The organism is Neisseria sp. P0020.S005 (assembly GCF_051957055.1).
Lineage (GTDB): Bacteria > Pseudomonadota > Gammaproteobacteria > Burkholderiales > Neisseriaceae > Neisseria > Neisseria subflava_A.
In genome coordinates this window covers 285,118-398,683 of the sequence record NZ_JBQCWV010000001.1, presented here as the reverse complement: position 1 = coordinate 398,683, position 113,566 = coordinate 285,118, and the positions used below count along the sequence as shown (strand labels likewise).

Annotated in this window: 106 protein-coding genes, 3 tRNA genes and 3 pseudogenes (2 of these 112 running past the window's edge); 53 read left to right on the top strand and 59 right to left on the bottom strand. The window is 48.7% G+C overall.

Annotated elements, in window-relative coordinates; translation table 11 throughout:
- The 6 genes from ispE to ACTHTU_RS01960 all read left to right on the top strand — a co-directional run.
- On the top strand, window positions 1-533 hold the 3' portion of the coding sequence (gene ispE / locus ACTHTU_RS01985; protein WP_440361613.1) for a 4-(cytidine 5'-diphospho)-2-C-methyl-D-erythritol kinase. The gene continues 316 nt to the left of window position 1, outside the view; 533 of the gene's 849 nt are visible here — the last part of the coding sequence; the start codon falls outside the window, past its left edge; its stop codon occupies window positions 531-533.
- 5 nt (window positions 534-538) lie between these two features.
- Window positions 539-614: transfer RNA gene (locus tag ACTHTU_RS01980), tRNA-Gln, on the top strand.
- A 10-nt stretch (window positions 615-624) separates the two neighbouring features.
- Window positions 625-700: transfer RNA gene (locus ACTHTU_RS01975), tRNA-Gln, on the top strand.
- Between the two features lie 11 nt (window positions 701-711).
- A tRNA-Gln gene (locus ACTHTU_RS01970) sits at window positions 712-787 on the top strand.
- Between the two features lie 176 nt (window positions 788-963).
- Complete coding sequence (locus ACTHTU_RS01965; RefSeq protein ID WP_107723665.1) at window positions 964-1,947, top strand: ribose-phosphate pyrophosphokinase; 984 nt, start codon at window positions 964-966, stop codon at window positions 1,945-1,947.
- 65 nt (window positions 1,948-2,012) lie between these two features.
- Window positions 2,013-2,585, top strand: a complete 573-nt coding sequence (locus ACTHTU_RS01960; protein ID WP_070461775.1) for a 50S ribosomal protein L25/general stress protein Ctc — start codon at window positions 2,013-2,015, stop codon at window positions 2,583-2,585.
- A gap of 108 nt (window positions 2,586-2,693) precedes the next feature.
- Here ACTHTU_RS01960 and hscB read toward each other — a convergent pair whose 3' ends face one another.
- The gene (gene hscB, locus ACTHTU_RS01955) at window positions 2,694-3,194 is read right to left on the bottom strand and encodes a Fe-S protein assembly co-chaperone HscB (protein ID WP_285070343.1); all 501 of its coding nucleotides are present in this window, start codon (window positions 3,192-3,194) and stop codon (window positions 2,694-2,696) included.
- 79 nt (window positions 3,195-3,273) lie between these two features.
- On the opposite strand from hscB, the pseudogene ACTHTU_RS01950 reads away from it, so the two are divergent.
- Window positions 3,274-3,496 (top strand): annotated as a pseudogene (locus ACTHTU_RS01950) (alternative ribosome-rescue factor A).
- Here ACTHTU_RS01950 and iscA read toward each other — a convergent pair.
- From iscA to iscR, 8 genes are all read right to left on the bottom strand, one after another.
- Window positions 3,456-3,776, bottom strand: coding sequence for an iron-sulfur cluster assembly protein IscA (gene iscA / locus ACTHTU_RS01945; protein ID WP_049330777.1), 321 nt, complete (start codon window positions 3,774-3,776; stop codon window positions 3,456-3,458). The pseudogene ACTHTU_RS01950 and the gene iscA sit on opposite strands and share 41 nt — an antisense overlap.
- Before the next feature lie 69 nt (window positions 3,777-3,845).
- Complete coding sequence (locus ACTHTU_RS01940; protein WP_254322808.1) at window positions 3,846-4,091, bottom strand: recombinase RecA; 246 nt, start codon at window positions 4,089-4,091, stop codon at window positions 3,846-3,848.
- Window positions 4,092-4,347: 256 nt separating this feature from the next.
- Window positions 4,348-4,734 carry a Fe-S cluster assembly scaffold IscU gene (gene iscU, locus ACTHTU_RS01935; protein WP_003674559.1) on the bottom strand — a complete coding sequence of 129 codons (387 nt, stop codon included), beginning with the start codon at window positions 4,732-4,734 and terminating at the stop codon, window positions 4,348-4,350.
- A 68-nt stretch (window positions 4,735-4,802) separates the two neighbouring features.
- Window positions 4,803-4,931, bottom strand: a complete 129-nt coding sequence (locus ACTHTU_RS01930; RefSeq protein ID WP_256388723.1) for a hypothetical protein — start codon at window positions 4,929-4,931, stop codon at window positions 4,803-4,805.
- A 189-nt stretch (window positions 4,932-5,120) separates the two neighbouring features.
- Entirely contained in the window at window positions 5,121-5,723 is a 603-nt protein-coding gene (locus tag ACTHTU_RS01925; RefSeq protein ID WP_070644893.1) for a Fic/DOC family protein, read from the bottom strand.
- A 4-nt stretch (window positions 5,724-5,727) separates the two neighbouring features.
- Window positions 5,728-6,150: a hypothetical protein gene (locus ACTHTU_RS01920; protein ID WP_225905478.1), complete on the bottom strand. Its 423-nt coding sequence runs from the start codon at window positions 6,148-6,150 to the stop codon at window positions 5,728-5,730.
- Between the two features lie 106 nt (window positions 6,151-6,256).
- Window positions 6,257-7,471, bottom strand: a complete 1,215-nt coding sequence (locus ACTHTU_RS01915) for an IscS subfamily cysteine desulfurase (protein ID WP_440361601.1) — start codon at window positions 7,469-7,471, stop codon at window positions 6,257-6,259.
- Between the two features lie 51 nt (window positions 7,472-7,522).
- Window positions 7,523-7,969 (bottom strand): Fe-S cluster assembly transcriptional regulator IscR, encoded by a 447-nt coding sequence (gene iscR, locus ACTHTU_RS01910; protein WP_003746476.1) that lies wholly within the window; start codon window positions 7,967-7,969, stop codon window positions 7,523-7,525.
- A 359-nt stretch (window positions 7,970-8,328) separates the two neighbouring features.
- On the opposite strand from iscR, the gene ACTHTU_RS01905 reads away from it, so the two are divergent.
- Window positions 8,329-9,501 carry an alpha-hydroxy acid oxidase gene (locus tag ACTHTU_RS01905; protein WP_049335278.1) on the top strand — a complete coding sequence of 391 codons (1,173 nt, stop codon included), beginning with the start codon at window positions 8,329-8,331 and terminating at the stop codon, window positions 9,499-9,501.
- A 61-nt stretch (window positions 9,502-9,562) separates the two neighbouring features.
- Here ACTHTU_RS01905 and dsbD read toward each other — a convergent pair whose 3' ends face one another.
- The gene (gene dsbD, locus ACTHTU_RS01900; protein ID WP_440361600.1) at window positions 9,563-11,368 is read right to left on the bottom strand and encodes a protein-disulfide reductase DsbD; all 1,806 of its coding nucleotides are present in this window, start codon (window positions 11,366-11,368) and stop codon (window positions 9,563-9,565) included.
- A gap of 217 nt (window positions 11,369-11,585) precedes the next feature.
- Entirely contained in the window at window positions 11,586-12,359 is a 774-nt protein-coding gene (gene folE2, locus ACTHTU_RS01895; RefSeq protein ID WP_440361599.1) for a GTP cyclohydrolase FolE2, read from the bottom strand.
- Window positions 12,360-12,537: 178 nt separating this feature from the next.
- On the opposite strand from folE2, the gene ACTHTU_RS01890 reads away from it, so the two are divergent.
- From ACTHTU_RS01890 to ACTHTU_RS01875, 4 genes are all read left to right on the top strand, one after another.
- Complete coding sequence (locus ACTHTU_RS01890) at window positions 12,538-13,695, top strand: trans-sulfuration enzyme family protein (RefSeq protein WP_440361598.1); 1,158 nt, start codon at window positions 12,538-12,540, stop codon at window positions 13,693-13,695.
- Window positions 13,696-13,764: 69 nt separating this feature from the next.
- Window positions 13,765-14,208, top strand: coding sequence for an META domain-containing protein (locus tag ACTHTU_RS01885; RefSeq protein ID WP_440361597.1), 444 nt, complete (start codon window positions 13,765-13,767; stop codon window positions 14,206-14,208).
- A gap of 98 nt (window positions 14,209-14,306) precedes the next feature.
- On the top strand, window positions 14,307-15,086 hold the full coding sequence (locus tag ACTHTU_RS01880; protein WP_440361596.1) for a ferredoxin--NADP reductase: 780 nt from the start codon (window positions 14,307-14,309) through the stop codon (window positions 15,084-15,086).
- A gap of 77 nt (window positions 15,087-15,163) precedes the next feature.
- Complete coding sequence (locus ACTHTU_RS01875) at window positions 15,164-16,165, top strand: adenosine deaminase (RefSeq protein ID WP_107867290.1); 1,002 nt, start codon at window positions 15,164-15,166, stop codon at window positions 16,163-16,165.
- A gap of 54 nt (window positions 16,166-16,219) precedes the next feature.
- On the opposite strand, the gene ACTHTU_RS01870 is transcribed toward ACTHTU_RS01875, so the two are convergent.
- Both ACTHTU_RS01870 and bioB read right to left on the bottom strand, forming a co-directional pair.
- Window positions 16,220-16,699, bottom strand: a complete 480-nt coding sequence (locus ACTHTU_RS01870) for a DUF302 domain-containing protein (protein ID WP_003680761.1) — start codon at window positions 16,697-16,699, stop codon at window positions 16,220-16,222.
- 131 nt (window positions 16,700-16,830) lie between these two features.
- Window positions 16,831-17,883 carry a biotin synthase BioB gene (gene bioB, locus ACTHTU_RS01865; RefSeq protein WP_004519884.1) on the bottom strand — a complete coding sequence of 351 codons (1,053 nt, stop codon included), beginning with the start codon at window positions 17,881-17,883 and terminating at the stop codon, window positions 16,831-16,833.
- A 217-nt stretch (window positions 17,884-18,100) separates the two neighbouring features.
- Between bioB and miaA the strand changes: the two genes are divergently transcribed.
- Genes miaA through hpnC form a run of 3 tightly spaced genes read left to right on the top strand, consistent with a single transcriptional unit; the run spans window position 18,101 to window position 20,637 of the window.
- Entirely contained in the window at window positions 18,101-19,042 is a 942-nt protein-coding gene (miaA, locus tag ACTHTU_RS01860) for a tRNA (adenosine(37)-N6)-dimethylallyltransferase MiaA (protein WP_440361595.1), read from the top strand.
- Between the two features lie 3 nt (window positions 19,043-19,045).
- On the top strand, window positions 19,046-19,768 hold the full coding sequence (gene tadA, locus ACTHTU_RS01855; protein WP_440361594.1) for a tRNA adenosine(34) deaminase TadA: 723 nt from the start codon (window positions 19,046-19,048) through the stop codon (window positions 19,766-19,768).
- A gap of 53 nt (window positions 19,769-19,821) precedes the next feature.
- The gene (hpnC, locus tag ACTHTU_RS01850; RefSeq protein ID WP_440361593.1) at window positions 19,822-20,637 is read left to right on the top strand and encodes a squalene synthase HpnC; all 816 of its coding nucleotides are present in this window, start codon (window positions 19,822-19,824) and stop codon (window positions 20,635-20,637) included.
- A 48-nt stretch (window positions 20,638-20,685) separates the two neighbouring features.
- Here hpnC and htpX read toward each other — a convergent pair whose 3' ends face one another.
- The 6 genes from htpX to surE all read right to left on the bottom strand — a co-directional run bounded on the left by htpX (window position 20,686) and on the right by surE (window position 26,760).
- A complete protein-coding gene (htpX, locus tag ACTHTU_RS01845; protein WP_107857680.1) occupies window positions 20,686-21,525 on the bottom strand; it encodes a protease HtpX in 840 nt (279 codons plus the stop codon).
- 189 nt (window positions 21,526-21,714) lie between these two features.
- Window positions 21,715-22,623 carry an oxygen-dependent coproporphyrinogen oxidase gene (hemF, locus tag ACTHTU_RS01840; RefSeq protein WP_440361592.1) on the bottom strand — a complete coding sequence of 303 codons (909 nt, stop codon included), beginning with the start codon at window positions 22,621-22,623 and terminating at the stop codon, window positions 21,715-21,717.
- Between the two features lie 197 nt (window positions 22,624-22,820).
- Entirely contained in the window at window positions 22,821-23,354 is a 534-nt protein-coding gene (locus tag ACTHTU_RS01835) for a C40 family peptidase (protein WP_440361591.1), read from the bottom strand.
- Window positions 23,355-23,397: 43 nt separating this feature from the next.
- Window positions 23,398-24,921 carry a phospholipase D family protein gene (locus ACTHTU_RS01830; RefSeq protein WP_440361590.1) on the bottom strand — a complete coding sequence of 508 codons (1,524 nt, stop codon included), beginning with the start codon at window positions 24,919-24,921 and terminating at the stop codon, window positions 23,398-23,400.
- 78 nt (window positions 24,922-24,999) lie between these two features.
- Window positions 25,000-25,911 (bottom strand): peptidoglycan DD-metalloendopeptidase family protein, encoded by a 912-nt coding sequence (locus tag ACTHTU_RS01825; RefSeq protein WP_285070313.1) that lies wholly within the window; start codon window positions 25,909-25,911, stop codon window positions 25,000-25,002.
- A 93-nt stretch (window positions 25,912-26,004) separates the two neighbouring features.
- Window positions 26,005-26,760, bottom strand: coding sequence for a 5'/3'-nucleotidase SurE (surE, locus tag ACTHTU_RS01820; RefSeq protein ID WP_296184294.1), 756 nt, complete (start codon window positions 26,758-26,760; stop codon window positions 26,005-26,007).
- Window positions 26,761-26,858: 98 nt separating this feature from the next.
- Between surE and ACTHTU_RS01815 the strand changes: the two genes are divergently transcribed.
- Window positions 26,859-27,197, top strand: a complete 339-nt coding sequence (locus ACTHTU_RS01815; RefSeq protein WP_070827021.1) for a hypothetical protein — start codon at window positions 26,859-26,861, stop codon at window positions 27,195-27,197.
- Between the two features lie 54 nt (window positions 27,198-27,251).
- Here the strand turns inward: ACTHTU_RS01815 and ACTHTU_RS01810 are convergent, their stop codons facing one another.
- Together ACTHTU_RS01810 and ACTHTU_RS01805 are read right to left on the bottom strand one after the other, a co-directional pair.
- Window positions 27,252-27,620: a rhodanese-like domain-containing protein gene (locus ACTHTU_RS01810; RefSeq protein WP_440361589.1), complete on the bottom strand. Its 369-nt coding sequence runs from the start codon at window positions 27,618-27,620 to the stop codon at window positions 27,252-27,254.
- A 113-nt stretch (window positions 27,621-27,733) separates the two neighbouring features.
- The gene (locus tag ACTHTU_RS01805) at window positions 27,734-28,069 is read right to left on the bottom strand and encodes a carboxymuconolactone decarboxylase family protein (RefSeq protein ID WP_003686488.1); all 336 of its coding nucleotides are present in this window, start codon (window positions 28,067-28,069) and stop codon (window positions 27,734-27,736) included.
- 129 nt (window positions 28,070-28,198) lie between these two features.
- Here ACTHTU_RS01805 and ACTHTU_RS01800 point away from each other — a divergent pair, with 129 nt between their 5' ends.
- Window positions 28,199-29,155, top strand: a complete 957-nt coding sequence (locus ACTHTU_RS01800) for a cupin domain-containing protein (protein WP_440361588.1) — start codon at window positions 28,199-28,201, stop codon at window positions 29,153-29,155.
- Window positions 29,156-29,256: 101 nt separating this feature from the next.
- On the opposite strand, the gene typA is transcribed toward ACTHTU_RS01800, so the two are convergent.
- On the bottom strand, window positions 29,257-31,068 hold the full coding sequence (gene typA, locus ACTHTU_RS01795) for a translational GTPase TypA (protein ID WP_440361587.1): 1,812 nt from the start codon (window positions 31,066-31,068) through the stop codon (window positions 29,257-29,259).
- Between the two features lie 419 nt (window positions 31,069-31,487).
- Between typA and bfr (ACTHTU_RS01790) the strand changes: the two genes are divergently transcribed.
- Together bfr (ACTHTU_RS01790) and bfr (ACTHTU_RS01785) are read left to right on the top strand one after the other, a co-directional pair.
- Window positions 31,488-31,952 carry a bacterioferritin gene (gene bfr, locus ACTHTU_RS01790; protein WP_004520304.1) on the top strand — a complete coding sequence of 155 codons (465 nt, stop codon included), beginning with the start codon at window positions 31,488-31,490 and terminating at the stop codon, window positions 31,950-31,952.
- A 29-nt stretch (window positions 31,953-31,981) separates the two neighbouring features.
- On the top strand, window positions 31,982-32,455 hold the full coding sequence (gene bfr, locus ACTHTU_RS01785; RefSeq protein ID WP_440361586.1) for a bacterioferritin: 474 nt from the start codon (window positions 31,982-31,984) through the stop codon (window positions 32,453-32,455).
- A 121-nt stretch (window positions 32,456-32,576) separates the two neighbouring features.
- Here the strand turns inward: bfr (ACTHTU_RS01785) and ACTHTU_RS01780 are convergent, their stop codons facing one another.
- Window positions 32,577-33,692, bottom strand: a complete 1,116-nt coding sequence (locus tag ACTHTU_RS01780; RefSeq protein ID WP_440361585.1) for a methyltransferase — start codon at window positions 33,690-33,692, stop codon at window positions 32,577-32,579.
- Window positions 33,693-33,918: 226 nt separating this feature from the next.
- Between ACTHTU_RS01780 and ACTHTU_RS01775 the strand changes: the two genes are divergently transcribed.
- On the top strand, window positions 33,919-35,712 hold the full coding sequence (locus ACTHTU_RS01775; protein WP_107769023.1) for a 2-isopropylmalate synthase: 1,794 nt from the start codon (window positions 33,919-33,921) through the stop codon (window positions 35,710-35,712).
- Window positions 35,713-35,774: 62 nt separating this feature from the next.
- On the opposite strand, the gene purE is transcribed toward ACTHTU_RS01775, so the two are convergent.
- The 4 genes from purE to ACTHTU_RS01755 all read right to left on the bottom strand — a co-directional run bounded on the left by purE (window position 35,775) and on the right by ACTHTU_RS01755 (window position 37,977).
- The gene (gene purE, locus ACTHTU_RS01770; protein WP_440361584.1) at window positions 35,775-36,260 is read right to left on the bottom strand and encodes a 5-(carboxyamino)imidazole ribonucleotide mutase; all 486 of its coding nucleotides are present in this window, start codon (window positions 36,258-36,260) and stop codon (window positions 35,775-35,777) included.
- An 80-nt stretch (window positions 36,261-36,340) separates the two neighbouring features.
- On the bottom strand, window positions 36,341-37,096 hold the full coding sequence (locus tag ACTHTU_RS01765) for a tetratricopeptide repeat protein (RefSeq protein WP_440361583.1): 756 nt from the start codon (window positions 37,094-37,096) through the stop codon (window positions 36,341-36,343).
- A gap of 14 nt (window positions 37,097-37,110) precedes the next feature.
- On the bottom strand, window positions 37,111-37,779 hold the full coding sequence (locus ACTHTU_RS01760; RefSeq protein ID WP_440361582.1) for a class I SAM-dependent methyltransferase: 669 nt from the start codon (window positions 37,777-37,779) through the stop codon (window positions 37,111-37,113).
- Between the two features lie 12 nt (window positions 37,780-37,791).
- Window positions 37,792-37,977 (bottom strand): DUF3460 family protein, encoded by a 186-nt coding sequence (locus ACTHTU_RS01755; protein ID WP_003680728.1) that lies wholly within the window; start codon window positions 37,975-37,977, stop codon window positions 37,792-37,794.
- Window positions 37,978-38,193: 216 nt separating this feature from the next.
- On the opposite strand from ACTHTU_RS01755, the gene ACTHTU_RS01750 reads away from it, so the two are divergent.
- The gene (locus ACTHTU_RS01750) at window positions 38,194-39,546 is read left to right on the top strand and encodes a polynucleotide adenylyltransferase PcnB (protein WP_440361581.1); all 1,353 of its coding nucleotides are present in this window, start codon (window positions 38,194-38,196) and stop codon (window positions 39,544-39,546) included.
- A gap of 113 nt (window positions 39,547-39,659) precedes the next feature.
- Here the strand turns inward: ACTHTU_RS01750 and rpoD are convergent, their stop codons facing one another.
- Window positions 39,660-41,612, bottom strand: a complete 1,953-nt coding sequence (gene rpoD, locus ACTHTU_RS01745) for an RNA polymerase sigma factor RpoD (RefSeq protein ID WP_315038862.1) — start codon at window positions 41,610-41,612, stop codon at window positions 39,660-39,662.
- 194 nt (window positions 41,613-41,806) lie between these two features.
- The gene (dnaG, locus tag ACTHTU_RS01740) at window positions 41,807-43,579 is read right to left on the bottom strand and encodes a DNA primase (protein ID WP_440361580.1); all 1,773 of its coding nucleotides are present in this window, start codon (window positions 43,577-43,579) and stop codon (window positions 41,807-41,809) included.
- Window positions 43,580-43,908: 329 nt separating this feature from the next.
- Here dnaG and ACTHTU_RS01735 point away from each other — a divergent pair, with 329 nt between their 5' ends.
- Window positions 43,909-45,345, top strand: coding sequence for an NAD-dependent succinate-semialdehyde dehydrogenase (locus ACTHTU_RS01735; RefSeq protein WP_440361579.1), 1,437 nt, complete (start codon window positions 43,909-43,911; stop codon window positions 45,343-45,345).
- A 227-nt stretch (window positions 45,346-45,572) separates the two neighbouring features.
- A complete protein-coding gene (locus ACTHTU_RS01730) occupies window positions 45,573-45,809 on the top strand; it encodes a hypothetical protein (RefSeq protein ID WP_440361578.1) in 237 nt (78 codons plus the stop codon).
- Between the two features lie 293 nt (window positions 45,810-46,102).
- Here ACTHTU_RS01730 and ACTHTU_RS01725 read toward each other — a convergent pair whose 3' ends face one another.
- Window positions 46,103-47,089, bottom strand: coding sequence for a malate dehydrogenase (locus tag ACTHTU_RS01725; protein ID WP_440361577.1), 987 nt, complete (start codon window positions 47,087-47,089; stop codon window positions 46,103-46,105).
- Between the two features lie 121 nt (window positions 47,090-47,210).
- Window positions 47,211-48,185, bottom strand: coding sequence for a PhoH family protein (locus ACTHTU_RS01720; protein WP_049328513.1), 975 nt, complete (start codon window positions 48,183-48,185; stop codon window positions 47,211-47,213).
- Window positions 48,186-48,287: 102 nt separating this feature from the next.
- Here ACTHTU_RS01720 and ACTHTU_RS01715 point away from each other — a divergent pair, with 102 nt between their 5' ends.
- The 3 genes from ACTHTU_RS01715 (at window position 48,288) to rlmB (ending at window position 50,115) form a co-directional block, all read left to right on the top strand.
- The gene (locus tag ACTHTU_RS01715) at window positions 48,288-48,998 is read left to right on the top strand and encodes an AzlC family ABC transporter permease (RefSeq protein WP_440361576.1); all 711 of its coding nucleotides are present in this window, start codon (window positions 48,288-48,290) and stop codon (window positions 48,996-48,998) included.
- Window positions 48,995-49,303 carry an AzlD family protein gene (locus ACTHTU_RS01710; protein WP_003686428.1) on the top strand — a complete coding sequence of 103 codons (309 nt, stop codon included), beginning with the start codon at window positions 48,995-48,997 and terminating at the stop codon, window positions 49,301-49,303. The genes ACTHTU_RS01715 and ACTHTU_RS01710 overlap by 4 nt, the downstream gene beginning before the upstream one ends.
- Window positions 49,304-49,365: 62 nt before the next feature.
- The gene (gene rlmB / locus ACTHTU_RS01705) at window positions 49,366-50,115 is read left to right on the top strand and encodes a 23S rRNA (guanosine(2251)-2'-O)-methyltransferase RlmB (RefSeq protein ID WP_049322071.1); all 750 of its coding nucleotides are present in this window, start codon (window positions 49,366-49,368) and stop codon (window positions 50,113-50,115) included.
- Window positions 50,116-50,487: 372 nt separating this feature from the next.
- On the opposite strand, the pseudogene ACTHTU_RS01700 reads toward rlmB, so the two are convergent.
- Window positions 50,488-51,427: pseudogene (locus tag ACTHTU_RS01700) on the bottom strand (L-lactate dehydrogenase).
- Window positions 51,428-51,523: 96 nt separating this feature from the next.
- Entirely contained in the window at window positions 51,524-51,649 is a 126-nt protein-coding gene (locus ACTHTU_RS01695; protein ID WP_264081756.1) for a hypothetical protein, read from the bottom strand.
- A 238-nt stretch (window positions 51,650-51,887) separates the two neighbouring features.
- Here ACTHTU_RS01695 and ACTHTU_RS01690 point away from each other — a divergent pair, with 238 nt between their 5' ends.
- The 3 genes and pseudogenes from ACTHTU_RS01690 to ACTHTU_RS01680 all read left to right on the top strand — a co-directional run.
- Window positions 51,888-53,153, top strand: coding sequence for an AAA family ATPase (locus ACTHTU_RS01690; RefSeq protein WP_219088520.1), 1,266 nt, complete (start codon window positions 51,888-51,890; stop codon window positions 53,151-53,153).
- Window positions 53,147-53,719 carry a DUF4276 family protein gene (locus tag ACTHTU_RS01685; RefSeq protein ID WP_219088522.1) on the top strand — a complete coding sequence of 191 codons (573 nt, stop codon included), beginning with the start codon at window positions 53,147-53,149 and terminating at the stop codon, window positions 53,717-53,719. The genes ACTHTU_RS01690 and ACTHTU_RS01685 overlap by 7 nt, the downstream gene beginning before the upstream one ends.
- Window positions 53,720-54,107: 388 nt before the next feature.
- A pseudogene (locus tag ACTHTU_RS01680) lies at window positions 54,108-54,182 on the top strand (dioxygenase); the annotation flags it as partial.
- Between the two features lie 81 nt (window positions 54,183-54,263).
- Here the strand turns inward: ACTHTU_RS01680 and ACTHTU_RS01675 are convergent.
- Both ACTHTU_RS01675 and pdxH read right to left on the bottom strand, forming a co-directional pair.
- Window positions 54,264-55,322: a pseudouridine synthase gene (locus ACTHTU_RS01675; RefSeq protein ID WP_440361575.1), complete on the bottom strand. Its 1,059-nt coding sequence runs from the start codon at window positions 55,320-55,322 to the stop codon at window positions 54,264-54,266.
- A 159-nt stretch (window positions 55,323-55,481) separates the two neighbouring features.
- A complete protein-coding gene (gene pdxH / locus ACTHTU_RS01670; protein WP_036490991.1) occupies window positions 55,482-56,114 on the bottom strand; it encodes a pyridoxamine 5'-phosphate oxidase in 633 nt (210 codons plus the stop codon).
- 111 nt (window positions 56,115-56,225) lie between these two features.
- On the opposite strand from pdxH, the gene dut reads away from it, so the two are divergent.
- From dut to guaA, 3 genes are all read left to right on the top strand, one after another.
- A complete protein-coding gene (dut, locus tag ACTHTU_RS01665; RefSeq protein ID WP_250600433.1) occupies window positions 56,226-56,678 on the top strand; it encodes a dUTP diphosphatase in 453 nt (150 codons plus the stop codon).
- Between the two features lie 186 nt (window positions 56,679-56,864).
- Window positions 56,865-57,191 carry a hypothetical protein gene (locus ACTHTU_RS01660; RefSeq protein WP_440361574.1) on the top strand — a complete coding sequence of 109 codons (327 nt, stop codon included), beginning with the start codon at window positions 56,865-56,867 and terminating at the stop codon, window positions 57,189-57,191.
- Between the two features lie 149 nt (window positions 57,192-57,340).
- Entirely contained in the window at window positions 57,341-58,906 is a 1,566-nt protein-coding gene (guaA, locus tag ACTHTU_RS01655; protein WP_440361573.1) for a glutamine-hydrolyzing GMP synthase, read from the top strand.
- A 73-nt stretch (window positions 58,907-58,979) separates the two neighbouring features.
- Here guaA and gloB read toward each other — a convergent pair whose 3' ends face one another.
- From gloB to ACTHTU_RS01615, 8 genes are all read right to left on the bottom strand, one after another.
- Window positions 58,980-59,729, bottom strand: a complete 750-nt coding sequence (gene gloB, locus ACTHTU_RS01650) for a hydroxyacylglutathione hydrolase (RefSeq protein WP_107723317.1) — start codon at window positions 59,727-59,729, stop codon at window positions 58,980-58,982.
- Between the two features lie 23 nt (window positions 59,730-59,752).
- Complete coding sequence (locus ACTHTU_RS01645; protein ID WP_440361572.1) at window positions 59,753-60,838, bottom strand: hypothetical protein; 1,086 nt, start codon at window positions 60,836-60,838, stop codon at window positions 59,753-59,755.
- Window positions 60,839-61,022: 184 nt separating this feature from the next.
- Window positions 61,023-61,826 carry an HNH endonuclease gene (locus tag ACTHTU_RS01640; RefSeq protein ID WP_440361571.1) on the bottom strand — a complete coding sequence of 268 codons (804 nt, stop codon included), beginning with the start codon at window positions 61,824-61,826 and terminating at the stop codon, window positions 61,023-61,025.
- Between the two features lie 299 nt (window positions 61,827-62,125).
- Window positions 62,126-66,052: a phosphoribosylformylglycinamidine synthase gene (gene purL / locus ACTHTU_RS01635; RefSeq protein WP_440361570.1), complete on the bottom strand. Its 3,927-nt coding sequence runs from the start codon at window positions 66,050-66,052 to the stop codon at window positions 62,126-62,128.
- Between the two features lie 306 nt (window positions 66,053-66,358).
- Window positions 66,359-68,359: a DNA helicase Rep gene (gene rep, locus ACTHTU_RS01630; protein ID WP_440361569.1), complete on the bottom strand. Its 2,001-nt coding sequence runs from the start codon at window positions 68,357-68,359 to the stop codon at window positions 66,359-66,361.
- A 90-nt stretch (window positions 68,360-68,449) separates the two neighbouring features.
- Window positions 68,450-69,385 carry a dihydroorotate oxidase gene (locus tag ACTHTU_RS01625; protein ID WP_440361568.1) on the bottom strand — a complete coding sequence of 312 codons (936 nt, stop codon included), beginning with the start codon at window positions 69,383-69,385 and terminating at the stop codon, window positions 68,450-68,452.
- Between the two features lie 227 nt (window positions 69,386-69,612).
- Window positions 69,613-70,794 (bottom strand): aspartate aminotransferase family protein, encoded by a 1,182-nt coding sequence (locus tag ACTHTU_RS01620; protein WP_440361567.1) that lies wholly within the window; start codon window positions 70,792-70,794, stop codon window positions 69,613-69,615.
- 112 nt (window positions 70,795-70,906) lie between these two features.
- Window positions 70,907-71,851 (bottom strand): class I SAM-dependent methyltransferase, encoded by a 945-nt coding sequence (locus ACTHTU_RS01615; RefSeq protein WP_440361566.1) that lies wholly within the window; start codon window positions 71,849-71,851, stop codon window positions 70,907-70,909.
- A 337-nt stretch (window positions 71,852-72,188) separates the two neighbouring features.
- Between ACTHTU_RS01615 and ACTHTU_RS01610 the strand changes: the two genes are divergently transcribed.
- Window positions 72,189-73,598 carry a DEAD/DEAH box helicase gene (locus ACTHTU_RS01610; RefSeq protein WP_254322008.1) on the top strand — a complete coding sequence of 470 codons (1,410 nt, stop codon included), beginning with the start codon at window positions 72,189-72,191 and terminating at the stop codon, window positions 73,596-73,598.
- A gap of 129 nt (window positions 73,599-73,727) precedes the next feature.
- Here the strand turns inward: ACTHTU_RS01610 and leuB are convergent, their stop codons facing one another.
- The 7 genes from leuB to leuC form a co-directional block, all read right to left on the bottom strand.
- Window positions 73,728-74,798, bottom strand: a complete 1,071-nt coding sequence (gene leuB / locus ACTHTU_RS01605) for a 3-isopropylmalate dehydrogenase (RefSeq protein WP_440361565.1) — start codon at window positions 74,796-74,798, stop codon at window positions 73,728-73,730.
- A 66-nt stretch (window positions 74,799-74,864) separates the two neighbouring features.
- The gene (locus tag ACTHTU_RS01600; RefSeq protein WP_440361564.1) at window positions 74,865-75,728 is read right to left on the bottom strand and encodes a DUF1444 family protein; all 864 of its coding nucleotides are present in this window, start codon (window positions 75,726-75,728) and stop codon (window positions 74,865-74,867) included.
- Between the two features lie 38 nt (window positions 75,729-75,766).
- Entirely contained in the window at window positions 75,767-76,228 is a 462-nt protein-coding gene (locus ACTHTU_RS01595) for a YhcH/YjgK/YiaL family protein (RefSeq protein WP_440361563.1), read from the bottom strand.
- A gap of 64 nt (window positions 76,229-76,292) precedes the next feature.
- Window positions 76,293-76,934: a 3-isopropylmalate dehydratase small subunit gene (gene leuD, locus ACTHTU_RS01590; protein ID WP_003686352.1), complete on the bottom strand. Its 642-nt coding sequence runs from the start codon at window positions 76,932-76,934 to the stop codon at window positions 76,293-76,295.
- Between the two features lie 45 nt (window positions 76,935-76,979).
- Window positions 76,980-77,345: a VOC family protein gene (locus tag ACTHTU_RS01585; protein WP_440361562.1), complete on the bottom strand. Its 366-nt coding sequence runs from the start codon at window positions 77,343-77,345 to the stop codon at window positions 76,980-76,982.
- Between the two features lie 103 nt (window positions 77,346-77,448).
- Complete coding sequence (locus ACTHTU_RS01580; RefSeq protein WP_003746608.1) at window positions 77,449-77,703, bottom strand: hypothetical protein; 255 nt, start codon at window positions 77,701-77,703, stop codon at window positions 77,449-77,451.
- A 124-nt stretch (window positions 77,704-77,827) separates the two neighbouring features.
- Window positions 77,828-79,237, bottom strand: coding sequence for a 3-isopropylmalate dehydratase large subunit (gene leuC, locus ACTHTU_RS01575; protein ID WP_049343582.1), 1,410 nt, complete (start codon window positions 79,235-79,237; stop codon window positions 77,828-77,830).
- Between the two features lie 263 nt (window positions 79,238-79,500).
- Between leuC and gshA the strand changes: the two genes are divergently transcribed.
- The 7 genes from gshA to ACTHTU_RS01540 all read left to right on the top strand — a co-directional run bounded on the left by gshA (window position 79,501) and on the right by ACTHTU_RS01540 (window position 88,923).
- On the top strand, window positions 79,501-80,859 hold the full coding sequence (gene gshA / locus ACTHTU_RS01570) for a glutamate--cysteine ligase (RefSeq protein WP_440361561.1): 1,359 nt from the start codon (window positions 79,501-79,503) through the stop codon (window positions 80,857-80,859).
- Between the two features lie 103 nt (window positions 80,860-80,962).
- Window positions 80,963-82,033 carry a magnesium/cobalt transporter CorA gene (corA, locus tag ACTHTU_RS01565; protein WP_440361560.1) on the top strand — a complete coding sequence of 357 codons (1,071 nt, stop codon included), beginning with the start codon at window positions 80,963-80,965 and terminating at the stop codon, window positions 82,031-82,033.
- 114 nt (window positions 82,034-82,147) lie between these two features.
- Window positions 82,148-82,630 (top strand): acyl-CoA thioesterase, encoded by a 483-nt coding sequence (locus ACTHTU_RS01560; RefSeq protein ID WP_049331010.1) that lies wholly within the window; start codon window positions 82,148-82,150, stop codon window positions 82,628-82,630.
- Between the two features lie 127 nt (window positions 82,631-82,757).
- A complete protein-coding gene (gyrA, locus tag ACTHTU_RS01555) occupies window positions 82,758-85,535 on the top strand; it encodes a DNA gyrase subunit A (protein WP_440361559.1) in 2,778 nt (925 codons plus the stop codon).
- A 64-nt stretch (window positions 85,536-85,599) separates the two neighbouring features.
- Window positions 85,600-87,441, top strand: coding sequence for an excinuclease ABC subunit UvrC (uvrC, locus tag ACTHTU_RS01550; RefSeq protein WP_440361558.1), 1,842 nt, complete (start codon window positions 85,600-85,602; stop codon window positions 87,439-87,441).
- 27 nt (window positions 87,442-87,468) lie between these two features.
- On the top strand, window positions 87,469-88,218 hold the full coding sequence (aroD, locus tag ACTHTU_RS01545) for a type I 3-dehydroquinate dehydratase (RefSeq protein WP_440361557.1): 750 nt from the start codon (window positions 87,469-87,471) through the stop codon (window positions 88,216-88,218).
- A gap of 135 nt (window positions 88,219-88,353) precedes the next feature.
- Window positions 88,354-88,923, top strand: coding sequence for an acetate uptake transporter (locus ACTHTU_RS01540; protein WP_070461898.1), 570 nt, complete (start codon window positions 88,354-88,356; stop codon window positions 88,921-88,923).
- Window positions 88,924-89,000: 77 nt separating this feature from the next.
- Here ACTHTU_RS01540 and yfaE read toward each other — a convergent pair whose 3' ends face one another.
- From yfaE to nrdA, 3 genes are all read right to left on the bottom strand, one after another.
- Window positions 89,001-89,300, bottom strand: coding sequence for a class I ribonucleotide reductase maintenance protein YfaE (gene yfaE / locus ACTHTU_RS01535; RefSeq protein WP_003686421.1), 300 nt, complete (start codon window positions 89,298-89,300; stop codon window positions 89,001-89,003).
- Between the two features lie 105 nt (window positions 89,301-89,405).
- Window positions 89,406-90,539, bottom strand: coding sequence for a class Ia ribonucleoside-diphosphate reductase subunit beta (gene nrdB, locus ACTHTU_RS01530; RefSeq protein ID WP_004520359.1), 1,134 nt, complete (start codon window positions 90,537-90,539; stop codon window positions 89,406-89,408).
- Window positions 90,540-90,851: 312 nt separating this feature from the next.
- Complete coding sequence (gene nrdA, locus ACTHTU_RS01525) at window positions 90,852-93,131, bottom strand: class 1a ribonucleoside-diphosphate reductase subunit alpha (protein WP_440361556.1); 2,280 nt, start codon at window positions 93,129-93,131, stop codon at window positions 90,852-90,854.
- Window positions 93,132-93,535: 404 nt separating this feature from the next.
- On the opposite strand from nrdA, the gene ACTHTU_RS01520 reads away from it, so the two are divergent.
- Window positions 93,536-93,868, top strand: coding sequence for a stress response protein (locus ACTHTU_RS01520; RefSeq protein WP_070644903.1), 333 nt, complete (start codon window positions 93,536-93,538; stop codon window positions 93,866-93,868).
- 51 nt (window positions 93,869-93,919) lie between these two features.
- Here the strand turns inward: ACTHTU_RS01520 and ACTHTU_RS01515 are convergent, their stop codons facing one another.
- Window positions 93,920-94,654 (bottom strand): epoxyqueuosine reductase QueH, encoded by a 735-nt coding sequence (locus tag ACTHTU_RS01515; protein ID WP_004464372.1) that lies wholly within the window; start codon window positions 94,652-94,654, stop codon window positions 93,920-93,922.
- Window positions 94,655-94,766: 112 nt separating this feature from the next.
- A complete protein-coding gene (locus ACTHTU_RS01510; protein ID WP_440361555.1) occupies window positions 94,767-96,209 on the bottom strand; it encodes a patatin-like phospholipase family protein in 1,443 nt (480 codons plus the stop codon).
- Window positions 96,210-96,349: 140 nt separating this feature from the next.
- Here ACTHTU_RS01510 and recO point away from each other — a divergent pair, with 140 nt between their 5' ends.
- From recO to ACTHTU_RS01460, 10 genes are all read left to right on the top strand, one after another.
- Window positions 96,350-97,093 (top strand): DNA repair protein RecO, encoded by a 744-nt coding sequence (gene recO, locus ACTHTU_RS01505; protein WP_440361554.1) that lies wholly within the window; start codon window positions 96,350-96,352, stop codon window positions 97,091-97,093.
- A gap of 69 nt (window positions 97,094-97,162) precedes the next feature.
- Complete coding sequence (gene pdxJ, locus ACTHTU_RS01500) at window positions 97,163-97,891, top strand: pyridoxine 5'-phosphate synthase (protein WP_440361553.1); 729 nt, start codon at window positions 97,163-97,165, stop codon at window positions 97,889-97,891.
- Between the two features lie 88 nt (window positions 97,892-97,979).
- A complete protein-coding gene (gene acpS / locus ACTHTU_RS01495; RefSeq protein ID WP_003686416.1) occupies window positions 97,980-98,357 on the top strand; it encodes a holo-ACP synthase in 378 nt (125 codons plus the stop codon).
- Window positions 98,358-98,510: 153 nt separating this feature from the next.
- Window positions 98,511-99,314: an NUDIX domain-containing protein gene (locus ACTHTU_RS01490; RefSeq protein WP_440361612.1), complete on the top strand. Its 804-nt coding sequence runs from the start codon at window positions 98,511-98,513 to the stop codon at window positions 99,312-99,314.
- A gap of 1 nt (window position 99,315) precedes the next feature.
- On the top strand, window positions 99,316-99,738 hold the full coding sequence (locus ACTHTU_RS01485) for a hypothetical protein (protein ID WP_440361552.1): 423 nt from the start codon (window positions 99,316-99,318) through the stop codon (window positions 99,736-99,738).
- Between the two features lie 765 nt (window positions 99,739-100,503).
- Entirely contained in the window at window positions 100,504-101,379 is an 876-nt protein-coding gene (prpB, locus tag ACTHTU_RS01480) for a methylisocitrate lyase (protein WP_440361551.1), read from the top strand.
- An 84-nt stretch (window positions 101,380-101,463) separates the two neighbouring features.
- Complete coding sequence (prpC, locus tag ACTHTU_RS01475; protein WP_440361550.1) at window positions 101,464-102,618, top strand: bifunctional 2-methylcitrate synthase/citrate synthase; 1,155 nt, start codon at window positions 101,464-101,466, stop codon at window positions 102,616-102,618.
- A gap of 403 nt (window positions 102,619-103,021) precedes the next feature.
- Window positions 103,022-105,628, top strand: a complete 2,607-nt coding sequence (gene acnD, locus ACTHTU_RS01470; RefSeq protein ID WP_440361549.1) for a Fe/S-dependent 2-methylisocitrate dehydratase AcnD — start codon at window positions 103,022-103,024, stop codon at window positions 105,626-105,628.
- 117 nt (window positions 105,629-105,745) lie between these two features.
- Entirely contained in the window at window positions 105,746-106,915 is a 1,170-nt protein-coding gene (prpF, locus tag ACTHTU_RS01465; protein ID WP_440361548.1) for a 2-methylaconitate cis-trans isomerase PrpF, read from the top strand.
- A gap of 213 nt (window positions 106,916-107,128) precedes the next feature.
- Window positions 107,129-108,340 carry an acetate kinase gene (locus ACTHTU_RS01460; RefSeq protein WP_314460772.1) on the top strand — a complete coding sequence of 404 codons (1,212 nt, stop codon included), beginning with the start codon at window positions 107,129-107,131 and terminating at the stop codon, window positions 108,338-108,340.
- Window positions 108,341-108,414: 74 nt separating this feature from the next.
- On the opposite strand, the gene purM is transcribed toward ACTHTU_RS01460, so the two are convergent.
- The gene (gene purM / locus ACTHTU_RS01455) at window positions 108,415-109,449 is read right to left on the bottom strand and encodes a phosphoribosylformylglycinamidine cyclo-ligase (RefSeq protein ID WP_036490898.1); all 1,035 of its coding nucleotides are present in this window, start codon (window positions 109,447-109,449) and stop codon (window positions 108,415-108,417) included.
- A gap of 204 nt (window positions 109,450-109,653) precedes the next feature.
- Between purM and ACTHTU_RS01450 the strand changes: the two genes are divergently transcribed.
- Together ACTHTU_RS01450 and ACTHTU_RS01445 are read left to right on the top strand one after the other, a co-directional pair.
- Window positions 109,654-110,724, top strand: coding sequence for an AI-2E family transporter (locus tag ACTHTU_RS01450; RefSeq protein WP_440361547.1), 1,071 nt, complete (start codon window positions 109,654-109,656; stop codon window positions 110,722-110,724).
- Window positions 110,725-110,789: 65 nt separating this feature from the next.
- Entirely contained in the window at window positions 110,790-111,506 is a 717-nt protein-coding gene (locus ACTHTU_RS01445) for an S-methyl-5'-thioinosine phosphorylase (protein ID WP_440361546.1), read from the top strand.
- A 45-nt stretch (window positions 111,507-111,551) separates the two neighbouring features.
- On the opposite strand, the gene ACTHTU_RS01440 is transcribed toward ACTHTU_RS01445, so the two are convergent.
- The 3 genes from ACTHTU_RS01440 to ACTHTU_RS01430 form a co-directional block, all read right to left on the bottom strand.
- Window positions 111,552-112,046 (bottom strand): hypothetical protein, encoded by a 495-nt coding sequence (locus ACTHTU_RS01440; RefSeq protein ID WP_440361545.1) that lies wholly within the window; start codon window positions 112,044-112,046, stop codon window positions 111,552-111,554.
- 144 nt (window positions 112,047-112,190) lie between these two features.
- Window positions 112,191-112,625 (bottom strand): hypothetical protein, encoded by a 435-nt coding sequence (locus ACTHTU_RS01435; protein ID WP_049322347.1) that lies wholly within the window; start codon window positions 112,623-112,625, stop codon window positions 112,191-112,193.
- Window positions 112,618-113,566 carry the 3' portion of a homoserine dehydrogenase gene (locus tag ACTHTU_RS01430; RefSeq protein WP_440361544.1) on the bottom strand. It continues 359 nt past the right edge of the window, so only the last 949 of its 1,308 coding nucleotides appear in the window; the start codon falls outside the window, past its right edge; it ends in the stop codon at window positions 112,618-112,620. The genes ACTHTU_RS01435 and ACTHTU_RS01430 overlap by 8 nt, the downstream gene beginning before the upstream one ends.

The window sequence follows — 113,566 nt, the reverse complement described above, 5'->3', positions numbered from 1 at the left end:
GGAGCTCTGATGCGGCAACAGTCTTAATGGTTTTAAATCAATGGTGGCAATGCGGCTTGAGCAGGCAGCAACTGATTGATTTAGGCGTAAGTCTTGGCGCAGATGTTCCTTTTTTTATTTTTGGAAGAAGTGCTTTTGCCAAAGGAGTAGGTGAGAAGCTGGCTGAAATAGATGTCCCTAAACAATGGTATGTTATCGTTAAGCCCCCCGTCCATGTTGCAACAGCTAAAATTTTTGCACATGAAGGCTTGACACGGGATTCCAAACCCAGCATAATGCCGACTTTCCAATCGTTACAGCCGTTTCAAAATGATATGCAGGCGGTTGTGTTTCAGGAATATCCTGAAGTTTGGAAGGGTTATGTTGAGTTATCCCAATATGGTCATGCATTAATGACCGGTTCCGGGGCTTGTTTGTTTATAGCAAGTGCATCTCATCAAGAAGCAAATACAATTTACCAACAGGTTTCTCAATCATATGAAGCTTATTGTGTGGAAGGATTAAATATTCATCCTCTGTTTCATATGATTTAGTAAGTTGGGGAGTCGTCAAGCGGTTAAGACACTGGATTTTGATTCCAGCATGCGAAGGTTCGAATCCTTCCTCCCCAGCCAAACCCTTTGTTGGGGAGTCGTCAAGCGGTTAAGACACTGGATTTTGATTCCAGCATGCGAAGGTTCGAATCCTTCCTCCCCAGCCAACACCCTTTATTGGGGAGTCGTCAAGCGGTTAAGACACTGGATTTTGATTCCAGCATGCGAAGGTTCGAATCCTTCCTCCCCAGCCAAATAAAAGCGTGTAAGTTTTCTTACACGCTTTTTTACGCTAAGAGCAAAATTACGCTGAAAAACTTTTTTTTACCCGTCTTTACGAGTATAATCGCATAATTAGTGTCTTAGACATAGGGCAAAGGGAAGCGTAATGTTTTCTGAGCGTAAATCAAATCTAGAATCAGGTGAAGATATGGCTGCTTATGACAGTTTAATGGTGTTTACCGGTAATGCAAATCCGGAATTGGCGCAACGTGTTGTCAAACATTTGGATATTTCACTCGGTGAAGCCACCGTTTCCAAATTCTCTGATGGCGAAGTAGCCATTGAATTGTTGGAAAATGTGCGTGGTCGCGATGTGTTTATTTTGCAACCTACCTGCGCCCCAACCAATGACAACCTGATGGAAATTTTGACTATGGCCGATGCACTCAAACGTGCTTCTGCAGGTCGTATTACTGCCGCAATTCCTTACTTTGGCTATGCTCGCCAGGATCGTCGTCCTCGCTCTGTCCGTGTGCCGATTTCTGCTAAATTAGTGGCAAATATGTTGTACTCAGCAGGTATCGACCGCGTATTGACTGTTGACTTGCATGCTGATCAAATTCAAGGTTTCTTCGATATTCCGGTAGATAATATTTACGCTACCCCGATTTTGTTGAACGATATTAAACAACAGCGCATTGAGAACCTGACTGTTGTCAGCCCTGACATTGGTGGTGTTGTACGTGCACGTGCTGTTGCTAAATCTTTAAATGCTGATTTGGCGATTATCGACAAACGTCGTCCTAAAGCCAATGTGGCTGAAGTGATGAACATTATTGGCGATATTCAAGGCCGTACTTGCTTGATCGTAGATGATATGATCGATACAGCAAACACCTTGTGTAAAGCAGCCGTTGCCCTGAAAGAGCGCGGTGCAGATCGTGTACTGGCATACGCCAGCCATGCAGTATTCTCCGGCGAAGCAGTGAATCGAATTGCTTCTTCCGAAATTGACCAAGTAGTTGTGACAGATACGATTCCATTGTCTGAAGCAGCTAAAAAATGTGAACGCATCCGTCAAGTTACTATTGCCGGTTTGCTGGCTGAAACGGTACGCCGTATCAGCAATGAAGAATCTGTCTCATATCTTTTCAATGAAGATGTGATGACTGGCGGCATGTTGCTGCCATAACCCGATGTCGTCTTAAGCTGGTCGCGGCCGATGACGACGATTTTATCTAAATTGGAGTATTAAACATGACTTACGAAATTCAAGCCTCTGTTCGCGAAGCCCAAGGCACTGGTGCGAGCCGCCGCCTTCGTCGCGAAGGCCAAATCCCTGGCATCCTGTACGGTGAAGGTCAAGAGCCTGTTGCTATCGCTGTAGACCACAAAACTGTATTCTACGCATTGGAAAAAGAATCTTTCCATACTGCTTTGATTAAACTGTCTTTGAACGGTGAAACTAAAGACGTTATCGTGCGTGACTTCCAAATGCACCCATTCCGTCGCGAAGTTCAACACATCGACTTCCAAGCTGTAAAAGCTGATCAACCTGTACGCATCCGTGTTCCTCTGCACATTGTTAACGCTGAAAACTCTCAAGCTGTTAAATTGCAAGGTGGTCGCGTATCTCTGTTGAACACTTCTGTTGAAGTGGTTGCTTTGCCTGCAAACATTCCTGCTTTCTTGGAGTTGGATTGTGCATCAGTAGTTGCCGGCGACATTCTGCACTTGTCAGACGTCAAATTGCCAGAAGGTGTTGAAAGCGTTTCCCTGAAACGTAATGAAAACCTGGCTGTTGCTACTGTTACCGGTAAAAAACGCTAATCGGTAGTTAATATAAGAAAACCGTATCAGATTTATCTGATACGGTTTTTGTTTTACATATAAAATCATTTGCTATAAAACTTAGGCAAATGCAGCAGCATATGTACTTTATAAGATTGAAGCAATTTCATTGCGAAGTTTATTAAGAAAGCGGCCATGCCGTACCCATTGTGCGGCTGATTCATAATTCTGTTGTTCAAATGCTTGTTGTAAATCTTGATATAGGCTGCTTTGTACTTCTTGAATTTCTTGATCCAGTGTCCGGATGGCATCATGGTTTTGTTCTATTTGTGCATCCATCAATGTTTCCCGCCATTCCATTTGCTGCATGAGGAATTCTGGTGAAAACGAAGTGTGTTCAGGTGCATCAGCATCGATATTTTGGCTTTTCAAGAGATAAGCAGCCCGATCAATAGGACTTTTTAATGTGCGGTAGGCATCATTAATTGTAGAAGACATCATGACGGCTTGTTTCTGCTCAAAAGCTGAAGCAGAGGCAAATTTATCGGGATGGAAACGGGCTGCTAAAGCTCGATAGGTCTGTTCGAGTGCTTCGGTATCAATATTGAAAGATGGCTCAAGCTGGAAGAGATTGAAGTATTGAGACATGATATTAAAGGAAAAAATCTAAAGAAGAGGATTATTTTACGATATAATCTGGAAACTGTTTATACGAAAGGAAAACAATATGACCGGTAAGGTGCAACACAATAAAGGCAAAATACGAGACAATACCTTAAAAGCCTTAGTCAAATCTGATTTGTTCCGACACAAAGTAGAACGAAAAAGAAAAGGCAAGGGTAGCTATAATAGGCAAGAAGCCAAAAAATGGCGGGATGGTTTTGATACTTTCCCGCCATTTTTTATATTTTAAACGTGGAAGCTCTCACCGCAGCCGCAAGAGTCTTTGACATTTGGATTTTCAAATTTGAAACCTTCCTGCAAACCTTCTTTAGTGTAATCAACTTGCGTGCCGTCCAAATAAACCAAGCTTTTCGGGTCAATATAAACGCGTGCGCCGTGTTCTTCAAAAATCAGGTCATCCTCGTTCACTTCATCGACAAATTCAAGGTTGTATGCCATGCCCGAGCAGCCGCTGGTTTTCACACCCAAACGCACGCCCAAGCCTTTGCCGCGTTTAGTTAGGTAGTTGTTGATGTGTTTGGCTGCGTTTTCTGTGATGGTAATCATGCTTTTTTCCTCATTTCGCAATCATTTTCTGTTTTGCCTGCTTTTTTATTTCAGACGGCCTCTTGATTTTCAGGCCGTCTGAAAACGTTGTTTTGCCCACTCTATTGCGGCGGCAATGGCAGCTTTAGCCTGCGGACTGTTTTTCCAACAGGTCGAACCGGTCAATTGTGCGCCTTGTTCCAAAATATCGTCCAAATCTGCCGCTGCCAGCTTGGCAACATCATCCAACCCCATTTGCTGCAAACGCTGCAATATGGTTTTACCTATGCCTTTGACAGCAAGTAGGGATTGGATTTCTTCATCGGTAAAAGGCATATCGTCTTCTTTGATTTTGCAGGTATAACGACTAAATATAAGCTGTAGCTTATTGCCCTCTCCCTAACCCTCTCCCGCGGGGAGAGGGGATAGATTGGCAGGTAATCCCAAACTTGGTAGCAACTTCAAAACGATTAAGTTTCTGTACAGTTGGTTTTGCCTCACAAAAGAAGAGGGGGGAAACCATTAGATTTGCTTTTCTCGAAGATTCGCCGGGAATCTTGGGCACCTGCCGATAAGGGTTCGTTAAATCCGGTTATTTGTTTTCCTGACGTTTGCGATAGTCTGCAACGGCCGCTTTTACCGCATCTTCAGCCAAGATGGAGCAGTGGATTTTAACTGGAGGTAATTCCAACTCTTCGGCAATTTCGCTGTTTTTGATTGCCAGTGCATCATCAAGGCTTTTGCCTTTAACCCACTCTGTGATCAGACTGGAAGAAGCGATGGCGGAGCCGCAGCCGTAAGTCTTGAATTTTGCATCTTCGATAATACCCTCATCGTTTACTTTGATTTGCAGACGCATTACGTCACCGCAGGCCGGAGCACCGACCATGCCGGTACCGACAGATTCGTCGTTTTTGTCGAAAGTGCCGACGTTGCGGGGGTTTTCGTAGTGGTCGATTACTTTATCGCTGTATGCCATGATGTGGTTTCCTTTGTGTTTTTAGTGGTGTAAATGGTTTGTTTACGAATATTCAGACGGCCTGAAGTTTAGATTTTGCATGCGCCGCCTTCGCAGCCGTCATCATTCTCTGAATCAACGCCGCCTTCTACGGTAACGTCGTCAAAATCTTCGAGCAGGTTGTCGAGATTGTCGAGGTCGATTTCTTGTTCGTTCATGGGTTGTATCCTTGATTCTAATGTGGTGGCTTTTAGGTCGTCTGAAAAGGCCTTTGGGGATTTTCAGACGACCTTTTTTATTTATAGGTAGGTTGGGTTATTAAACTCAACATTTCAGGCGCTTTAATAGACTCGTTGGGTTTCCAACCCAACCTACGCTTGCTTAAAATATCGTGGTTTGTTGATGTTTTAGTCGTCTGAAAAAGACGATTGTTCTAAATTTTCTAAAATTAGGCATGCCAATAAGCTGCTATCGACATGGTATGCCTGAATACAGGCTTGAATCATTTGTTCGGCAGAGATATTTTGCCAATGTATCTGCAAACCGTTTTTCATTGCCAATTGCGTCATAAACAGGCGCAATGTTCTGCCGTTTCCTTCACGAAAAGGATGTAGGACGTTCAACTCGCCCAAATAATAGGCCACACGCTCGGCGAATTTATCTTTATCCAACCCCCGCAAATAGTTTTCGCTTTGCAGCTTCTCCAAAAGTGTACGGCTTTCGTTTTCGATAAAAGCAAAATTGGCAAATCGGGTATTACCTTTGGAAATATCAATTCGCCGGATTTCTCCTGCCCAATTATAAACATTGCCAAACAGTTCGCGATGAATGGTCTGTAAATGCGCCAAATCGAAATTGCCTGTAATGGGTTGCAAAAGCAGATTTTGGGCGGAAATAGCAGAAATGTCTCTTTCGACCTTTTCTAATTTAAGTGGATCTTGAATGGCTAATTTATTTCTAAATACACCATCATTCATATAGATTATGTCTTCACCACCGTATTTACTCATTTTTTTAGAACCTTTGTTTAATTTTTCTTATTTCTTTCTCAATATTTGTTTTACCAATCTTTAGAAGTTGCATTGCATATTGAGTTTGTCGACTAATTTCTAAATTCTCCATTTTCCATGAACCAGTGATATCATCAACATCTTTTGTCCAATGATCTTCAATAGTTAACCATTCCAAACTTCCTTTATCACGATCAATAATATCAAGATGATGTCCTCCTTGATAAACAAAAATGTTTTTACTCTTAAATAAGGAAGAGAATTTATTGAATATAGATCGATTGTATTCAATAACAGATAAAGCAAATTCAATATCTTTTTTTAATACGTCTAAATCTTGTTCATAATCTAAGTCAAATTGTTCAAAATATTTTCCATAAATAATACGTTTATAACCATTTGGCAAATTAATAATTTTAACTTTCATGGTATTCTTTCTATGAAAATAGCATACAAGACTGTCTATAAAAAGTGTTTTACTGTATTCAAAAATCAGACTCACTTTCTCAGACAGCCTTTGTTTGACATCAATCTTAATGCGCTGCCCATTCAATCGAGTTCAAATCAATCCCGTCTTTGAACATTTCCCACAGCGGAGACAGTTCGCGCAGTTTGCCGATTTTGGATTTGATCAGTTCTGCGGCGAATTGCACTTCTTCTTCGGTGGTCATGCGGCCGAAGGTGATGCGCAGGGAGGAATGTGCCAATTCGTCGTTGCGACCGAGCGCACGCAGGACATAGCTTGGCTCAAGGCTTGCGGAAGTACAGGCGGAGCCGCTGGATACGGCGAGTTCTTTGACTGCCATAATCAGGCTTTCGCCTTCGACGAAGTTGAAGCTAACGTTCAGGTTGTTTGGAGCGCGGTGTTCGAGGTCGCCGTTGATGTAGACTTCTTCGATGCCTTCGATACCTTTGAGGAAGATATCGCGCAGTTTCAGGTAGTGCGCAGTGTCTTGTGCCAATTCTTCTTTGGCAATGCGGAAGGCTTCACCCATGCCGACGATTTGGTGGGTCGGCAATGTGCCGGAACGGAAACCGCGTTCGTGGCCGCCGCCGTGCATTTGGGCTTCGAGGCGGACGCGTGGTTTACGGCGTACATACAGGGCACCGATGCCTTTAGGGCCGTATACTTTGTGGCCGGACATAGACAACAAATCAATTTTGGCGTCTTCAACGTCAACAGGCACTTTGCCGCATGCTTGTGCTGCGTCAACGTGGAAAATGATTTTGCGTTCGCGACAGATTTCGCCGATGGCAGGAATATCTTGAACCACGCCGATTTCGTTGTTTACCCACATGACGGAAACGAGGATGGTGTCTTCGCGGATGGCGGCTTTCAGCACGTCTAAGTCAACCAAACCGTTTTCTTGTACGTCCAGATAAGTTACTTCATAACCTTGGCGTTCGAGTTCGCGCATGGTGTCAAGCACGGCTTTGTGCTCGGTTTTTACGGTGATGAGGTGGTTGCCTTTAGATTTGTAGAAGTGCGCCGCGCCTTTAATGGCAAGGTTGTTGGATTCGGTTGCGCCGCTGGTGAAAACGATTTCTTTGGAGTCGGCGTTAATCAGGGCTGCGATGTCTGCACGTGCTTTTTCTACAGCTTCTTCTGCTTCCCAACCGAAGCTGTGGCTGTTGGAGGCTGGGTTGCCGAAAATATCGGACAGGTAGGGAATCATTTTTTCGGCAACGCGGCGGTCAACGGGAGTGGTGGCGGCGTAGTCGAGGTATACGGGGGTTTTGACGGTCATGGTTTGCTCTTTCGTTTGGTCATCTGCCTGCGGTCTTTGCCGTAGGTCGGTTTAATGAATGTGTGTAAAGGTAACGACATGACTGCTGTCGCTGCAGTTTTTTTGTTCAATGATGCTTTGCAGCGTAACGCCGCTGAGGTAATCATTGATGGTTTTGTTTAAGTTTTCCCAAAGGTCATGGGTCAGGCAGGGGGCACCGTGGTGGCAGTTTGCTTTGCTGCCGCATTGTGTGGCATCCAGTCGGTCTTCGGCTGCGGAGATGATTTGTGCAATATTGATTTGCTCGGCGGGTGCGGCAAGGATATAGCCTCCGCCGGGGCCGCGTAGGCTTTCAACCAATCCGGCACGGCGCAGCTTGCTGAATAATTGTTCGAGGTAGGAAAGCGATATGCTTTGTCGTTCGCTGATGGCACTGAGTTTGACAGCGCCTGTTTGCGCGTTCATCGCCAAATCTATCATGGCGGTTACTGCAAATCGCCCTTTGGTAGTCAGTCTCATGGTGTGGTTGCCTGTGTGGGGCGTTTTTATTAGTGGGGGAATTGTCTAATATCTGAGTGTTTCAGTCAAGTATGTGGCAGCTCGGTTTGATTGTTTGTTTAAATGGTGGCATTGGCTGATTTTTAAATTGGAAAATATTTTCTTTATTTTTCTGTAATTTGGATTTAAGGCCGTCTGAAAAAAGGCTATCAACCCTACAAATATCAGGGTTAAAATGTTTTGATTTAATATTGATACTAATATAGATTATCAAAATTATTCTTAAAATTTAGTTGTTTTGATGGAGCAGAGCAAAGGGTTGTTTGAAATATTCAGACGGCCTGAACCATCCGTCTTTACTTGAACAGAGGCAATCGACAATGAAATGTGATTTAAGCAAAATAACCTGTATCGAAGACTTGCGCCTTGTTGCCAAACGTAAAATGCCGCGTATGTTTTATGACTATATTGACTCAGGCTCTTGGACGGAAACCACTTATCGTGAAAATACGTCGGATTTTAAAGACATCCGTTTCCGTCAAAAAGTATTGGTTAATATGGAAGGACGCAGCCTTGAGACCAAAATGATCGGGCAGGATGTGAAAATGCCGGTGGCGATTGCGCCGACAGGTTTCACGGGCATGGCGCACGCCGACGGTGAAATCTTGGCGGCGCGAGCGGCGGAAAAATTCGGTATTCCGTTTACGCTGTCGACCATGTCCATTTGTTCGATTGAAGATGTGGCTGAAAACACCAGCTCGCCGTTTTGGTTTCAGCTTTATGTGATGCGCGACCGCGAGTTTATGGAAAACTTGATTAAGCGTGCGAAGGATGCCAAATGTTCGGCTTTGGTATTGACAGCCGATTTGCAGGTTTTGGGTCAGCGCCACAAAGACATCAAAAACGGCCTGTCTGCGCCACCGAAACCGACCATCGCCAATTTAATCAATTTGGCGACTAAGCCCGAATGGTGCATGAAAATGCTGAACACGGAACGCCGTACCTTCCGCAATATTGTCGGTCATGCGAAAAACGTGGGCGATTTGTCTTCGCTGTCTTCATGGACTTCCGAACAATTCGACCCGCGTCTGAGCTGGGACGATGTGGCGCGCATTAAAGATTTGTGGGGCGGCAAGCTGATTATCAAAGGCATTATGGAACCTGAAGACGCGGAAAAGGCAGCGAAAAGCGGTGCGGACGCATTGGTCGTTTCCAATCATGGCGGCCGTCAGCTTGACGATACCGTGTCTGCCATTAAGGCTTTGCCTGATGTGGTCAGCGCGGTAGGCAGCGACATTGAGGTTTGGATGGACAGCGGTATCCGCAGCGGTCAGGATATTTTGAAGGCTTGGGCTTTGGGTGCGAAAGGTACGATGATTGGCCGGGCGTTCCTGTATGGTTTGGGTGCGTATGGTGAAGAAGGCGTAACCCGTGCGCTGGAAATCCTGTATAAAGAAATGGATATTTCCATGGCGTTTACCGGTCATCGCAATATTCAAGATGTGGATTCCAGCATTTTGCGTTCTACGCGTTGGCATCAAGATGAATTTTAATTTCTGAACATAAGAAAAGGCCGTCTGAAAATCTGTTTTCAGACGGCCTTTTTATAGACGGCTATTTCTCGTTTTTGCGATACCATTCGATGAAGGCATCGGGTTTGACAAAGCCTAATAAGGCTTCGCTATGACTGCCGTCGGCGCGGACAACAAACACGCCCGGAGGGCCGAAGAGGCCGTATTCTTTCAGTAAGGCCTGATGGTCGGGAGTATTGGCGGTTACGTCGATTTGGAAGAAGCGCTGCATATCGACTGCTTCGTGTACCTGCGGTTGGTTGAGCGTGTAGGCGGCCATTTCTTTGCAGGATACGCACCAGTCGGCGTAGAAATCAATCAGTACGGGCTTGCTAGGATCGGCTTTCAAGGCAGCATCCATAGTGGCTTTGAGTTCGCCGACATCGGTAAACATCTTGCCGTGGTCGGTTTCTTGTCCGGCTTCGGATGGCGGAACCAGCGTTAAGAAGTGGTGCAGGGCGGTGGTTTGTTTATTGAAGCTTTGCCAGCCAAACCATGAGCCACCAATCAGCAGTAAAAAGCCCAATACGGCGGCAACTGTTTTCAGACGGCCTTTTTGTTTGCCGGATTTCGCCAAAAGCATAAGGGCTGGAACAATCATCAGCAAGGTGTAGAGGCCGACTACTGCGAAATAAGGCAGATGCGGTGTGGCAAGGTATACGGCAACGGCCAGTAAAATAAAGCCGAATGCGTATTTGATGCCGTTCATCCAGTCGCCTGCTTTGGGCAGGATATGGCCGCCGAATGTGCCGATGATGATGAGCGGTACGCCGGTGCCAAGTGCTAATGTGTAGAGCGCAAGGCCACCCAATACGGCATCGCCGGTCTGGCCGATATAGCCCAAGGCAAATGCCAGAGGAGGCGCAACGCAAGGGCCGACTATCAGGGCGGACAAAATACCCATGATGAAGACGGAAATGATTTTGCCGCCGGAGAGTTTGTTACTTTGGTTTTGGAAATAGGATTGGACGGAGTTTGGCAGTTGGATATTGAAGAGGCCGAACATAGACAGGGCCAGTACCACCATCAATGCGGCAGCGGCAAGCACAACCCAAGGCTGTTGCAGCCATACGGTCAAGAGCGCGCCTGTCAAACCGGCAATCACGCCAACCAAGGTATAGGTCAATGCCAAACCTTGTACATACACCATCGACAAGGTGAACGCGCGGCCTTTTCCGGCTTTTTTATCGCCTACGACAATGCTGGAAACAATCGGCAGGAGCGGATACATACAGGCGGTAAAGCTTAAGCCCAAACCTGCGACAAAAAACGCCAATAGGTTGGCGTTTAAAGTATCCCAAGAGAGCTTGAAGCGGCTGCTGTCGGGATTGTTTGTACTGGGTTGGGCGGGCATTTGGCCGTCTGAAGAGGCGGATGGTTGCAAAAAGCGGTCTTTGGCAGAAACCGGCTCGTCGCTTTGAGGCTGGTAAACCCCGTTGCCTTTTACGTCAAATTCGGTGTCCACAGGCGGATAACACACACCCACTTCGGCACAGCCTTGATAAGTCAGCGTCAGTTTGTATTGCGGCGCGGCTTGTTTGTAAGGCAGGTCAACCTGTGCGGTATGGTGGTAAACCGTTTGTTTGCCGAAGAATTCGTCTTCTTTTTCTTCGCCTTTGCTGAATTTGGGTTCGGCCAAGACTTTGTCAGGATTGGTCGCTGCAACGATTTTGGACTGGTACATATAGTAGCCGTCAGCGATCTTGAACTGAACGCTGATGCCTTGATCGGTTACATTGACTTGAGGCACAAAGGCTTGCTCTGGAGGCAGCAAATCATTGGCATCTACTGCAAATGCGAAGCTGCTCAAGCCTAAAAATGCAATGAGGAAATAAAGGAATTTTTTCATAGTATCTACGGAGATGCCGTTGAGGAACCGTCATTATAAATGATGGAAAAACAATCGGCTTAATTTATGTCAAATATTGCGAGAGAAATCTAATACTTTTGAATTATATCGAAATAGGGTTGCCCATATATGACCGATAGTCTCATGTTATCGTTCAATCTATGCCAAAGGCCGTCTGAAATTTTCAGACGGCCTTTGTTTCTATTCGGCTCGGCTTTTAAGGATAAGCGATATAAGCGTAAGCGGAATGGTTGTGTATCGATTCGAAGTTTTCGCTTTCGACAACAAACGATTCAATGCGTTTGTCGGCAATCAACGCAGTGGCCACATCGCGAACCATGTCTTCGACAAACTTAGGATTTTCGTATGCTTTTTCCGTTACATACTTCTCGTCAGGGCGTTTGAGCAAACCGTAGAGCTGGCAGCTTGCTTGCGCTTCGACGTAATCGATGATTTCTTCAATGTCTACATCCGCGTTTGCAATCAGGCTGACGGTCACATGCGAACGTTGGTTGTGCGCGCCGTATTGGGAAATTTCTTTGGAACACGGACACAAGGAAGTAACCGGAACCATCACTTTCAGACTGTGGCTGTATGTACCGTTTTTGATTTCGCCGGTCAGGGTAACATCATAGTCAAGCAGCGATTGGATGCCGGAGACGGGTGCACTTTTCTTGCGGAAAAACGGGAAGGTAAGGCTGATTTTGCCGGAATGGGAATCCAACAGGGCAACCATATCGGCGGTCAGCTTGTGCAACGTATCGAAATCCAAAGCATCGGTTTGTTTTTCCATCAGGGCGACAAAGCGCGACATATGCGTGCCTTTTTGGTCGGCAGGCAGGAAAACCGTCATGGTCAGGCGGGCGACGGTGGATTGTTCGCCTTCTTTGCTTTTGAGCGAGATTGGAAAGCGCAGGTCTTTGATGCCGACCTGATTAATCGGCAGGTTGCGTAAATCGCGGCTGGATTGCACGTCTGCAATGGCGTTCATGCGTGGTATGTCCTTCATGATAGGATTGTTGAGATGCGTGTGGAGGGAATCGGCTCGTATCGGCCGATTTGCAAATGCGAGATTATATCACTTGCTTTATCTGCCTGCATTGATTGTTTCTATTTTTCAGATAGTGATAAAATCTTTGATTATTCACATCTACATAGGCAGAGACCAAATGAAATTCGCCACGAAAGCCATCCATTCCAGCTACGATTGCGACGAACACAACCGTGCGCTGATGCCGCCGATTTATCAAAACAGTATGTTCGCGCTGCACGAAATCGGCGAGCAGGTTCCTTACCGCTACTCGCGCCTGAGCAACCCGACCCGTCAGGTATTGGAAGATACCGTTGCCGATTTGGAGCACGGTGCGGCCGGCTTTGCATTTTCCAGCGGCATGGCGGGGATTGATACCGTGTGGCGTACTTTCCTGCGCCCGGGCGATACCATTGTCGCGGTTGCCGATATTTACGGCGGCGCTTATGATTTATTGGTCGATGTTTATCAAAAATGGGGTGTGAACGTTGTTTTTGCCGATTTGGGCAATCCGGATAATTTGGATGAGCTGCTCAACGCACACAATGTCAAACTAGTTTGGCTGGAAACGCCGTCCAATCCGCTTTTGCGCTTGGTAGACATCAAAGCGCTTGCCGCAAAAGCCAAAGCAGCCGGTGCGTTGGTTGGTATCGACAACACCTTTGCCACGCCGTATCTGCAACAGCCGTTGGATATGGGTTGCGATTTTGTGTTCCATTCCGCTACCAAATATTTGTGCGGCCATTCCGACGTATTGATGGGCGTAGTCGTTGCCAAAACCAAAGAGCTGGCTCAGCCTTTGCACGACATGATGGTGCATACCGGTGCGATTGCAGGCCCGATGGACTGCTGGCTGGTGTTGCGCGGTATTAAAACGTTGGCCTTGCGCATGAATGCCCATTGCCAAAACGCACTCGAAATCGCGCGCCGTTTGGAAGCCCATCCTGCCATTGAAAAAGTGTTCTATCCCGGCCTGCCGTCTCACGAACATTACGAACTCGCCCAAGCACAAATGCCCAAAGGCATCGGCGGCGTGGTTACGGTTTATCTCAAAAACGACACGCGTGAAGCGGCCAATAGCGTGATTAAAAACATGAAACTGGTCAAAATGGCTTCCAGCCTCGGCGGCGTGGAAAGTCTGGTCAACCATTGCTATTCCCAATCCCACAGCGGCGTGCCGCATGATGTGAAAATGGAAATGGGCATCAAAGTCGGCCTGCTGCGTTTCTCTGTCGGTATCGAAGATGTGGATGATATTTGGAATGATATTTCCAAAGCATTGGATACAACTTTGTAAATAAGGCTTAAAGGCCGTCTGAAGGTGGATAGTTTTCAGACGGCCTTTAGCAATAAACAAGGAATAGATATGAAAACATTATTCGGTGCATTAATGAGTGTGGTAGTTTTGGCAGCTTGTACATCTCCTTCAGCATCTAAGCCTGAACAAGCCTCTAAAGCGCAGGTACAAACTCAACAAACGGCGCAACCTACTTTAGCCGCCAAATGGCGTGTTGTCGCTTTCAATAAATTCACTGAAAAAGAATTGGCAGATAAAAACGCCTATTTGGATTTCAGCAAAATGCCTAAGGCTTATGGCAATATGGGTTGCAACGGTATGATGTTTCAAGCGAATGTAATCGGAGCGGGCAAAATTGATTTTGGCCATATTGCGGTAAGCATGATGCTGTGTGAAGACATGAAGCTGGAAAATGCGTTTTTGCGCAAACAAAGCGTATGGAACTATCGTTTTGACGGTAACGATTTGATTTTGGAACAAAAAGGCATCAGTATCCGTTTGCGCCGTGAATAATCTTAAAGGCCGTCTGAAAATAAATATTTCAGACGGCCTTTTGAATCTTTATAATAAGCCCTATTTGAAACTGATACCGAATATCAAGGAAATCTATTATGGCAGCTTCTCCAGAAGCCAAGTTTACCGAAGAAAAAGTCTTGTGGATCAAACACCATACGCCCAAGCTGATGACTTTTGCCATCAGCCGTCCCGAGTCCTACCGTTTTTCGGCAGGGCAGTTTTCGCGCCTTGGTTTCCGTGACGGCGAGGGCTTTATTTGGCGCGCGTATTCCGTCGTGTCTGCCGAATACGCCGATACGCTTGAGTATTTCGCGGTGTTAATCGAAGGTGGCCCGATGTCGGCGCGTTTTGCCACAATGAAAGAGGGCGACACCATTTTGCTGGATAAAACGGCTACAGGTTTCCTCTTGCCCGAGCGTTTCCCCGACGGAAAAGATTTGGTCATGCTCTGCACGGGTTCCGGCATTGCGCCTTTCCTCTCCATTATCGAGCAGCCTGAAATTTGGCAGCGTTTCGACCGTTTGGTTTTGGCGCATTCCGTCTCTTACGCCGACGAGTTGATTTTCAACCAGCGCCTTACCGATTTGAAAGAGCATCCGCTGATTGAAGAATATTTCCATAAATTCACTTTTGTTCCGGTCACTACGCGTGAGGAAACGGAAGGCGCATTGAGCGGCAAACGGATTCCCGAATTGCTGAAGAATGGCGGCTTGGAAGAAAAAGTCGGTTTCAAGTTTACCAAAGCCAATACGCGCTTTATGGTTTGCGGTAATCCGGCAATGGTCAAAGACACTTTCCAAGCCCTAATGGATTTGGGATACGCCATGCACCGCAACCGCATTCCCGGCGAAATCATGATGGAAAATGGTTTCTAACAGGTAAATGGTCAAAGGCCGTCTGAAAGTTTCAGACGGCCTTCAATATTAAATATAAATCGAAAATCAGAGAAAATATGAATATCAAACAAATTATCCAAGCCCTGCCCAAAGCAGAGTTGCACGTCCACATCGAAGGGACGTTCGAGCCGGAATTGATGTTTGAAATCGCTAAGCGCAACCACATAGCGATTCCTTATGAAAATGTCGATGCGGTACGGCAGGCTTATGATTTTCACAATTTACAGTCGTTTTTGGATATTTATTATGCCGGTGCCGGCGTATTGCTGCACGAGGCGGATTTTTACGATTTGACCCGTTCGTATCTTGAGCGTTGCCGCGAAGACAATGTCGTGCATACGGAAATATTTTTCGATCCGCAAACCCATACTGCGCGTGGCGTGGCGTTTGAAACCGTGATTAACGGCATTGTCCGCGCCTGTCGTGAAGCCGGGCAGCAATGGGGCATAAGCACGCGTTTGATTATGTGTTTCCTGCGTCATTTGTCGGAAGAAAGCGCATTTGAAACCTTAAATCAGGCTTTGCCATATAAAGAACACATCATCGGCGTAGGCTTGGATTCGAGCGAATTGGGGCATCCGCCGTCTAAGTTTGAGCGCGTGTTTGCGCAGGCGCAGGGTTTGTTGACGGTGTGTCATGCTGGAGAAGAAGGCCCGCCCGAATATGTTTATGAGGCTTTGGACTTGCTGCATGTCCGCCGTATCGATCATGGCGTACGGGCGGAAGAAGATGAGGCCTTGATGGCGCGTTTGATTGCAGAGCAAATGCCGTTGACCGTTTGCCCGTTGAGCAATTTGAAATTAAAAGTGTTCCCTGAAATGGCGAAACACAATTTGCGCCGTATGTTGCAACGCGGCGTGTTGGTAACCGTCAATTCCGATGATCCGGCATATTTTGGCGGCTATATGAACCGCAATTTTGAAGCGCTTGCCGAGGCTTTGGATTTGAGTGCGGAAGAAATCAAAAACTTGTGCGCCAATTCGTTCCGCGCTTCGTTTTTGAGCGAGGCGGAAAAGGAAGAGTGGATACGGAAGATTGAAGGTTTTGATGCTGAATAACGATAAAAGGCCGTCTGAAAAAGTTTTAGACGGCCTTTTATGTCGGCGACGGGCTTATTCGCCTACGGTTTTTTGTATCAGTTTTTCGGCGTTTGCCAAAGTGTTTGCCACTTCGTCAAAACCGATGCGGCTGCCGGCGATGAGGGCGCGCGTATCGGTATAGGCGGCGCGTACTTTGCCGTCCGTTTCGGTAACGAGGACGCGCAGGGGCAGTTGCAGGGCGAAGGCGGGGTCTTTGACCATCAGCGGCGTGCCGGCTTTGGGCGTGCCGAAGACGATGACTTTTGCCGGCTGCATCGTTAAGCCGTTTCGGCGGGCGGCTTCCTGATGGTCAATGACGGCAAAAATGTCCATTCCTTTGCTTTTTATGGCGGTTTCAAGGCGGCTGACGGTTTCGTCAAAGCTGTATTTTGAGGTGAGGGTATGCGTGGTCATAGCGGTTTCGTTTTGGGTGGACGGTTCGCCGGTAGGATGTGCCGAAGCGGTTGAAATGCAGAGTGCGGATGCGGCAATCAGGGGGAGTATGTGTTTCATCGTATTTCCTTATCGGTTTGTTTATCAGGCTTCGGACGGGGCGGCACGCGCCGCGCCTGATGTTGCGCCGCGTGCCGGAGTGCCGTATGCCGTCTGAAAGCCTGTCCTTTCAGACGGCATTATGATGGCGGTTAATAGTCGACTTTGATTTTAGGCGTTTCCTGCGCAGCTTTGTATTCTTCTTCCAATTCAAAACGCAGCGGATACAAATTCAATTTTTCCATCAGCAGGCGGTCGCCGTCCTCGTCCGGATTGCCCGTAGTCAGCAGCTTGTCGCCGTAGAAAATCGAGTTTGCGCCAGCCATGAAACACATGGCCTGCATGGATTCCGGCATATTGCTGCGGCCTGCGGACAGGCGGACGTAACTGTGCGGCATGGTAATGCGAGCGACGGCGATGGTGCGGACAAATTCCGTCCAGTCCAAATCTTCGGCATCGGCTAGCGGCGTGCCTTCTACTTTGACCAACTGGTTAATCGGCACGCTTTCGGGTTGCGGATCGAGGTTGGCAAGGCTGGCAATCAGGCCTGCGCGTTCGGCGCGGGTTTCGTTCATGCCGACGATGCCGCCGCAGCAGACTTTCAAACCGGCATTGCGGACTTTGCCCAAAGTATCCATGCGGTCTTCGTGTTTGCGGGTGTGGATGATGTCGTTGTAGCGTTCGGGGTCGGTGTCGAGGTTGTGGTTGTAGTAGTCCAAACCGGCTTTTTTGAAGTCTTCAGCCATGCCGTCTTCGAGCATGCCGAAGGTACCGCACACTTCCATGCCCAAGCCTTTCACCGCGCTGATAATTTCGGAAACGACAGCTACGTCTTTGGGTTTGGGGCCGCGCCATGCCGCGCCCATGCAGAAACGGCTGGCACCGCGCGATTGGGCAATTTTGGCTTTTTCGACGATTTCGTCCACATCCATCATCTGCTCTTTGCCCAGATTGGTGTTGTGGTGTGCTGATTGCGGGCAGTAGGCGCAGTCTTCGGGGCAGCCGCCGGTTTTGATGGAGAGCAGGGTGGAAAGCTGGATTTCGCGCGGGTTGAAGTTTTGGCGGTGGATTTCGGCGGCTTGGAAAACGAGGTCGAGGAAAGGCAGTCCAAACAAAGCCTCGACATCGCATTTTTTCCAATAACGCGCAGTCGGATGCGGCTTGCGCTCGGTTTGACGGCGCAAGGCTACGGGAGATACGGTCATAGTGTGTTCTTTCGTGTTTACAGCGACGCAGTGTCGCTGACGGCTTGACTGCCGGCGCAATGACGGCAGCAGCAGGTTTGAAATCAATATAAAAGGCCGTCTGAAACGGCGCAGCAAGTGTAACGCTTTTGATAATGTAGAGCAAATGTTTCAGACGGCCTGAAATATGGTTTGCCCGGGTTTGCTATAATCGCATTTTTAATTTTTCCGTTTTCTTATGAACGCGCCCAAAGCCTTCGCCGTACTTGGCCCGACCGCCGGCGGTAAAACTGCACTGGCCTTAAATATTGCCCGATCGTTGCCGGTGGAAATCATCAGTTTGGATTCCGCACTGGTGTATTGCGGTATGGACATCGGTACGGCCAAGCCGACTGCCGAAGAGCTTGCCGCTGTGCCGCATCATTTGATTGATATTATCTCGCCGCTGGAAAGTTACAGTGCGGCGGATTTTGTCGGCGACTGCGTGTGCTTGGTGAACGAAATACATGCGCGCGGTCGTTATCCTCTGATTGTCGGCGGTACGATGATGTATTTCCATGCGCTGACGGAAGGTTTGAACGATTTGCCCAGCGCGGATGCGGAGGTGCGCGCACAACTTCAGGTAGAAAAAAACGAACACGGTCTGGCAGGCCTGTATTGCCGTTTGCAGGAAGTTGACCCGATTACGGCAGGCCGTCTGAAAGCCAATGACAGCCAGCGTATTGAGCGCGCTTTGGAAGTCTATCTTTTGACCGGCAAGCCTTTGAGCGAACATTTCACAGAGCAGAAGCAGGCCGTGCCTTTATTAGATTTATGCACGGTTGCCTTGATTCCCGAAGACCGCCATTTGTTACACCAGCAAATCGAAAAACGCTTTTTAAGTATGCTGGAACACGGTTTCCTCGATGAAATGCACGCTTTACGCCGCGATTATCCGCAGCTGCATGCCGACATGCCGTCTATGCGCTGCGTGGGCTACCGTCAGGCTTGGGATTATCTCGAAGGCGAAACCGATTATGATACCTTTGTCGAAAAAGGCATTGTCGCCACACGCCAGCTTGCCAAACGTCAGTTGACCTGGTTGCGGAAAATCCCTTTGGCGCATACGTTAGATCCTTACGCAGACAGCGATTATGTTCAGACGGCCTTAGCCTTGGCGCGTCAGCATTTTCAGGAATAATCCATGCTGACTACGCCACCACTTGCCCCTAAAACATTGGCCGCGCTAAAAGAATTGGGTATTTGTTCACTAGAAGATTTACAGGAAATCGGCGCAGTCCGCGCATTTCTATTGCTGAAAGCGTCGGGTTTGACCGTAACCAAAAGCACCTTGTGGCAACTGGATGCACTGGTTTCAGGTGTGGATGTCCGGCATATTTCCGAGGAGAGAAAGACGGAGCTGGGCGATGCTTTGAAAAACCATCCGCCTGTTGCCGTTTTCCCTTCGCAAAGCGATATGGAAGCCTTTATGCGGCTGGCAATAGAACAGGCCAGACAATCGGCGGCCTTGGGTGAAGTGCCCGTTGGCGCAGTCATCGTATATCAAGGCGAGGTAATTGCAGCGGCACACAATACCTGCATTGGAGACCACAATGTCAGCCACCATGCCGAAATCAACGCACTTGCCGCCGCAGGCAAAGCCTTGCAAAACTACCGCTTGGAAGATTGCGACGTGTACATTACCTTAGAGCCTTGCTCCATGTGCGCATCTGCCTTGATACAGGCACGGGTCGGGCGCGTGATTTATGGTGCGGCCGAATCTAAAACCGGTGCAGCAGGCAGCGTGGTCGATTTGTTTGCCGACAAACGTCTGAATAAGCATACCGCAATTTTGGGCGGCATATTGGCAGAAGAATGCCAAAGCGTATTGCAGGATTTCTTTGCGGCCAAACGTAAGGCCGTCTGAATCTCAGACGGCCTGTCAGCAAAAATACTTTATTTTAAATTTTCGGATTTCCCATGTCAGTCAATCATTACGAAAACTTCCCTGTCGGCTCCATTGTGCTGCCACGCCGTTTGCGCAAGCCGGTTCATGCCGTTTACGCTTTTGCACGGACGGCGGACGATATTGCCGACGAAGGCAATGCCGAAGCAGCCGAACGCCTGCGCCAACTGGATGAACTGAAGGCAGAGTTAGACCGCATTGCACAAGGCGGGAAACCACAAACGGCATTGATGCAGCGTTTGTACAACGAAGCGATTGAGCCGTTTCAATTGCCGTTGCAGCCGTTTTATGATTTGCTGGCGGCGTTCAGTCAGGATGTGCTCAAAACCCGTTATGAAAACTTTGGCGAATTGATTGCCTATTGCCGCTTGTCCGCCAATCCGGTGGGGCGCATTATGCTGCATTTGTACGGGCAAACCGATGAAGTGAGCATGGCGCAAAGCGACGGCATTTGTACTGCCTTACAGCTGATTAATTTCTGGCAGGATGTAGCGGTAGATTGGCAGAAAGGTCGCGTGTACATCCCTCAGGAAGATTTACAGAAGTTCAAAGTCAGCGAAGAGCAGATTGCGGCCGGCAAAGTCGACTTTGCTTTTCAACGACTGATGGCGCACGAGTGCCAACGTGCTTTTCAAATGCTGAAGGCAGGCTCGCCGTTGGGCAGAACCCTCAAAGGACGAATCGGTTTTGAGCTGCGCATGATTATTGTCGGCGGCCAGTTGATTTTGCAAAAGCTGGACGGTTGCAAATATGACGTGTTTAACCAGCGGCCGTTGTTGGATAAGAAAGACTGGATGATTATCATCAAACGGGCTTTGCTGAAGAAATAAAAAAGGCCGTCTGAAATTGAGGTTTCAGACGGCCTTGATGTTTTTCGATTAGCGGTTTTTCAAACGGTTGATGCGGTTGTCCAAAGAAGGATGGGTGCTGAACCAAGAATCTTTGGCTTCGCTGGCAATGCCCATTGCCGTCATGGTTTGCGGCAAATCGCTGGGGTTGCCTTTCAAGCGTTGCAGGGCGGCAATCATTTTTGGCGCGCCCACCAGTTTTGCAGCGCCCGCATCGGCGCGGTATTCGCGTTGGCGGCTGAACCACATCACGATGATGCTGGCAAGGAAGCCGAATACGATTTGCAATACCATGCTGACCATGAAATATGTACCTTGCGAAGTGCTACCGTCATTGTTACGTGCCACCATGCTGGAAACGATACGCGCCAAGAAGACGACAAAAGTATTCACAATACCTTGAATCAGCGTCAGCGTTACCATATCGCCGTTGCCGACGTGCGCCATTTCATGCGCCAAAACGGCTTCGACTTCATCGCGGGTCATGTGGTTGAGCAGGCCGGTACTGACAGCGACGAGCGAGCTGTTTTTGGTTGCGCCGGTTGCGAAGGCGTTAGGCTCGGGCGAGTTGTAAATGGCTACTTCCGGCGTTTTCAGATTCCATTGACGGGCTTGTGCTTCAACAGTTGCCAACAGCCAAGCTTCTTCTTCGCTTTGGGGCTGGTCGATGACGACGGCGCCGACCGAATGTTTGGCGATGGTTTTTGACATCAGCAGGGAGACAATCGAGCCGCTGAAGCCGACGACTGCGGAATAAGCCAACAGGCTGCCAACTTGGTCGGTACTGTTGATACCCAAGATGGCCAAAATAACACGGATGACAACCAGAACTGCGATATTGGTTGCGATAAATAAGAAAATGCGTTTCACCGATTATTCCTTTTTAGTGTGGTTTGTGAGGTGATTTTTATATGGGCGCATTGTCTCAAAAACTCTATAGAGAGGAAACAGCGCAATAGGCAAAGGTATGCAAATTCAAAGCAATTGAAGCAAAGGCCGTCTGAAAAGGTAGTCTCAACCAGTGAGAATCGCTTTTCAGACGGCCTTTTATAGGTAAAACTATCTGCTGGCTTCTTCCAGCCAGTTGCGCGGTATAAGGAATTGATTGAGGTGTGCTTCGGGTGAACCTTCTTCCGGTGCATATTGATACTCAAAGCGTACCAAAGGCGGCATGGACATCAAAATGCTTTCCGTGCGTCCGCCGCTTTGCAGACCGAACAGCGTGCCTCTGTCCCAAACCAAGTTAAATTCCACATAGCGTCCGCGACGGTAGAGTTGGAAATCTCGTTCACGTTCTCCATAAGGCGTATTTTTGCGTTTGGCCACAATCGGTAGATACGCTGCGATATAGCCTTCCCCGACTGCCTTGATAAAATTCAAGCAGGTATCGAAATCCCAGCGGTTTAAATCGTCAAAAAACAGGCCGCCCACGCCGCGTGTTTCGTTACGGTGTTTCAAATAGAAATATTCGTCACACCATTGTTTGAATTCAGGATAAACCGATTCTCCAAATGGCGCGCATACGTCCCGAGTCACTGTGTGCCAATGCACGATATCTTCTTCAAAAGGATAAAACGGCGTCAAATCAAAGCCGCCGCCAAACCACCAAACCGGCTCGGCATTTTCAGGGTAGGCAATAAAAAAGCGCACATTGGCATGGCTGGTCGGAACATAAGGATTTTTCGGATGAATGACCAGCGACACGCCCATGGCTTCAAACGCCGCCCCTGCCAATTCCGGACGATGGGCCGTAGCAGAAGCCGGCATTTTTGTTCCCTTTACATGCGAAAAATTCACACCGGCCTGCTCGAATACTGCGCCGTTTTTCAATACACGGGTTTCGCCGATACCCAGCTTCCCAGTCCATACTTCATGCACAAATTTGGCTTCGCCATCTTCTTGCTCCAGCGCGGCGCAGATTTGGTTTTGCAGTGTTTTGAGGAGGGTTAGAACGGATTCTGTGTGCATGATATATCCTTGATGGTTTCGTATTTGTAAAATGACAGGGCGGAAGATGATTTAAGTTGTTGAAACTAATTGTTATTTTTCTGTTTCTTTATTATGGGTAAATTTTTGCATGGGCGTATCTTGCAATCAAGCGTTACTCATCGGCAATAGATTGAAAGGTATCGATGATGTTGCAATACCTTTCAGACGGCCTTGATTTATTCAGTAAAAAAAGTGTGTGCGCCCAAATAGTTTTTGGCGTAAAACGGGGTGGAAAGTTTTTCGGTTTTGATGGTTTTACCGCTGCTGGGTGCGTGGATAAATTCGCCATTGCCGATGTAGAGGCCGACATGGGAGTATTTGTGTGAGCCGCCGGTATTAAAAAAGACAAGATCGCCGGCTTTTAATTTGCCGTCGGGAATTTTTCGGCTGGCTGCGGCCATATCGCGCGCGGTGCGTGGCAGATTGACGTTGAGGGCGTTTTTATAGACGAATTGGATCATGCCGCTGCAGTCAAAGCCTGTGGATGTGGTGCTGCCGCCCCATTTGTAGGGCGTACCGATCAGACCTAGGCTGTGAAGCATCAATTCCTGCGAACCTTGTGTGCGGTCGATATGGGAAATGCGGACAGGTTGGACTTTTCTGGCGGTTGTTTGCGGCTTGTGGGATTTATGCTTGCCGGTTGTGCCGCAGGAGGCCAACAATAGGCCGGTGGTACAAAAAAATAGGGTTTTACAGATGAGTTGAGACATGGTGAATTCCTCCGGCCGCATAATTTCTGTTTTCAGACGGCCTCTATAATAATCCTTCTATGGGCAGGATGGACAGGATTTTTGAAGTAATCCGTTTCCAGAACTTGGCTTCGGGTTCTTGTGCGTAAGTTCGTTTTTCGCTTGGGTCATACCAGTATAGTTTGTTGTAATTGCCAAGCGTTACCTGATAGGCGTAGTTTGGTGTGGTCGTAACGAGAGTGCGCTGCATTTGGCCTGCGATTTCGGGGCTTTCGATGACAACGCCCATTTCGGTATTGAGGCGTGCGGAACGTGGGTCGAGGTTGAATGAGCCGATGAAAACTCGTTTCTCGTCCACGATGAATGTTTTGGCATGCAGGCTGGTGGTGGAGCTACCGGTTAAGCCGCGGTCTTTGGTGGTCGGAACGGCATGATTGGGTTGGAGTTCGTATAGTTTGACCCCGGCTTTGAGCAAAGGCTTGCGGTATTTGACGTAGCCGGAATGGACGGCGGCAACGTCGGTTGCTTGGAGCGAATTGGTCAAAACGGTAACGTCCACGCCGTTGTGTATCAGTTTTTCTATGGCTTTGACACCTGATTTTGTGGGTACAAAATAGGGCGAGACAAGGTAAACGCTTTTTTCAGGTTGCTTGAGGGCGTCTTGTAGGCGTTCGGAAATAGGCGGTTTATGCCGGTCACGGTCTAAGCCTTTGGCCGGATCGTCGCTGATTAAACGTGTGCTGACGCTTTGCCACTCCATAAGGTTGCTCTGCATTTTTTGATAGAGGTTGGAGTGTTCGATGCTTTGACGGTAGCGGATAAGCGTTTGGTTTTTATCTTGGTCGGTGTAATCAAGCTCTGCCAATCCTTTTTTCAGGTTTCCCCGTTTGATAATGCTGGTCGCGTTGTAGGCGGAATGGCTTGCCCAATAGCGGTCGAAGTCTTGGGACACTTCTGTTACTACGCGGCCTGTGGCGAGGATATCGAGGTCGGCAAAGATGGTATCGTCGTTAACCTTAAAATATTCGTCGCCGATATTGCGTCCGCCCAAAATGGTGGCACGGTTGTCGGCGGTAAACGATTTGTTGTGCATCCGGCGGTTAAGTCGCGGAAAGTCAGCAACGTAGCCGAGTGCACGCCATTTTCTGAAAATAAAGGGATTAAACAGACGGACTTCAATATTGGGATGATTGTCGAGTGCCAGCAGGAGATCATCCATGCCGTTGGTGTTGTTGTCGTCCAGAAGCAAACGCACACGGACGCCGCGTTCGGCCGCGCGATGAATCAGGTTGAAGAGAAGCTTGCCGGAGATGTCGTTGTGCCAGATATAGTATTGCAAATCGAGGGTATGGTCGGCGGATTCAATCAGGGCAGCACGGGCAACAAAGGCTTCATGGGCATCGTTCAGCAGATAGATATGGGAAACATCGGTCTTGGAGGATGTAGAAGGAATGCCTAATGCGCTGTCCAGCCGCGGAGTTGAAGGGATGTCAAGATAACTGCTTTGGGTGCGTTCATTCAATGAAGGCAAAAACGCGGCGCACCCACCCAATAGCAGGATATAAAGAAAGGGAAGATGAAATTTCATGGGGAACCGGTACAAACAATCCCTACCTAAATGACATTTAGGCAGGGATTGAAGTGAAATTAGGTTGTTTGAATCAGCTTAGAAGGCAACATAACTTGCCGGATTGACCGGTTTGCCGTTTTGACGGATTTCAAAGTGCAACTGAGTACGAGATGCATCGGTATTACCCATGTGCGCAATGGTTTGACCGCGTTTAACGGTTTGGTTTTCATTAACCAGCAGACGTTGGTTGTGGCCGTATGCGCTCAAGAATGAGGAGTTGTGTTGGATAATGACCAAGTTGCCGTAACCGCGCAAGCCTGAGCCTGCGTAAACGACTTTACCGTCTGCCGCTGCAACGACAGGCTGACCTTGTGTACCAGCAATATCCACGCCTTTGTTGCTGCCGCCGAAGTTGGCAATAACGTTACCGGTAGTCGGACGCTGCCATGTGATGCCGCTGACGTTGCGGCTGCTGCCGGTAGATACGGTTGGTGTATTGGCAGGAGTGCTTGGAGCCGGAGCAGTGGTTGTCGTTGTTGGCGTAGAAGGTTTGCTTGCAGAAGCTGCAGGTGCAACGTAGCCTTCAGGTTTCACACGGAGGGTTTGACCAATGCTGATGGTGTTGTCGGCCAAGTTATTCCATGCGCGCAGATTGTCTTGGGTAATGTTGTAGCGTTTGGAGATGTTGTAAACGGTATCACCACGAACAACGGTATGTGTCGCTGCATTAATATCAACAGGCGCATAAGAAGGCGTGTAAGTGCCGGTGCTGCCGCTGTTGTATGTTGGAGCAGGTGTACTTGCCGGCGGAGTGTATGGAGCATCTGCCGCTGGGCTGGTGTTGGTATTGTAAGGCGCTGCGCCGTAAGGATTGTCAACGGTAGAGCCTGTTGTTGAACCACCGCTTTGAGTGCCGACGACTACAGGAGCCGGTTGTTGGCTGGCACAGGCTGCAAGTAATAAAACCAAAGCTGCCGATCCGGCATAAGATACACTTTTTTTCAACATGTTAATGACTTTCGTATTCGGGTAATTGTTCTCGTCGAGGCATATCATAATAAAAATATGCTTGTTTCTCAAGTGTTCGGCTGTTAGGGACTGTTAAGGCGCAGGGATTTCTGACCAAAAGGAAGCGGTTTGCTCCATTTGTCCGTAGGCAGTCAAATCGACTTGCAGGGGGGTAATCGTGATGAAGCCGGACGCGCATTCGCCAAAGTCGGTACCTTCTTCGCTGTCGGAAACATCGCCGACCGGCCCAATCCAATAAATTTGTTCGCCACGTGGATTATACATGGGAACAATGCTTTGTTCATGATGACGACGGCCGAGCCGTGTAATTTTTATGCCTTGGATATCCTCAGGTGCGACGGCCGGGATATTGATGTTCCATAAGATGGGTTCGGAAATAGGGCGTTTGAGAAAGTAGGAAAGCAGCATCCAAGCGGCTTTTTCTGCAGTTTCCCAATAACGGCCGCTTGAATCGGCAAGCGAAAAGGCAATAGCGGGAATACCCATCAGATAAGCTTCCGTTGCGGCGGCAACCGTACCAGAATAAAGCGTATCGTCGCCCATGTTTGCGCCGTTGTTAATGCCAGACAAGACTAAGTCGGGTTTGAAGTCGGCAAGGGCATGTTGGCCGACATGAATGCAGTCGGTGGGGGTGCCGTTGACATAGTAAAACCCATTTTCCGCCTGTTTCAGTTGTAAAGGACGGTCTAAAGTCAGGGAATTACTGACGCCGCTGCGATCGCGTTCGGGCGCAACCACCCTGACATTGGCAAATTCTGCACACACTCTTGCCAAAACTGCCAAACCGGGCGCAAGATAACCATCGTCGTTTGAGATTAATATGTTCATGTGACAATATTGTGTCTATTGGTAAGATGGGCGGTATTGTACTGGTTTGCTTGAGCGATTGTCCACGAATCGGCAACGTTTGGGCGGAAAGGATAATAATGAAACATTATGAGTTAGACCCCAAAGCTTTATTGGGCGGCGTGATTGCTTCAGACGGCAATCAGGAGATTGTTCAGCTTTCACTGCAGAAGGATAATGAAATTCCGGCATATGAGGCGGATGCGATTATTTTGCTTTTGGTTTTAAACGGCAAAGCCGAAATCAAAACGGTGGGCGAAGTTTTGCAAACCGAAGGCTTGCAAGTTATCCGTCTTGAGCCGATGGAAGCGCACAGCATTCGCGCGTTGGCCGATAACACCAATATTTTGGTTATCAAACAATTGATTCACGAAACCGGTCTCAGCAAACGTTTGAGATTTGGAAGTTGCTGTCTGTAATGCAATAAAGGCCGTCTGAAAAGTTTCAGACGGCCTTTTTAAAATCAACTAGATTTATTTCAAACCTTTTTTCACCAAGTCTTCATAACCGCCATGGTTGGTTACGTTGGTGTAGCCGGCTTTTTTCAGCTCAGTCAGCGCGGCTTCTGCACGGCGGCCGCTGCGGCAGTAGAGGTTTACCGGTGCGTTTTTATCCGGGCTGACGGATTTGATGCGGTCAACGATTTGGTCATGCGGAATATTGAGCGCACCTTGCAAATGGCCTTCTTTAAATTCTTCGGCAGAGCGGACATCAATCCAAACGCCTTTTGCTTTTGCAGGCTGTGCCGCAATTTTTTCAACTTTAGGCATAGAGGCAGCGGAAGTGGCCAAAGGAGTGGCAATAGCGGTGACAAAAAGTACGGCAGTCAGCAGTTTCTTCATGGTTCAATCTCCTATTAGACAGAAAACAATATGATAACTTTATCAGTTTAGCATTTCGTCAGGCCGTCTGAAAGGGGAGTCGGCTTTCAGACGGCCTGATTTTACAAACCGATTTAGCGTTGGGTTTCTACTGCTTCCAAAGCGCGCAAAGCGTAGGTATAAGCGGCACCAGCATTCAGTGCGATAGCGGTGGCCAATGCGCCGGCGATTTCGCTTTCGGTTGCCCCAGCTTTGGCTGCGGCGGCTGCATGCACGCTGATGCAGCTTTCGCAACGCGTGGTAATGGCAACGGCAATGGCGATCAGTTCGCGTGTTTTGGCATCCAGTGCTTCGGCAGCGGCTGCTTGATCCAGTGCGCCGTAGGCTTGCAGCATTTTAGGATGGTTTTTACCCAGTTCGCCGAATGCTTTTTTTACCAAGGCGGTATGTTCAGGCCAGTCTTTAAACATGATATGTCCTTTCTTAATGTGAGTGGATAAGATAAAAAATCCTATTCGTTTGTGTTTGGTGTGTGTATTATTGCAATAATTGGAAGATTAAAATCGTCAAAACATCTCATTTATTGGTAAAAAAACACTATGGATATTTTGGATAGGCTGGTCGAATTGGCGCAGGTAAAAGGCAGCGTGGATGTTCAATGTCTGTTTCGAGGGGAATGGTATGTGCGGCATGAGCCCAAGCGTGCGCATGGTTTGGTGCATATCGTCACTGCTGGTTCGGGTTATATCCGAATTGATGGGGAGCAAGAGGCCAGGCTGCTGAGTGCGGGGGATGTCATTTTTTTCCCGCGTAGTGTAGGGCATACTTTGAGCAGCGACAGCAGTTGTGAAAATCTTGGTGTTAATGTGCTGACGAGTGAAAAAGGCGCATTTAAAGTCAAGCAGAGTCATACAGGAGGCGATGCGGCTTTGCATCTTTTCTGCGCACGGTTTGAATATGAAGCGCAGGCGGATATTATGGCGGGGCTGCCTGACACGGTTTTGCTGAATATCAACCATCCTTCTTTACAGTATTTGGTGGCATTGTTGCAGTATGAGAGCAGTCAGGCATTGTCCGGTTCGGTAGCGGTTGTGAACGCATTGGCTTCGGTGTTGTTGGTATTTCTACTTCGAGCCAGCCTAGAGAAAAATGGGGAAGCGCAATTAAGCGGTTTGCTGAATGGTTGGCAGGATAAACGCCTGCGGAATCTGCTTCAGGCAGTAGTGGATAAGCCGGAAGAGGAATGGAATATCGAGAAAATGACCGCGATGGCCAACTTATCTCGCGCCCAGTTGATGCGGGTATTTAAGCAGCAGACGGGAACAAGCCCTCATGCTTTTGTAAACAGTATCCGCTTACAGCAGGGAGCATTATTGTTGAAACAGACGGCTAATTCGGTTTTATCGGTTGCGCTCTCGGTCGGTTTTCAATCGGAAACGCATTTTGGCAAGGCATTTAAAAAGCAATATGGGATATCGCCGGGGCAATATCGTAAAAGTGATCGCGCTGATGAAGCAGCAGTACAAGCGGAAGAGATGCCGATTTACTTTATTTGAACAGATGATAAAAGGCCATCTGAAAGTGTAAAAATGAAATCTAGGATTTCTAAAACACTTTTCAGACGGCCTTAATTTTAAAACGTATCAATCAAACAGAATTAGTCCAGTTTTTTGAAATGACGGCGACGTTCCAATTCGCTCAGGTAGCGTTTACGCAGGCGGATGGATTGTGGCGTAATTTCAACCAGTTCGTCATCGTCGATGAACTCAACTGCACCTTCCAAAGTCAATTTGATCGGCGTAGTCAGGCGTACGGCTTCATCTGTACCGCTGGCACGGACGTTGGTCAGTTTTTTACCTTTCAGAGGGTTTACCACCAAGTCGTTGTCGCGACTGTGAATACCGATAATCATACCTTCGTAGACTTTGTCGTTTGGAGAAACGAACATACGGCCGCGGTCTTCCAAGTTCCACAGGGCGTAAGCAACGGCTTCACCTTGCTCTTGAGAAACCAATACGCCATTGTGTCGGCCGGGCATATCAGGTTTAACCGGAGCATAGTCATCAAAAACGTGGCTCATCAAGCCGGTACCGCGGGTCAAGGTCATAAATTCACCTTGGAAACCGATCAGGCCGCGTGCAGGAATATGGTATTCCAAACGTGTACGACCGTTACCGTCGCTTTCCATATTGGTCAATTCGCCACGGCGGCGGCCGAGTTCTTCCATGACCGCGCCTTGGTTTTCATCCGGCACATCCACAGTCAGATTTTCGTAAGGCTCGCATTTTTGACCGTTGATTTCACGGAATACCACGCGCGGCTTACCGACTGCCAATTCAAAGCCTTCGCGGCGCATGTTTTCCAACAAAATGGTCAGATGCAATTCGCCACGGCCGGAAACGCGGAATACATCAGCGTCGGCAGTATCTTCAACACGCAGGGCAACGTTGGTCAGCAATTCTTTTTGCAGGCGGTCGCGGATTTGGCGGGAAGTCACGAATTTGCCTTCAGTACCGGCCAAAGGAGAAGTGTTGACCATAAAGTCCATGGTCAGGGTCGGCTCGTCCACGCTCAACATAGGCAAGCCTTTAGGATTGTCTTTGTCGGCAATGGTTACGCCGATACCGATGTCTTCGATACCGGAAATAATCACGATGTCGCCGGCTTCAGCTTCTTCCAAAGGTACGCGTTCCAAGCCTTGGAAACCCAACAGTTGGTTGATACGGCCTTGGGCAACTTGTTCTTCATGATTCATCACGGCAACGACTTGGCCGGGTTTGATGCGGCCGTTCAGGATGCGGCCGATACCGAGGCGGCCGGTGTAGTTGTCGTAGTCCAGTTGGGAAATTTGCAGTTGCAGCGTTTCGTCCGCGCTGCCGCTTGGTGCAGGTGTGTGTTTCAAAATGGTCTCGAACAGAGGGCGCATGTCGCTGCTCTCGTCGGTTTCTTCCAATTTGGCAAAGCCGGACAGGCCGGAAGCATAGACGATAGGGAAATCCAATTGTTCGTCAGTTGCCCCCAAGTTGTCGAACAATTCGAATGTTTGGTCGATAACCCAGCTTGGACGGGCAGACGGTTTGTCGATTTTGTTGATAACAACGATAGGTTTCAGACCCAAAGCCAAGGCTTTTTTGGTCACGAAACGGGTTTGCGGCATAGGGCCTTCTTGTGCGTCAACCAACAGTACGACGCAGTCAACCATGCCCAATACACGTTCCACTTCGCCACCAAAATCGGCGTGTCCCGGGGTATCTACGATGTTGATGTGGTAGCCTTCGTATTCGATGGCGGTATTTTTAGCGAGAATGGTAATGCCGCGTTCTTTTTCAAGATCGTTGCTGTCCATGACGCGCTCTTCTACTTGCTGGTTGGAACGGAATGTACCGGACTGGCGCAGCAATTGGTCAACTAATGTGGTTTTGCCATGGTCGACGTGGGCGATGATGGCAATATTGCGGATTTGTTTCATGATGATTTATGTGTTTCAGCTAGGTGCTTAAAAAAAAGATAACTTGTAATTATAGCATGATTCCTAAGTGTTGACCGAATAGAAGAGTCAAAAAAATGAGGCAAAAGCAGTTGAGAATAATTCATAATTAAATTTGATTGATTTTGTTGGATTATTTGCTTTTATTTATGGTTAACGAATGTAAATGTTTTTGAATAATGCAATGGATTCTTAATACTAATGTCAAAAAAATATTATTAAAAACAGGGGATTAATTTTTCAGACGGCCTTTTAAGCGGGTTAAATTTTTTGATAATTGTTTGTATTTTAAATAGAAAATTTGTCAAAAGTGCTACTTATGCATACAATTACCTCATTCCATAACAACACACGAATCTTCATTTCGTGATTATCAACTTTTAAAAGAAAGAGAAAGAATTATGCAAGGCAACCAAGCAGTTATTGATTACATGAACGAATTATTGTCTGGTGAGTTGGCTGCTCGCGACCAATATTTTATCCACTCTCGCCTGTACTCTGAATGGGGTTACACCAAACTGTTTGAACGTTTGAACCACGAGATGGAAGAAGAAACCACTCACGCCGAAGACTTCATCCGTCGTATCCTGATGTTGGGCGGCACTCCTAAAATGACCCGTGCCGAACTGAACATCGGTACTGACGTAATCTCTTGCCTGAAAGCAGACTTGAACACTGAATACGAAGTACGCGATGCGCTGAAAAAAGGTATCAAATTGTGCGAAGAAGCTCAAGACTACGTTACCCGCGATTTGATGATTGCCCAACTGAAAGACACTGAAGAAGATCACGCTCACTGGTTGGAACAACAACTGCGTCTGATCGAATTGGTCGGCGAAGGCAACTACTACCAAAGCCAACTGTAATCTAGCCTATAACATATAAGGAGCTGAATATGAAAGGTAATATCTCAGTTATTCGCGAGCTGAACAAAAACTTAGGCTTGTTGCTAATTACCATCAACCAATACTTCCTGCATGCCCGCATTTTGAAAAACTGGGGCTTTGAAGAATTGGGCGAACACTTCTTCAAACAATCCATCCGCGAAATGAAATCCGCAGACGATTTAATCGAGCGTATTTTGTTCTTGGAAGGCCTGCCTAATCTGCAAGAATTGGGTAAACTGTTGATCGGTGAATCTACCGAAGAAATCATTGCTTGCGATCTGAAAAAAGAGTATGAAAAACATGATACTCTGGTTGCAGCCATCGCTCTTGCAGAAGAGCAACAAGACTACGTCAGCCGTGATTTGTTGGAAAAACAAAAAGACATCAACGAAGAACACATCGACTGGCTCGAAACTCAGCAGGAATTGATTGGTAAAGTTGGTTTGCCAAACTACCTGCAAACAGCGGCGCAAGAGGACTAAAACACAAACCACTGCCAAATATAGCAGTCCCTGCTCCCATCAACGGCATATCTTTACAGATATGCCGTTTTCTTTTGTGGAAATGCTTAAAGGCCGTCTGAATGTTCAGACGGCCTTGATTTTATATCGCTTTCAAACGGTATAGATAAGTAGTTTCCTTGTTTCTGGCAAATGCCAGAGGATCGGCTTCATCTATTGCTTTTTTGTGTTGCGGTTTGATTTTCAGAATATCAACTACATTGAGCGAGGCCGTCTGAAAGCATTGGTTTAGAAAGTCTTTATCACGCAAATGCAAGTGTTCTGCCAAGTCGGAAATAATCAACCAAGCTTCGCTGTTTGGATTTAAGTGCTGGCGTACACCGTTGAGGAACGCAGTCAACATGGCATGATTGGGGTCGTAAAGGGCAGTCTCAATAGCGGATGTCGGTTTTGCCGGTAGCCAAGGCGGATTGCAGACAATAAGGTCGGCGCAACTTTCGGGAAATAAATCAAGCGATTGGATATTGACAGCTTTATCCAAGCCTAGGCGTTCGAGGTTTGCTGTGGCGCAGGCGATTGCTTTGGGGTTGGTGTCTGTGGCAATAATGTTGGGTATGCCTCGTTTGGCGAGAATAGCGGCAATCACGCCTGATCCGGTGCCGATGTCAAAGGCCGTTTGAATATTGGGAGCGAGTGGCGCTTGGGCGATTAAATCCAAATATTCGCCACGCAGTGGAGAGAATACGCCGAAAGGAACATGGATTTTTCCGTCTAGCTGCGGAATATCTATACCTTTTTTATGCCACTCGTGCGCACCGATAAAGCCCAGTAGTTGATTCAGCGGCAAGAGAAACGGTTTGTCGTTTGGTGTGTCGTAAACATCGCACAGGGCGGCGTAGATGTCGGGTGCACGTGCATTATCCAGTTGAAAATTCGGTTGGATTTCAACGGCAAGCATATTGAGCAAACGGCTTTGTTGCGCCTGTTTCATACGGTGGGCGTGGAAGGCCGTCTGAATATCGGCAGGTGCGCCTTTCATTTTTTCAGACGGCCTGCGGATACGTTTTTTCATTGCGGCCAAGACTTGCTTGGCATTGTGAAAATCGCCAGTCCAAACAGTTGCAGTTTGCGCGTGGGCATTTTTTAAAATTTCTGCTGCGGCTGCTTCTGGGATGTAAACCGCCTGCTTGGGCGGTTTTTGTGTACTTTCGTTGCGCCATTCGATGTCGGAGCGGTTGGTAGGGATGGTGTGGGGCATAATGCGCTTCAAATCAAGGAAATAGGGGATTAGTTTACTATATTTAGGATGGGTTCGGTTTGAGATGGGCTTTTAATAGTCTAAATTAGACAAAATGTATAAAAATTTCTCAATTTTTAAAATTTACACCAATATTTTGATAAAAATAGATTGTCGTTTTGTCTAAAATGAGTATAATACAAAACCTAAACACAATAATCTTAATCAGATTTGGACAAGGAACATCATGCAATTAGACATTGACCGTTTGGTTGCCTATTTTGGCGGCGTCAACGCGCTGGCCGAAGCCCTGAAACAGCACGACCCGGAAAATGCTGCGACCACAGCGGCTATCTACAAATGGCGTACACGCGGTTCCCTGCCTTTGGCTCAGTTGCAAAAACTGACCGCTTTGGCGGAAGCGCAAGGCAGACCGCTTGATTTGAATGCTTTTTTACAAAAAAACGAATCTCTGGAGAGAACAGAAATGACACAGACCAATCGTGTAATTATTTTTGACACTACCATGCGCGATGGCGAGCAGTCCCCCGGTGCGTCCATGACCAAAGAGGAGAAAATCCGCATTGCCCGCCAGTTGGAGAAAATGGGAGTGGATGTGATTGAGGCGGGTTTTGCCGCCGCTAGCCCGGGCGATTTCGAGTCGGTTAATGCGATTGCCAAAATCATTACCAAATCTACAGTTTGCTCATTAGCTCGTGCCGTTGAAAACGATGTGCGTAAAGCAGGCGAAGCTGTTTCCCCTGCTCCGAATAAACGTATTCACACTTTTATCGCCACCAGCCCGATCCACATGGAGCACAAACTGAAAATGAAGCCGCAGCAGGTCATCGATGCGGCGGTCAAAGCGGTGAAAATTGCCAAAGAATATACTGACGATGTAGAATTTTCTGCCGAAGACGCAGTGCGTTCTGATTTGGACTTCCTCGCCAAAATCTTTACGGCGGTTATCGAAGCGGGGGCAACTACTATCAACATTCCCGATACTGTCGGCTACTCCATCCCTTCCGTATGGTACGAGCGTATCAGCAACATCATCAAAAGCGTTCCCAATGGAGACAAAGTAGTTTGGTCGACCCACTGCCATAATGACTTGGGTATGGCGGTTGCTAACTCATTGGCTGCTGTTCAGGCAGGTGTGCGCCAGGTGGAATGTACCATCAACGGTTTGGGTGAACGTGCGGGTAATGCCAGCCTTGAAGAAATCGTGATGGCGTTGAAAGTGCGTCATGATTTGTTTGGCTTGGAAACTGGCATCGATACCACGCAAATCGTGCCGGTATCCAAACTTGTGTCCACCATTACCGGCTATCCGATTCAGCCAAATAAAGCAGTAGTCGGTGCAAATGCCTTTGCACACGAATCAGGCATTCACCAAGACGGCGTGTTGAAACACCCTGAAACCTATGAAATCATGACTGCCGAATCAGTCGGCTGGTCAACCAACCGCCTGACTTTGGGTAAACTCTCCGGCCGTAATGCTTTCAAAACTAAGCTGGCAGATTTGGGTATCGAATTGGAAAGTGAAGAGGCGTTGAATGCGGCATTTGCACGCTTCAAAGAGCTGGCGGATAAGAAACGCGAAATATTTGATGAAGACCTGCACGCTTTGGTATCTGACGAAATGGGCAATATGAATACTGAAAGCTACAAATTCATTTCCCAAAAAATCAGCACTGAAACTGGCGAAGAACCGCGCGCCGATATTGTGTTCAGTATTCGCGGTGAAGAAAAACACGCTTCCGCTAGCGGCTCAGGCCCTGTTGATGCCATCTTCAAAGCCATTGAAAGCGTAGCACAAAGTGGCGCAACCTTGCAGATTTACTCTGTCAATGCGGTAACTCAAGGTACAGAAAGCCAAGGCGAAACTTCTGTCCGCCTGCAACGTGGCGACCGTGTGGTCAACGGCCAAGGTGCGGATACCGACGTGTTGGTGGCGACTGCCAAAGCCTATTTGTCTGCGCTGAGTAAATTGGAATTCGGCCAAGCCAAGCCTAAAGCGCAAGGCAGTGGCATGATTTGATTTATTGAAAAAGTAAAGGCCGTCTGAAAACGTTGTGATGCGTTTCAGACGGCCTTTGTCAGTTATGCTTCAGGCAATTCCATGGCTAGAACGGTTTGCTCTTGTTTGGCACGGAAAGCCGCCAATTTTTCAGCCAATTCAGGATTTTCGTTGGCCAAAAGTGAAATGGTAAATAACGCTGCATTGGTCGCGCCTGCTTCGCCAATGGCAAATGTGGCAACAGGAACGCCTTTGGGCATTTGCACAATCGAAAGCAGGGAGTCTTCGCCGCGCAGATATTTGCTGGGTACGGGAACACCCAAGACGGGCACCGTGGTTTTGGCTGCAACCATGCCCGGCAAATGCGCTGCGCCGCCTGCGCCGGCAATGATGGCTTTGATGCCGCGTTCGCGTGCAGTTTCGGCGTATTCAAACATCAAATCAGGCGTGCGGTGTGCAGAGACGACACGCGCTTCGTATTCAACGCCGAATTCTTTGAGAAATTGTGCTGCCTGCTGCATCACCGGCCAATCGCTGTTGCTGCCCATAATAATGCCGACTTGGATCATGAGGAGTTCCTTTTGCTTGAATGGATTAAGGGTAAAAAAATATTCAGACGGCCTTGGGGATGACAAGGCCGTCTGAACGTTTATCTTTGTTTGAGACTGATGGAAGCGCGTTTTGCCGCTTCGCTGTTGGGGAAGCTTTGTATCAGTTTGCGCCATGTGCTGCGGGCGATGTCTTTTTGTTGCAGTTTGTATTGGCACTGGCCGATGCTGTACATGGCATCGGGAGCTTGCGGGCTGTTGCGGAATCGGTTGGCGTAGCGGTTGCCGATTTCGATAACGGATTCGCAGTTGCCCAGACGTTGTTGGCTTTGCAGGAGCAGGTACATATTGCGGCGGGCAATTTCGCTGCCATTACCGCCGTCAGCCTCTTTTAAGATGGCCACTGCGGCGGAGAAGTTGTTACGCTGATAGTATTTTTGCGCTTGGTTATAAAGGCGCAGTTCATTTTGTGCGGCTGAATCTGTTTCAGACGGCACGCCGCCGCCATTGGCCAAATAGTTCATTTTCAGCTTGCGGTCATCCAATCGCTGGGCTTTGGGTTTGGAGGCCGAAGTAGTCGGACGTTTGCTGTTTCGTTGTTGTTCTAGTGTTTGCAAGCGTTGATTTAATTCTTCGACCGTGCGTTCCAGTCGGGCGATTTGTATGCCTAAGTGGTCAATCTGGGTTTGTGCGTCCAAGCGTGGATAGGGGATACTTTTTTCATGCAAAGGTTCACGCGGAATATCCGGCAGGACAAAGTTAGGATTGTCGGCAGGTTGGGGAGGATGGGAAACGGCGCATGACGTAGCCAATAGAGTAAGCGGCAAAAGAAACAGGGAATGTGATAATGTTTTCATCGGATTGTGTCGTTTTATTTTTTTAGTAGCAGTGTCAAACCGTCGCCGATAGGCAGGGTAATGGGAATAATGCGTGTATCGTGTGGCAGATTTTGGTTGAAATGGCGCAGGATATCCAAGCTGGGCGGATCGTTTTCGGTAGCGTCATTCATGACGCGCCCACCCAGCAAGATATTGTCGATGGCAATCACGCCGCCACTCCGTACCAGTTGCAAACAGCGTTCAAAATATTTTGGCGTAGGCGGTTTGTCGGCATCGATAAGTGCTAAGTCGTAGCTTTCAGATTCGCCTTGCGCAATCAAATCGTCCAAAGTCAGCAAAGCCGGCTGCAGATGAAGCGAGATTTTATGCGCTATGCCTGCTGCCTGCCATGTTTCTCGGGCAATATTGGTAAAGGTTACATTGATGTCGCAAGCCGTGATTTTGCTGTCTTCGGGTAGGGCGAGCGCCATGGCGGTGCTGCTGTAACCGGTAAAGACACCAACTTCCAAATATTTTTTAGCATTCAATAACTTGGCCAACCACACCAACATGGCTGCCTGCTCTTGGGCGATGGCCATCTTTCCCAGACGATGTGATTGGGTACGCTCACGCAATGCGGTCAAAACGGGATGTTCGTGCTGACCGATGCTGTTGAGGTAATGTTGTAATGCCGGATCGGTATTGTGCGTGTTGGTCGTCATGCCGATACGGGATTAGTCTTGGTAGTAGGTGTAGGGTTTTTTGTTGACTTTGGCCGCTTCAAATTCGGCCTGCTCTGTTGGATTGAGGGTAACATCCCACAGCAAATGGCGGTTTTCGAGGCGTTGCGCTTCCATTTCGGGATTGTCTTCCATGAGTTTGTCGAGGAATTGGGTAGCTTCGGATTTGTAGTGGTACATGATGTTCTGCCTGAATCGTTGTCAGATCGTCATTATAGCCGATATTTTTTGCCAATACGCTAATTAATCGAACTTCCATAAGGTATAATGGCACGTCTTTTTTAGGCCGTCTGAAGCCTTTGCTCAATGTTTTGCCCCTTCTGCGACAGAATATTGTGCAAAGGCTTAAGCCAGACAAGTTTCAGACGGCCTTTTTTATTGTGAAAAGAGCTGCTTATGTTAAAAAAATGGCTGCATAAAGTGTTGCCTAAAAAACACGTCAAATCGTTGCCCGAAAAGGAAATTATCCCGCTTGAGCAACACGGTATCCGCGCGGATATGTTGAGCTTTGCTGCGGAGAAAATTGCCAAACGCCTGCATGAAGCCGGTTTTCAGGCTTATGTTGTGGGCGGTGCTGTTCGGGATTTGTTGCTCGGAGTCGAGCCTAAAGACTTTGATATTGCAACGGACGCCACGCCGGAGCAAATCCGCAAAGTATTCCGCCGCAGCCGCATTATCGGCCGCCGTTTTCAAATTGTTCATGTGATGATCGGACCTGAAATCATTGAAGTCACGACGTTCCGCGGTGGCGATAAGGTTCAGCAAAATGCGCAAGGCCGTATTATGAAGGACAATACTTACGGCAGCATTGAAGAAGATGCCATGCGGCGCGACTTTACTTGCAATGCGCTGTATTACGACCCGATTAAAGAGGAAATTTGGGACTTCCATCAGGGCGTGGCTGATGTTGCCGATAAAAAATTGGTGATGATAGGCGATCCTGCCGAACGCTATCAGGAAGATCCTGTCCGTATTCTTCGTGCCGTCCGTTTGTCTGGCAAGTTGGGCTTTGAAGTGGAAGAGCAAACGGCTTTGCCGATTGCAGAATATGCAGGCCGTCTGAAAAATGAGCCTGTGGTCCGTCTTTTTGACGAAATTCTGAAAATTCTGTTTTCCGGTTATTCCCGTGCCTGTTTGAAACGGCTAAACGAGTTGGGTATTCCTGAAGGCATCCATCCGCTTTTAGATGCCTTGAAAACTGCTGAAGCGGCTGAAAACCGTATGATTATGTTGGCCTTGAAAAATACCGATGAGCGTATCCGTGCGGATAAGTCCGTTTCCGTCGGTTTCGTATTGGCGGCGGTATTGTGGCCGACACTAAATGCTATGTGGCAACGCAATCTAAGCCATGGACAAAAACCTGTCCCTGCATTGATGGATGCGATGAACACCATGCGAGATACGGTAGAGAAGGGTTGGGGCGTACCGCAACGATTTTCTGCAACCATGCGTGAAATCTGGCAATTTCAGCCGCAATTTGACAATATGCGCGGCGCACGCCCATATCGCCTGCTATCGCAAACACGTTTCCGAGCCGCTTATGATTTCCTGATTTTGCGTAGCGAGGTTGGCGAGGTTGATAAAGAGATGGCTTCTTGGTGGACAACTTTCCAACATGCCGATGAGGAAACACGCCAGCAAATGACTGTTGCCAATGATCACAAACGTCAGAAACAAAGTGGATCAACCGATGGCAAACCCAAACGTCGCCGCCGCCATCCGAAAAAGAAAACCACTGAGGCTGAATAAATTATCAAAATAAGTTTAAGGCCGTCTGAAACGATTAAATCTTTTGAGATTTGGTTTTCAGACGGCCTTCGTATTTCAAAAAAACCGCAGGTCTTTCAACCTGCGGTTTGCTTTTACGATTTGTTTTCTTCGCTGTCGAGGAAGCTGCGGAGGCGGTCGCTACGGGTTGGGTGGCGCAGCTTGCGCAGGGCTTTGGCTTCGATTTGACGGATACGTTCACGGGTTACGTCAAATTGTTTGCCGACTTCTTCCAAAGTGTGGTCGGTATTCATATCGATACCGAAACGCATACGCAAAACTTTGGCTTCGCGCGGCGTCAGGCTTTCGAGGATTTCTTTGGTTACTTCGTGCAGGCTGGTGTACATTGCAGCTTCTGCCGGCGCAACGTTGTTGGCATCCTCGATGAAGTCGCCCAAGTGCGAATCGTCATCATCGCCAATCGGTGTTTCCATGGAAATCGGCTCTTTGGCGATTTTCATGATTTTGCGGATTTTGTCTTCCGGCATTTCCATCAGTTCGGCCAGTTTGGCGGAATCAGGCTCTTCACCGGTTTCTTGCAGGTATTGGCGCGAGATACGGTTCATTTTGTTGATGGTTTCAATCATGTGAACCGGAATACGGATGGTACGTGCTTGGTCGGCGATGGAACGCGTAATCGCTTGACGGATCCACCATGTGGCGTAAGTCGAGAACTTGTAGCCGCGGCGGTATTCGAATTTGTCCACCGCTTTCATCAGGCCGATATTGCCTTCTTGAATCAAATCAAGGAACTGCAAGCCGCGGTTGGTGTATTTTTTAGCAATAGAAATAACCAAACGCAAGTTGGCCTGAATCATTTCCTGTTTGGCTGCTGAGGTTTCTTTCTCGCTCAACACCATGTTTTTGTTGATTTCTTTCAACTCTTCGATGGAAATGCGGGTTTCGGCTTCCATATTTGCCAGCTCGGTTTGTTTTTCGAGGATGGCGTGGCGGAAACGATCTAACGCGTTTGCCCATACACGGCCTTTGGCTACTTCTTCTTCTACCCATTCCAAATCGGTAATGGCGGGAAGGAAGTTTTTGATGAAGTAGTCGCGATCCATGCGGACACGGTCGATACAGATGTCGCGGATTTCGCGTTCGAGTTTGCGGATGTTTTCAACGCGGCTGCGCAGGTTGCTGCTCAGGTTTTCGATTTGACGTGTGGCGAAACGGACTTCCAACAGTTTGTTGGCAATGGCATCGCGGTGTTTCAGGTAGTTGGCGTGCTGACTGCCGTGTTTTTCCAACTGCTTGATCATTTTGCCGTATTCGCTCTCGATAAAGGCGAAATGTTCCAAAACTTTTTGCTTCAGTTCGGCCAAATGGGCGGCGGATATGGCTTCAGAGTCGCTACCTGAATCGTCTTCATCTTCCTCGTCGGCATCTTCATCGTCGCTATCGGCTTCGTCTTCTACATCATCAGGCTTGGCATTTTCCAAATGACCTAAGCCCAATTCGTTCAACAAGACTTCATTAGGGTCGATGATGGCTTCAACCACCTCATCCACACGGATTTCGTCGTTGCGGACTTGCTCGATCAACGCCAGAATTTCGGCAATTGAGCCTGGGCAGGCGGAGATTGCCTGCACCATGTTTTTCAGTGCATTTTCGATTTTTTTGGCAATGATGATTTCGTCTTCACGCGTCAACAGATCGACTTGACCCATTTCACGCATATACATACGCACAGGGTCGGTTGTGCGGCCGAATTCTGAATCTGCACTGGAGAGTGCTGCTTCGGCTTCTTCAACGGCATCGTCGTCGGTCATGGCGGCGGCGTTGTCGCTCAAGAGGATGTCTTCAGCATCGGGGGCTTGTTCGGTTACTTGGATGCCCAAGCCGGAAATCATGCTGACGATGTTGTCGATTTGCTCGGCGTCGGACATATCGTCGGGCAGCGCGTCGTTAATTTCGGAATAAGTGATGTAGCCGCGTTCTTTACCCATAATAATGAGTTGACGCAGACGGGCGCGCTGCTCTTCGATACTCAAGGGACGGTTGTCGTCTTGGTCTTGGTATTCTTCGTAGTTTTGATTTTTAGACATGGATTGCTCTCTAGGTTGATAGGATGCCGACGGTTTACGGTGATGTGGCCGTACCTGAAGGCGGAGCAGAGCTTTTTGTTGTGAAATCAGATTTCACTTTAATACTCTGAGGCCGTCTGAAAATATTACGGATGGAGTGTTCTGCGTGTCATGCTTCGCAGCGTGTGTTTAGATTGTTCAGACAGCCTGAGGGGTTAGTTTTGCTTTGCCGTCAAAAGCGACAGCAAAAGTCTTTTTTCATTTTCGGTCAAACCAGTTTGAATACTTTTTTGCTTTAAAGTTTCGATTTGACTGTATTTTAATTCATTTAACAACTTTTTCATGCCGATTTGGAAACTTTCGCAATCTTCTTCGTTATCCCCTTCCATTTCTTCAGAATGAAGGGTCGATAAAAAGATTTGATTAACGGTTTCCTCATAGGGCGAACCGCGCATATATTCAAGCACTTGTGCGGTTGCAGGAGTCGTATCGTGATGTTTGATGGTTTCGGCCAGATTGGCAAGGCAGGCAAAGTCGCCGCTTAAAGCCAGATAATCGGGCAGGTCTATATATGAAGCCCAAGCCGGATTTATCAAGAGGCTGCGTATCTGTCTTTGAACCAGTGTCAGCATGGTTGGCTGTTTGACAGAAATAGGCGGCAGTTTGTAACTTTTTTGTTTGACGTGCCGCTTTGGCGCTTCTTGTCCGAGTAACTGTGCGAGGTTGTCTGGGTCAATGCCTACGAGCTCGCTGAGTTTTTGTTTCAGAAGATAGCCCAATGCCGGTGCGGTAATCTGAGCCAAAAGCGGAGAACTGGTTTTGACCAATTCTGCTTTGCCTTCTTGCGTATTGAGGTTGAGGCCGTCTGAAAGATGTTCCCAAAAGTATTCGGATAGGGGCTTGCTTTGGTTTAACAAGGCATCTTCAAATTGAGTCTTGCCATAGGCGCGGATGTAGCTGTCTGGGTCGTGTTCTTCAGGTAAGAATAGAAAATGCAGCGATTTATCGTCTTTTAATTGCGGCAACGCATTTTCCAGCGCGCGCCAAGCCGCTTTACGTCCTGCGCTGTCGCCATCAAAACAAAAATAAATACTGTCTGCCTGGCGCATCAGGATTTTGACATGTTCCGCCGTGGTTGACGTACCTAAAGCCGCTACGCCGTAGCCGACGCCAAACTGCGCCAATGCGACCACGTCCATGTAGCCTTCGACCACCAAAATCCGTCCAGCCTCTTTTACGGCAGCACGCCCTTCATATAGTCCGTAAAGGTTTTTCCCTTTGTCAAACAAAGGCATATCCGGCGAGTTGAGGTATTTGGGTTTAGAGTCGTCCAATACGCGGCCGCCAAAGCCGATAACCTGCCCGCGCGGATTACGGATAGGGAACATAATCCGATGGCGAAAGCGGTCGTAATGTTTGCCTTCGTTGTCGATGACCATGCCCGTATCCACCAACGCAGTATTCGGATAGGGTTGGAACACTTGCGCCAAAGGTTGCCAACCGTCAGGTGCATAGCCCAAGCTATAATGCGCAATAACTTCCGCACTCAAGCCGCGTTTGTCCAAATAAGCCTTCGCCGCTGGATTGAATTTCAACTGTTGCGCATAAAAATCCGCTGCCGCTGTCGTCGTTTCTTCCAAAGTCTGCTGTTTTTTCTTACGTTCGGCACGGATTTTGGGATTGTCTTCTTGCCCGTGAACTTTAGGTACCGTCATGCCGACGCGATCAGCCAAAAACTGTACCGCCTCCGGAAACGACAGCCTCTGATGTTCCATCACAAAACCAATCGCCGAACCATGCGCCCCGCAACTGAAGCAATGGTAAAACTGCTTGGTCGGGCTGACCGAAAATGACGGCGTCTTTTCCTTGTGAAACGGACAGCAGGCCATATAGTTCGCCCCGCCTTTCTTCAGCGGAACCTGTTCGTCGATAATATCGACAATATCGACTTTGGACAAAAGCTCGTCAATGAAATCAGATGGAATCATGGCTCGGCAGAAGAGGATGGACGGAAAACATTTCAGACGGCCTTATAAACAGACAAAGGCCGTCTGAAAATGGAATTTTGGATGAGGGCTGAAATGAGTTTTGTATTATAGCAAATTGTTGTAATACATGTGTCTTATCCTTTTGAGGTAGAGTATTAATAATCGTATTTTATTCGTTATTAAGATGGATATGATGTAGCTAAAGCAAAGGCCGTCTGTAAGATATTCAGACGGCCTTTGCTGTTGGTTTATTTTTCGATTTAGTTGCACTTTGATGGTATGAATATGATAATGAACGTATATCCTCGGTTTTAGAAAGGTCGTTTCTCATGAAAGATTTTGCCCGTTTGCTCAATCATCCCGATATTTCCTTTGTTTCGATTCCAGATGCCATTAGAGTTGATAACCCTGCAACAGGTGAGGCTTTGGCATTTATCCGTAAGACTGATTCAGACGGCCTGAAGCTTTTGACTCAAAAGGCGGAAGCAGCACAAAAATTATGGGCGGCAAAAACTGCGTTGGAGCGTGCCGATGTGCTGTGGCGTTGGTATTTTCTGATGAAGGAAAATAAAGAAGAACTGGCACGCATCATGACGATGGAGCAGGGCAAAAGCCTGACCGAGGCTCGCGGCGAAATCGATTATGCGGCTTCGTTTGTGCGCTGGTTTGCCGAAGAGGCGAGGCGGATTGACGGCGATGTGCTGACAAGCGTGAAAGCGTCGCAAAAACTGGTTGTGTTGAAACAGCCTATCGGTGTTACTGCGGCGATTACACCGTGGAACTTCCCGTCTGCGATGATTGCGCGCAAGGCTGCGCCTGCTTTGGCGGTGGGCTGCGCGATGATCGTCAAACCTGCATCGCTCACGCCTTTGAGTGCGTATGCGTTGGCCGTGCTGGCCTACGAAGCGGGCGTGCCGCAGGATTTGTTGCCTGTTGTCAGTGGTAGCGCTTCGGAAATCAGCCATGAATTTGCCACAAATCCGACTGTACGCAAAATCAGCTTCACCGGCTCAACCGAAGTCGGCGCGAAAATTTTTGCCGACAGCGCGGCAGATATTAAAAAACTCAGTTTGGAACTGGGCGGCAACGCGCCGTTTATCGTGTTTGACGATGCCGATTTGGACAAAGCCGTCGAAGGCGCGCTGGCCAGCAAGTTCCGCAACAGCGGCCAGACCTGCGTCTGCACCAACCGCGTTTACGCTCAATCCGGCATTTACGACGAATTTTGCCGCAAATTAAGTGAAAAAGTGGCGGCGCTCAAATTGGGCAACGGCTTGGAGGATGGAGTAAACCAAGGGCCGCTGGTTGAGGAGAAAGCAGTGGAGAAAGTCGAGCAGCACATCGCCGACGCATTGGCTAAAGGCGCAAGTTGTCTGACCGGCGGTAAACGTAGCGCATTGGGCGGAACGTTTTTTGAGCCGACTGTTTTAAGCGGCGTTACGGCGCAAATGGCGGTAGCTCGCGAAGAAACCTTCGGGCCGTTGTGCCCCGTGTTCCGCTTTGAAACCGAAGCCGAAGTCATCGCGGCTGCCAACGATACGGAATACGGTTTGGCGGCCTACCTCTTCACCTCCGACACTGCCCGCCAATGGCGCGTCGGCGAAGCCTTGGAATACGGCATGGTCGGCATCAATACGGGCTTAATCAGTAATGAAGTGGCACCGTTTGGCGGCATGAAACGCAGCGGTTTGGGACGTGAAGGCAGCAAATATGGTGCGGATGAGTATTTGGAACTGAAATATTTGTGCATTGATGTAGCGGAATAAGGCTGCACGGTAAAGGTTGTCTGAAATTTGATTTCAGACGGCCTTTTTCAAACGCAGAAAACTTACTAATCAATCTTATATCATTATCAATTATTTGCATAAAAAAACAAAAATTAAAGAACTATATTAAAAAACAAAAGTCATAGTTCTATGAAATTAGTTTTAGTGACTATTTCATATGTGCAATCTTATTAGATGTATATTTCAAATTTTTGAAGGAGATTATTATGATGCAAGAGTTGAAAACATATGAGTTAAGCAAAATTGCTGGTGGTGGCTTTTCTTTAAGTGGTGGTGGCGGTGGAAATTTTGGTAAACATATCGGTGGAACAGTTGGTATTACATACACACCAGAGAAAGGAGGGGTCGGTTTCTCTTATTCACATAGTTTGGTTCATGTCAATGGAGTAGGAACTTTTTCTAGACCGCAATTTTTTGGTATTACTTTCACAAAAAAATGGTAATGTGAATGTTTAAGAAAATTTTAGTCCTGTTTTGCGTAGCTTTCACCGGCGCATGCAGTTCCTTTGATGGAGACGGTTTGACAAATGGCTCATATTCTCAAGGGAAACGGCTTGACCCGAATTGTGATCATTATGCTGTCGGCGGTAGTGGCGGCGGTTGTACACCGTCAGGTCAATGGCATCTTAAAGATAAGCAAGGACAAAGAGTGCCATTCTAGCTTTTAAAAATGATTGTAGAACGGGCATTTAATTATTTAGGCCGTCTGAAATTTGGTTTTCAGACGGCCTTTGTTTTAGAGTAGATCCTGGATGGCTGAACGTTCTTCTTCTAATTCGGCCAGCGTGGCGGCAATACGTTTTTGGCTGAATTCATCCGACAAGTCCAGGCCTTGGACGATGCGGTAGCTGCCTTCGTCACAAATGACGGGGAAGCCGAAAATCAAACCTTCGGGAATGCCGTAAGAGCCGTCGGATGGAACGCCCATGGTTATCCATTTGCCACTGCTGCCGAGCAACCAGTCGCGCAGGTGGTAGATGGCGGCATTGGCGGCGGAAGCTGCGGATGATGAACCGCGCGCAGCGATAATGGCGGCACCGCGTTCGGCGATTTTCGGCATGAAGACTTCGGTGTTCCAGTCGGGTTCGGTAATCATGTCTTGGACGGACTCGCCGTTGCTGGTGGCGTAGCGGTAGTCGGCGTACATGGTCGGGCTGTGGTTGCCCCAAACGCACATTTGCTCGATGGAAGTAATCGGGCGGTTGATTTTTTCGGCAATTTGACTGACGGCACGGTGGTGGTCGAGACGCATCAGAGCGGTGAAATTTTCCGGCGGGATGTCGGGTGCGGATTTCATGGCGATGTAGGTGTTGGTATTGGCCGGATTGCCGACGACGAGGACTTTAACGTTGCGATTGGCAACTTTGTTCAACGCCGCGCCTTGTACTTTGAAAATTTCGCCATTGGCGTGCAGCAAGTCGGCACGCTCCATGCCTTGCGTGCGCGGACGTGCACCAATCAAGAGGGCGATGTCGGCATCTTTGAAGGCGACTTCGGGGTCGTCTGTGGCGAAGATGTCGGCAAGGAGCGGGAAAGCGCAATCCTGCATTTCCATAATCACACCGCGCAAAGCCTGCTGCGCTTGTGGCAGGTCGAGCAGCTGCAGGATAACGGGTTGGTCGCGTCCGAGCATAATGCCGCCGGCGATACGGAAGAGGGTGGCGTAGGCGATTTGGCCTGCCGCGCCGGTAACGGCGATTCGGACGGGTGGCTTGAGAGTCATATTTTTCCTTTTGAAGTCTTTGTTTTACTTGGTTTTCGGATTATAGCAGTATTATGGGGAGAATGATGTAGTAAGGCTGTCTGAAATTTGATTTTCAGACGGCCTGAAGTGTTTGAAAAGATTATTCGCCGTTTTTCTTTTCAGCTTGTTCTTCTGCTGCTTCATAGGCTTCGACGATTTTCTGTACCAAAGGATGGCGGACGACGTCTTCGCTGGTGAAGGTGTGGAAATACAGGCCTTCTACATTGCGCAGTTTTTCGCGTGCATCTTTCAAGCCGGATTTGATGTTGCGCGGCAGGTCGATTTGACTGATGTCGCCGGTAATGACTGCTTTGGCACCGAAGCCGATACGGGTCAGGAACATTTTCATTTGTTCGGGCGTGGTGTTTTGCGCTTCGTCCAGAATCACATACGCGCCATTTAAGGTGCGGCCGCGCATATAGGCCAGCGGCGCAATTTCAATCAAACCTTTTTCCATCAGTTTGGTTACACGGTCGAAACCCATCAAATCATACAGTGCATCGTAAAGCGGTCGCAGGTAGGGATCGACTTTTTGTGCCAAATCACCCGGCAGGAAGCCTAATTTTTCGCCTGCTTCGACTGCGGGACGCACCAAAACGATGCGTTCGATTTGATGTTTTTCCATGGCATCGACTGCGGCGGCAACGGCAAGATAGGTCTTACCCGTACCGGCAGGGCCTAAGCCGAACACGACATCGTGGTTGAGCAAGGCGCGGATATAGCCGTTTTGGCGCGGGGTGCGGCCGCCGATGCTGCCGCGTTTGGTGCGGAAATAGTATTGTTGGTCGTGGTGTTTTTCTTCGTGTTTTTCATCTGCGGTTTTGGCTTCAACGGCCGCTAGGCTGATGGCGTTGTCGTCTAAGTCGCCTTTTTCTGCGGCTTCGGCAAGCGACAGCAAGGCACGGCGGCCGGCGTGTGCCAGTTCGCCCATGAAGGTGAAATGTTCGAAGCGGCGGCTAATTTGGATATCAAGGGCTTTGCCTAAGGCTTCGAGATTGCTGTCGAGCGCGCCGCACAGGCGTTGCAACACGGTATTGTCAATTTCTTCAAACTGCAGATGGACGGTGTGGGTCATATCGGTTTCCGTAAATAAATCTAATTTTTCCGTATTATACCCTTGTTCAGACGGCCTGCTTTATAATACGTCGCTTCTTTTTAATAAACCGTTTCAATCAAAATGAATCACACTGCTTCTCCTCAATCGGAATTTCTGCGCGGTATCAAAGAATGTTCCCCCATGCTGATCGGCTTGTTGCCGTGGGCGCTGATTTTGGGTATGCAGGGCGGGCAAAAGGGCATGAGCTGGCTGGAAATGCTGTTGATGACGGGTATGAACTTTGCCGGAGGTTCGGAATTTGCCGCAGTCAATTTGTGGGCAAATCCTTTGCCGATTCTGCTGATTGCAACAGTTACGTTTATGATTAATTCGCGCCATATCCTGATGGGGGCGGCGATTGCACCGTATATGAGGGATATACCGCTGAAAAAGGCGATGCCCGCGCTGTTTTTTATGTGTGATGAAAGCTGGGCAATGGCGTTTGCTGAAATTCAAAAGCGTAAGGCGGCAGGTTTACCTGCGTTCAATATGCCGTTTTATGCCGGCGTGTGTTTTATTTTGTATGTAACGTGGATTGGTTTTGCGGCATTTGGCGCGGCAGTCGGCCCGATGTTCGGCGATGTAGCGGCTTGGGGCTTCGGCATGGCGTTTCCTGCGGTGTTTTTAGTGTTGCTGCGTGGGATGTGGAAGAGCTTTGCGGCTTCGCGCCCTTGGTTTGTCAGCCTGATTGTGGCGTGCGCAACCTATTTGATCGTGGATGGCGCATGGTATGTTCCGGCCGGAACGTTGTCGGGCTTGTTGGCGGCGTATTTGTGGGGAGAGCAAAAATGAAGGATTTGTTGTCGCTGCAATCGTTTTTGCTGTTTTTAAGCATGTTGGCCGTTACCTATTCAACCCGATTAATCGGCTTTTTTGCATTGCGCAACCGTACATTGAGCCGTCGCGCGCAAGTGGTTATGGAGGCTGCGCCGGGTTGTGTGTTGATTTCTGTGATTGCGCCATATTTTGTGTCGGATAAACTGCATGAGCTGATTGCCATTGCTTTGACGGTATTGGCGGCTAGCCGGTTTTCGATGTTGGTGACGGTATTAATCGGCGTTGGCACTTCGGGCATACTCGGTTATTTGATGAAATAAAAAATTTTCAGACGGCCTTACTTGTTATAATGGCCGTCTGAATTTTTTGATAAAGCAAAAACATGGCAAACCAACGACTCATCTATGGCTTTCACGCCGTCAATGCCCGTTTGTGGCAAAACCCGAAATCGATTACCGAACTCTATATCCAAGAGGGCAAATCCGATGCGCGCACCCGCGATGTATTGGATAAGGCGGCCTCTGAAAACGTACGCGTGCATTTTGCTGATGCCGACCGCCTGAATGCCATCAGCAAAGGGGCGCGTCATCAGGGCGTGGTCGGGTTTATCGATGCCTCCAAAAACCATGTTCACTTGGAAGATGTGTTGGAAAACCTGAGCGAACCGCCGTTTTTGCTGGTATTGGACGGCATTACCGACCCGCACAACCTCGGCGCGTGTCTGCGTACTGCCGATGCGATGGGCGTGCATGCCGTGATTGCGCCCAAAGACAAAAGCGCCGGCCTGAATGCGACCGTCAGCAAAGTTGCCTGTGGTGCGGCGGAAACTGTGCCGTATATTACCGTAACCAATCTTGCCCGTACTTTGCGTGAATTGAAAGAGTACGGCATTTGGATTGTCGGCACGGACATGGGCGGCGACTCCGACCTTTACCACTGCGACTTGCCCGACAGCGTGGCCTGGGTAATGGGCAACGAAGGCGAAGGCATGCGCCGCCTGACGCGCGAACATTGCGATATGCTGGTATCGATTCCGATGTTTGGCACGGTAGAAAGCATGAACGTTTCCGTCAGCGCAGGCATGGTATTGAGCGAAACCCGCCGTCAACGGGTGTTGAAAGCAGAGAAATAACGCTTAGGTTTGTGAACAGAAAACGTCGTCTGAAAACCGGAAATTTGGTTTTCAGACGACGTTTGTTATAGGCGGATTAGCACCGTCATTCCCGCGCAGGCGGGAATCCATCGTAAAACTTGAGAAACCCTTATTTGAAAAACAGTTTCCGAATTTCAAAAATAGATTCCCGCCGTAGCCTGTCCTCGCGTAGGCGGGGGCGGGAATGACGACAACCGGTAAATTGCGTAACGAGAATAAAGTAACTTAGATATAGGTATTTTTTATTTGAATTTAGACTATTGACGGTTTAACTTCCTCCTACATAGCAAACGTCGTCTGAAAACCAGATTTCCAGTTTTCAGACGACGTTTTATTCAGAGGCTATTCTATTTATCCGACCATTTCATCGACTTTGCGTTGATAGCTTTTCAACAGCTCCGCCGAGCGGGCAAAGCGTTCGGCTTCATCGTTCAATGATGCGTACCGCACCTTGGCGGTTGACGACGGTCGGTACGCCGATATACACACCGTTTTGTCCGAACTCGCCTTCTAGCAAGGTGGAAACGGGCAATACGACGCCTTGATTGTGCAGGATGGCGTTGGAGATGCGGCTTAAGCCCATGCCGATGCCGTGGCTGGTCGTGCCTTTGGCGGCGATGACTTCGTAGGCGGCATTGCGCACGTTGTTATAGATTTTGTCCATACGCGCCTGCCCGTCTTCCGATTGTTCCAGCATCTTCTGAACCGACATACCGGCGATGTTGGCGGTGCTCCAAAGCGCAATGATGCTGTCGCCGTGTTCGCCGATCATCATGGCATCGACGCTCCAAGGCGCGACGTCGAACTCGTTGCCCAAGCAAACGCGGAAACGGGCGGAGTCAAGGATGGTGCCCGAGCCGATAACGCGCTCTTTGGGCAGGCCTGAGAAGCGCAGAACGGTATAAGACAGTACGTCCACAGGATTGGAGGCAACCAAGAAGATACCGTCAAAGCCGGAAGCCATGACTTTCGAAACGATGTCGTGGAAGATGCGCAGGTTTTTGTTGATTAAGTCCAAACGGGTTTCGCCGGGTGCCTGCGCCGCGCCCGCGCAAATACACACGATGTCTGCATCCGAACAATCATCGTAATCGCCGACGTAAATGCGTGCAGGCGAAGCGGCATAAGGCATTCCGTGGCGGAAGTCGCGCGCCTCGCCTTCAGCACGCGTGCGGTTGATGTCGATTAAAACCATATCGTCGCACAAGGCTTGGTTGAGCATGGAATAGGCGTAGCTGACACCGACCGCACCCAAGCCCACAACGACTACTTTGTTACCAACTTTTTTCATGTTTATTCCTGTTTGTTTGTGAATAGGAATTATTAATAACACTTGGACGGGATGGCGTCAAATTTCAGACGACCTCTACCCGCAGCACATCCACAATCAACTTAAACACATTCGAATGCCCGCGGCGGCTGGGGAATAGAGGTAAAGCGGATCGTAAGTAATGGCGTATTCGGGGAAGAGCTCGACCAGTTGTCCCGAATGGAGTGCATCTGCCAAGCTCATACTGTGCTATCCACGCGATGCCGAGGTCGTCTGAAAAGAGTTTCGGAAAAATTTTTATACCAATATTTTAAAAACGGCGTTCTAGCAAAGTTGATACTTATCTGAGAATTCATGTAAGAATAATGTTTTTTAAAACAATAGTATAGCTTGATTTTTGCACAAGAAAAAGGTTGCCATCCTATGAAATGCTCTGTATGCTTTCAAACACGTTTTGTTGATAAATTCAAGAGAATTAAAAATGAAAATTAACTATTTGGAAATTAAAGGATTTAAAAGTATCCAAAATGTAGAGCTAAAAGATGTTTCTCCTTTTATGGTTTTAGCGGGGGCAAACGGTACGGGTAAAAGCAATTTTGTCGATGCCTTGGCATTTTTATCAAAAGTGATTGATATGGGAGTGAGCAAGGCAGTATCTGAGTTTGGTGGTGTGAAAAACTTAATTGATCCAAAACAGAAAAATGAGATTATCAGCTATCGAATAAATGCAGAGATTGAAGAACAAGTATATGAATATGAAATAGATATTCTTCTAAGTAAATCATCGTTACTCCCCTCATTGCCTACAGTGCCTGTATCGGTGAAACATGAATATTTGAAAATTTTTAAAAATGGAAAAACTATTTTTGACAGTAGTGAGGAAGCTCGAAAATTAGAATTAAAGAAAAAAGAAGGAAATGAAAATAAGTTTGTAGAATATCTATCCTCAATTTTATTAGGGATAACTGGTGGAACTGTTTTGGGGGCATTAAAAAATAGTGATGAAATGAGTAAGGAAATCGTTAAAGGTGCAATGACGGGTATTATTCTTAAATTTTTAAGTGATAATAAAAATTCATTAGATACCAGCATATTGTACCAAAATAATTCATTTAATTTACTTAAAGATGTAAAGATATTTCGTATAGATCCTTTTAAAATCAAAGATCTTCGCAATAATGCCAATAACCCTGAAAAGCTGAATACAGACGGTAGCAATATTGCTGCAGTGTTAGAACATCTTGAGGATAACGACGAATTACGCGAGCAAATCATTGAATGGATGGGTGTGATTGTCCCCGAAATGCAGCAACTCTCTGTTCAAACGCAAAAAATTGATGACTCAAAAGGGTTATTTTTCGAGGAAGACAGCGGTAATCGTTTCCCCGCCCATATGGTTTCGGACGGCACAATTTATGCCTTATGTTTGTTGGTTGCCGTTTTAACGCGTGTAAAACAGCCCGGCATTACCATCATTGAAGAACCTGAGCGTGGCTTACATCCGAAAGCTATCAGTGAACTGATCGGCTTTATACGTGAATATGTAAGCCCTCACCATCCAATTATTCTGACAACTCATAGTGAATCGGTAGTGCGTAGCTTGGAATTGGAAGAGTTGTATTTTGTCAGTAAATCTCAAGGCAAAACCCAAATTAAAGATGTTCGGAAGTCCGGTGTCGATAAAAACAAAATTCCGTTAGATACGGCTTGGCTGACCAATCTGCTGGGAGGAGGATTGCCATGGTAAAAGTCGGATTTATTGTTGAAGGGTCATGCGAAAAGATTATTATCGAATCAGAGGCATTCAAGACCTTTTTACACAGGAATGATTTTGAATTGATTGAACCTGTTGTTGATGCCAATGGCGCAGGTAATTTATTGCCTCATAATATTGAGCCCTTTATTGGTGTTTTGGAAGCAAATGGAGCAGAAAGACTGTATATTTTGACGGATTCGGACGGACTCCCTGTTGAAGGTGTTAAGGAAAGAATCAGCCACGCGAAAATTACTGCCTATTTTATTGCGGTTAAAGCGATAGAAGCATGGTTTCTAGCAGATACTCAAGCCATGAAAAAATTTTTAGAAATTGAAGATTTTGAGGGAGAACAGTTTCCGGAAGAGACGCCCGAATTGCCTTGGGACAGAATCAGCAAAATTGTCAAAGAAACCGGTTCTGCCAGAGGACCGGGAAACAAAGTTGGCTTTGCTAAGAAGATGATTAAATATTGGGAATTTTCAATCGAAAATGCTGCCACGCATCCAAACTGTCCGAGTGCAAAATGTGTTGTTGCACATTTTCAATCTAATAGATAAAAATCGTCTGAACGTATAGTTTAAAGATGGTCAATAATATTGCTCTACCATCTCTATATTGAAAATTTTTCTAATCTTTCTAAGATAAAAAGGTCGTCTGAAAACCAAGTTTATTTTTCAGACGACATTTTTTTATAATTTGCTATTAAAAAATAATATTCTGGCGTTGAGTTATCAGTCATAGAATTAAGTGCTTCTAGGCAGATTTACTAGATTGACTTAGGTATTGCTATTGAAATCCGAATCTTCGGACCTCTTTTTAACTTTGCAGCAAGCCAAAGAATATCCCATTATTTCCTATTTGGAAAATATGCTGTTCGTAAATTGAGATTTATTGCTTAATCATTTATCCGTACAATCCGCCTCATCAAATATTAAGGAGGCAGTGATGAAAAAAATGCCTGTATTGTTTGTCGGGCATGGTAGCCCGATGAATGTGTTGGATAAGGAAAATCCTTTCAATACCCACTATTTTTATGACTTGGGCAAGATTTTGTCGGGCTGAGACGATTTTGCAAAAGTCTCAGCCCCGATTTATCTTACATTAACTTTTCTTCCGGCGACGTTCGCCAGGCAGCAGCATATCTGCCCATTTGATGATGTTGGCGACTTCTGCCGGATTGAGTTCGTAGAACTGGCCGCGTTTGAGGCGGTTTGGCAGACCGATGGGGCCAAAGCCTACGCGGACGAGGCGGCTGACGGTCAGGCCTTGGCTTTCAAAAATGCGGCGTACTTCTCGGTTGCGGCCTTCTTTGATGACGACGTTGTACCATTTGTTTGCGCCTTCGCCTCCTTGTTCGTAGATGCGTTCTACTTTTGCCAAACCGTCTTCGAGCATGACGCCTTCTTCGGTCAGGACGCGCATTTGTTCGGTGGTCAACTCGCCCAATACGCGCACGGCGTATTCGCGTTCGACTTCAAAGCTGGGGTGGGCGAAGCGTTGAACGAGTTCGCCTGAAGTGGTCAGGATCAACAGGCCGCTGGTATTGATGTCCAAACGGCCGATGGCTACCCAGCGGCTGCTGGCTGCTTGCGGCAGGCGGTCGAAGATGCTGACGCGGCCTTGCGGATCGTCGCGGGAAACGATTTCGCCTTCTTGTTTGTAGTAGAGGATGATGCGTGGCAGGCGGTCGGCCCATTTGAGTTTGATGATGCTGCCTTTGACGGTAACGTGGTCGTCGGGCGTAACTTTGTCGCCCAGTTGGGCGACGCGGCCGTTGACCGTTACCCAGCCGTTGCTGATCCATTCTTCCATTTCGCGGCGTGAGCCGACGCCGGATGCGGCCAGGACTTTTTGCAGGCGCTCGGGTTCAAAGCGGGAAAGGTCGCTGCGGCGTTCTTTCAAATCGCGGGCGTGCTCCATGATTTTTTGATTTGGGTTGCGGACAACCAGTTTTTTGGCTTTGGCGGCACGTTGTTTTGGGGCGGTATTTTGAGCTTTAGGGCCGTCTGAAACTTTTTGGCCGTAAGATTTGCCAGATGTTTTGCGTTCGTCGTCGGGACGTTTTTTATTGGCAAAGGATTTGGCCGGTTTGGAAGGTTTTTTGGCGGTAGACGATACGCCGTCGCGCCATTGGCGTTTGCTGGAAGGCTGTTTGGACATGATTTTTCCTAACTCGCTTGAAAAAGCGGTTCTTCTGCGGCAGTTGCGGCAGGGGTTGGATTGGGGGAAAAGGCCGTCTGAAAATCAGATTCAGACGGCCTGCCGATGAAAGGCTGTATTGTAACTCAACCAGTAATTTTTTGTTTGAAAATCCGAAAATTATGGCGAAAGACGTTCGCGTATCCAGTTGCCGTCAACCAGGCGGTATTGGATGCGGTCATGCAGGCGGCTGGGGCGGCCTTGCCAGAATTCGATGCGGTCGGGGATGACGAGGTATCCGCCCCAATGCGGAGGACGGGGAACATGCAGGGGATGTTTGACACCGACGGCTGCGGCTTTGGCCACCAAAACGGCTTTGCTGGAAATCACTTCGCTTTGATCGCTTGCCCATGCGCCGATACGGCTGGTGTAGGGGCGGCTTTCAAAATATTCGTCCGAAGCGGCGGCGTCGAGTTTTTCGATACGTCCTTCAATGCGCACTTGGCGCTCGAGTTCCGGCCAGAAAAAAGTCATGGCGGCAAAGGGGTGTGCCGTATAGGAGCGGCCTTTGCGGCTGTGGTAATTGGTAAAGAAAACAAAGCCTTTGGGGTTGACTTCTTTCAGCAGCACCATGCGGCTGTTGGGCCTGCCGTCTTCACCCACGGCGGCAACGTTGACCGCGGTCGGCTCGTTGACTTCGGCGTGAATCGCTTCGTTCAGCCATTGCTCAAATTGGACAATCGGGTCGGCGTGGCATTCGGCTTCCGACAGCTCGCGTTTGCTGTAATCTTCGCGGATATTGTGCAGATCCATGATTTTTCTCCTTAGGTCTGACTGAATCATACTCCGTTTTTTCAGACGGCCTCAAGGGCATTTGTGTATAATCGTAGCCCTTTCCAATATAGAACAATACGGAGTCCCGTCATGCAAACCGAAGTCGAACTGAAAATCTTAAATCCGAAAATGGCCGATTCCCTGCCTGCTTATGCAACGCCCGGTTCTGCCGGTTTGGACTTGCGTGCCTGCTTGGATGAAGCTGTTGTATTGCAGCCGGGCGATGTATATCTCGTGCCGACCGGTTTGGCGGTGCATTTGGCCAACCCCGCGTATGCAGCCGTTTTGTTGCCGCGTTCCGGTTTGGGTCATAAACACGGTATTGTTTTAGGCAATTTGGTCGGTTTGATTGACTCGGATTATCAAGGTGAATTGAAGGTTTCTCTGTGGAACCGTGGTAAAGAGGCGTTTACCATCGAGCCGATGGAGCGCATCGCGCAAATGGTGATTGTGCCGGTTGTCCAAGCCGCGTTTAAAGTCGTGGACAAGTTTGCCGCCAGCGAGCGCGGTGAAGGCGGATTCGGCAGCACCGGCAAAGCCTGATGATTTGAAAGGCCGTCTGAAACAGGATAAATTGAAATATTTGATTTCGGTTTGCCGTTGTTCAGACGGCCTTTTTGTTGTGCCAACCTTTGCATAATCACACACAAGATTGCATTTTTATATCTTGTCTGCATGGCCGACGCACCCAATAATACAGGCCGTCTGAAACCTTTACGGAGCGTTGTTATGTCCCGCCCCTCACTTTTTCTGCCTTTGTTTTTGATTATCTTTGGTGCGATTTGGTTTTTACGCGCTACGGATATTTTGCCTGCGACATCGACAATGATTGCCGGCGCATTAATTATTTTGGGCCTTGCCGTGTTGATTATGGACGGCATCAACAAACAGTCCATCGTTTCCGGCCCGATACTGGTTTATATCGGTACAGCCATTTATCTGCACATGAGCTACTGGATTTACCTCTCGCCGCTGCTAGCCATCGGCATGGTCGTGTTGGGTTGCCTGCTGTTGCTCTCGCGCAGCGACATGATTCCTGAGAAACACACAAAATAGAAAGATGAGAGATTTGGGTTTTGCCCTATAAAGGCCGTCTGAACAATGGTATAATCCCGCCGTTTCAGACGGCCTTTTTTATTGTGGTTTAAATTTGAAATTTATCCTCCCGGCCGCACCGTTTTCTTACATTTTGCAAAGTTTCCGCCATGACTCAAGACAAAATCCTTATTCTCGACTTCGGCTCGCAAGTTACCCAGCTGATCGCCCGCCGCGTGCGCGAAGCCCACGTTTACTGCGAACTGCATTCTTTTGACATGCCTTTGGAAGAAATCAAAGCTTTCAATCCGAAAGGCATCATCCTCTCCGGCGGCCCTAATTCCGTTTACGAATCCGATTATCAAGCCGATACCGGCATTTTTGATTTGGGCATTCCGGTTTTGGGCATTTGCTATGGCATGCAATTTATGGCGCACCACTTGGGCGGCGAAGTTACCCCAGGCAACCAACGCGAATTCGGTTATGCGCAAGTTAAAACCATCGACAGCGAGCTGACACGCGGCATTCAAGATGATGCTCCAAACACGCTCGACGTATGGATGAGCCATGGCGATAAAGTTTCCAAACTGCCTACCGGCTTCTCTGTCATCGGCGACACCCCGTCTTGCCCAATTGCCATGATGGAAAACGCTGAGAAACAATTCTACGGCATCCAATTCCACCCCGAAGTGACCCATACCAAACAAGGCCGCGCGTTGTTGAACCGCTTTGTCTTGGATATTTGCGGCGCACAACCCAGCTGGACCATGCCGAACTACATCGAAGAAGCCGTTGCCAAAATCCGCGAACAAGTCGGCAGCGACGAAGTGATTTTAGGTTTGTCCGGCGGCGTGGACTCTTCCGTAGCCGCCGCGCTGATTCACCGTGCCATCGGCGACCAACTGACCTGCGTGTTTGTTGACCACGGTCTGTTGCGTTTGAACGAAGGCAAAATGGTGATGGATATGTTTGCCCGCAACTTGGGCGTACGCGTGATTCACGTTGATGCCGAAGAGCAGTTTTTGGCGAAACTTACCGGTGTGACCGATCCAGAGAAAAAACGCAAAATCATCGGTGCGGAATTTATCGAAGTATTTGACGCTGAAGAGAAAAAACTCACCAACGCCAAATGGTTGGCGCAAGGTACGATTTACCCTGACGTAATCGAATCCGCAGGCGCAAAAACCAAAAAAGCCCACGCCATCAAATCCCACCACAACGTCGGCGGCCTGCCTGAAAACATGAAGCTCAAGCTGCTTGAGCCTTTGCGTGACTTGTTCAAAGACGAAGTACGCGAATTGGGCGTGGCTTTGGGTCTGCCGCGCGAAATGGTGTACCGTCATCCGTTCCCGGGCCCGGGTTTGGGCGTGCGTATCTTAGGTGAAGTGAAAAAAGAATACGCCGACTTGCTCCGTCAAGCAGACGATATTTTCATTCAAGAATTGCGCAATACTACCGATGAAAACGGTACATCTTGGTACGACCTGACCAGCCAAACCTTTGCCGTATTCCTGCCCGTGAAATCCGTCGGCGTAATGGGCGACGGCCGTACTTACGATTACGTCGTTGCTTTGCGTGCCGTGATTACCAGCGACTTTATGACTGCGCACTGGGCTGAATTGCCATACTCGCTGCTTGGCCGCGTGTCCAACCGCATCATCAACGAAGTCAAAGGTATCAACCGTGTGGTTTATGATGTCAGCGGCAAACCGCCTGCCACAATTGAATGGGAATAATCCCTAAATAAATAAAGGCCGTCTGAACAGATATTGTTCAGACGGCCTTTATTTATTTAGGGATTAAGCCCAATTAAAATTGATTTTTCAATTCACGCAAAGCGGCAAAGACTTCGAGTTCGCTGTTTAATTTTCGTCCGCTCAATTCTTCGGCGCGTGCCTGAACTTGGGGCAGGTGTACGCGGAAAAACGGATTGACTTTACGTTCGTGCGCCAGGCTGACAGGTAGTGTCGGCGTGTGTTCGGCTGCGGCCAAGGCCGTCTGAATGTCGGCATTATCCGGCTCGATATGCAGGGCAAAGCGCAGATTTGGGGCGGTATATTCGTGCGCCGGATAAAACAGCGTTTCTTCGGGCAGCTGGTTGAATCGATGGAAGCTGTCGTAAAGCTGCTCGATTGTGCCGGTAAATACGCGGCCGCAACCGGCGGAAAACAAGGTATCGCCACAGAAAACGTGCAGGCCGTCTGAATTTTCCAACAGATAGCTGATGTGGCGGTCGGTATGGCCGGGGGTTGCCCAAACGGTAACCAAGCCTTCGCCAAACGGGAACTGCGTACCTGCGGTGACGGTATGCGTTGCTACGTCGATATCGCTTTCGCCATAGATCGGGGATTCTAAAAAGCCGTGGAACAAGCTTTTTGCGCCGCCGGTATGGTCGGGGTGCGGATGGGTAATCCATGTTTGCGCCAGCATCAGGCGGTTGTGGACGAGGAATTTCAAAACGGGCGTAGCATCGGACGGATCGACGCAGGCGGCATGGTTTCCTTCTTGAATCATCCAGATGTAGTTGTCGTTTAGGGCTTGGATTGGCGTGATTTTCATATGCTTTCTTCTGGTTGGGGGTTTCAGACGGCCTCTAAATAATCTTTGATATTCGGGCTTTGGCCGAACACGGCTTCATGGGCTTGATGGATGCACAGTCGGTTGAACAGCAATCTTTGGGTTTGGTCGCCGTCGATAATCCGCACTTGACCTTGCAGTTTGGGCGCGTCGTGATGAAAGGTATTCTTAAACACGTGCCAACGGTCGGTTTGCAGGTGGACGACGGCAAACATATCGTGCGAGATATTAACGCCGACGCTGAATAGCTTGGCCGAGGCTTGCAGGCAGAAACTGCTGTCGCCAAACAGGCACAGCCCTGTGTTTTCCGGATAGCGGAACAATTCGATTTTCACGGCTTCGGGTTCGGTAAAGATGTTGCAAAACAGCCGTTCAAACAACGACGGCTGCGCCACGCCTTCGCTCAACATGCCGTAAAGCCCACCCAGCCAATCGACATAGCCGAGAAAAGTGAAACGGTAGTCCTGCATAATGGCTTCGATACGCTTGGGGTCGCGTTTGCTGATCAAGCGGACAAATTCAAAACCGACTTCCGGCAGCCGCGCCCGAAGCGTTTGATGCAGGCGGTGGGCAAACAGGTTTTTATGGTTGTGCGGATTGCGCAGGATACCGAGGAATTTCAGCCGCAATATCCGCCACAACGTATCCGGTACTTTGACGGTATCGGCATTTGCCGTAGTTGTTTTCAGACGGCCTGCAGGTAAAGTGCGCAGATGATTGCAGGCTTCTTCGTAGCCGCTTTCATGACGGTTGAACCAGCTTTCCAGATTATATTGGTTGGAGGAGTCTTCGACAAAGGTCAGCGTATAGAGGTTTTTCGCCGCCAAGTTTCCGATGATGTTGACGCTTATCGCTTCGCTGCGGTTTTGTTCTTTGCCGTGGTTTTTTTCGCCAGTATGGAACATTGACAGCGGCAGGCGGTAAACGTTTTGATTCTGCGGGCTGACCTGCGGATTATGCGAATGCTGCCGCTGCTCGGTTTGAGCGATGAAGTGGTGTTCCTTCGTCGGATTCGCGGTCAACAGGGCGTAAGGCTTTTCTCCGCATTCGGAAAATTCGCAATCGCTGAGGATAAAGGCTTGTCGAGTCATAATGTCGGGAAAGGCCGTCTGAATATATTGATTATAGTTTAAAAGTGGGAATTATACAGAAGGACGGCGACGGGTTTGGTCTTTATACGCAAAAGGACGCAAAAAGGTCGTCTGAAAACAAATATAGTGGGGTTCGCTAAATCGTTTTCAGACGACCTTAAATCAACGGACTGTTCAACACTATTTATTCTTCTTTTTGGAAAACATGGTTGCGGTGATACTCGAAATATTTTTCGCTTTCAGGTTCGATTTTTAATTTCATATCGCGAGAAATTCCAAGCCGCTTTTGATTTTCCAAATCAATTTTTGGACTGATTTTTATCGTACCGTTGGGATCAAACGTAATCAGTCCGCTATCGAATAATGCGTCGATATTGGGTGCGAGCATCAGTCCATTGAAGGGATCTAACCTCTCTTCATTATTGCATTTGCTCCAAGGTTTGATATGGCTGGCAATAAGTAAAGACCGAACATCTAGACCTGTTAGCGGGCAGTTTGGATACAGTTCGAGTAGTTTTTGCCGGAATCTGCCTTGCCCTTGACGGGCTTTTATCAAAGTTTCAATTTCGGTTCGCTTTTCTGGATTAGTCTCGGAGGCTAAACATTCTTCGAGTTCGTCTATATCAGATTTTAAGGACAGGGTAGAAGCTACCTGAAAATTTGGTATTCCCATGAGCCATCCTACCGGTAATCCGTTTTTCTTACAGGTTCCGCATGGAGTTAGTTCTCTCCTGTATTCATCCAGGCTCCATTTTTCAAGTTCTTCAATTGAGTTTGAGCAAACTTTGAAATATTTTCCAGTTGTGCGCCCCGGCCTTTTATTTAGTTGGTTACAATTAGCAAAATGTATTTTGGGATAATCTTTCCAAATCTTAGAAGGGTCTTTAGTTTGATCTATATTTAATACAAATCCATTTGGGTTTTCATCAATCCATTTAATATAGTCATCATCATTCGGCATGTTTTTAAAAATTACTATGTTAGACATAAGCTTCTCCAAATCTTTCTATAAATTCAATTAAGTTTATTTGTATATAGGTTCGGGACAAAAAATCTAGGCCGTCATTCCCGCGCAGGCGGGAATCCAGAAGCTTGGATTTACAGTAGTCTTTGAGTATTTCTGAAATGCAGGGGGCTGGATTCCCGCCTGCGCGGGAATGACGGCGGTTGGTTCGGTATTATACGCAAAAGAACATATAAAGGTCGTCTGAAAATAGATATAGCAGAATCCGCTAAATCGTTTTCAGACGACCTTTTCTTTAAAGCCGAATCAAATCAGCCTGCCGGTTAACCCAAAGCCTTCCTTGCCCCGGCAAAGAGGCGGTACCAGCCGGACAATTCCGTCCAGTCTTCCGGTTTCCAGCTCATTTGCGCGGCACGGTATACGCGTTCCGGATGCGGCATCATGATGGTAACGCGGCCGTCGGCGTTGGTTACACCGGCAATACCTTGAGGTGAGCCGTTAGGGTTGAGCGGATAAGTTTGGGTCACTTGGTTTTGACCGTCTACATATTGCAGCGCAATGCCCAAATCGGCGGAAATATTGCCGTCGTGAAGCGCGAAGTCGGCGCGGCCTTCGCCGTGGCTGACCACAACAGGCAGGCTGGAGCCTTGCATTTCGTTCAGAATCAGCGATGCGGATTTTGGAACATGAACCATGCTCAGGCGCGCTTCAAACTGCTCGCTCAAGTTGCGTTTGAATTTAGGCCATGCCTCTGCGCCCGGGATAATCTCGGCAAGGTTGCTGACCATTTGACAGCCGTTGCACACGCCCAATGTCAGCGTGTTCGGATCGGCAAAGAAGGCGGCAAATTGGTCGCGTAGAGCAGGGTGGAACAGGATGGATTTCGCCCAGCCTTCGCCCGCGCCGAGTACGTCGCCGTAGCTGAAGCCGCCGCACGCCGCCAGCATTTTGAAATCGGCAAGGTTGACGCGGCCTGCCATCAGGTCGGACATATGCACGTCGTAAGCATCGAAACCGGCGCGGGTGAACGCGGCGGCCATTTCGATTTGTCCGTTTACGCCCTGTTCGCGCAGGATGGCGATTTTAGGTTTCGCGCCGCTGTTGATAAACGGCGCGGCGATGTCTTCGTTTACGTCGAATTTCACGTCGGCAAACAATGCGCTGCGTTCGTTGTCGTCAATCAGGGCGAACTCGCTGTCGGCGCAGGCAGGGTTGTCGCGCAGGCGTTGGATGGCGTGGCTGGTTTCTTGCCATGCGCGTTGCAGGTCGGTAAGGGATTGATTGAAAATTTCTTCTCCTGCATTGATGACCATATGGCCGCTGTCGGCAAACTCTCCCAAATAGTGCAGCGTGAGATTCAGTTTCTCGCACAAATTGAAAATATATTCGTGGTCGGCAGCGTGAACAGCAATAACGGCTCCTAATTCTTCGTTAAACAGGGTAGTTAGGACAAATTTTTGCCATTCTTGAGACGAGTAATACTCGTTTTGAACGTTAATATTTTTACTTACCATTGTCAGCAGGTCGAGATTCATGCCACGGCGAGAAGCAAATGCCATTTCTGCCAGAGTCACAAACAAACCGCCGTCGCTGCGGTCGTGGTAGGCCAGCAACTTATCTTCTTGAACGAGTTGCTGAATTAACTGATAAAACGCTTTCAGATGGCCTGCATCAATATCAGGTGCTTCGCCGCCGCTTCGGTTATACACTTGAGCCAGTGCAGACCCACCCATACGGCACTTGTTGTTGCCTAAGTCAATCATCAGCAGAATAGTGAATGAATTGGCATTGTCTTTTAATACGGGCGTAACGGTTTTGCGTACGTCTTGAACTGGCGCGAACGCGGAGATAATCAGGCTCAACGGCGAGACGACAGATTTTTTCTCTTCGCCGTCCTGCCACACGGTTTTCATTGACAGGCTGTCTTTGCCTACGGGGATGCTCAGATCCAATGCCTGACAGGCTTGGGAGACGGCTTCGACGGTGCGGTAAAGTTTTTCGTCTTCGCCTTCGTTGCCGCATGCCGCCATCCAGTTGGCGGAGAGTTTGATATTGCCGATGTCGCCGATGTTGACTGCCGCGATGTTGGTGATGGCTTCGCCGACGCACATTCTGCCCGAAGCAGGCGCGTCAAACAGGGCGACAGTCGGTTTTTCTCCCATAGACATCGCTTCGCCACGATAGGTATTGAAGCCCATCATGGTAACGGCGCAGTCGGCTACGGGGGTTTGGTATTTGCCGACCATTTGGTCGCGGTGGGTCATGCCGCCGACACTGCGGTCGCCGATGGTAATTAGGAAGTTTTTAGCAGCTACGGTAGGCAGACGCAGAACGCGGTAGGCGGCTTCGGTAATGTCGATATCGCCGGCGTTAAACGGTTTTTCAGACGGCGTAACTGTTTTGTCGGTGCGCGTGGTTTTGGGCGGTTTGCCGAGCAAAACGTTCAGCGGCAAATCGACGGGATTGTTGGAGAACAAGTCGTCGCGTACTTTCAAATGGCCGTCGTCGGTCGCCGTGCCGACTACGGCAAACGGGCAGCGTTCACGTTCGCAGATGGCGCGGAAGGTCTCCAAATCTTTTTCCAAAATGGACAATACATAACGCTCTTGTGATTCGTTACACCAAATTTGCAATGGATTGAGGCCGTGTTCTTCCAGCGGTACTTCGCGCAACTTGAATACCGCGCCGCGTCCGGCATCGTTGACGAGTTCGGGGAAGGCGTTGGACAAGCCGCCTGCGCCGACGTCGTGGATGGAGATAATCGGGTTTTGGTCGCCGAGTTGCCAGCAGCGGTCGATGACTTCTTGCGCACGGCGTTCGATTTCAGGGTTGCCGCGTTGTACGGAATTGAAGTCCAAAGAGGCGTCGTTTGTTCCGGTGTTCATAGATGAAGCCGCGCCGCCGCCCAAGCCGATCAGCATGCCCGGGCCGCCCAGTTGGATCAGCAGTGCGCCTTCGGGGATTTCATCTTTGTGTGTTTGTTGTGCCTGAATGCTGCCCAAGCCGCCGGCAATCATAATCGGTTTGTGATAGCCGCGAACCTGACCGTCGAACTTCTCTTCAAAAGTACGGAAGTAGCCCAAGAGGTTCGGACGGCCGAATTCGTTGTTGAACGCTGCGCCGCCGATCGGGCCTTCAATCATGATGTCTAAAGGAGAAGCAATATGGCCGGGTTTGCCGTAAGCTTGTTCCCAAGGCTGCTCCAAGCCAGGGATATTCAGGTTGGAGACGGTAAAGCCGGTCAAGCCTGCTTTCGGACGTGAGCCTTTACCTGTCGCGCCTTCATCGCGGATTTCACCGCCAGCACCCGTTGCCGCACCGGCAAACGGAGCGATGGCGGTCGGGTGGTTGTGTGTTTCCACTTTCATGATGATATGGGTGTCTTCTTCGTGGAAACGGTAGCCTTGGTTTTCCGCCGCATTCGGATAGAAACGCTCGATTTTCGCGCCTTCAATCACGGACGAATTGTCTTTATAGGCAACGACCGTGCCTTCGGGATGCGCATTGTGCGTATCCCGAATCATGCCGAAAAGAGATTTCGGTTGTTTTTCACCGTTGAGGATGAAATCGGCGTTGAAGATTTTGTGGCGGCAGTGTTCGCTGTTTGCCTGAGCGAACATCATCAGCTCTACATCAGATGGGTTGCGGTTTAAAGCCTGATAGTTTTCAACCAGATAATCGATTTCGTCGGCTGAAAGCGCCAAGCCCATTTCGGTATTGGCTTTGACCAATGCCTCTTTACCGCCGCCCAATACATCTACGCTGGAGAAGGTTTCCGATTGGATGTGGTGGAACAGTTGCGCCGCTGCATCGATGTCGGTCAACACGCTTTCGGTCATGCGGTCGTGTAATAGGGCTGCCCATTGTTGTTTTTGCCCGTCGGTAAGTGCGCCTTCCAACCATACGGCCATGCCGCGTTCAATACGCTCAATGCCTTCCAGGCCGCAGTTTTCGGCGATATTGGTTGCTTTGGAAGCCCAAGGCGAAATGGTGCCCAAACGGGGCGTTACCAAAAATAAATGCAAGCCCTCGCGCGCTTTGGGCGTTTGTTCAACGCTTTGCGCTGCCAGTAAGGCTTGCAGTTTTTCGACTGTCGCGGCATCAAGTGCTTTTTCGCTACCGACAAAATACCAAAATTCGCTGCTTAATTTGACTTCGGGCAGACCGAGGGCGGCTGCTTTTTGAAAGAGTTTTTCAACACGGAAATCGGAAAGGGCGGTTACACCGCGCAAGGGCAGAACAACAGACATGGATTCAGCTCACAAAATGCAGTTGGGGAATCCTTTATTATACCTGAAAAATGCAATTTTGCTTGTGAATTTATACTTCAAGTGTTGACAATTTTTGCTTGTAAATTGAAGGGGAATGAGGCGATTGTGTCACCTGCTTTTTTATTTTGTACCTGATTATTCGATTATTTTTGTTTATTTTTGAAGGATCGGGAGGAATGGGAATAGATGGGCATAAAGGTATAAAGTAAAAATTATTTAATTGTTGTCTTTGACATTTTGCTGACAATAAGGCCGTCTGAAAGATTGCTTTCAGACGGCCTTGCCTTATCCTTTTCTTTTGTTTCCCAGCATATCCAGCAAACCTGCCAGATTGCTTTTTCCTTCTTCCTTGCTCACAATCGGCTCGCCGCCTTTTCGGCCTAGGATTTTGATGTCTTCCTGCGGCATTTCATCTATGAAACGGCTTGGCTCGGGGAATTGCCATGTGCCTTGCTTTTTGCGTTTAAGGCAGTGTGTCAGCGTAAGTTGGCGTTTGGCGCGGGTAATGCCGACATACATCAGGCGGCGTTCTTCTTCGACATTGTCTTCTTCTATGCTGTCATTATGCGGCAAGATGCCCTCTTCGCAACCGACGAGGAAGACGTAGGGGTATTCCAAACCTTTGGAAGCGTGCAGGGTCGAAAGTTTGACGGCATCGACTTCTTCTTCACTTTTGCCCTCCAAAAGCGTCATCAGGGCGATGGTTTGGGCAAGTTCGATGATGTTTTTGCCGTCTTGCTCGCCTTTGCGTTCCAGCCAGCCGGTCAGGTCGGTAACGTTACGCCATTTGATTTCGCCTGCTTTGCCTTCCTCATTGGCTAGCAAGTGGTTTTCGTAGTCGATTTCTCTCAGCAGGTTATGGATAAGCTCGCCTGCTTCGCTGGTTTCGGCTTTGGCGCGGTAGTTTTCAATCATATCCATGAAGGCTTGCAGGTGTTGGCGGTTGGTATGGTTCAACAGGGCAAGCGCTTCTTCGGTTTGCGCGGCTTCATATAGGCTGCATTCGTGTTCGTGCGCGTAGGTGTTGAGCTTGCCCAGTGTGACGTCGCCGATGCCACGTTTGGGCGTGGTGACGGCGCGCAGGAAGGCGGGATCGTCGTTGGGATTGGCAAGCAGGCGCAAATAGGACAAAACGTCTTTGATTTCGGCTTTGTCGAAAAAACTTTGTCCGCCGGAGAGCTGGTAGGGAACGCGCGCGCTGCGCAAGGCTTCTTCAAAAATCCGCGCCTGATGGTTGCCGCGGTATAACACGGCGAAATCGGCGTATTGGGTTTTGTCGCCGCCGACCAGCTTCTGCTTGACGATTTGGCTGACGACCCAGTCGGCTTCGTGTTGCTCGTTTTGGCAGGCAACGACTTTGACGATTTCGCCTTCGCCGAACTGTGACCAAAGTTTTTTGGTGAACAGCTTGGGGTTGTTTTCGATGACTTTGTTGGCGATTTTGAGAATCCGCGCGGTGGAGCGGTAGTTTTGCTCCAGTTTGATGACTTTCATCTGCGGATAGTCTTCCTGCATTTTACGCAGGTTTTCCATGTTTGCGCCGCGCCATGCGTAGATCGACTGGTCGTCATCGCCGACGGCGGTAAACATGCCTTCCGCACCGGTCAAGAGTTTCATCAGCGTAAATTGGCAGGTGTTGGTGTCTTGGCATTCGTCAACCAGCAGATAACGCAGCCTCCGTTGCCATTTGTTTCGTACTTCGCTGTTTTGCTGCAACAGCACGGCGGGCAGGCGAATTAAGTCGTCGAAGTCCACCGCCTGATAGCTTTGCAGGGTTTCCTGATAGCTCGCATAGACACGCGCTGTTTGTTGTTCCCACACATTGGAGGCCGTCTGAACGACATCTTCAGGCGTTTTTAGATCGTTTTTCCACAGGGAAATTTGGTGTTGCGCTTTGAATATGGCTTCTTTGCCCGTACCGCCCAAAAGCTCGCCGATGATTTTGGCGCTGTCGGTAGAGTCGAGGATGGAAAAGTTTTTTTTGTAACCGATTTGATTGGCTTCTTCGCGCAAAATCTTCATGCCCAAAGAGTGGAACGTGCAAATCGTCAGCCCGCGCGTTTGCGACTTAGGTAGCATTTTAGAGACGCGTTCCTGCATTTCCGTGGCGGCTTTATTGGTAAAGGTAATCGCGGCAACGGTATGCGGCAGATAGCCGACATTGACAATCAAATGCTTGATTTTTTGCGTAATCACGCCGGTTTTGCCGCTGCCTGCGCCGGCAAGGACGAGCAGGGGGCCGCCTAGATATTTGACCGCGGCTTGCTGTTGAGGGTTGAGTTTCATTGAAGGGGAAGACGGGTAATGTGGGGAGCAATTATACAACAAGGCCGTCTGAAATTTTCAGACGGCCTTGGGCGTTTTTTAGAGTAAACCTTATGCAAAATATTTCAATTTGCCTTTGAAGTCTTCTATTTTTTCATAGCCTTTTTGCGCCATGATGGCTTTTAATTCAAGGGAAACCCGTTCAAAAATGTCTACGCCTTGCTGGTGTAGCGTCGTGCCGATCTGCACCATGCTGGCGCCGCACAAGATGTGTTCAAACGCATCGCGGCCGCTGTAAACGCCGCCTGTCCCAATGACTTGGATAGACGGATTTAGTCTTTGATAGAACGCGTGGACATTGGCGAGCGCAGTCGGTTTGATGTATTGACCGCCTATGCCGCCGAAGCCGTTTTTAGGGCGGATGACGACGGATTCATCTTCGATATACATGCCGTTGCCGATGGAGTTGACACAGTTGACGAATTTTAGGGGATAGCGGTTGAACACTTTTGCCGCTTGATCGAAATGGGCAATATCGAAATACGGCGGTAGCTTGATGCCCAATGGCTTGTCGAAGTAGGTAAAGGCATTATCCAAAATCATCTCGGTTGTTTCAAAGTCGTAGGCTATTTGCGGTTTGCCGGCGACGTTTGGGCAGGATAGGTTGAGTTCGGTAATGCCGTTGAATCCGCTGTTTTGCACCTTTTCCAGCAGGATATGTGTTTCGCCGGGCGACAGACCGACCAGTGATAGGAAAAATGTCCGTTCCGGCTCAGACTCTTGAAGGGTAAGCAGGTAATCCAGATAGTAATCAATGCCTTGATTCGGCAATCCCATCGAATTGATGCTGCCGAGAGGTACGTCCCGATAACGCGGCTCTGGGTTGCCTTGACGCGGGGTAAGCGTTGCAGTCTTGGTAATGAAGGTGCCAGCAGCGGATTGTCTGACCTTTTCCAATTCCTCAACAGTCATACATGACACACCTGCTGCATTCATCAGACAGTTGTCAAAAGAAAAACCAGCGATTTGGGTTTTCAATGATACCATCTCCTGCTCCTTTTCTTCGTAAAATCAAAATGTTTGCCAAGCGTAACACGAAGAAGCGGTACGATTTTTAACAAACATCAAATGACAAAGCATGTAGGCGGATGTTGTTTTCAATATTGAAAAAAGGCCGTCTGAAAAACTCAAACGGTCTTTCAGACGGCCTTCACTATATGGCATCAATTAGGGAATAAAAGCTGTCGGCTGATTTGGATATTGGGTTTTAAAAATCAGGCCAACCATTCGGCCAAGGCCGCTTCAAAACGTTTCAAGCCTTCGGCCATGTCTTCATCGTTCAGCAGCAGGCTGGGGGCGAAGCGCACGACATTGGCGCCGGCAACCAGTACCATCAGTCCGTGTTTCAAAGCAGCGGCGGTAATTTCCGATGCCTTGCCTGCGTATTCGTCTGCCAACACGCAGCCGAGCAGCAAGCCCATGCCGCGGACTTCTTTAAATACGCCGGTCTTTTCGCCTATTTCACGCAAGGCCGTCTGAAGTTTTTGGCCTTGTTGTTCAACGTGTGCCAATGTTTCGGGCGTATTGATGATGTCAAACGCACGGCTGCCGACCGCACACGCCATCGGATTGCCGCCGAAGGTTGAGCCATGTGTTCCGGGGCCGAAGGTTGGGGCGATTTTATCGGTTGTCAGAATTGCGCCAATCGGGAAGCCTCCGCCCAAGGCTTTGGCGGAGCTGAGAATATCGGGTGTTACGCCGTAATGCTCGTAGGCAAACAGTTTGCCCGTATGACCCATGCCAGTTTGTACTTCGTCCAAAATCAGCAAAGCACCATGTTTGTCGCATAAACGGCGTGCGGCTTGCAGATATTCTTGAGTGGCAGGCAGAATGCCGCTTTCACCTTGAATCGGCTCGATAATCACGGCGCAGGTTTTGTCGCTGACGGCTGCTTCCAATGCGGCAACATCATTGAAGGGAACGTGGGTAATATCTGACGGCAGCGGCGCGTAGTCTTTGCTGTATTTGGGCTGGCCGCCGACGGATACGGTAAACAGGGTGCGGCCGTGGAAGCTGTTGAGGCAGGAGATGATTTCGGTTTTGTGTTCGCCAAAATGATCGCGAGCGTATTTGCGTGCCAGTTTTAGTGCGGCTTCATTGGCTTCTGCGCCGGAGTTGCAGAAAAATACTTTGTCGGCAAAGGTGTTTTCGACCAATTTTTTGGCCAATTCTTGCGCCGGTTGGGTGGTATAGATATTAGAAATGTGCCAGAGCTTTTGCGACTGTTCGCTCAAGGCTGCGACCAAATCAGGATGGCAATGGCCCAGCGCGTTTACAGCAATACCGCCTGACAAGTCAATGTATTCTCGTCCTTCAGTATCCCAAACCCGGCTGCCGAGCGCACGTTCCGGAATCATGGGAGCGAATGAGAAATTGGGCGTCAGGTAGTTTTGCATGTTCTTTTCCTTTTGATATTGTCAACAATTTCTTGAATTATGCACCTATTGATTCAGAGATTCAATATGGCAATCAGGCCGTCTGAAAACTGGCTTTCAGACGGCCTGATGCTTATTTATGCTTGATTTCCCAGCATTGATGGATTTTTTTGTTGCGGAAATCGTCGGGAACGGACTGTTTGGAAATGTCTTTGACGGCATATTGTTCCGCGACCGAATCGTCCAACACAAAGCTGCGCAAGTTGTTGGAGAAATACAGAATGCCGTCTGAAGTGAGCAGGCTCATTGCACCGTCAATTAGCTTTTTATGGTCGCGCTGGATGTCGAGGATGTCGAGCATCTTTTTGCTGTTGGAAAAGCTGGGCGGATCCATGACGATCAGGTCGAACTTTTTGCCTTCGTCTGCGGCGTTTTGCAGGTATTGGAACACATCGGCACGGACGATTTTGTGTTGTTCGGGGTCGATGCCGTTGAGTTCAAAATTGCGTTTTGCCCAGTCCAGGTAAGTGTTGGATAAATCGACGGTTTCGCTGGATACCGCGCCGCCGGTTGCAGCATAGACGGTAAAGCTGCCTGTGTAGGAAAACAGGTTGAGGAAGCGTTTGCCCGCTGCGGTGTCGCCGACTTTTTTGCGCGTGTTGCGGTGGTCGAGGAAAAGGCCGGTATCGAGGTATTTGTCGAGGTTGACCCAAAACTTGCGGCCGTTTTCAGTGATGACGAAATCGTCGCCGGTTTTGCCGGTTTTCTCGTATTGCTGCAAACCTTTTTGGCGTTCTCGGCGTTTGAGGTGGATTTGTTCGGGCGCAAAACCGGTTACAAAACCGATGGCTCCCAATACATCGGCAAGCCATGCTTCGTATTCTTCGGGCTGCATCAGCCAGCCGGTATCGTATTCCTGAGGATGGATTTGGTCGCCGTAAACATCGACGGCAAAGGGAAATTGGGGAATATCGCGGTCGTAAATGCGCCAGGCTTCGATATTGCTGCGTTTGGCCCATTTCATAAGATGTTTGATGTTTTTGCCCAAGCGGTTGGCAAAGGGGGTAATGTCGGTCATGGTTTCAGACGGCCTGAATAAGTATTGGGAAGGGGTTGGATTTTAACGCACTTGATGCCTTTTTGCTTGACTGTTGTCTATAAAATCTATATTATCCGCCGTTCGCCTTTTGATACGAAGCCATCGTCATCCAACCTAAACCGCCGTTTCGGGCGTGTTTCTTTTATTGCTTGCATATTTGCAAAGCCTTTTCTGTGCAGGTTGTCGTCGATGTTAACCACAAGCAAGATGCTTGCGACAACCCTGTAACTTCACATTTCCCGTATCGTTACTTTCCTTTGCTTCAGGTCGTCTGAAATTGTTCAGGCGTGCGCGTTGTTGTCTCTTTAGGATAGCCATGTCTATTAAATTTGCCGATTTGAACCTTGATAAAAACATTTTGTCTGCCGTACGCAGCGAGGGTTATGAAAGCCCGACCCCGATTCAGGCGCAAGCGATTCCGTTTGCTTTGGACGGCCGCGATATTATGGCTTCGGCACAAACCGGTTCAGGCAAAACCGCAGCCTTCCTGCTGCCGACTTTGCAAAAACTGACCAAGCGCAGCGAAAAACCGGGCAAAGGCCCGCGCGCTTTGGTATTGACCCCAACCCGCGAACTGGCGGCTCAGGTGGAAAAAAACGCGCTGGCGTATGCTAAAAATATGCGTTGGTTCCGTACTGTCAGCATTGTCGGCGGCGCATCTTTCGGCTATCAAACCCGTGCTCTGAGCAAACCGGTTGACCTGATTGTCGCCACTCCGGGCCGTCTGATGGACTTGATGCAGAGCGGCAAAGTTGATTTTGAACGTTTGGAAGTGCTGATTCTGGACGAAGCCGACCGTATGTTGGACATGGGCTTTATCGACGACATCGAAACTATCGTTGAAGCGACGCCTAGCGACCGTCAGACTTTGTTGTTCTCCGCCACTTGGGACGGCGCAGTGGGCAAACTGGCGCGCAAGCTGACCAAAGACCCTGAAACCATCGAAGTTGAGCGCGTGGATGATCAAGGCAAAATCGAAGAGCAGCTGCTGTACTGCGACGATATGCGCCACAAAAACCGCCTGCTCGACCACATCTTGCGTGATGCCAATATCGATCAATGTGTGATTTTCACATCGACCAAAGCCATGACCGAAGTCATCGCTGATGAATTGTACGAAAAAGGTTTTGCCGCCAACTGCCTGCACGGCGATATGCCTCAAGGCTGGCGTAACCGCACACTGATGGACTTGCGCAAAGGCCGCTGCAAAATTTTGGTTGCCACCGACGTTGCTGCACGCGGTATCGACGTACCAACCATTACCCACGTTATCAACTACGACTTGCCGAAACAGGCTGAAGACTACGTTCACCGCATCGGCCGTACCGGCCGCGCAGGCCGTACCGGTATTGCGATTACCTTTGCCGAAGTGAACGAATACGTCAAAGTACACAAAATTGAAAAATACATCGGCCGTAAATTGCCTGAGCTGACCATTGAAGGCATGGAGCCGACACGCAAACGCAAATCTGCCGGCGGCAAACCGAAAGGTAAAGGCGGCTGGGGCGATCGTAAATCCGGCGGCTGGCGCGGCGATAAGAAACCGGCTAAAGAAGGTTTCGGCGGTAAAGCTCGCGGCGAAGGCCATAAAAAAGACGGTTTCAAGAAAGACGGCTTTAAGAAAGACGGTTTCAAAAAAGCTGACGGTTTCAAAAAAGGCGGCGAAGGCTTTAAAGGCAAGCGCAAGTCTAACGACAGTTTTGGCGGCAAACACAAAAGAGGTTGATTGCTTCAATCTTAAGGCCGTCTGAAAAGACATAAGGGCGTGTGAAGACACTTCCTTTTTGATGGTTAAAAGTTTTCGCATATAAAAAAAGCGTGGGATTGGTCCCACGCTTTTTTTTCAGACGGCCTCTTACAAAGCGGCCAATACGGCATCGCCCATTTCGGAGCAGGAAACCAGTTTGGTACCTTCTTCGTAAATGTCGCCGGTACGCAAGCCTTGTTGTAGTACTTTTTGTACGGCGTTTTCAACTTGTTGCGCGCGTTCCTCGTCATTTAGGCTGTAACGCAACAACATGGCAAGAGACAATACGGTCGCCAGCGGATTGGCTTTGTTTTGACCGGCAATGTCGGGAGCAGAGCCGTGGGACGGTTCGTACAGGCCTTTGCCGTTTTCGTCCAAAGAAGCAGAAGGCAGCATACCGATGGAGCCGGTCAGCATGGACGCTTCGTCAGACAGAATGTCGCCGAAGATGTTGCCGGTGGCAATCACGTCAAACTGTTTCGGTGCGCGTACCAACTGCATGGCGGCGTTGTCGACGTACATATGGGAGAGCTCGACATCAGGGTATTCTTTGCCGATTTCTTCAAAGATTTCGCGCCACAGTTCGGTGGTTTCCAAAACGTTGGCTTTGCCTACGGAGCAGACTTTTTTGCTGCGTTTTTGGGCGGATTGGAAGGCAACGTGGGCAATACGGCGGATTTCGCTTTCGCTGTATTTCATGGTGTTGTAGCCTTCGCGTTCGCCGTTTTCTAAAACACGGATGCCGCGCGGTTCGCCAAAGTAAATATCGCCGGTCAGTTCGCGTACGATAAGGATGTCGAGGCCGGCTACAATTTCCGGTTTCAAAGTAGAAGCATTGGCCAGCTCTTTATACAAAATGGCAGGGCGCAAATTAGCAAACAGATTCAAGTCTTTACGGATGGCCAACAATCCGCGCTCAGGGCGCAGCGGACGGTCGAGATTGTCGTATTGAGGAGAACCGACTGCACCAAGCAAGACCGCATCAGCTTTGCGGCAAAGGTTTTGCGTGAATTCTGGATAAGGATGGCCGTATTCGTCATAGGCTTCGCCGCCCAAAGGCGCGTATTCGTAGCTGACATCCAAACCTTGTTCGATAAGTTTGTCGAGTACGCGGACGGTTTCTGCAACGATTTCAGGGCCGATGCCGTCGCCGCGCAAGATAGCGATATGTTTGGTCATTTCGGGTTTCCTTATGGGAAGGTTTTAGGTAAAGGGCAGGTCGTCTGTTTTTCAGACGGCCTTAAATCAATTTGCTCTGAAAACGCTGATTGTACCATTATGGTACTGGTAAAGCTGGGTAGAAATCGCGTAGGCAGAGTCTTCAAATGCCTGCAGGGCAATATTCGCCATCGCCTGCAAAGCCTCTTCATCGGACGGGCTGCAAACGAGCAGGGCGTTGCGTGCCGGGACTGCAAAAACGGGGTTGGCCGGCAGCATAGGATCGTCTTTAAGTACTTCGTCCAAAAGCAAAATCAGGGAAGCATCATAGTCGTTGTCCAAATGGATTTGAGCCAATGACCAACCTTCGGCATGATGAATTTGGACACGTCCATTCATCCGTTGGCGCAGATTATCCATGGCGGTACGATACAAGGCGTCCTCATCTTCAATACCGGCCTCTTTCATATGTTCACGATTGAGCGTATGCATGGATTCTTCCGTATCCACCATATAAAGCAACATGATATCGCCGGCAATCGGTTTGTATACCAGGTAATCGGCAGGCTCGTCTTCGTCCGTATTTGTAATCAGTCTGACGTTTTCCAGATAAATTGTATTTTTAATCGTCGGAAGAATTTGTTGTGCTGAAACACTGGCATCAGAGTCCTGAATCTTATAGATAACCGCTAAATTGGCTGCAACAATAGCCTCCAAGGCCTCGGGATTTTGCAGATAACTTGTGTAATGGTTGCTCAAATATGTGCTGAATGATGCTTCATCGTCTTCGGAAAAATGGACAATAATCGGCGAAGAAGCAATGTTTTCGCCCCAGTTAATTTTTGTCTCAAGATCCAATTCTTCTTGGATTTGACGGGCAAAGTATTCAACAAATTCCTGCCAAGTCATTAATTTAGGTTTGGAGCGGAACAACTTGCTGAAAAAAGACATATTGTGTCCTGAATAAGGGGATAAGGCCGTCTGAAAAATTATAGACGTTCGGTTTCAACACGGATTTTAAAAACAACTTTGCGTATGTTCGCTCTGTCGCCGACCAATGGGGCATGCGCATCATTAGGGAAAAACAACGCAAATTCGCCTGGCTCCAAGGTCAGCCAAGTTTCCAGCTCGCAGTCGAAAAACTCGATATCGCGCTTTTCGTTGTAGCCTAAACCGTTTTTCAGACGGCCTCTGTCTATCCAGCCATACGTTTCGCTGCCATCAATCGGTGTTTGAATATCAATATGTTTTAAGTGCGCTTCAGGCTGGGCTTCTCCCTTCGTCCTCATCGGCTCGCTGCCGATAAAAATACGGATATTAGGATTCTCGCATGGCACTTGGCCGTTCGGCAGCTTGGAAAAATCCAAGGTCTGCAACAGATGGAAGGCCTCGGCAAAGTCGGGATGCAAGGCGGCGTAGCGGGTGGCATTGCTTATGGTGTCGGTAATCATGGTATATTTGTGTAGATTAAAGGCCGTCTGAAACACTTAAATTTTTCAGACGGCCTTTTGTATGTCAACCGTTAAACAGCCAAGGCTGGCTTTGGCGGCGTTTTTCTTCAAAGGCGTGAATTTCGTCAGCGTGTTGCAGGGTCAGGCCGATTTCGTCCAAGCCGTTTAAGAGGCAGTGTTTGCGGTGTTCGGTAATGTCGAATGTGAATGTTTCGCCGCTAGGGGTAGTCAGGGTTTGCTCGGCAAGGTTGATGGAGAGCTGATAGCCTTCGTTGGCTTCAACTTCTTTGAAAAGCTGGTCAACCTGTTCTTCTGTCAAAACGATAGGCAAAAGACCGTTTTTGTAGCAGTTGTTGAAGAAGATGTCGGCGAAGCTGGGGGCGATGACGGCGCGGAAGCCGTAGTCGTCCAATGCCCAAGGGGCGTGTTCGCGTGAAGAGCCGCAACCGAAGTTTTTACGCGTCAACAGGATTTGTGCGCCTTGATAGCGTGGCTGGTTCAGGGAGAAATCCGGATTTAACGGGCGTTTGCTGTTGTCCATGCCAGGTTCGCCGTGGTCGAGGTAACGCCATTCATCAAAGGCATTTGGGCCGAAGCCGCTACGTTTAATGGATTTCAGAAATTGTTTGGGGATGATGGCGTCGGTATCGACGTTGCTGCGGTCGAGCGGGGCGACGATGGCGGTGATTTTGGTAAAGGCTTTCATGTCAGATTCTTATAGTAATAATGGGAAATTTTATGGCTATTCGGGTTAGCGTGTGCTGTGCAAACCGATTCGGTTGCCTTCTGTGTCTTCAATAAATGCTGCAAAGCCGTTGGCAATGCGGAATTTCTCTTGTAACAGTTTGCCGCCTGCTGCAACGGCTTTTTCTGCTGTTTCGGCACAATCCGGGCAATTGAAGAAAATGGTTGTACCGCCATGGCCGGGTTGGGCGTTGCTGTCGTGCCAAATCATACCGGCCGTACCGTATTGGGTGTAATCGGCTGGAAAAATGATGAAACGGAATCCGTTGCCGCCAACGTCTTGCAGAGGCTTGCCGAATACGGATTCGTAAAAGGCTTTGGCGCGATCCAAATCATGAGCGTGAATACCAAACCAGCTTGACAGATTACTCATTGTTTCTTCCTTTGCTTGGAATCGTGAAAATGTCTGAAAAATTAATAATGTATCAGGCCGTCTGAAACGGAGCCAGGAGCTTCAGACGGCCTGATTTACCGAATTATTCGGTAGCGGCTTCGATTTTTTCTCCAACATGGCTCATGCCGCGGCCTACTGCATTGCCGCCTTTTTTAACGGCTTCGCCGGTTTTGTCGGCAACGTGTTCTGCGGTTTCTTTGGTTTTATCGGCTACGCGCTCGGCAGTCTCTTTGGTTTTGTCCCAATTGCGGTTGGCATCGTTTTTTGCGCCGGACCAAGTGCTGGAACAAGCTGACAGGATGAGGGCTGCGGCAGCCAATGCAAACAGTTTTTTCATACTAGATTCCTTTCAAGTTATCAATGATTAAGAAGGTTTTCGGACGTTTTGCGCAATAGGAAAATTTACTTGGGCAAGGTATTGTTTCAGACGGCCTGATCAATAAAGGCCGTCTGAAAATACTTTAAGCCATAGTACGGATGTCGGTAAAGTGGCCAGTCACTGCAGCTGCGGCTGCCATGGCAGGGCTGACGAGGTGGGTACGTCCGCCATTGCCTTGACGGCCTTCAAAGTTACGGTTGGAGGTGGAGGCGCAACGTTGTCCCGGGGTCAGGCGGTCGGCATTCATGGCGAGGCACATAGAGCAGCCCGGTTCACGCCATTCAAAACCGGCTTCGATAAATACTTCGTGCAAGCCTTCTTTTTCTGCCTGTTCTTTAACCAAACCGGAGCCGGGAACAATCAATACGCGTTGTACATTGTCCGCTTTTTTTCGGCCTTTGGCGATAGCGGCGGCTTCGCGCAAGTCTTCGATACGGCTGTTGGTGCAAGAACCGATAAAGACGATATCGACAGGGATTTCGTTTAATGGCGTACCGGCTTCCAAGCCCATGTATTCAAGGGCGCGTTCCATGCCGCTGCGTTTGACTGGATCGGCTTCTTCGGCAGGATTAGGCACTTTGCCACTGATGTCTAAAACCATTTCAGGCGATGTGCCCCAAGTCACTTGAGGCTCGATGTCTTCGGCTTTGAAGTGGTATTCTTTATCGAATACTGCGCCTTCGTCAGACACCAGCGTACGCCAGTATTCAACGGCTTTGTCCCATGCTTCGCCTTTAGGTGCGAAAGGTTTGCCTTTTACATAGTCGATGGTGGTTTGGTCGACGGCAACCATGCCTGAGCGCGCACCGGCCTCAATCGCCATATTACACAAGGTCATGCGGCCTTCCATAGAAAGGCTGCGGATGGCTTCGCCGCCAAATTCAATGGCGTAGCCTGTGCCGCCGGCCGTACCGATTTGACCGATGATGTAAAGTGCCACGTCTTTGGCAGTAACGCCGGGTTTCAGACGGCCTTCAACGGAAATCAGCATGGATTTGGATTTTTTTGCGGTAATACATTGGGTTGCCATGGTGTGCTCGACTTCGGAAGTGCCGATACCGTGCGCCAATGCGCCGAATGCGCCGTGGGTAGAAGTGTGCGAGTCGCCGCAGACAACGGTCATGCCGGGCAGGGTAGCACCTTGCTCCGGGCCCATAACGTGCACAATGCCTTGGCCTTTATCCATAAACGGAAAGTAGGCGAGTGCGCCAAACTCTTTAATGTTTTTGTCCAAAGTATCGACTTGCAGTTTGGAAATCGGATCTTGGATACCTTTGTCCCAGTCGCCGGTCGGAGTGTTGTGGTCGGCTGTGGAGACTACGCTGTCGATACGCCAGAGTTTGCGGCCGGCCATTTTCAAACCTTCAAATGCTTGCGGGCTGGTAACTTCGTGAACCAGGTGGCGGTCGATGTAAAGCAGGACAGTGCCGTCTTCTTCTTCGCGGACGACGTGGCTGTTCCAAAGTTTATCGTAAAGGGTTTGTGCGCTCATGATGAGTATTCTTTGCTATTGGTAGGTATGAATGATGGTTTGCGTTTATGGGCGGATTTTAGGCTTTTTATAGGGGCTGCGCAATAGAAATTTGTCCAATTTTTAAAATTTGTCGTAAAGTTTCAAAAATTCTTATTAAAAATTAGACAAATTGTAGAATTGTTGACAAAAGATGCATTTTATCTGAAAGAATACTTGTCGAAATGCACTAAAAAGTTCTATCATTCTCACTCAACAACCACACTTACCAAGAGGTATAGAGAATGAAATTACCGGTAATGGCTCCTGAGCATCTGACTCAATTACGGGAATTTGAGAAAAAAGTCCTTGCCAATCATGTCAAAATCGAAGCATGGTTCCGTTCGCATTGGAACGAACACCGTCCGCCATTTTATGGTTCGGTTGACATCCGTAATGCCGGTTACAAAATTTCATCTATCGATATGAACCTGTTTCCGGGCGGCTTCAATAATTTGAATCCCAACTTTATCCCGCTGGCGGCGGTTGCCGCGCAAGATGCGGTACAGCACGCATGTGAAACGGCAAAATCCGTATTGATTATTCCTGAAAACCACACGCGCAACACATTCTATCTGCAAAACGTTTACGCACTCAGCGAGATTTTGCGTTCGGCAGGATACGAGGTGCGCTTGGGCAGCTTGAATCCTGAAGTGACTGAGCCGACCGTGTTTGAAACCGCGTTGGGCGACAAAATTTTGCTTGAGCCTTTATTGCGTACCCGTGAGCGTGTACATCTTGCCGACGGTTTCTCGCCTTGCGTTGTCTTGTTGAACAATGACTTGTCAGCGGGTGTTCCTGAAATCCTTAAAGGCATCAGCCAAACCGTTTTGCCTCCATTACACGGCGGCTGGACGACTCGCCGTAAAACCGAACACTTCGGTGCGTACAACCAAGTCGCCGCCAACTTTGCCAAGTTGATTGACATCGACGAATGGCAAATCAATCCTTATTTTGAAAAAATCAGCGGTTTGGATTTCCAAGAGCGTGAAGGCGAGGATGCATTAGCAGGCGCGGTAGAGCGTGTATTGGCGAAAATTCAAGCCAAATACGACGAATTGGGTATTACCGACCAACCTTTCGTTATTGTGAAAGCCGACGCAGGTACTTACGGCATGGGCGTAATGAGCGTTAAATCTGCGGATGAAGTGCGCGGCTTGAACCGTAAAAACCGCAATAAAATGGCGAAAGTTAAAGAAGGCTTGGAAGTCAACGAAGTCATTGTCCAAGAAGGTATTTATACCTACGAAACCATGAACGGCGCCGTGTGTGAACCTGTCGTTTATATGATGGACCGTTTCGTTATCGGCGGCTTCTTCCGTGTACACGAAGGCCGTGGTGCAGACGAAAACCTCAATGCCGGCGGTATGGTGTTTGTTCCGCTGTCCAACAGCATCCCTACCGGTAACGGCGACAACTCCCAAGAAGCGCCTGAAGCCTGCAAACGCGTATTTGAACAATGGGATTCGCTCGGTATGCCGCGCTCTGAAAAAGACTGCGACGTCGACAACGAACACAACCGCCTCTACGTTTACGGCGTAATGGCGCGCCTGTCCTTGCTTGCCGCTGCATTGGAGTTGGAGAAAACCGCGCCTAAAGCCTAATAAAGCGTTGATCGATATTGTCAGGCCGTCTGAAAATTAGTTTTCAGACGGCCTTTTCTGTCTGTACAATTCATTCTAACTAAAAAAAACATGATTTATTTTTATGAGCAAACCAGCCAATCCAGTTGAAATAACCGACAATCTGCCAGACCAAACCATACAGCGCAGCAATACCGACAATGCGCCGCGTTCTGCTATCCATCAAACCTTGTATTCCGCCGATACCTTTGCTCAGCATGATTATCTTGCCGGAAAAAACTTGCCCGATATTGCCCGCCCGCAAGAAGGTCAAATCGACTGGCTGCATTTTGTCGGCATCAATGATGTTGCCTTGCTCAAACACGCGCTTGAGCCTTACGGCATCCATGAGCTGGTGATTGAAGATATTCTCAGCCGCAAACAGCGTCCGAAAATCGAAGACTACGGTAGCTATGTTTTTACTGCCGCACAGGTTTACCACTATACCTCTACGGGCAAACTCCATTCTGACCAAGTGTATGTGATTATCGGCAAAGATTTTGTGTTGTCTTTCCAACAAAAACCGTTGGGCTTGTTCAGCCATCTCCGTCGGCAGATGCACGAAAATCCGCACAATATTTTGAACAAAAATACGGCGTTTCTTGCTTATTGCCTGCTCGACCGTATTGTGGACGACTATTTCATTGTTTTGGAGTTGTACAACAACCGCGTCGAAGTCATAGACAAGTCCCTGTTTAAAAATGAAAACAGCGATATTCTCAGTAAGATTCACCGCCTCAAGCGAGATGCCGTCCGTCTGCGCCGCACGCTTTTACCATTGCGCGATGTGTTCTACCAACTGGCCGTACGCGGAGATTTTGCTATTTTCAAAGGAGAATCGACCGTTTATCTGCGCGACGTGTACGACCACAATATGCAGCTTATCGAATCGCTTGATGCCTCGCGTGATATGGTGTTGAGCATGATGGACATCTACCTTTCCTTTCAATCCAACCGTATGAACCAGCAAATGCGCGTGTTGACGGTTATCACCATCATCTTTATGCCGCTAACCGTCATCACCGGCATCTACGGCATGAACTTCGACAATATGCCTGAGCTGCATTGGCATTACGGCTATTTCATGGTTTTGGGTGTGATGCTGTGCATCATCATCGGACTGCTGATTTTCTTTTCGCGTAGAAAATGGCTGTAAACGGGTAGGTAAGGGGTTGAAAGTCAACGTTTAAAAACGGTAGAATGATTTTGCACACGTGCAGTCTGAAGTTTTCAGACAATTTTAAAATAAATATCAAAAGGAGAAGAAACTATGAAACCGGAACGCCAACTACCTTCCCATGAACTGATTATGTCCGAGCTGATGATGCCTTATACGGCAAACTTCAGCGGCAATGTTCACGGCGGCGATCTTCTGCGCCTGCTCGACCAAGTGGCATATTCCTGCGCCTGCCGTTATAGCGGTACCTATTGCGTTACTCTGTCTGTTGATAAAGTATTGTTTAAAGAGCCTATTCATGTCGGTGAGTTGGTAACCTTTTACGCTAGTATCAACTACACCGGCCGCACTTCTATGGAAGTCGGTATTCGGGTTGAGGCGCAAAATATCCACACCGGCGAAGTGCGTCATACCAATAGCTGCTACTTCACCATGGTTGCCGTTGAAGACGGTAAGCCGGTTCCTGTACCGCCTTTGGAAATCAATACACCGCGCCAACGCTGCCGTTATGAAAGGGCTAAAAAGCGCAAAGAGTTGAGTCTGCAGGCTGCGAACGAAGATTCTGGCTGCAACTAAATTAAATTTATTAAATAATGAAGGCCGTCTGAAATCCTGTTTCAGACGGCCTTCACGCAAAAGCCATAAACCGCTTGTTTTGTGGTAGAATCAACAAGATTTTTGCCATACGAAACTACAGATAATCATGACCGACGCAACCATCCGCAACGACCATAAATTTGCACTTGAAACCCTGCCTGTCAGCCTTGAAGACGAAATGCGCAAGAGCTACCTCGATTACGCCATGAGCGTGATTGTGGGCCGAGCCCTGCCGGATGTCCGCGACGGTCTCAAGCCGGTACACCGCCGCGTGTTGTACGCGATGCACGAGTTGAAAAACAACTGGAATTCCGCCTATAAAAAATCGGCGCGTATCGTCGGCGACGTTATCGGTAAATACCACCCTCACGGCGATACAGCCGTTTACGACACCATCGTCCGCATGGCACAAGACTTCTCCATGCGTTATGTGCTGATCGACGGTCAGGGCAACTTCGGTTCTGTCGACGGCTTGGCTGCAGCAGCCATGCGTTATACCGAAATCCGCATGGAAAAAATTTCCCATGAAATGCTGGCGGATATCGAGGAAGAAACCGTTAATTTCGGCCCCAACTATGACGGTAGCGAACATGAGCCGCTGGTATTGCCGACCCGTTTCCCTGCGCTGTTAGTCAATGGTTCGTCCGGTATTGCCGTCGGTATGGCAACCAATATCCCGCCGCACAATTTGGGCGATACCATCAATGCCTGCCTACGTTTGTTGGACGAGCCTGAAACTGAAATCGACGAGCTGATCAATATCATCCAAGCGCCCGATTTCCCAACAGGCGCAACTATTTACGGCTTGAGCGGCGTGCGCGAAGGCTATAAAACCGGCCGCGGCCGTGTAGTGATGCGCGGTAAAACCCATATCGAGCCTATCGGTAAAAACGGTGAACGCGAAGCCATCGTTATCGATGAAATCCCATATCAAGTAAACAAAGCCAAGCTGGTTGAGAAAATCGGCGAGTTGGTACGCGAAAAAACGCTGGAAGGCGTATCCGACCTGCGCGACGAGTCCGATAAATCCGGTATGCGTGTCGTGATCGAATTGAAACGCAATGAAAATGCCGAAGTCGTTTTGAACCAACTCTACAAACTGACCCAGCTGCAAGACAGTTTCGGTATTAATATGGTGGCCTTGGTTGATGGCCAGCCGCGCTTGCTGAACCTGAAACAAATCCTGTCCGAATTCCTGCGCCATCGTCGCGAAGTCGTTACCCGCCGTACCTTATTCCGCCTGAAAAAAGCGCGTCATGAAGGCCATATTGCCGAAGGTAAAGCAGTTGCTTTGTCCAATATCGACGAAATCATCCGTCTGATCAAAGAATCTGCCAATGCGCCGGAAGCCAAAGAAAAACTGCTGTCCCGCCCATGGCGCAGCAGCTTGGTTGAAGACATGCTCAGCCGTACCGATTTAGACCTGCACATGATGCGCCCTGAAGGCTTGCCTGAAAATTTGGGCCTGCACAGTCAAGGCTATTATCTGAGCGAATTGCAAGCCGATGCCATCCTGCGCATGAGCCTGCGCAACCTGACCGGTCTCGATCAGGAAGAAATTGTCGGCGAATATAAAAACCTAATGAGCAAAATCATTGATTTCGTGGATATTCTTTCCAAACCTGAACGCGTTACCCAAATCATATGCGAAGAATTGGCAGACATTAGAGCCAACTTCGGCGACGAACGTCGCAGCGAAATTAATCCGTTTGGCGGCGATATTGCCGATGAAGACCTGATTCCGCAACGCGAAATGGTCGTTACCCTGACTCATGGCGGCTACATTAAAACCCAGCCGACTACTGATTATCAGGCGCAGCGTCGCGGCGGCCGCGGCAAACAGGCAGCGGCAACCAAAGACGAAGACTTTATCGAAACCTTGTTTGTTGCCAACACGCATGATTATTTGATGTGCTTTACCAATTTGGGCAAGTGCCATTGGATTAAAGTGTACAAACTTCCGGAAGGCGGCCGAAACAGCCGCGGTCGTCCGATCAACAACGTTATCCAATTGGAAGAGGGCGAAAAAGTCAGCGCCATCTTGGCCGTCCGCGAGTTCCCGGAAGACCAATACGTCTTCTTCGCCACCGCACAAGGCATGGTGAAAAAAGTCCAGCTGTCTGCGTTTAAAAACGTCCGCAGCCAAGGCATTAAAGCCATCGCGCTTAAAGAAGGCGATTACTTGGTCGGCGCAGCGCAAACCGGAGGTGCGGACGACATTATGCTGTTCTCTAACTTGGGCAAAGCCATCCGCTTTAACGAATATTGGGAAAAATCCGGTAACGATGAAGCAGAAGATGCCGATATTGAAACCGAAAACGAAGATTCAGACGGCCTGGATGATGAAAATGCCGAAAACGCATTGCCAAGCGGCAAACACGGTGTCCGTCCGTCCGGTCGTGGTAGCGGCGGTTTGCGCGGTATGCGCCTGCCGGCCGATGGCAAGATTGTCAGCCTGATTACCTTCGCCCCTGAAGCCGAGCAAAGCGATTTGCAAGTGCTGACCGCAACTAATGATGGCTATGGCAAACGTACCCCGATTTCCGATTACAGCCGCAAAAATAAAGGCGGACAAGGCAATATCGCCATCAATACCAATACCGAAAAACGTACCGCGTACCTAGTAGCCGCAACTTTGGTCGGCGAAACCGACGACCTAATGCTGATTACCAGCGGCGGCGTCCTGATTCGTACCAAAGTTGAGCAAATCCGCGAGACCGGCCGTGCTGCCGCAGGTGTCCGCCTGATTAATCTGGATGAAGGCGAAACCTTGGTCAGCTTGGAGCGCGTGGCCGAAGAGGCTGAAGATGAAGCCGCTTTAGAAACCGATGCAGCTGAAAACCAAGTGGTAGAAGCTGAAGATACTCCGTCTCAAGAATCTTAAACGTCAATGAAAAAGGCCGTCTGAAAAGTTTTCAGACGGCCTGCTTATTCCAAAAGAAAATCCCGTGAGCGCAACCGAACCGTTTGATTTACCTCTTTTTCTGAAAAATCTGCCCAATCTGCCGGGCGTGTATCGTTTTTTTGACGAAGACAACAATGTTTTGTATGTCGGTAAAGCGGTCAATCTCAAGCGGCGCGTTTCCAGCTATTTCCAAAAAAACGACCATTCGCCGCGTATCGCATTGATGGTAAAACAGGTTCACCACATCGAAACCACCATCACGCGTTCCGAAGCCGAAGCGCTGATTCTCGAAAACAACTTCATCAAAGCCTTGTCGCCGAAATACAATATTCTTTTCCGCGATGATAAAAGCTATCCTTATTTGATGCTCAGCGGCCATCAATATCCGCAAATGGCGTATTACCGGGGCACGCTGAAAAAGCCAAATCAATATTTCGGCCCGTATCCCAACAGCAACGCCGTGCGTGACAGCATTCAAGTATTGCAAAAAGTCTTTATGCTACGTACCTGCGAAGACAGTGTATTCGAGCACCGCGACCGTCCTTGCCTGCTTTACCAAATCAAACGCTGCACCGCGCCTTGTGTCGGCCACATCAGCGAAGAAGATTATCGCGACAGCGTGCGTGAAGCCGCGACTTTCCTTAATGGCAAAACCGACGAATTGACGCGCACCTTGCAACACAAAATGCAAACTGCCGCCGCTAATCTGCAATTTGAAGAAGCCGCCCGTTACCGCGATCAAATTCAAGCACTCGGCATCATGCAGAGCAACCAGTTCATCGACAGCAAAAATCCGAACAATCCCAACGATATCGACCTGCTCGCGCTTGCCGTTTCAGACGGCCTGGTCTGCGTACACTGGGTCAGCATCCGCGGCGGACGGCATGTCGGCGATAAAAGCTTTTTCCCTGACACCAAAAACGATCCCGAGCCAAACGGACAAGATTACGCCGAAGCCTTCGTCGCCCAACATTATCTGGGCAAAAGCAAACCCGACATCATCATCAGCAACTTTCCCGTTCCCGATGCGTTGAAAGAGGCTTTGGAAGGCGAACATGGCAAACAAATGCAGTTCGTGACCAAAACCATAGGCGAACGCAAAGTTTGGTTGAAAATGGCGGAGCAAAACGCACAAATGGCGATTGCACAACGCCGCCTGCAACAAAGCAGCCAGCAACACCGTATTGATGAACTGGCCAAAATCCTCGGTATGGATTCAGACAGTCTCAACCGCCTTGAATGTTTCGATATCAGCCACACGCAAGGCGAGGCCACTATTGCATCCTGCGTTGTGTACGATGAGCAGAACATCCAGCCTTCGCAATACCGCCGCTACAACATCACGACTGCCAAACCCGGCGATGACTACGCCGCCATGCGTGAGGTCCTAACGCGCCGTTACGGCAAAATGCAGGAGGCCGAAGCCAACGGCGAAAGCGTCAAATGGCCGGATGTCGTGTTGATTGACGGCGGCAAAGGGCAAATCGGCGTAGCCGTATCAGTATGGGAAGAACTCGGGCTGCACATTCCTTTGGTCGGTATCGCCAAAGGCCCCGAGCGCAAAGCCGGTATGGAAGAACTCATTCTGCCTTTTACCGGCGAAGTCTTCCGCCTGCCTCCTAATAGCCCGGCCTTGCATTTATTGCAAACCGTACGCGATGAGTCGCACCGCTTTGCGATTACAGGCCACCGCAAAAAACGCGACAAAGCGCGCGTTACTTCCTCACTCAGCGAAATCCCCGGTATCGGCAGTAAACGCCGCCAAGCATTGCTTACCCGATTCGGCGGTCTGCGCGGCGTGATTGCCGCCAGCCGCGAGGACTTGGAAAAAGTGGAAGGCATCAGCAAAGCCTTGGCGGAAACCATTTACGAGCACCTGCACTGATTGGCTTGAAGAGCAAAAAGGAACAATATGAAACCTGTCATCATCAAAAATATCGAGATCGGCAAAGGCCTGCCTAAAATTGCCGTGCCGCTGGTGGCCGCCAATACGCAGGAATTGGAGCAGGCTTTGCGCGTATTGAAAGAGACGGCTTTTGACATTATTGAATTTCGTGCGGATTTTTTCCAAAAAGCGCTTGATACCGATTTTATTACCGAACAATTAGGCATTGTCCGACAGGCTTTTCCTGACAAGCCTTTACTGTTTACGTTTAGAAGGGCGCAAGAGGGCGGCAATACACCTTGTTCGGATGACTATTATTTTGAATTATTGGAAAAAATCATCCGTTCCAAACAAGCCGATATTATCGACATCGAGCTTTTTGCCGAGGAAAGCAGCGTAAAACAAACCATTGCTTTGGCGCATGAGTATCAAACTACCGCCTTACTTTGCAATCACGATTTCCAAGCCACGCCGTCTTTGGCAGACATTACAGGCCGTCTGAAAACAATGGCTGAGTGGGGCGCGGATATCTGCAAAATTGCCGTCATGCCGCAATCGCCGCAAGATGTATTGACCTTATTACAGGCAACATATGATGTTTCACAAATTATCGACCGCCCGATTATTACTATGTCTATGGGTAAAATCGGAGCTGTCAGTCGCTTGGTCGGCTCGACTTTCGGCTCAGCCGTTACCTTTGGTGCTGCAGGAAAAACGTCGGCCCCCGGCCAAATTGATGCCAACGAATTAAGGAAAGTCTTGGCAATTTTGGGATAGTTTAATTATTAATATTCAAGGCTGTCTGAAAAATATTTTTCAGACGGCCTGATTTTTTTAAATTTATTTCTTTTAATTTTAAATAAAACCTGTAACAATGGGTTTCCTATTTCTAATAACTAGAGGAGAAATAAAATGACTACTACTAAAGAAAACCTGGCGAACCCAGGTCCAGTAGGCCTGTGTGGCTTTGCATTGACAACTTGGTTGCTCAGTCTGATTAACGGCGGCTTTTTTACTGCTCAAGAGGGTGTCGGCTTAGTTTTGGGCATGGCTCTCGCCTTTGGTGGTATCGCTCAAGTTATTGCCGGTATGTTTGAATTCAAGAAAGGCAATACGTTTGGCTTTACCGCTTTTATCAGCTATGGCGCCTTCTGGTGGACATGGGCTTTGTTTACCATCTTTTTCAAAGGTGAAACAGCCCCTGCATTTATCGGCTGGTATCTTTGCGCATGGGGTATGTTTTCGCTGATGATGTTTGTGGCCACCTTGACCAAGCCTAAGGTATTGAGCGGTATTTTCTTTTTCTTGACACTGACTTTCTTTGCCCTGGGTATTGGCGATGGCATGGAAAATCATAGCATCGTCCATATCGGTGGTTGCTTAGGCTTGGTAACTGCACTTGGTGCGTTCTACTTAGCAGCGGCAGAGGTCATCAACGAATCTTTCGGCCGTACTGTTTTGCCGATTGGCGAACGTAAATAAGCTTGACCATACAAAATGCCGTCTGAACGGTGGAAATGAAATCAAAGATTTCGGCCACAATGTTCAGACGGCATTTTTTATTTGTCTTCAAATAAATCGACATCAAATAAATCCGGCTCTTTGATGCGCTCCCGACAATCAAGCTTGATGTCTTCAGTAACTCGGCAGCAGCACGGCAAAATTTCTCCGGGCGCGACAAAAGCGAGCGGAAAATTATCATAAGAGACTTTTCCATCCAAGATTTTAACCCGGCATGAACCGCAATAACCGCTGCGACATTGGTATTCAACTTCGTGTCCAGTGCGCTCCAAGCCCTCCAATAAGGTTTCGCCTTGTTGGAGTTGGAAGGTTTTGTCGTGTGTGCTAATGAGTGCCATATGATTTGTTTGGATTGGAAAGGCCGTCTGAAACGGTGTAAAGACGAAATCAAAGATTTCAGCCACACCGTTCAGACGGCCTTGATCATAAAACCGAATGTTCGATTACAGCTCGAAATCGCCCAAATCGTCGGCATTGACTTCCGAATCAATCTGACCAATCAGGTAAGAGGAAATTTCCACTTCTTGCGGCGCAACCTGTACATTGTCAGAAGACAGCCACGCGTTAATCCATGGAATCGGATTTTGGGTCGCACCTTCAAATCCGGCAGGAAGGCCAACCGCCTGCATACGCAGATTGGTAATGTATTCAACGTATTGAGCCAGAATTTCTTTGTTCAGGCCAATCATTGAGCCGTCTTTAAACAGATAGGCCGCCCATTCTTTTTCCTGCTCGGCTGCTTTTTTGAAGAGGTTGAAGCACTCGTCCTGCAATTCATTCGCAATTTCAGCCATTTCAGGATCATCGGCACCGGCACGCATCAGGTTGAGCATATGCTGGGTGCTGGTCAAATGCAGGGCTTCGTCACGAGCAATCAGCTTGATGATTTTGGCGTTGCCTTCCATCAATTCGCGCTCGGCAAAGGCGAACGAGCAGGCAAATGAAACGTAGAAGCGGATGGCTTCCAATACGTTGACGCACATCAGGCAGAGATAGAGTTTTTTCTTCAACTCGCGCAAAGATACGGTAACAAGCTTGCCGCCGACATTGTGCGAACCTTCGCCCAACAGATTGTAATACTGAGTGTATTCAATCAAATCATCGTAATAGCAGGCAATGTCTTCAGCACGAGCGATGATGTATTTGTTTTGCACGATATCATCGAACACGACTGACGGATCATTCACGATATTGCGGATGATATGAGTATAGCTGCGCGAGTGGATGGTTTCGCTGAAGCTCCACGTTTCAATCCAAGTTTCCAGCTCGGGAATCGACACCAAAGGCAAGAACGCAACATTCGGGCTGCGGCCTTGGATAGAATCGAGCAGGGTTTGGTATTTCAGATTGCTGATGAAAATATGTTTTTCATGTTCGGGCAGATTGGCGTAGTCGATACGGTCGCGCGACACGTCGATTTCTTCCGGACGCCAGAAGAAAGACAATTGTTTTTCGATCAGTTTTTCAAATACTTCGTATTTCTGCTGGTCATAACGGGCGACATTTACCGGCTGACCAAAAAACATCGGCTCTTTCAGCGCGTCGTTTTTGGTTTTGGAAAAGGTGCTGTATGACATGGTTAGGTGTTCGCAGGACATAATGTCTCTCTTTTTAAAAATTAGTCGACTTTTCTATTAATTGTTAATTCACCATATGAAACATGTTGAATTTTATCAATAAAGTGCCATCCTAAAATAGCGAAGACTAAAAGAACACTAATAAATACATAAAATTTATATTCAGCTAAGAATGACCAAATGGCATCCATATTTTTCCTTTTCTGGAAAATAACAACTTAGCTTCATATAGTAGTAGGTTTTAATTTAAGAAAATCCTTAAAGCCTTCTACTATCTAGAAGCCTTGGATATATTTCAAAAATCAGCCTGTTTTAAATCTTACAAGCTCCGCCTGCGCAGCCGTCATCCTGAATATCGGTCTGCGTATCGTCCGCACCATCGCGGGTGTTATGGTAGTACAGGGTTTTGACGCCGTATTTGTAGGCGGTCAGCAGGTCTTTCAGCATTTGTTTCATGGAAACTTTGCTGCCTTCAAATTTGTTCGGATCGTAGGCGGTATTGGCGGAAATCGATTGATCGACGAATTTTTGCATTACGCCGACAAGTTTCAGGTAGCCTTCGTTGCCGGGAAGCTGCCACAGGGTTTCGTAGGCATCTTTCAGGGTTTCAAATTCCGGTACGACTTGTTTCAAAATACCGTCTTTCGATGCTTTGACCGTTACCAATCCGCGTGGCGGCTCGATACCGTTGGTGGCATTGGCAATTTGCGAGCTGGTTTCAGACGGCATGAGTGCGGTCAGGGTAGAGTTGCGCAGGCCGTATTTGACGATGTCGGCGCGCAGGCTTTCCCAGTCGTAGTGCAAAGGCTCGCTGCACACGGCATCCAAGTCTTTTTTGTAGGTATCGATAGGCAGTTTGCCTTTCGAATAAACGGTTTGGTTGAAGAGCGGGCATGCGCCGTATTCTTTGGCAAGGTTTACCGATGCTTTGAGCAGGTAATACTGCATGGCTTCAAAGGTGCGGTGAGTCAGGCCGAGCGCGGAGTCGTCGCTGTAACGTACGCCGTTTTTCGCCAAATAGTAGGCGTAGTTGATGACGCCGATGCCGAGTGTGCGGCGGTTCATGGTTGCGGTGCGTGCGGCTGCAACCGGATAGTCTTGATAATCCAACAGGGCATCAAGTGCGCGTACGGTCAAATCGGCAAGCTCTTCCAGTTCGTCCAAGTTGTTCAATGCGCCCAAGTTGAAGGCGGACAAGGTACACAAGGCAATTTCGCCGTTCGGATCATTGATGTTGTCCAAAGGTTTGGTCGGCAGGGCGATTTCCATGCACAAGTTGGACTGATGAACAGGCGCAACGCGTGGATCAAACGGGCTGTGCGTGTTGCAGTGGTCAACGTTTTGGATGTAGATACGACCGGTACCGGCGCGCTCCTGCATCAGAGTGGAGAACAATTCTGTTGCCGGCAAAGTGCGTTTGCGGATGTTTGGATCTTGCTCGTATTGAGTGTAGAGGCGCTCGAATTCGTCTTGATCGGCGAAGAAGGCATCATACAAACCTGGAACTTCATTCGGCGAGAACAGGGTAATATTGCCGCCTTTGATCAAGCGGGTGTACAGCAGGCGGTTGATTTGCACGCCGTAGTCCAGTTGGCGGATACGGTTGTCTTCTACGCCACGGTTGTTTTTCAATACCAACAGGCTTTCGGCTTCGATGTGCCACAATGGGTAGAACAAGGTTGCCGCGCCGCCGCGTACGCCGCCTTGCGAGCAGGACTTAACCGCCGCTTGGAACATTTTGAAGAATGGGATACAGCCGGTGTGTTGCGCTTCGCCGCCACGGATTTCGCTGCCCAAGCCGCGGATACGGCCGGCGTTGATGCCGATGCCCGCGCGTTGGGAAACGTATTTCACAATCGCGCTGGTGGTGGCGTTGATGGAATCCAGACTGTCGTCGCATTCAATCAATACGCAGCTTGAGAATTGGCGCGTAGGCGTACGCACACCGCTCATGATCGGAGTAGGCAGCGATACTTTGAATGTGGAAACGGCGTCGTAAAAGCGTTTGACGTAATCCAAACGGGTCTCTTTCGGATATTTGCTGAAGAGACACATGGCCACCAAAATGTATAAGAACTGAGGCGTTTCATAAATTTGGCGGGTAACACGGTTTTGAACCAGATATTTGCCTTCCAGCTGTTTTACGGCAGCATAAGAGAAGGTCATATCGCGGCTGTGGTCGATATAGGCATTCAGCTCGTCGAATTCTTCGCGGCTGTAATCTGCGATGATGTGGCGGTCGTATTTGCCTGCTTCGGTCAGTTTTTTTACGTGATCGTAGAGGTGAGACGGCTCGAATTCGCCATAAGCAATTTTGCGCAGATGGAAAATGGCGAGGCGGGCAGCCAGATATTGATAATCGGGCGTATCTTGTGAGATCAGGTCGGCCGCGGCCTTGATGATGGTCTCATGGATGTCGTCGGTACGGATACCGTTGTAAAACTGAATATGAGATTTGAGCTCGACTTGCGATACGGAGACGTTTTGTAAGCCTTCTGCCGCCCAAGTAACAACACGGTGGATTTTGTCTAAATCGATATTTTCCAAGCGTCCGTCGCGTTTGGTTACTTTAATATTCGTTGCTGCATTCATTGTTCAGTCTTCCCATTAAAAAACACAAGATACGGTATGTGATTGCTTTGAACGGCACAATATAATGTATTTTTCTTTGTTTAACTAGACTTGACAATGCGCTTTTTTCGGGGTGTGGATTAGGGGATAGGAGGTCTAAACCAGATTTTATGTGGCTTTGTGGCGATTTGATATTTTTTTGCATTTGCATCACATTTGTTCAAACATTGGCTAGAGGCTTATGAAATAAAGAAATTTATATTCGGCTTCTGTCTGCATGGAAAGTGTGTTAAATTTTGCAAAGCAAAAAGGATAGTGCTGTAATTGCTTACACTCATTTATCATGAAACATATTGAGAAGTTTGTCGATTTATTAGGCGAGGCATATAATGGGATGACTATCCAACCTGAATTGGGAGCGAATCATGTTGACACTGAAAACTTTAGGTTCTGCAATGGCAGTGGTTGCCGTATTGAGTTTGGGTACTTATTCTGCCGAAGTGGTGGCCAAACCGCATGGCCATCATGTGAGCAAACACCAGCCAGCGAAGAAAAACAAATTGCATCCTGCTTGTAAGAGATACCTTGAGCGCCGTGCCGCTTGGTATCGCTACAAAGGTAACAAGGCTGAATTGAGGGAAAACCGAAAAGCGGCAAAAGCGTTCCGCGGTTTGCCTTATACTGAGCAAAAAATTCAATGCCAAGCTGCTTATCAGGCATTTGATGATTTTGATCACGGCAAATTCCGCCGCCGTTAATCGTCTGATTTAAACGAAGGCCGTCTGAATGTTTCAGACGGCCTTTGATATTTATTTCTCAACAATGATTTTGTTTTCGGCTTGAGGCTCGTATTGGGTGGATTCATCACCGTAATACAACACGCCCAGCTTGATGGGGATGCGGCCTTGCGATTTGCGGTGGGCATTGGAGTCGCGCAGGGAGTAGGCGCAACCGCAATATTCTTGTTGGTAGAAATGTTCGCGCTTGCTGATTTCAATCATGCGTGCGCTGCCACCGCCTTTGCGCCAGTTGAAATCCCAATAAACCAAGTCATCGTACGGCTCGGCAGCGCGATGGCCGCAGCCGTTGATCTGTTTCATGTCTTTCCAGCGTGAAATGCCCAGTGAGCTGGTGAAAACATGAAAGCCGTTTTCATGGGCATATTGTGCCGCTTTTTCAAAACGCATATCGAAACACATGGTGCAGCGGATACCGCGTTCAGGTTCAAATTCCATGCCTTTGGCTTTGGCAAACCATTCTTTGCGGTCGTTTTCGTAGTCGTCGTCTTTATCGACAAAAGGGATACCGAATTTGTCCGCAAAGCGCATGTTTTCTTCTTTGCGTAACATATATTCTTTGTGCGGATGGATATTGGGGTTGTAAAAATAAATGGTGTAGTCGATGCCGCTGGCAAGCATGGCTTCCATCACTTCGCCGGAACATGGGGCGCAGCAGGAATGCAGCAGGACTTTTTTATGGCCGCCGGGCGGAACAAGGATGGGGCGGTCAATATCGGTAACGATGGGAGTGTTTAATTCGGTCATGGTTGGATTCTATTTATTGTTAAGTGTTTCAGACGGCCTTGGGTATCGAGGCCGTCTGAAATATAAGATGAAGCAGGTATTTTAACAGAGCTGCACTTTATGGAACAGTTTGCTACTGCTTTTTCTTTTCGTTCAATGGCTTGAATTCTTGCGCATCCGGAGGCGGGGCTGCGAAGATGGTGTCTGGATTGGGGTGTGCTGCAAATTCTGCCAGCAGGTTGCGATAGTCCAGCGACTGCTTCATCAGTTCGGCGGCGGCGGTGCGCAGGTTGTCCACGTCTTCCGGCGGCAGATAGAAACTGGTCGGAATATTCAATACCTTGTCCCTCAGCTGGGACGGCGGAAGGTCTTTGAGATTCAGGCTGACGAAAGAGAAATAAATGTCTTCGTTCTGCTTGTCTTTGTTCCATTGATCGACAAAAGCCCTGAAGCGGCGCAAAGACTCTTGCGAATGTTGGTCGATCGGAATATTCACGATGGCGGAAACGACATCGCGGAAACCGGGTACGGCAGCGCTTTTATCCAAATTGCTACTGACTTCGTTTTGGGCATTGACGTTGATGACCACAATATGGCGGATTTTGGTTTGCAGGATTTTGTTTGTCAGGATTTTTTCCGGGTACATTTCCGTCATATCCAAAAGGCTGCGCATACCCAGATTGTCGGTCAGGCCGCCGTCTATCAGGTGGATGTAGGGTCGGTTTTTCCCATCTGCGTATTTTTGGAAGCGCTCGTAAAATTCTTTTATGGTGCGGCTTTGTTGTCTGCCTGTTTCACTGTCGTCTGCATCTTCGATTTTGATCGGCGGCGTGTAGCTACAGCGTCCGCCGTTGTTGTTTAGGGTAATCGGTGCAAATACCATAGGCACGGAGCTTGAAGCTGCGACGGCGCGGGCAAGTCGCAAGTCGCCCAAGTCGATACACATCGGGTCGAAATATTCCTGCGTGAAATTGAAACGCTCGCCTATGCCCATATCGGTGGCGGAAATGATGGCAAACGGGCCTTTGGCATTTTTTTCCAAATCACGGAAAGTGGTTTTGCCGAAAAGGTAGTTTTCAAACTGCTCCTGTAACAGATCGCCGCGTCCGTATTCAGGCGAGGCCAGTCGGGGCAGGTTGGACATGGAAAATGCCTGTTTGACGACTTGGCGTTGGAAGTTTTGATGCAGGAAGCGTTTGTAAAACAATGGGATGGTGTCTTCGCCTTTCAATGCGAAATAGGCGGCCAAAACTGATCCGCCGGATACGCCGACCACCACATCGACATTCGACATCAAAGACTGTTTTTTACCGCCGATGGTAATCTGTTGCTTATGAAGCTGCTCCAACACGCCATAACCCAAGGCCGCCGCGCGCGTACCGCCGCCGGAGAACATCAACACAATAAGCGTATCGTCTTCGTCGTTGCGCTGAAGCCGGCTGGTTTCAAAGCGGTAGCCGCGTTTTAGGTCGACCGTATCAATACCGGCGACAGGCTGATATTTCACCAGCGAGCAGGCGGATAATAGGGCTGCGGAGAGCAGGGAAAGGGCGGATTTAAAAGGGAATTTCGGCATAAACACAGGAAGGTCGGTTATTCATTCAAAACGGATTATAAAGGTTTTCAGACGGCCTTTATAGAAGGTAGACTTTCAGACGGCCTTTTTGCATCGATTTTCCGTTATAATCGACACAATCTTTATCTTTCCAAACCTTTATGGCGCAACCAAACCGCATCAACCACGAACCTATCTTTCTGCTTGCTTCCGCCCCGTGGCGCGAGAGCAGCTTGTGGGTGGAGGCTTTCAGCCGCCGTTATGGGCGGGTGGCTTTGTTGGCCAGAAGTGCGCGTAAACGTCAGAGCGAATTGCGGGGCGTGTTGGTGCCGTTTGTGCCGGTGAGCGCATCTTGGTATGGCTCGCAAGAGTTGAAGACCCTGCATCGCGCCGAATGGATAGGCGGTTGGCCGCAGCCGCAGAGCAGGGCTTTGTTCAGCGGATTGTATGTGAACGAGTTGATGCTGAAATTGACCGTCCGCGAAGACTCGTTGCCCGAGCTTTATGATGTTTTGGCAGAGACCATGAAAACCATCTGTTGCGAGGCCAACCATATTGCCGCTTTGCGCCGTTTTGAATGGTCGTTGTTGACACGCTTGGGCTTTGCCCCCGATTTGTTCCATGACGGCAACGGAAATGAAATCAACGGTGAAGAAACTTATTGGCTCACACCGGAAGAGGCTGTGGTGCCTTTGGCCGAGGCCGACCGTTTCCATGCGCTCAATAAAGGCGTTGCCGTATTGGGCGCGACTTTAATCGATTTGAGGGAAGGCAGTTTCGTTCATCAGGAAAGTCTGGGGCAAGCTTTGAAAGTAACGCGGCTTTTGATTGACAACCTTCTACCCGAGGGCATCAAGTCTCGGCAGGTTTTGCAGCAGTTGCAGCAGTTTGGCTTGGGCAGTTGAATTTTTTTCAGACGGCCTGTGATATGAACAGGCTCAGGCCGTCTGAAACCTTAAAGAAAGGACATTATTATGTTGTTAGGCGTAAACATCGACCATATTGCCACCGTCCGCAATGCGCGCGGTACGATTTATCCCAGCCCTATCGAAGCGGCGCTGATTGCGGAAACCCACGGTGCAGATTTGATTACCATGCACTTGCGTGAAGACCGCCGCCATATTAAAGATGCGGACGTGTTCGCCGTTAAAAACGCCATCCGCACGCGCCTGAATTTGGAAATGGCGCTGACGGAAGAAATGTTGGAAAACGCGCTCAACGTCATGCCGGAAGATGTATGCATCGTACCTGAAAAACGTCAAGAAGTAACCACAGAAGGCGGTTTGGACGTATTGGCGCAACAGGATAAAGTGGCTGAGTTCACTAAAATCCTGACCGACGCAGGCATCCGCGTGTCCTTGTTTATCGATGCCGACAACGCGCAAATCCAAGCCGCTTATGATGTCGGCGCGCCCGTTATCGAGTTGCACACCGGTGCATATGCCGATGCGCACAGCCACGCCGAGCGAATGAAACAATTTGAGCGGATTCAAAACAGCGCGCATTACGCCAGCGATTTGGGTTTGGTCGTCAACGCCGGACACGGCCTGACCATTCACAACGTGACGCCGATTGCTCAAATTCTCGCCATCCGCGAGCTGAACATCGGCCATTCGCTGATTTCCCAAGCACTCTTCCTCGGCTTGCCAGAAGCTGTCCGCCAAATGAAGGAAGTCATGTTCAGAGCCAGAATGCTGCCTTAACGGCATCAGTCATACCGGCTAAGGCAATTGGCTTTGGCCGGTATCCACACTTTCAGACGGCCTGACTATTTAAATAAGGAGCAGACCCATGATTTACGGAATAGGTACAGACATTGTTTCTCTCAAACGCATTATCCGCCTGAACAAAAAATTCGGACTGGCATTTGCGCAACGCATTCTCAGCCCGGAAGAACTGTTGGAATTTCCGCAGGCAGGCAAACCGGTTAACTATCTTGCCAAACGCTTTGCCGCCAAAGAGGCTTTTGCCAAAGCCGTCGGTACGGGCATACGCGGCGTGGTGTCTTTCCGCAATATCGGTGTCGGGCATGACGCATTGGGCAAGCCTGAATTATTTTTTGCACCGGCTTTGACCAAATGGCTGGAAGAACAGGGGATTCGAAGCTGTCATCTGAGCATGAGCGATGAAGAGGATACTGTTATGGCTTTTGTGATTGCGGAAAAATAAGGCCGGATTTAAGTATTCTGAAATAGAAAATCCTTTTCAGACGGCCTGAAGGGTTAGGTATTTGTTGAAGGTCGGGCGTATAGGCCCGACATCGTTTTTTTACGCATAAATCGGCAGGTATCTCTGCCTGTTGCATATAAGAATAAGCTCATGATGACTGAAGACACACGTCCATTGGTACAAGTGGTTGCCGGAATTTTGCTCGACCAAAACGGCCGCTACCTGCTCAGTTCCCGCCCAGAGGGCAAGCCTTATGCCGGTTATTGGGAATTTGCCGGCGGCAAGGTTGAGGCAGGCGAAAGTGATTTTCAAGCCTTGCAACGCGAGTTTGAAGAAGAACTCGGTATCCGTATCCTTGCCGCTACGCCGTGGCTGACCAAAGTCCATTCCTACGAACACGCACATGTACGCCTGCATTTTTTATGGGTGGAAGCCGACCAATGGGCGGGAGAAATCCAATCGAGGGAAGGGCAGAAATGGGCATGGCAAAAGGCAGGGGATTTTACCGTTGCGCCGATGTTGCCTGCCAATAGCGCATTATTACGCTCCCTATCTATTCCGCGCCAGCTTCAAGGCCGTCTGAAAAGCGGCTTGATCGGTCAAAACAGCATGGGCGAATATCATGTTGTGCCATATCTGTCGGTTCGGCATCAAACCGCATCTGCCGTATTGCTGAATTTTGCCGATTGGCAACAAGGCAAGCCGATAGAAGTGCCCAGCGTGTGGCCAATCATTGAAAATGCCGAACAATGGCAGCAGGTGCAAAATGCGGATGCTGTCGTGTGGAAAGTAGCGAATGAAGCGGCAGCCAAGCAAGTTATGGATATTTTGGCACAAGGCGTGGCGATGCCGCTGATTGTGGCAGCTCCGGAAAGCATGGTTTCCATTTATCGTGAACAGTGGCAGAGCATGGGTGCACACGCCGTTTTGACCGATAATGACATTGAGGCCGTCTGAAATGAGTAAAAATCAAAAGCTTCTGATTGCCGCTGTTTTACTGATTGTGTTTGCGGCGGCCAAGCTGCTGCTCTTGGATTGGTGGCAGCGGCAACAGACAAAAGCGAATGTAGTCGAATGTAGTATGACACAAGGCTGCGTCCTGCCTAACGGTTCAAAAGTGCGTGCAACCTCCATCAATACGCACGAGCCGTTTGATATTGTGGTGGAGAATGTGCCGAAGAATACGGGCGCGGTCAGTATCAGTTTCAGTATGAAAAACATGGACATGGGCTTCAATCGCTATAACCTGACGCAACAATCGCCACAAAGTTGGCAGGCTGCGCAAATCCGCTTGCCGTTTTGCGTCGAAGGCCGCCATGATTACACTGCCGACATTACTATTGGCAAGCAGACTTTTCAGACGGCATTTAGTGCAGAGTAGTCATCATGCAAAGGCCGTCTGAAAATTTAAAGGCAAAAATTTTAATTTTTTTAGACGGCATATTTAAAAGTTCTTTATAAATGAATCAATTATAAATTATTTTTAGACAGATTGTTTACAATTATTCTGACTATCAGCCAAAAACACAAAACGGACAGAAGCTAGGCCACACAAGGGTTTGATGTGGTACAGCCTGTCCGTTTTTTACATTTGTTGTGAAAAAATCGTTTATTAATAACTGAATTTTTTATAATTTTTTTGAAAAAAGTGTTTGACAAGACCGGTTTTATTTTTTAAATTTGTTTCCATAAATAAAAACTACATCGCACTACAAAGGAACATCATCATGAATCTGTATCAAACCACTCTCTCTTGTTATAGATTTTCTCCCGTCTCTGCCGCTCCCGTCGCCGCCAGCTTATTGGCAGTCCCGACGGTCTGAAGGCTCTCAACCCGAATCCAGTTTCCGCATTCCTACGAACGCTTCGGGTTTTAAAATATCTGTATCTCCAATCGAATTCATATTTTGATTAATAAAAATTAAAAAACGCACACCTTAGCTTCAGCCTTATTGTATTTATTGGTTTTGATAACTATTTGTATTTATTGATTTTAAATTTTTTAGATGGTTGATGATTGAAATTTTACAGGCCGTCTGAAAACAGTTTTTAGAACGATTGTTTCTTTTTAAACGGTTTGTTTCAAGTTGTGAAAAAACCGAGCCGTCCGATTAATACTGAAAAAAGTCTATAAAGGAGAAATATGATGAGTCAACACTCTGCCGGAGCGCGTTTCCGTCAAGCCGTGAAAGAATCGAATCCTCTTGCCGTAGTCGGTTGCGTCAATGCTTACTTTGCACGATTGGCGACCCAAAGCGGTTTCAAAGCAATCTATCTGTCTGGCGGCGGCGTGGCAGCCTGCTCTTGCGGTATCCCTGATTTGGGCATTACCACAATGGAAGATGTGCTGATCGACGCGCGACGCATTACGGATAACGTAGATACGCCTTTGCTGGTGGATATTGATGTGGGTTGGGGCGGTGCATTCAATATTGCCCGTACCATTCGCAATTTTGAACGCGCTGGTGTTGCAGCGGTTCATATCGAAGATCAGGTAGCGCAAAAACGCTGCGGCCACCGTCCGAATAAAGCCATCGTTTCTAAAGATGAAATGGTCGACCGTATCAAAGCTGCCGTAGATGCGCGTGTTGATAAGAACTTTGTGATTATGGCGCGTACCGATGCGCTGGCGGTAGAAGGTTTAGATGCTGCTATCGAACGCGCTCAGGCTTGTGTCGAAGCCGGTGCAGACATGATTTTCCCTGAAGCCATGACCGATTTGAAAATGTATCGCCAATTTGCAGATGCAGTGAAAGTACCTGTATTGGCCAACATTACCGAGTTTGGTTCCACTCCGCTTTATACCCAAAGCGAGCTGGCTGAAAACGGCGTGTCGCTGGTGCTGTATCCGCTGTCATCGTTCCGTGCAGCAAGCAAAGCCGCTCTGAATGTTTATGAAGCGATTATGCGCGATGGCACTCAGGCGGCGGTGGTTGACAGTATGCAAACCCGTGCCGAGCTGTACGAGCATCTGAACTATCATGCCTTCGAGCAAAAACTAGATAAATTGTTTCAAAAATAAGTAACCGCTTTCAGACGGCCTTTCAACAAATCCGCATTGGCCGTCTGAAAAATAAAACCCATAAAAATACAAAGGAGAAATACCATGACTTCAACTACTCAAACCCCGACTTTCAAACCTAAAAAATCCGTTGCGCTTTCTGGCGTTGCGGCCGGTAATACCGAATTGTGTACCGTTGGCCGTACCGGTAACGATTTGAGCTATCGCGGTTACGACATCTTGGATTTGGCACAAAAATGTGAGTTTGAAGAAGTCGCCCACCTGCTGATTCACGGCCATCTGCCCAATAAATTCGAGCTGGCCGCTTATAAAACCAAGCTCAAATCCATGCGCGGCCTGCCTATCCGTGTGATTAAAGTTTTGGAAAGCCTGCCTGCACATACCCATCCGATGGACGTGATGCGTACCGGCGTATCCATGCTGGGCTGCGTTCATCCTGAACGTGAAAGCCATCCGGAAAGTGAAGCGCGCGACATCGCCGACAAACTGATCGCCAGCCTCGGCAGCATCCTGCTGTACTGGTATCAATATTCGCACAACGGCAAACGCATTGAAGTTGAAAGCGACGAAGAGACCATCGGCGGTCATTTCCTGCACCTGTTGCACGGCAAACGCCCAAGCGAATCACACATCAAAGCCATGCACGTTTCACTGATTCTGTATGCTGAACACGAGTTCAACGCTTCTACCTTTACCGCCCGCGTGATTGCCGGTACAGGTTCTGATATGTACTCCAGCATTACCGGTGCAATCGGCGCATTGAAAGGTCCGAAACACGGCGGCGCGAACGAAGTGGCTTACGATATTCAAAAACGCTACCGTAATGCCGACGAAGCCGAAGCAGACATCCGCGAACGCATAGGCCGCAAAGAAATCGTGATCGGTTTCGGTCATCCGGTGTACACCATTTCCGACCCTCGCAATGTTGTCATTAAAGAAGTGGCACGCGGTTTGAGCAAAGAAACCGGCGATATGCGCCTCTTTGACATTGCCGAACGTTTGGAGAGCGTGATGTGGGAAGAGAAAAAAATGTTCCCGAATTTGGACTGGTTCTCCGCCGTTTCCTACCAAAAATTGGGCGTACCGACCGCTATGTTCACACCGCTGTTCGTAATTTCCCGTACAACCGGTTGGAGCGCACACGTTCTCGAGCAACGCAAAGACGGCAAAATCATCCGTCCGAGCGCAAACTACACAGGCCCTGAAGATTTGGCATTCGTGGAGATTGAAAACCGCTAATACGCGTAACAGCAGGGTGGGCCGCCAGCCCGCCCCATCTCGAAATGCCGTTTGAAAACAATGAATAAATGATGTTTTCGTTTTTCGACGGCCTAGTGCAGTATGCGAGAGAGAGAGCCGGCCGTTTGGAAAACATGCTGCTCTGCTGTCGTCATTCCCATACAGGCAGAAATTCAAAAGTTGAAATGTTCTGCTGTAAAGAGTGCTGAAAGATTTAAGTTTGGATTTCCGTCTATACGGGAATGATGGTAGCGGAGCAGCAATTTTTTTTCATACCGCGAATAGATTTCAGAGAACAAGCAATAAAACAGAATTTATGGTTTCAGACGGCCTGAAGGTCCGAATCAACAGGCCGTCTGAAACCCCAAAACCAAAAAAAAGAATAGATTTTAGGAGAACCGACATGACTGCCAACCAACGCTACCGTAAAGCTTTACCCGGTACGGATTTGGAATATTACGACGCGCGTCAGGCGTGTGAAGACATCAAACCAGGCTCTTACGACAAGCTGCCGTACACAAGCCGTATCTTGGCTGAGAACTTGGTCAACCGCGCAGACAAAGTCGACCTGCCTACGCTGCAAAGCTGGCTGGGCCAGCTGATTGAGGGAAAACAGGAAATTGACTTCCCTTGGTATCCGGCGCGCGTGGTGTGTCACGATATTCTGGGTCAGACAGCGTTGGTGGATTTGGCAGGCCTGCGCGATGCGATTGCCGAAAAAGGCGGCGATCCTTCCAAAGTGAATCCTGTGGTGCAAACCCAGCTCATCGTCGACCACTCTTTGGCCGTTGAATGCGGCGGTTACGATCCTGATGCCTTCCGCAAAAACCGCGAAATCGAAGACAGACGTAACGAAGACCGTTTCCACTTCATCAACTGGACAAAAACCGCATTTGAAAATGTGGACGTGATTCCGGCGGGTAACGGCATTATGCACCAAATCAACTTGGAAAAAATGTCGCCGGTTGTCCAAGTCAAAAACGGCGTGGCATTCCCTGATACCTGTGTCGGTACAGACTCACATACGCCACACGTCGATTCATTGGGCGTGATTTCCGTAGGCGTGGGCGGTTTGGAAGCCGAAAACGTGATGTTGGGTCGTGCATCCATGATGCGTCTGCCTGATATTGTCGGTGTTGAGCTGACCGGCAAACGCCAGCCTGGCATTACTGCCACTGACATCGTGTTGGCACTGACCGAATTCTTGCGTAAAGAGCGCGTGGTTGGCGCATTTGTCGAATTCTTCGGCGAGGGTGCAAGAAGCCTGTTCATCGGCGACCGTGCCACCATTTCCAATATGACCCCTGAGTTCGGTGCGACTGCCGCGATGTTCGCTATTGATGAGCAAACCATTGATTATTTGAAACTGACCGGCCGCGACGACGCGCAAGTGAAATTGGTAGAAACCTACGCCAAAACCGCAGGCTTGTGGGCAGATGCCTTGAAAACCGCCGTTTATCCTCGCGTATTGAAATTTGATTTGAGCAGCGTAACGCGCAATATGGCAGGTCCAAGTAACCCGCATGCCCGTTTTGCGACCTCCGATTTGGCCAGCAAAGGCTTGGCAAAACCTTATGAAGAGCCTTCAGACGGCCAAATGCCTGACGGAGCAGTGATTATTGCCGCGATTACTTCATGTACCAATACTTCCAATCCACGCAACGTTGTCGCCGCCGCGCTGTTGGCACGCAATGCCAACCGCCTCGGCTTGCAGCGCAAACCTTGGGTGAAATCTTCGTTTGCCCCGGGTTCAAAAGTAGCCGAAATCTATTTGAAAGAAGCAGGCCTGCTGCCTGAAATGGAAAAACTCGGCTTCGGTATCGTTGCCTTCGCATGTACCACCTGTAACGGCATGAGCGGCGCGCTGGATCCGAAAATTCAGCAGGAAATCATCGACCGCGATTTGTACGCTACCGCCGTATTGTCAGGTAACCGCAACTTCGACGGCCGCATCCATCCGTATGCGAAACAGGCTTTCCTCGCTTCGCCTCCGTTGGTCGTTGCCTACGCATTGGCAGGCAGCATCCGTTTCGATATTGAAAACGATGTACTCGGCGTTGCAGACGGCAAAGAAATCCGCCTGAAAGACATCTGGCCTACCGATGAAGAAATCGATGCCATCGTTGCCGAATATGTGAAACCGCAACAATTCCGCGACGTTTATATACCGATGTTCGACACCGGCACAGCACAAAAAGCACCAAGCCCGCTGTACGACTGGCGTCCAATGTCCACCTACATCCGCCGCCCACCTTACTGGGAAGGCGCATTGGCAGGGGAACGCACATTAAGAGGTATGCGTCCGCTGGCGATTTTGCCCGACAACATCACCACCGACCACCTCTCGCCGTCCAATGCGATTTTGGCCAGCAGTGCCGCAGGCGAATATTTGGCGAAAATGGGTTTGCCTGAAGAAGACTTCAACTCTTACGCAACCCACCGCGGCGACCACTTGACCGCCCAACGCGCAACCTTCGCCAATCCGAAACTGTTTAACGAAATGGTGAGAAACGAAGACGGCAGCGTACGCCAAGGTTCGCTAGCACGCGTTGAACCCGAAGGCAAAACCATGCGCATGTGGGAAGCCATCGAAACCTATATGAACCGCAAACAGCCGCTCATCATCATTGCCGGTGCGGACTACGGTCAAGGCTCAAGCCGCGACTGGGCTGCAAAAGGCGTACGCCTCGCCGGTGTGGAAGCGATTGTTGCCGAAGGCTTCGAGCGTATCCACCGCACCAACTTAATCGGTATGGGTGTGTTGCCGTTGCAGTTCAAACCGGGTACTAACCGCCACACCCTGCAACTGGACGGTACGGAAACCTACGACGTTGTCGGCGAACGCACACCGCGCTGCGACCTGACCCTCGTGATTCACCGTAAAAACGGCGAAACCGTCGAAGTTCCGGTTACCTGCCGCCTCGATACTGCAGAAGAAGTATTGGTATATGAAGCCGGTGGCGTATTGCAACGTTTCGCACAAGACTTCTTAGAAGGAAATGCAGCGTAAGGTAAATCGGGTATCGTCAAAATACCCGGACTACGCTCAAAAAGGTTTTCAGACGGCCTTGAATGTTTGAGAGGCCGTCTGAAAAAACCATACTAGAAATACAAAGGAGAACTCGAAATGCCGCAAATTAAAATTCCAGCCGTTTACTACCGCGGTGGTACATCTAAAGGCATTTTCTTCAAACGCACCGATCTGCCGGCAGCTGCGCAGGAAGCAGGCGAGGCACGCGACAAAATTCTCTTGCGCGTACTCGGCAGCCCCGACCCTTACGGCAAACAGATTGACGGTTTGGGCAATGCCAGTTCGTCCACCAGCAAAGCCGTGATTTTGGACAAATCCGAACGCGCCGATCACGATGTCGATTATTTGTTCGGACAAGTTTCCATCGACAAACCTTTTGTCGATTGGAGCGGTAACTGCGGTAATCTGACCGCCGCTGTGGGCGCATTTGCCATCGAACAAGGCTTGGTCGATAAATCCAAAATCCCTTCAGATGGCCTGTGTACCGTCAGAATCTGGCAGAAAAACATTGGCAAAACTATTATTGCCCATGTGCCGATGCAAAACGGCGCAGTTTTAGAAACAGGTGATTTTGAGCTTGACGGCGTAACGTTTCCGGCAGCAGAAGTACAAATCGAATTTTTAGATCCAGCCGACGGCGAAGGCAGTATGTTCCCAACCGGCAATTTGGTCGATGAAATTGATGTGCCGAATATAGGCCGTCTGAAAGTCACGCTTATCAATGCCGGTATTCCAACCATTTTCCTGAATGCCGCAGATTTGGGCTACACAGGCAAAGAGTTGCAAGACGACATCAACAACGATGCCGCGGCGCTGGAAAAATTTGAAACCATCCGCGCGTATGGCGCGCTGAAAATGGGCTTGATCAGCGATGTATCCGAAGCCGCCACCCGCGCCCATACTCCAAAAGTCGCTTTTGTCGCCCCTGCGGCCGATTACACCGCTTCAAGCGGCAAAACCGTCAAAGCTGCCGACATCGACTTATTGGTACGCGCGCTGAGCATGGGTAAATTGCACCACGCGATGATGGGTACTGCTTCAGTCGCTATCGCTACCGCCGCCGCCGTGCCCGGTACGCTGGTCAACCTTGCAGCCGGAGGTGGAGCACGTAAAGAAGTCCGTTTCGGCCATCCGTCAGGCACACTGCGCGTTGGTGCAGCCGCCGAATGTCAGGACGGACAATGGACGGCCACAAAAGCAGTCATGAGCCGTAGCGCACGCGTGATTATGGAAGGACAAGTCCGAGTGCCGGAAGATTGCTTTTAAGTTTTCAGACGGCCACGCCATTAAACAAGGCCGTCTGAAAACCAAATAAGCAGATTTTAGTCAGGTAGCGATACCTGCAATGGAGATTAGGGTTGGGCATGAAGCCTGACTAAACACCAAACCAAAGGCAATCTGAAAAGCTCTCAAATGTTTTTGCTCTTTTCAGACGGCCTGAAGCCAAAAAAACAATCAAAAATTCAAAGGAGAAACACCATGTCCAACCAACTCATTCTTGTTCTGAACTGCGGCAGCTCTTCACTCAAAGGTGCCGTTATCGACCGTAAAAACGGCAAAGTTCTCTTAAGCTGTCTCGGCGAACGTTTGGGTACGCCCGAAGCAGTCATTACGTTCAGCAAAGACGGCAAAAAATGCCAAACAGCCTTGACCGGCCGTAACGACCATGCCGGTGCCGTAGGTATGCTGTTGAAAGAGCTTGAAAAACACGGCCTGCACGACCGCATCAAAGCCATCGGCCACCGCATCGCCCACGGCGGCGAAAAATACAGCGAATCTGTTTTGATCGACCAAGCAGTAATGGACGAACTCAATGCCTGCATTCCGCTCGCTCCGTTGCACAATCCTGCCAATATCAACGGTATTTTGGCCGCGCAAGAGCACTTCCCGGGCCTGCCCAATGTCGGCGTGATGGATACTTCGTTCCACCAAACCATGCCGGAGCGTGCCTACACTTATGCCGTTCCGCGCGAATTGCGTAAAAAATACGCTTTCCGCCGCTACGGTTTCCACGGCACCAGTATGCGTTACGTTGCCCCTGAAGCCGCACGCATCTTGGGCAAACCTCTGGAAGACATCCGCATGATTATTGCCCACTTAGGTAACGGCGCATCCATTACCGCCATCAAAAACGGCAAATCCGTTGACACCAGTATGGGCTTCACGCCGATCGAAGGTTTGGTAATGGGTACACGTTGCGGCGACATCGACCCGGGCGTATACAGCTATCTGACTTCACAAGCTGGTTTGGATGTAGCCCAAGTTGATGAAATGTTGAACAAAAAATCAGGATTGCTCGGTATTTCCGAACTCTCCAACGACTGCCGTTCTTTGGAAATCGCGGCGGACGAAGGTCACGAAGGTGCGCGTTTGGCCCTGGAAGTCATGACCTACCGCCTTGCCAAATATATTGCTTCGATGGCTGTGGCTTGCGGCGGCGTAGATGCACTCGTGTTTACCGGCGGTATCGGCGAAAACTCGCGTAACATCCGTGCCAAAACCGTTTCCTATCTTGATTTCTTGGGTCTGCACATCGACACCAAAGCCAACATGGATAAACGCTACGGCAACTCCGGTATCATCAGCCCGACAGGTTCTATGCCGGCTGTTTTGGTGGTGCCAACCAATGAAGAGCTGATGATTGCACACGATACGGCGCAGTTGGCCGGCTTTTTGGAAGAAGTAGGCTAGGGCGAAGATTTTCCTAGGCCATAAACAATAAAAAGTGCGGACTCATCATCCGCACTTTTTTAATTACAACTCAATCAAGCCACTTGGGTTTGATGCTCGTCGCCGTTGCGTTCACGAATAACGCCCAAACGGTAAACGGTTTCGCCTTGTTCGCTTAAGAATGCTTGTACTGCATCGGCATCTTCTTTGGCAATGATAACGACCATACCAATACCGCAGTTGAAGGTACGATACATTTCTTGGGTTTCCACATTGCCTGCTTTTTGCAGCCATTGGAACAGTTTAGGCAATTCCCACGCTTTGGCATCGATTTGTGCGACGGTATTTTCAGGCAAAACGCGAGGTACGTTTTCGGTAATGCCGCCGCCGGTAATGTGGGCCATGCCTTTAATGGTGAATTTCTCCAAAGCGGCAAGGATAGGTTTCACATACAGGCGAGTAGGGGCGATGATGGCTTCGCGCAAGGTTTTGCCGTTGTCAAATTCCGCATCCAAATCAGGATTGTCGCGCTCGATGATTTTGCGTACCAAAGAGTAGCCGTTGGAGTGTGCGCCGTTGGAAGCCAAGCCCAAAACAACGTCTCCGGCCTGAATGCTGCGGCCGTTGATGACGCGTTCTTTTTCAACCACGCCGACGGCAAAACCGGCCAAGTCGTATTCGCCTTCGGGATACATGCCCGGCATTTCGGCAGTTTCACCGCCAATCAAAGCGCAACCGGATTCTTCGCAACCTTGGGCAATTCCTTTAATCACATCAGTCGCGCGGGCAACATCCAGCTTGCCGCAAGCGAAATAGTCCAAGAAGAACAAAGGTTCCGCACCTTGAACCAAAATATCGTTGACGCTCATGGCAACCAAATCAATGCCAACGGTATCGTGTTTGTCCCAGTCGAATGCCAGTTTCAGCTTGGTGCCGACACCGTCCGTACCGGAAACCAATACCGGATTTTTGTATTTTTTGCCGATTTCGACCAAAGCGCCGAAACCGCCCAAATCACCCAACACTTCAGGGCGCATAGTACGCTTGGCAAAAGGTTTGATGTTTTCGACCAGTTGATCGCCTGCGTCGATATCCACGCCTGCGTCACGATAGCTCAAAGAAGTGCTCATTGGATTTCCTTATTCGGGTATGGGTAGATTGTCGGAGCGTATTTTATCTTAAATTAGAGGATTCAGGCTGAATTTTTTGGCATTATTGTCAACAATTTTTATTTTATCTTAAATAGCCGTCGCGCTTTCAGACGGCCTTTGCGAATCTGTTATACTGCTTATTGATTTTGAAAACCTTAAACATCAATTGGGAAATACCTTTTTATGTATCAAAAGAAAGCGCGCGGCGCAAAACCGTGGATTATTATGGCTTGCGTTATCGCAGCCTTTATTTGGCTTTTATATGCCTTAGGCGATGTTTTGACGCCGTTTATCGTGGCCGCCGTTTTGGCCTATGTTTTGAATCCCTTGGTCGAGTGGCTGCAATTGAAGCGTATCCGCCGCGCGCCGGCCTCCATGATTATTATGGCACTGGCTTTGCTGATATTGCTGTCGTTGGTGCTGATTATCGTACCTATGTTGTTGAACCAGTTTAACAATCTGGCCGAACGCCTGCCGCAAATCGTAGGCTTTGTTCAAAACAAACTGCTGCCGTGGCTCAACAGCGTCAGTGGGGATTATATTCAAATCGATCAAGAATCAATCATCGCATGGTTGCAGTCGCATACTGATGAGTTGAGCAATACGCTCAAAGAATGGATTCCGACCTTGATGCGTCAGAGCGGTAACGTCATCAGCGGTGTCAGCAATTTGGTGTTGCTGCCTTTGCTGCTGTATTACTTCTTGTTGGATTGGAAACGCTGGTCTTCCGGAATCAGCAAATTGGTTCCGCGCCGTTTTATCAAGACCTACACGCGTATCAGCGGCAATATGGATGAAGTTTTGGGCGAGTTTCTACGTGGCCAGCTGATGGTGATGATGATTATGGGCTTGGTCTATGGCTTGGGCTTGATGCTAGTTGGTTTGGATTCCGGCTTTGCCATCGGTATGATTGCCGGTATTTTGGTATTTATTCCGTATTTGGGCGCATTTACCGGCCTTTTGCTGGCGACAGTTGCCGCACTTTTGCAATATGGCTCATGGCAGGGATTATTGATGGTCTGGGCTGTATTCGGTGTCGGCCAATTCTTGGAAAGCTTTTTCATTACGCCTAAAATCGTCGGCGACCGTATTGGTTTGTCTCCGTTCTGGGTGATTTTCTCGTTGATGGCTTTCGGACAACTGATGGGTTTTGTCGGTATGCTTGCCGGCTTGCCGCTTGCCGCCGTGACACTGGTTATATTGCGTGAAGGTGCATCTGCCTATTTCGGCAGCCATTTCTACAAACATAAATAATCGATAATATTAAGGCCGTCTGAAATCTAAGTTTCAGACGGCCATTGATAACAAAGGAAGTCTATATGTTAGCCATTATCGGCGGCAGCGGTTTGACCAAACTGCCAGAACTCGAAATTACCGAACGAAAAATCGTACGCACTCCATACGGCTTAACCAGCAGCCCTATTTTGTTCGGCAGGTTGGGGCGCTTGGATATTGTTTTTCTCGCCCGACACGGCTTCAGCCATACCATCGCGCCGCATGAAATCAACTATTGCGCCAATATCTGGGCGTTGCACTCTTTAGGCGTTGAAAACATTATTGCCATTTCTTCAGTCGTCGGTATCAACCCTGATTTTGAAAACGGCAGTTTGGTGCTTCCGGACGATTTGATCGACTATACCTATGGCCGCAAAGATACTTTTTTTGAAGGCCAAGAATGCCCTGTCGTCCATACCGATTTTTTCAACCCTTATTGCAATGAATTGCGACAAAAGTTATTAAATATCACGAAAGCGCACAATGTGCCGATTTACGACTCCGCCGTTTATGGTTGCCTGCAAGGCCCGCGCCGTCCGACCCGCGCAGAAATCGCCCGTTATCGCCGTGACGGGGTAGATGTACTCGGTATGACCGGTATGCCTGAAGCCGTTTTGGCCAGGGAGTTGAAAATGGCCTATGCCCACTTTTGCAGTGTCAGCAGCATTGATTGCTTTGATAGCGGAGTAGGGACTGAGGGCTGTGATGAGCAGACTTCTATGGCGATGACGAAAATCCGACAATTATTGAATGGTTTGTAACTGACAATGCCGTCTGAAATGATGTTTTCAGACGGCATTGTTTATTTAAGAAGCCGTTTCACGCGCCCAATGAGGTAGGGAGGCTTTTTGTTTGCGGAACGAGGCAAGTTGCATGCCCCGACATTTTTCAAAAATCAATTCAACCCCGCTTTGCAGCTGTAAAATCAAATTGGTATGCGTTTCCGTTTTAATAAAATCGATATTGCGTTGCACCAAGCGCTGAATGACGGCATATACATCAAGGCAGCCATTTGCAAAAAACCACGGATTCAACTTTACCCAACGGCCGCCGCTTAATGCAGCATCAGGCTGAAAATCAGCACGAATCTGAGTCAGCCGATTGTCAGAGAAATGCAGTTCAATATCGCCATAAAGCCAAATATTCCAGCCTTTTTGCACCAACAAGCCTTTAGGGACGCAATCAGGCGCAGGAAACATCTGCAAAATAGACTCTGCCGATTGTCCGATTTCCAGATAGTCAAACCGGCCGGTATACAAAAAATCATAAATATCAATGGCAATAGGAAAGTGGTAACGCATGGCAACAACCATAGAAAAGCAATTAACCAAGCTATCTTAAACTTAAAATATAATGAAATCAATTCTTATTACGATTTATTCAATATAAGAAAGGCCGTCTGTTGTTCAGACGGCCTTGTATCTTTGGTTTAAACAGATATTGGTTTACTCGGCCTTTAAATCAGCTACGCATTGCTTATCGCGTGCTTCAAAAGCTTCCGCGCCACCCAAGAGTTTGAGTTGCTCCTCAGGGCTGATTTTGCCGAAGTTTCGGATTTGCTCATCAGAGAGTTTGCTTAAAGGCTGATCCCACATGCAGACACAATAGTCTTGAGCCAATTTCTCGTTTTGCGCATCCAAACCTTTTGCTTTCAAATCGGCTTGCCATTTTTCAGCAAAAGGAATGTTTTTCACGCAAGACTCCACCACATTTTGTTTCATCTGCGGCTTGTTCATGGCGCATTGTGAGAGTAGGGCGGTCAGAGCCAGTAAAGACAAAATAATCCATGCCCAAATGCGGATGGTGCGGATTTTTGCCTTGGCTTTCTTTCTGGCAGCCAGTTGTTCTTCAGACGGCCTTTCCGTTTGTTGCTCAGTCATGCAGGCTTTCCATGCGGATCATGGTGATCGGAGCATCCACGCAGCTCAGAGCTTCAATCGCTGCGATAGCGCGTTTGACGTTGTGTTCCACTGTGGTGTGGGTCAGAATCACGATTTCGGCAGTGCTTTGATTAATCACGCCTTTTTGAATCAAAGCTTCGATAGAAACATTTTCTTTGGCCAAGAGTGCGGCAATTTGACCCAAAGTGCCCGGTTCGTCAGTTGCTTGAACGCGCAGATAGTAGCTGCTGGTGATTTCATCCATAGGCAGAATATTTTGCGCTTGAACTTGCGAAGGTTGGAATGCCAAGTGAGGGACACGATGGTCAGTCTCAGCTTCAATCAGGCGGGCAATATCAATGATATCGGCAACCACGGCAGAAGCCGTTGGCAATGCACCGGCGCCTGCACCGTAATACAAGGTTTCACCAACCATATCGGCATTGACACGAACAGCATTCATCACACCGTTAACGTTAGCCAGCAAACGGCTTTCAGGAATCAGAGTAGGGTGTACACGCAACTCGATGCCTTTGTCGGTTTTACGGGTAATACCCAACAATTTGATACGGTAGCCAAGTTCTTCAGCGTATTTGATATCGCGACTGTCGAGTTTGCTGATGCCTTCCAAATAGCAGGCAGAAAAGTTCATCGGCGTACCAAATGCCAATGCGCTCATGATGGTGATTTTATGGCCGGCATCATGACCTTCGATATCAAAAGTAGGGTCAGCTTCTGCATAGCCCAAAGCCTGAGCTTCTTTCAATACGTCTGCAAATGCGCTGCCTTTTTCACGCATTTCAGTAAGAATGAAGTTGCTGGTACCATTAATAATACCGGCAATACTGCGGATTTGGTTCGCAGCCAAGCCTTCACGCAAAGCCTTGATAATAGGGATACCACCGGCAACAGCAGCTTCAAACTGCACCATGACATTTTTT

Coding starts and splice junctions, on each gene's coding strand:
- ACTHTU_RS01965 (WP_107723665.1), top strand. CDS start 964: ATGGCTGCTTATGACAGTTTAATGGTGTTTACCGGTAATGCAAATCCG.
- ACTHTU_RS01960 (WP_070461775.1), top strand. CDS start 2,013: ATGACTTACGAAATTCAAGCCTCTGTTCGCGAAGCCCAAGGCACTGGT.
- hscB (WP_285070343.1), bottom strand. CDS start 3,194: ATGTCTCAATACTTCAATCTCTTCCAGCTTGAGCCATCTTTCAATATT.
- iscA (WP_049330777.1), bottom strand. CDS start 3,776: ATGATTACCATCACAGAAAACGCAGCCAAACACATCAACAACTACCTA.
- ACTHTU_RS01940 (WP_254322808.1), bottom strand. CDS start 4,091: ATGCCTTTTACCGATGAAGAAATCCAATCCCTACTTGCTGTCAAAGGC.
- iscU (WP_003674559.1), bottom strand. CDS start 4,734: ATGGCATACAGCGATAAAGTAATCGACCACTACGAAAACCCCCGCAAC.
- ACTHTU_RS01930 (WP_256388723.1), bottom strand. CDS start 4,931: ATGAACGAACAAGAAATCGACCTCGACAATCTCGACAACCTGCTCGAA.
- ACTHTU_RS01925 (WP_070644893.1), bottom strand. CDS start 5,723: ATGAGTAAATACGGTGGTGAAGACATAATCTATATGAATGATGGTGTA.
- ACTHTU_RS01920 (WP_225905478.1), bottom strand. CDS start 6,150: ATGAAAGTTAAAATTATTAATTTGCCAAATGGTTATAAACGTATTATT.
- ACTHTU_RS01915 (WP_440361601.1), bottom strand. CDS start 7,471: ATGACCGTCAAAACCCCCGTATACCTCGACTACGCCGCCACCACTCCC.
- iscR (WP_003746476.1), bottom strand. CDS start 7,969: ATGAGACTGACTACCAAAGGGCGATTTGCAGTAACCGCCATGATAGAT.
- ACTHTU_RS01905 (WP_049335278.1), top strand. CDS start 8,329: ATGAAATGTGATTTAAGCAAAATAACCTGTATCGAAGACTTGCGCCTT.
- dsbD (WP_440361600.1), bottom strand. CDS start 11,368: ATGAAAAAATTCCTTTATTTCCTCATTGCATTTTTAGGCTTGAGCAGC.
- folE2 (WP_440361599.1), bottom strand. CDS start 12,359: ATGAACGCCATTGCAGACGTGCAATCCAGCCGCGATTTACGCAACCTG.
- ACTHTU_RS01890 (WP_440361598.1), top strand. CDS start 12,538: ATGAAATTCGCCACGAAAGCCATCCATTCCAGCTACGATTGCGACGAA.
- ACTHTU_RS01885 (WP_440361597.1), top strand. CDS start 13,765: ATGAAAACATTATTCGGTGCATTAATGAGTGTGGTAGTTTTGGCAGCT.
- ACTHTU_RS01880 (WP_440361596.1), top strand. CDS start 14,307: ATGGCAGCTTCTCCAGAAGCCAAGTTTACCGAAGAAAAAGTCTTGTGG.
- ACTHTU_RS01875 (WP_107867290.1), top strand. CDS start 15,164: ATGAATATCAAACAAATTATCCAAGCCCTGCCCAAAGCAGAGTTGCAC.
- ACTHTU_RS01870 (WP_003680761.1), bottom strand. CDS start 16,699: ATGAAACACATACTCCCCCTGATTGCCGCATCCGCACTCTGCATTTCA.
- bioB (WP_004519884.1), bottom strand. CDS start 17,883: ATGACCGTATCTCCCGTAGCCTTGCGCCGTCAAACCGAGCGCAAGCCG.
- miaA (WP_440361595.1), top strand. CDS start 18,101: ATGAACGCGCCCAAAGCCTTCGCCGTACTTGGCCCGACCGCCGGCGGT.
- tadA (WP_440361594.1), top strand. CDS start 19,046: ATGCTGACTACGCCACCACTTGCCCCTAAAACATTGGCCGCGCTAAAA.
- hpnC (WP_440361593.1), top strand. CDS start 19,822: ATGTCAGTCAATCATTACGAAAACTTCCCTGTCGGCTCCATTGTGCTG.
- hemF (WP_440361592.1), bottom strand. CDS start 22,623: ATGCACACAGAATCCGTTCTAACCCTCCTCAAAACACTGCAAAACCAA.
- ACTHTU_RS01835 (WP_440361591.1), bottom strand. CDS start 23,354: ATGTCTCAACTCATCTGTAAAACCCTATTTTTTTGTACCACCGGCCTA.
- ACTHTU_RS01830 (WP_440361590.1), bottom strand. CDS start 24,921: ATGAAATTTCATCTTCCCTTTCTTTATATCCTGCTATTGGGTGGGTGC.
- ACTHTU_RS01825 (WP_285070313.1), bottom strand. CDS start 25,911: ATGTTGAAAAAAAGTGTATCTTATGCCGGATCGGCAGCTTTGGTTTTA.
- surE (WP_296184294.1), bottom strand. CDS start 26,760: ATGAACATATTAATCTCAAACGACGATGGTTATCTTGCGCCCGGTTTG.
- ACTHTU_RS01815 (WP_070827021.1), top strand. CDS start 26,859: ATGAAACATTATGAGTTAGACCCCAAAGCTTTATTGGGCGGCGTGATT.
- ACTHTU_RS01810 (WP_440361589.1), bottom strand. CDS start 27,620: ATGAAGAAACTGCTGACTGCCGTACTTTTTGTCACCGCTATTGCCACT.
- ACTHTU_RS01805 (WP_003686488.1), bottom strand. CDS start 28,069: ATGTTTAAAGACTGGCCTGAACATACCGCCTTGGTAAAAAAAGCATTC.
- ACTHTU_RS01800 (WP_440361588.1), top strand. CDS start 28,199: ATGGATATTTTGGATAGGCTGGTCGAATTGGCGCAGGTAAAAGGCAGC.
- typA (WP_440361587.1), bottom strand. CDS start 31,068: ATGAAACAAATCCGCAATATTGCCATCATCGCCCACGTCGACCATGGC.
- bfr (WP_004520304.1), top strand. CDS start 31,488: ATGCAAGGCAACCAAGCAGTTATTGATTACATGAACGAATTATTGTCT.
- bfr (WP_440361586.1), top strand. CDS start 31,982: ATGAAAGGTAATATCTCAGTTATTCGCGAGCTGAACAAAAACTTAGGC.
- ACTHTU_RS01780 (WP_440361585.1), bottom strand. CDS start 33,692: ATGCCCCACACCATCCCTACCAACCGCTCCGACATCGAATGGCGCAAC.
- ACTHTU_RS01775 (WP_107769023.1), top strand. CDS start 33,919: ATGCAATTAGACATTGACCGTTTGGTTGCCTATTTTGGCGGCGTCAAC.
- purE (WP_440361584.1), bottom strand. CDS start 36,260: ATGATCCAAGTCGGCATTATTATGGGCAGCAACAGCGATTGGCCGGTG.
- ACTHTU_RS01765 (WP_440361583.1), bottom strand. CDS start 37,096: ATGAAAACATTATCACATTCCCTGTTTCTTTTGCCGCTTACTCTATTG.
- ACTHTU_RS01760 (WP_440361582.1), bottom strand. CDS start 37,779: ATGACGACCAACACGCACAATACCGATCCGGCATTACAACATTACCTC.
- ACTHTU_RS01755 (WP_003680728.1), bottom strand. CDS start 37,977: ATGTACCACTACAAATCCGAAGCTACCCAATTCCTCGACAAACTCATG.
- ACTHTU_RS01750 (WP_440361581.1), top strand. CDS start 38,194: ATGTTAAAAAAATGGCTGCATAAAGTGTTGCCTAAAAAACACGTCAAA.
- rpoD (WP_315038862.1), bottom strand. CDS start 41,612: ATGTCTAAAAATCAAAACTACGAAGAATACCAAGACCAAGACGACAAC.
- dnaG (WP_440361580.1), bottom strand. CDS start 43,579: ATGATTCCATCTGATTTCATTGACGAGCTTTTGTCCAAAGTCGATATT.
- ACTHTU_RS01735 (WP_440361579.1), top strand. CDS start 43,909: ATGAAAGATTTTGCCCGTTTGCTCAATCATCCCGATATTTCCTTTGTT.
- ACTHTU_RS01730 (WP_440361578.1), top strand. CDS start 45,573: ATGATGCAAGAGTTGAAAACATATGAGTTAAGCAAAATTGCTGGTGGT.
- ACTHTU_RS01725 (WP_440361577.1), bottom strand. CDS start 47,089: ATGACTCTCAAGCCACCCGTCCGAATCGCCGTTACCGGCGCGGCAGGC.
- ACTHTU_RS01720 (WP_049328513.1), bottom strand. CDS start 48,185: ATGACCCACACCGTCCATCTGCAGTTTGAAGAAATTGACAATACCGTG.
- ACTHTU_RS01715 (WP_440361576.1), top strand. CDS start 48,288: ATGAATCACACTGCTTCTCCTCAATCGGAATTTCTGCGCGGTATCAAA.
- ACTHTU_RS01710 (WP_003686428.1), top strand. CDS start 48,995: ATGAAGGATTTGTTGTCGCTGCAATCGTTTTTGCTGTTTTTAAGCATG.
- rlmB (WP_049322071.1), top strand. CDS start 49,366: ATGGCAAACCAACGACTCATCTATGGCTTTCACGCCGTCAATGCCCGT.
- ACTHTU_RS01695 (WP_264081756.1), bottom strand. CDS start 51,649: ATGAGCTTGGCAGATGCACTCCATTCGGGACAACTGGTCGAGCTCTTC.
- ACTHTU_RS01690 (WP_219088520.1), top strand. CDS start 51,888: ATGAAAATTAACTATTTGGAAATTAAAGGATTTAAAAGTATCCAAAAT.
- ACTHTU_RS01685 (WP_219088522.1), top strand. CDS start 53,147: ATGGTAAAAGTCGGATTTATTGTTGAAGGGTCATGCGAAAAGATTATT.
- ACTHTU_RS01675 (WP_440361575.1), bottom strand. CDS start 55,322: ATGTCCAAACAGCCTTCCAGCAAACGCCAATGGCGCGACGGCGTATCG.
- pdxH (WP_036490991.1), bottom strand. CDS start 56,114: ATGGATCTGCACAATATCCGCGAAGATTACAGCAAACGCGAGCTGTCG.
- dut (WP_250600433.1), top strand. CDS start 56,226: ATGCAAACCGAAGTCGAACTGAAAATCTTAAATCCGAAAATGGCCGAT.
- ACTHTU_RS01660 (WP_440361574.1), top strand. CDS start 56,865: ATGTCCCGCCCCTCACTTTTTCTGCCTTTGTTTTTGATTATCTTTGGT.
- guaA (WP_440361573.1), top strand. CDS start 57,341: ATGACTCAAGACAAAATCCTTATTCTCGACTTCGGCTCGCAAGTTACC.
- gloB (WP_107723317.1), bottom strand. CDS start 59,729: ATGAAAATCACGCCAATCCAAGCCCTAAACGACAACTACATCTGGATG.
- ACTHTU_RS01645 (WP_440361572.1), bottom strand. CDS start 60,838: ATGACTCGACAAGCCTTTATCCTCAGCGATTGCGAATTTTCCGAATGC.
- ACTHTU_RS01640 (WP_440361571.1), bottom strand. CDS start 61,826: ATGTCTAACATAGTAATTTTTAAAAACATGCCGAATGATGATGACTAT.
- purL (WP_440361570.1), bottom strand. CDS start 66,052: ATGTCTGTTGTTCTGCCCTTGCGCGGTGTAACCGCCCTTTCCGATTTC.
- rep (WP_440361569.1), bottom strand. CDS start 68,359: ATGAAACTCAACCCTCAACAGCAAGCCGCGGTCAAATATCTAGGCGGC.
- ACTHTU_RS01625 (WP_440361568.1), bottom strand. CDS start 69,385: ATGGTATCATTGAAAACCCAAATCGCTGGTTTTTCTTTTGACAACTGT.
- ACTHTU_RS01620 (WP_440361567.1), bottom strand. CDS start 70,794: ATGCAAAACTACCTGACGCCCAATTTCTCATTCGCTCCCATGATTCCG.
- ACTHTU_RS01615 (WP_440361566.1), bottom strand. CDS start 71,851: ATGACCGACATTACCCCCTTTGCCAACCGCTTGGGCAAAAACATCAAA.
- ACTHTU_RS01610 (WP_254322008.1), top strand. CDS start 72,189: ATGTCTATTAAATTTGCCGATTTGAACCTTGATAAAAACATTTTGTCT.
- leuB (WP_440361565.1), bottom strand. CDS start 74,798: ATGACCAAACATATCGCTATCTTGCGCGGCGACGGCATCGGCCCTGAA.
- ACTHTU_RS01600 (WP_440361564.1), bottom strand. CDS start 75,728: ATGTCTTTTTTCAGCAAGTTGTTCCGCTCCAAACCTAAATTAATGACT.
- ACTHTU_RS01595 (WP_440361563.1), bottom strand. CDS start 76,228: ATGATTACCGACACCATAAGCAATGCCACCCGCTACGCCGCCTTGCAT.
- leuD (WP_003686352.1), bottom strand. CDS start 76,934: ATGAAAGCCTTTACCAAAATCACCGCCATCGTCGCCCCGCTCGACCGC.
- ACTHTU_RS01585 (WP_440361562.1), bottom strand. CDS start 77,345: ATGAGTAATCTGTCAAGCTGGTTTGGTATTCACGCTCATGATTTGGAT.
- ACTHTU_RS01580 (WP_003746608.1), bottom strand. CDS start 77,703: ATGAAAAAACTGTTTGCATTGGCTGCCGCAGCCCTCATCCTGTCAGCT.
- leuC (WP_049343582.1), bottom strand. CDS start 79,237: ATGAGCGCACAAACCCTTTACGATAAACTTTGGAACAGCCACGTCGTC.
- gshA (WP_440361561.1), top strand. CDS start 79,501: ATGAAATTACCGGTAATGGCTCCTGAGCATCTGACTCAATTACGGGAA.
- corA (WP_440361560.1), top strand. CDS start 80,963: ATGAGCAAACCAGCCAATCCAGTTGAAATAACCGACAATCTGCCAGAC.
- ACTHTU_RS01560 (WP_049331010.1), top strand. CDS start 82,148: ATGAAACCGGAACGCCAACTACCTTCCCATGAACTGATTATGTCCGAG.
- gyrA (WP_440361559.1), top strand. CDS start 82,758: ATGACCGACGCAACCATCCGCAACGACCATAAATTTGCACTTGAAACC.
- aroD (WP_440361557.1), top strand. CDS start 87,469: ATGAAACCTGTCATCATCAAAAATATCGAGATCGGCAAAGGCCTGCCT.
- ACTHTU_RS01540 (WP_070461898.1), top strand. CDS start 88,354: ATGACTACTACTAAAGAAAACCTGGCGAACCCAGGTCCAGTAGGCCTG.
- yfaE (WP_003686421.1), bottom strand. CDS start 89,300: ATGGCACTCATTAGCACACACGACAAAACCTTCCAACTCCAACAAGGC.
- nrdB (WP_004520359.1), bottom strand. CDS start 90,539: ATGTCATACAGCACCTTTTCCAAAACCAAAAACGACGCGCTGAAAGAG.
- nrdA (WP_440361556.1), bottom strand. CDS start 93,131: ATGAATGCAGCAACGAATATTAAAGTAACCAAACGCGACGGACGCTTG.
- ACTHTU_RS01520 (WP_070644903.1), top strand. CDS start 93,536: ATGTTGACACTGAAAACTTTAGGTTCTGCAATGGCAGTGGTTGCCGTA.
- ACTHTU_RS01515 (WP_004464372.1), bottom strand. CDS start 94,654: ATGACCGAATTAAACACTCCCATCGTTACCGATATTGACCGCCCCATC.
- ACTHTU_RS01510 (WP_440361555.1), bottom strand. CDS start 96,209: ATGCCGAAATTCCCTTTTAAATCCGCCCTTTCCCTGCTCTCCGCAGCC.
- recO (WP_440361554.1), top strand. CDS start 96,350: ATGGCGCAACCAAACCGCATCAACCACGAACCTATCTTTCTGCTTGCT.
- pdxJ (WP_440361553.1), top strand. CDS start 97,163: ATGTTGTTAGGCGTAAACATCGACCATATTGCCACCGTCCGCAATGCG.
- acpS (WP_003686416.1), top strand. CDS start 97,980: ATGATTTACGGAATAGGTACAGACATTGTTTCTCTCAAACGCATTATC.
- ACTHTU_RS01490 (WP_440361612.1), top strand. CDS start 98,511: ATGACTGAAGACACACGTCCATTGGTACAAGTGGTTGCCGGAATTTTG.
- ACTHTU_RS01485 (WP_440361552.1), top strand. CDS start 99,316: ATGAGTAAAAATCAAAAGCTTCTGATTGCCGCTGTTTTACTGATTGTG.
- prpB (WP_440361551.1), top strand. CDS start 100,504: ATGAGTCAACACTCTGCCGGAGCGCGTTTCCGTCAAGCCGTGAAAGAA.
- prpC (WP_440361550.1), top strand. CDS start 101,464: ATGACTTCAACTACTCAAACCCCGACTTTCAAACCTAAAAAATCCGTT.
- acnD (WP_440361549.1), top strand. CDS start 103,022: ATGACTGCCAACCAACGCTACCGTAAAGCTTTACCCGGTACGGATTTG.
- prpF (WP_440361548.1), top strand. CDS start 105,746: ATGCCGCAAATTAAAATTCCAGCCGTTTACTACCGCGGTGGTACATCT.
- ACTHTU_RS01460 (WP_314460772.1), top strand. CDS start 107,129: ATGTCCAACCAACTCATTCTTGTTCTGAACTGCGGCAGCTCTTCACTC.
- purM (WP_036490898.1), bottom strand. CDS start 109,449: ATGAGCACTTCTTTGAGCTATCGTGACGCAGGCGTGGATATCGACGCA.
- ACTHTU_RS01450 (WP_440361547.1), top strand. CDS start 109,654: ATGTATCAAAAGAAAGCGCGCGGCGCAAAACCGTGGATTATTATGGCT.
- ACTHTU_RS01445 (WP_440361546.1), top strand. CDS start 110,790: ATGTTAGCCATTATCGGCGGCAGCGGTTTGACCAAACTGCCAGAACTC.
- ACTHTU_RS01440 (WP_440361545.1), bottom strand. CDS start 112,046: ATGCGTTACCACTTTCCTATTGCCATTGATATTTATGATTTTTTGTAT.
- ACTHTU_RS01435 (WP_049322347.1), bottom strand. CDS start 112,625: ATGACTGAGCAACAAACGGAAAGGCCGTCTGAAGAACAACTGGCTGCC.